Raw genomic sequence first — 88,837 nt, forward strand, 5'->3', positions numbered from 1 at the left:
GGTGGAGAATCAGCTGAGCACATACCGAATGGATACCACGGATTTCCTGCGGTTCACCCGGCAGCTGATGCTGGCCTTCCCGGAGGTTCGCAACGTCAGGTTGGCCCGAGCACAGTCATCGGGTAAATTTGGTCCCGACGATGAGCCCCCCTACCGTGACAACCTCCCACTGGTGGTCTTAGATACCGAGCCATCTACGGCGAGGCAAACCAGGCGGCAACGCGAGGAGGAAGGCGTTCGATTACAGGAATACCTGCAAACCTCCCTGAAAGTGGATACGGTGGTGGTCATCAAACTGGCGCAATAAGCTGCTCACCAAACAAATACCGGGGCTACCGTACTTATAAGAAGTATGGAAGATCAGGTCAAAAGTATAGGCTCCGTATTTCAGGAATTTCGGGACGATCTGCTTGAAGCAGTTCCCGGAATTATTCTGGCGCTGCTCATTGTGGTGGTCGGTATTATCCTTACGCGCTGGTTATCGAGGCTGGCGGGGCGAAAAATCCTTAGCCGGCTGAAGGACCCCCTGATGGGAAGGTTTCTGACAATCAGCTTCCGTGCGTTGCTGCTGGTGGGCGTGGTGATGTTAGCCTTACGAGCGGCAGGCCTCATTGGCCTTGCTGCCGGCTTGCTTGGTGGCGTGGGTGCCGGAGCCATCATTCTGGGTTTTGCCTTCCGCGACATTGGAGAGAACTTCATCTCCGGGATCGTCCTGGCCTTCAACCGGCCATTCGACGTTCGTGATACCATTCGCGTGGGCGAACATTTCGGAAAGGTCCTGGGACTACACTTTCGGTATACGCACCTGAAAACCTTTGACGGAAGGGATATCTACATACCTAATTCAGACGTCCTGACCCAGCCCGTGCAAAACTTCACCGCTGATGGGTTCATCCGTCATGAGTTTACGGTAGGCATTGCCTACGAAGACGATATCGAAGGGGCCAAGACGGTCATTCAGGAGGTGCTGGACCAGCATTCCATGCTCGTCCACGATGAGGAGCACGAAAACTTTGTGGTGGAAGACAGTCTGGGAGCCAGTACGGTAAACCTCAAGGTTTTTTTCTGGGTCATTACCCGCGATTACCGGGCCAGTGCCATCGTCAAACGCGGCAGAATTATCCGGGACGTAAAAACTGCCATCGACGCCAATGGGTACAATATGCCCGCAGACATTACGGAAATCAAGCTCTACGGTAGTGAACGTGACATTCCCCTACGCATTGAGTTTGACGACACCCCGAATTCAGAAGCGGAAAACTACGGAGCGATCCCCCAGAATTGACCCGGCATGGAAAAAGAAAAAGGGCCATTCCGGATGTACCGGAATGGCCCTACAAGTAGATTGGATATAAATCAGACGATGGTTATCCTACTGCGATCTGGCGGGGAGCCTTACTCAGGGCCGTTTCCCGCTTGGGAAGATGCAGGCGGAGAACACCGTCGACGTAAGTTGCTTCAATGGCTTCATCGTCAATTACCGTGTTATCCAGCGTGAAGCGACGGGTAAAATCCGCCAGGCTAAATTCCTTACGGCGATAATCGGGCTTTACTTCCGCGCCCTCTTTTTCCGCGGTGTAGGAAATTTCGAGGGTGCCGTCATCAAAGGCAACATTGAAGAGATCCTTGTTCCGGCCGGGGGCGAGGACTTCCAGCTTGAAAGCATCCTCCGTTTCGATGATGTTTACCGCTGGGCGGAAGCCGTGTTTGGCTTTGGTGAAGGGGTCATCAAAAAAGCGGAAGAGGTCGGAAGGAAGAGCAGGATTATAATTGATGAGTTTCATCTCTCGGTATTTTTACGTTTTGTGCAAAAGCGCACGCCCCTATCCTGGCAAAACCCGTTCCCGAAGGTTTCTCAACGAAGTAAATGTCATTTTGTCGCTTTCTTTTCGGCCAGTCAAGACATTTTGTCACCGTCGCTTGTCTTTAAACAAAAATTGCTGTCATGCTAATGCATGACAGCAATTGAGGTACTCCCAACGGGCGACGATCCCGTTTTTCCGGCGTGAAAGGCCGGTGTCCTAACCAGCGTAGACGATGGGAGCCAGATAATTGTCTGGGGTAACAATGCTCCCACTTCCACAAAAAGTTTCAATTTAGTGCGCGTGCGCGGATCCTTCTCCCACCAGCTTATGCGCACCACTGATGAGCAAACTGCTCTCAGTTGTCAGTTCTGGCCCGCTGACGATTTCGGTCCAACCATCCTTGGTCCGTCCGATGCTGACAATTTCCTGTCTGAAATGAACTTCGTCCCCCTTACGCTCCTCCACGATAAGGATATATTCTACTCCCTCAAAGTTTACGACAGCCTCCTCCGGGACGGCCAATTTACGCTCTCCGGCACCGGTCAGGATTTCTGCCTCCACAAACATACCGGGTAGCAGTGCGGCGGTAAGTTCTCCTGGTACGGGATCTGCGTGAACGTGCACGGTCCGTCGGTCGTCCTCGACGGTTTTACCGATTCGGTGGATGACGGCCCCGCCCGTTTTTCCGGGCATACTTGGCAGCCAGAAAATGATTGGTTGTTCCTCCTTCAGGGAGATGATGTCCTTTTCAAAAACCTCTAATTCGAGGTGGATGTGATCCGTATTGATCAGGTTCAGAGCGGAGTTCCCCGGTGTCAGATATTCGCCGGTGGTAGCGTTTACTTCCGTAACGTGTCCACTAAAGGGAGCCCTGACGGCAATACTGGTGAGGAAGTTTTCCGGGCTTACCTTTCCGGGGTCAATGCCGATACTGGATAATTGTCGGGACAGCCCCGCAAGCCGGGCCTTTGCCCGATCAACCGCCGCCCGGGCGGCGATGGCATCTTTTTCCGCGGCGATGTTTTCACGGGCCAGCAGTTCCAGCCTTCGCGCTTCAGAATTCAGCCGGGCGGTGTCCATGCTGGTTTCCAGCAATGATTGCTGCAACGCGATCAATTCGGGATTTTCAATGCGAAAAAGCTGTTCTCCGCGACGTACCCGGTCTCCGGCAATGAGTTTTAACTGGCGGACGTAACCCGGATAGTAGGCACTTACGGATGCCTTGTATTCGGGGGGAACGTCAACGTTTCCAGCAGCACGCACCCGATCATGGAAGGGCCGGCTGGCGGGAGTACCCAGTTGCATGTCTCCCGCTTCCAATTGAGCCAGGTTGAGGACCAGTCCATCATCGTGTCCATGATCTTCCTCCATCATTTCGGGGTTGGCCATTCCCATTTCCGGATCAGCCGCCTGATCGTTACCACAAGCAGGAAGCAACAACAGGCAGGTTGCTCCAATTAGGTTGAGCGCCCATTTACTCACCTTTTTCCCTTCGTCGGTACCAACGGTACCGGTTGGCGATTTGCGGTACTGAACACCGTCCTTATCACAGATCCAATTCATTATTCTTCCGGGCTTAAGTGGACCATCCTGGCCACGATTGAGCAATAGGTTTCCAGGGCGCGGCTTTGATCCAATTCCAGTCGGGTGCTTTGCGTGATCGCCTGCAGGTAGGCAAAAACATCTACTTCCCCGCGCTGATACGCTCCGTTGGCGGTGCGGCGAAGCTCTTCGGCCAGGGAAGTCCCCGTCTGCTCGAAGTAGCTCAGGGTAGCCCGTTGTGCCTCCAGCGTGCTTGACAGCTGATCATAATTGGACCGAAGGCGGTATTCTACCTCCAGAATCCGGGACTTCAACACCTCCCGTTCAAGCTGCTGACCGGCCAGCTGAGCCCGGCTTCCCCGCCGGGAAAGGGGAATGCTGGTGCCCGCCATGAAGCCCTGATACAGTCTTTCTCCTCCTCCGGTAACTCCAATGAAGTATTCCAGGGACCAGTCGGGCTTCCGTTCCGCTACCAGGAGTTTCTCCCGTTCGTCAACCAGCTGTAGTTCCTGGGTCAGGCGCTGCATGGCGGGATGTGTGGCAACCAGTTCCGGGGTAGCCCCGTCGGGTCCGAATGCCGGAAAGGGCCGGGCTAATTCTTCTCCGAGGTCTTCCTGATTCAGGACCGCAAAGAGTCGTTTGCGGGCGGCGCTGGCGCGCAGGGTGGCCCGGTCATGGGCCAGTTGGCTTTCCCGCTGGGCGGCGCGGGCCGTCAGGCCCGTCAGGTAGGAAGATTCCCCCAGGGAAACGGTTCGCTCGGCGGCAGCCGCCATTTGCCGGTAAAGACTATCCATGCGGGCGTGAATACTCACTTCGGCGGTAGCAAAGAAAGCCTCCACGTACGCCAGGGCAACGTCCCGTTTCACTTCCCACTGGGTCTCTTCCAGAGCCAGGCGGGCGGCGGCGACCTGCGCTACGGCCAGACTACGGCGGGCCCGATTTGCCCCGAAGGGACCAAACCGTTGCGCGGCGCCAATGGTGGTGGCGATCCGGTCTTCCGGGCTGATGTTTAATTCGTCCCTGCCCACCATAAAATCCGTTCGGGCGAACTGGTGACCAGCATCAATGACGGCCTCACGCTGCCGGATTTGTTGTTGTAGGGGAGTAAGCCGGGGGTTTTGCTGCACGGCGATCGTTTGCGCCTGCTCCAGAGAAAGCGTGGTCTGTGCACTCGTGTGGTGCAATGGCAGGAGAGCGCCGGCGAGGAGGAGCAACCCAGTCAGCAGGCTCCCTCCCCCTGGTCTTTGCACCTGCGCGTCAGCGCCCCCCTGATTGTCCGCTGAAGACGGGCTGACCCCGTGAAAGCCAAATATGGAATAAAGGATGGGGACAACGATGAGGGTAAGGATGGTTGCCGTTAATAGTCCACCGATTACCACCGTAGCCAGGGGGCGTTGAACTTCTGCCCCGGCGGAGGTGGATATGGCCATGGGCAGGAAGCCCAGGGCAGTAGAGGAAGCCGTCAATAACACGGCCCGCAACCGATCGCGGGTTCCCCGGATGACGATCTGCTGACGGTCACGTTGTCCGGATCGCCAGAGCTCCTTGAAGTGCTCAATGAGGACGATGCCGTTAAGTACGGCGATGCCGAAGAGGGCGATAAATCCAACGCCCGCCGAGATGCTGAAGGGCATGCCGCGTAACCACAACATCAGTACCCCGCCTACGGAGGAGAAGGGGATTGCCGTGGAAACCAGCAGCGCTTCCCGGAAAGAGCCCAGCGCGAAATACAGCAGCAGAAAAATGAGCAACAGGGCTACCGGGATCGCCAGCAGGAGGCGGTCGCGGGCCGCGCTCAGGTTTTCGAACTGTCCGCCATAGGTCACCAGGTACCCCGGAGGCAGGCTTACGTTGTCCTGAATCAGCCGTTGAGCGTCTTCCACCACGGACTGGAGGTCGCGGTTGCGGACGTTCACCGAAACCACTGCCCTGCGACGCGTATCATCACGCGCAATCATTGCTGGCCCCGTCGTTCTTTCAATTCTTGCCAGTTCGCTTAGCGGCACTTGCCCTCCGCCCGGTAGGGGCAGGTAGGCATTGCGGATATTTTCGATACTGGTGCGGTAGTCCTCCCGGTAGCGTAGGACCAGGTCGTATCGCCGTTCGCCTTCGTAAATATCTCCGGCCTTCCGCCCGGCAAAGGCCGTAGCAATGAGATCATTCACGTCGGCGGCGTTAAGCCCGTAGCGGGCGATCGCTTCCCGATCCAGGGTTACGCTAAGCTGCGGCAGACCGGAGATTTTGTCAACGGTAACGTCTGCAGCACCGGGGACACTTTCCAGAAGTTCGCCAATCTCGGCACTTAGCCGGGTGAGTACGTCCAGGTCTTCTCCGTAGATTTTGATGGCCAGGTCGGCCCGTACGCCGGTAATCAGTTCATTAAAGCGCATTTCAATGGGCTGCGTAAATTCTACTTCCATTCCCGGGATCACGGCCAAAGCTTCTTTGAAGGCATCGGCCAATTCGTCCTTGGTTTCGGCCGTGGTCCATTCATCGGGTGGCGTCAGGGTGATGATCACGTCGCTTTCCTCCATGGACATGGGGTCGGTAGGAACCTCCGCCGCTCCAATCCGGGAAACCACCTGTCGGACTTCCGGAAACTCCAAGAGGATGGCTTCGATTTTGGTGGTGATGTTGACGGTTTCGCTCAGGGGAGTTCCCGTTTTCAGGACCGGTTGTATGACAAAATCCCCTTCGTCGAGGGTTGGCACAAATTCTGCCCCGAGCACTGAAAAAAGCCAGGCAGCTCCCGCCACCATCAGCACGGCCCCCAGCAGTACAACCGCGCGCAGACGCATGGCAAATGTCAGGATGGGGGTAAACCATCTTTCCAGAAAGGCCATCATCCGGTCGGAAAAGGTTCCTTTCGGGTTACGGGGCGCACGCATCACCGCCGCAGCCATGGCGGGAACGTAGGTCAGACAGAGCAGCACTGCTCCCAGCAGGGCGAAGCAAAACACCAACGCCATGGGCCGGAACATTTTCCCTTCAACGTCGGACAGCGTCAGGATGGGGATGAAAACCACCATTACGATCAACTGGCCGAAGATGGCCGAGCGCATCATGGTCGAGGCGCCCCGGATGGCCAGATCGTCCCGGGAAGCCGTGAGTGAGACGGCGCCAGCCTGGCCTCCCCGCACCCGGGCACGCACCATCAGGAAGGCGATGTACTCCACAATGATTACCGCTCCATCGATGATGATGCCAAAGTCAATGGCCCCCAGACTCATCAGGTTGGCATCGACGCCAAAGAAATACATACAGCTCAGGGCGAAAAGCAAACTGAGGGGGATGATGGAGGCCACGACCAATCCGCTGCGCAGGTTGCCCAGCAGGAGGACCACGATAAACACCACGATCAGACACCCCAGCACGAGGTTTTCGGTGATCGTAGCCGTAGTCCGGCCCACCAACTCACTACGATCGACGATGGGGTTGATGAAAACGCCGGGAGGAAGCGTGGAGCTGATCTCTTCCACTCGGGTCTTGACCGCCTCGATCACGTCCCGGGACCCCGCCCCCTTCAGCATCATGACCTGCCCCATGACTTTTTCCCCTTCGCCATTGCCCGTGATGGCGCCAAAGCGGTTGGCGTAGCCAAAGCCTACCGTGGCCACGTCGCGGACGTACACGGGGCGGCTTCCTCGCCGGGAGACGATGATGTTACGAATATCTTCGAGGTCTTCTGCCCTGCCCTCCCCACGGATGAAGTAGGTCTGACCGGCCCGTTCGATGTATCCTCCGCCGGCAACGCTGTTGTTGCTGGCGAGCGCGTCATACACCTGGGGAACGGTGATGCCCAGTCCACGCAGTTCTTCGGGATCAATGGCCACTTCATACTGCTTGAGAAAGCCCCCCCAGGTGTTGACTTCCACCACTCCGGGAATTCCGGCCAGTTGCCTTTTGACAATCCAGTCCTGGATTTCCCGCAGGTCTCTGACGGTATAGTCTTCCCGGTACTCGGGCTGCACGTCAAGGATGTACTGGTATATTTCTCCCAGTCCCGTAGAAATGGGGCCCATGGCGGGCTTTCCGAAACCGGCGGGGATGTTTTCTTCCGCTGCTTTAATGCGCTCGGCAATCAGCTGTCGGGGAAGGTAAGTCCCCATGTCATCGGAGAATACGACCGTCACCACGGACAGCCCGAACTTCGACACGGACCGGATTTCCTCCACGCCGGGAAGGTTGGCCATTTCCAATTCAATCGGATAGGTCAGGAATTGCTCCACGTCCTGGGCACTCAGATCACGGCTGGTGGTGATTACCTGGACCTGGTTATTGGTGATGTCCGGCACCGCTCCGATGGGCAGGTGCAGCAAACTGTACACCCCGAGTGCCACCATGGCGGCAGTGAGCAGGAAAACGATCAGCTTATGCTGAACGCTCAGGGTAATGATCCGATGAAGCATGGCAAACTCAGGTGGCCGCCAAAGGTAGTTTACCCTTTCTTCCCGGAACAGGAGTTCAAAAGATTTGGAATTGGTCTAGTTACGCTTTACCGGACCGTCCAGCCATTACCAAAGCCCCCGGGAGGCGCCACGAAGGTGAGCTTTCCGGCTTCATCCTCGGCCATCAGGATCATGGCCTCGCTCATGGCGCCGGCCATCTTGCGGGGAGCCAGATTCGTCACTACCACAACGGGCTGTCCTATGACCTCCTCCGGACTGAAGTGCTTGGCGATGCCCGAAACGACGGAACGCTGCTCGCTGCCCAGGTCAATGGTCAGATGCAGGAGCTTATTGGATTTTTTGATTTTTTCTGCCGTCAGGATGGTCGCCGTCCGCAGGTCCAGCTTCGTAAAATCATCGAAGGTGATTTCGGGCTTGAAGGGTTCCCGGCTGGCGGCGCTTTCCCCTTCAGGGGTGGAAGCGTCCTGCTCCAGGATCGCGGTGAGCTTATCCCGCTGCTTTTGCACGATGGCCAGGCGGCTATCGTCCTTGCGGTCGATAATTTTGGGGAAGAGGACACCGGCCGTACCGATTTCGTGACCGGCGGGTAGTAGTGGCTGGCCGGCGGCCAGCGCATCAAGGGCCAGCTGCCAGTCGCCGTGGGTCGCCGGAGATTGCTTCAACACCTCCCGTAATTTATCCGCCACGAAGGGGATAAAGGGCGTAGCCGTCAGGGCCAGTGCGGCGGCAATCTGTACACAGACGAAGAGGCATTCGGCAATCTTCGGGTCGTTCGGGTCAGCCTTGGCCAGGGTCCAGGGAGCCGCCTCCTGCAGGTAGGTATTGCCGAAGGTAGCTAACTCTACGAAAGCCGAAGCCGCATCCTTAAACCGGTATTCCTCAATGAAATTCCCGATGGCTTGCACCTGCGCTCGCGCCTCCGCCGGCAGTTCCACCCCGACGTCGGGGACCCGACCGGCAAAATATTTATGGGTAAGTACCGTAACCCGATTGATGAAGTTGCCCAGCTTATCGGCCAGGTCCTTATCGTGATATTCTACGAAACCGTCCCAGGTGAAATCAGCGTCCTGCTGCTCGGGAAGGTTCCGCAGCAGGGCCCACCGCAGCGCGTCCTTATAGTTGGGCAGGGCTTTAAACTCCTCCACGTATTCGTGCAACTGGATGCCCCAGCCGCGGGATTTGGAAAATTTGTCCCCCTCAAAATTCAGGAACTGGTTGGCCGGCACGTTTTCCGGAAGGCTGTAGTCTCCGTGAGCCTTCAGCATGGCCGGAAAAATGATGCAGTGGAAGACAATGTTATCCTTGCCGATGAAGTGGATCAGGCGACTGTCTTCACTTTGCCACCAGTCCCGCCAGTCGCCGCCATTCTCTTCACACCATTGCTTGGTACTGCTGATGTAGCCAATGGGGGCGTCAAACCAGACGTACAGTACTTTTCCTTCGGCACCCTCCAGCGGCACCTGGATGCCCCAGTCCAGATCCCGGGTGATGGAGCGGGGGCGTAGTCCGTCATTCAACCAACTGAGGCACTGTCCCACCACGTGCTTTTTCCATGCTTTGGGGTCGTGCTGCTGGGCGCCATCCACCTTACCGGTTTCAATCCACTCCTTGAGCCAGTCCTGATGCTGGTCCAGCTTGAAGTACCAGTGCCTGGTTTCTTTGAGTACGGGCGTTTTCCCGCTCAGGGTCGAAACCGGATTGATTAATTCGGTGGGAGACAGGTCACTACCACAGTTCTCACACTGATCGCCGTAGGCTTCCGTGTGTCCGCATTTCGGGCAGGTTCCCTTGATGTACCGATCGGCCAGAAATTGCTTGAATTCCTCGTCGTAGTACTGCTCCTGACTTTTTACCTCAAATTGATCTCCCCGTTCGTGCAGGTGCAGAAAGAACTCCTGACTGGTGGCGTGGTGCAGGGCAGCGCTGGTTCGGTGATAGTAATCGAAACTGATGCCCAGCTCCTCGAAGGTGCGCTTGTTCAGTTCGTGATACTTATCAATTATTTCTTTGGGGTTAATGCCTTCCTTCTTTGCACGGAGCGTAATGGCTGCCCCGTGCTCATCCGATCCGCACACCCACAGCACCTCCTTGCCCATCAGCCGCTGGTAACGCGCGAAGATGTCAGCAGGTAGGTAAGCTCCCGCCAGGTGCCCCAGGTGCAGGGGCCCATTAGCGTAGGGGAGAGCGGAGGTGAGTAGAGTACGCATTGGAAAAATTATTTACGGAAATCGACCGACCGGCGCAGTAACATAGAGAATATTCAACTTCCCCGGATGTTTACTGCCCCTCCCGATTTTTCCCGCGAAGGTACGTAAGTAGGCTAATGCTACGAAGGGGTCGAAAAGTTTTCCTGGCGCGGAAATGATGACCCGCCCAAAAGCTCATGCTTTTGCCTAGCTGACAACCATTTCTGACCGCGACCAGAAGCATCGCGTAGGTATGGCGAATACCTTGAGTATCGTTACCCATCGGAATCGCTGATTTAAGGAGGGCGACGGAGCGCAGGTGCTCCGTTGATTCCGAAAAGCCGGGCTATTCAGTAGTCCGTTGGTCCGGGCTGAATCCACTCGGCCAGTCCTCCATCTTATCGTACCAGTTTACCTTTAAGAATACCGTACAAACGGCGATGACCACCAGGGCGATAAAGAAGTTGGTCCAGGACTTGATGACCATAAAGATGGGAGCCGCCGTGATGGCGGTCTGCCACACGATACCCACCGCGACGTTCAGCATATCCCGTCCGGCGTCGGCGTTGGGGCGGACATCGGGATGGTCTTCCCGACAGGCCACCGCTACGGGTTTCCAGAATCCCCAGGGACGGGTCTGGAGGTAGAATTTTTTCAGGACGGGCAGCGGATCTGGTTCGGTCAGGAGGCTTCCCAGTACGCACCCCAGCAGGCTCAGCGCCAAATTGATGGGGAAAGCCTCCAGAGCATTGAGCGGGTTTTCCATCAGTAAGTCCAATACCCACGGAAGTGCCAAAGCGGCCACGATACCGGCCACCATCCCCCAGAAGTATCCGTAACTATTGAATCGCCACCAGTACCACTTCAGCAGATTAGCGGCCGTGTACCCTCCGTAGAGGCCACTAACGATCCAGCCGATGATGCTGTTGAGGTCATCCAGAAAGAGGCCAAAGATGGAGCCGATCAGCACCACGAGGAAGCTGCAGAGGTAGCTCATGTTGACGTAGGTCTTTTGGGGAGCCGAATCGTTGATGTACCGCTTGTAGATATCGTTTACGAGGTAGGCGGGCGCCGCGTTTACCGCGGCGGCGAAGGTACTCATGAAGGCCGCCAGGAGTCCGGCGACCAATAGCCCCAGCAATCCTACCGGAACAAAGTTGGCCAGGGCGAATGGCAGAATTTGTTCAAAGTCAACGTCCGCACCCATCTGATTCATCTCGTCGCTGAAGAAGACCAGGGCGAGAATGGTCAGTCCCGTAATCAACATATAGCGGGGGAAAAGCAGGACGACGTTCACAAAGCCACTCATTTTGGCGGCCTCCTTCGGGGTGCGGGTGCTCAATACGCGCTGCATATCGTAGGTCGGCGCCGGCCCGGCCAACGACTGCAATATACCCTTGAGGAGTACGAGGGTAAAGAAGAGTCCGAAAATTTCGTATCCATCTTCACTGATCCGTTGCCGGACTGCGGGCATGAGATTATCCCAGTTCAGGTCGAGGTTCCAGGAAAAGCTGATTTCTCCCCACCCGGAGGGTACCACGGCCGCCAGCATATCGGGGGATATTTGCTGCATGGCGATGATGCCCACCGCGATGCTGGCGATGGTCATAATCACGTACTGCAGCACCTCGGTAAACACCACGGAGTACATCCCTCCCTTAATGACGTAAGCGGTGGTGATGGCCGTGAAGATGACGGCCCAGTACATTTCGTTCCAGTAGGCATCCGGACTGAGTTGAAACGGCAGGAAAGCCGCCGCGAACTTTCCGATCCCCAGGAAACCGTAGGCGACGTTGGCGATCACCACGATTACCGCGAAGATGACCACGATAACGTGGGACAACTGGCTGCCAAACCCATCCCCGAAGCGGAAGCGAATCCACTCTGCTCCCGTCATGACGCCCGACCGTCGTAGCCAGATGGATAAAAAGATCATCATGAAGATCTGGTTGAACACCGGCCAGAGCCAGGGAATCCAGACCGACTTCAGTCCGTAGATGAACAGCAGGGCGACCATCCACATGGTTCCGGAGATGTCGAACATGCCGGAGGCATTCGACAGGCCCAGAAACTGCCAGCGAATTTCGTTGCCGCCCAGAAAGTAGTTTTCAATGGAGGAGCTGGCCTTCTTTGAAATGTAGAACCCGATACCGATTGTCGCTAGGATATACAGGACGATAATGGCAATATCAATGCTTTGCAGCGCGAGGCCTTCCATCAGAGTGGATTTGGATGTACGGAATGGCGGACATTGGGGTGGCCCGCCGGGTATTGGACGCAAAAGGTAAGCCAGCACCATTAGAATTAGCCCCGTAACTTGCCCGTCGATTATTGCAGGTTGGGGGCCTCCTTCCGTGAGCGGGGTTTGCAGTCGGGCATCCGCCCCGACCGGGGCCATGCGGGGTTGTATGGTATCTATTCGTCAAACTCATGCACGGGATGCCCTCAATTTGCTGCCGCAAATTCGCAGACATCCCTTAGCAAGGAGGACCCCTCCGGGGCCCTTGACACCAACCCTATTACCTATGCCACAATCTTATTCACAAATTATCCTCCACACCGTCTTCGCCACGAAAAACCGCCAGCCCTTCCTCCACCAAAGTATTGAACAAGACCTGTGGGCCTTCATGGAGTCCAGGTTCAGCTACCAGGGATGTAAAGTCTACGGCATCAACGGGGCCCTTGATCACGTCCATATCGTCCATTCCCTCCCACGAACGACGTCCATCGCTAAGGTCGTAGAAGACGTCAAATCGATAAGCAGCAAATGGATTAAGGACCAGGGCATTCCCTATTTCAAGTTTGCCTGGCAGAATGGCTATGCCACCTTCTCGGTGGATTACCGGGACTTTGCGGGATTACTTCGGTACCTGGACCAGCAAAAAATCCATCACTACGGCGACCTGTCGGATTATGAAGCCCTCAGCAAGCTGACCTTCGAGGAAGAGATCATCAAATTTTTCCAGGCCTACGGAATAGACCATCATCCAGCGTATTTATTCCAATGACGCGTCCGGGCCCCGGAGGGGTCCTCCTCCCCGAGCAAGGTCTGCAGTCGGTGCGTCAGCTCCGGCCAGGGCCTTGCGGGGTTAGATAGGACCCGCTCGGCAACCCCATTCACGGGATGCCCTCAATTTGCTATCGCAAATTCGCAGACATCCCTTTGTTTTAGGAGGACCCCTCCGGGGCCCTGGAGCACCGCCCAACCATTTGCTTCACCAAATCAAATCCGGGGGTGTGTGCTTATGAATCTTTCGTATATTTGCAGCCGCTTTTGTCAAAGTGGGTCTGGGAGGCCCCGCTGCGACAAGGGTCGGTTCACTACGCTAAGCCCTCTTGCGGGGGCTTTTTGTCGTTAGTGGTCCGGCCGCTTCATCACCCTTTTTCAAAGTGGTAGTCCGCCCCAAAATGGTTATTCGGCGGATCCCGCAATTAACCACTGGGTCTTTTTGACCCACAAATTTTTTCACTATGCAAAGCAAGGGAATTATCAAATTCTTCCTTGTGGTCATGCTGATCGTGACGGCCGTGCAGTACCTCTACGTTATCCCGACCAACCAGGTCGAAGGTGACGCAGAAGACTACGCACTGGACCTCACCGGTGAGACCGAAGGCGAAGACTTTCGCCAGGCGTATGCCGCCTACCTGGACAGCATGTCCAACCAGGAAGTCTTCAAATTACCGCTGTTCCCAGCGCAAACCTACCAGGACCTTAAAGCACAACAGCTCAATCTGGGTCTTGACCTCAAAGGCGGTATGTCCGTCGTACTTCAAGTTGACTTACGAGAGTTCCTCAGGGCACTCGCGCGAAATACAAAGGACCCCACTTTCGATGAAGCACTCGAAAAAGCCTCCCAAGCTCAGTCCAGTGCCCAGGATGATTTCATCTCTCTTTTTGCCGACGCATGGGCTGACGTCCGCGGCGACAAAACGCTGGCCCCCATCTTCCAACGCAATGATGCCCTTCGCGACCAGATTGGGTTGAACACTTCTGACGCAGAAGTCCTGTTGATCCTCCGCGAAAAGGCCGACGAAACGGTAACCCTTACCTACGACCTGCTCAAGAAGCGTATCGACCAACTCGGTGTGGTCCAGCCTAACGTGAGCCTGGACGCCGATCGGGACCTGATCCTCGTGGAACTGCCCGGCATCGAAAACCCCGAGCGCGCCCGTACCTTCCTGCAGGCCGCCGCTAACCTCGAATTCTTCGACGTTCTGCGCATTGACCAAAACTCCGTCAATGCACTTATCGCCGCCGACCAGCTCCTCGAGCGTCGTCAGGCCATCGCCGACGGAAAGGATACCGCAGCACTCGATCAGGTGGAAATCGTTTACGATACCATCTACGCTACCGATGCCCTCGGAAACCTCACGGATTCCATCGCCAGCATTCAGGAGCGTGAGGTCCAGGATCAAACGGCCGGACCGCTCTTCAGCATCCTGCAGCCCAACGACGGAAGCTTTGGTCCTGCCGTCATCGGCCTGGCCAGTGAGCGTAACCTCGATCAGGTACTGGAATACATGAGTGACCCCGAGGTTGCCCGTCTGTTCCCCCGCAACGCTACGTACCGCTTCGACGAGCAGCCGCTCCCCGACGCCGACGGTAACCCCGGCACCTTCTACCGACTCTACCAGCTCGAGATGCCCCGTAGTGGAGAAGCCCCCCTTACGGGTGAGTACGTGACAAGCGCGAACTCCGGCCCTCAGCCCGACGGCCAGATTGCCGTCAACCTGAGCATGAACTCCGAAGGTGCCCGCATCTGGGCCCGGATGACCACGGAAGCAGCCAACGACAACAACCGTCAGGTTGCCATCCTGCTGGATGACCGCGTCGTTTCCGCTCCCTCCGTAAACGGTCCCATCCCCGGCGGAAACACCGCCATCACGGGTAACTTCTCCGTACAGGAAGCTACTGACCTCGCCAACATCCTGCAGGTTGGTCGTCTTCCCGCCCGGACGCAAATCATTCAGGAAAGCATCGTTGGTCCCAGCCTGGGTGCCGAAAACATCAGCCGCTCCATCACGGCACTGCTGATCGGTTTCGCCCTGGTACTGGTCTTCATGATCTTCTACTACGGTGGTGCCGGTATCGTTTCCATCATCGCCCTGCTGCTGAACCTGATCTTCATCTTCGGCGCCCTGGCCAGCCTCGGTACCGTACTGACGCTGCCCGGTATCGCCGGTATCCTGCTGACGATCGGTATGGCCGTTGACGCCAACGTTATCATCTACGAACGGGTCCGGGAAGAACTTCGTGCCGGCAAATCGGTCGTGAATGCCGTTCAGGACGGTTTCGCCAACTCCTACTCCGCCATCATTGACGCCAACGTAACCACCATCCTGGTTGCCGGCGTTCTGGCGTGGTTTGGTCTTGGTCCCATCAAAGGATTCGCCGTCGTACTGATCGTGGGTGTACTCGCCTCCGTATTTACCGCCGTCCTCGTCGGTCGCCTGATGGTTGACTGGTGGGTAGGCCGCTCCGGCAGCATGTCCTTCTGGACGGGCGCCAGCCAGAACCTGTTCGCCAACGTGAACATCGACTGGATGGGCAAGCGGAAGATGGCTTACATCATCAGCTCCGTACTGATCGTTGCTTCTCTGGCCGCCATCTTCGGCCGTGGCTTTGACCTCGGGGTAGACTTCAAGGGTGGTTACAGCTACCTGGTGCAGTTTGAGCAGGAAGTGGATTCCGAAGACCTCCGCCAGGCGCTTTCCGAGCCCTTCGGCGGTGCCCCCACGGTAAAGGCCGTTGACGGTGCCAACACCTTCAACGTAGTAACCAACTACCTGGTAGAAGAAACCGATCAGATCGACGGTAAGGAGCCCCAGGATCTCGTCCTCGAAGCGCTGTACACCGGCGTCAAGGACGTTGTCGGTGACAATGCGCTCACCCTTGAGCAATTCGGTAACACCGAGGCGGGAGAAGGCACGCACATCACCAGCGTAAGCAAGGTTGGCCCCACCATCGCCGACGACATCAAGCGTTCTGCCCTGTGGGCCGGCCTGATCGCCCTGCTGGGAATCTTCCTCTACCTGTTGCTCCGCTTCAACAAGTGGCAGTACTCCCTCGGTGCCGTTGCGGCCCTGTTCCACGACTCCATTATCGTGCTGGGTATCTTCGCCATCGGCTGGGGCTACTTCGGTTTCAACATGGAAGTTGACCAGGCCTTCATCGCCGCCATCCTGACGGTAATCGGTTACTCCATCAACGATACGGTGGTTGTATTTGACCGTATCCGGGAGTTCCTGAACACCTACGTCAGCCGGGGCAAAACGGAAGTCATCAACGGCGCCATCAGCAGCACGGTAAGCCGTACGGTGATCACCTCGCTGACCACCCTGCTGGTAGTGCTCGTACTCTTCCTGTTCGGTGGAACGAGCATCCGCGGTTTTGCCTTCGCCCTCGTAGTGGGTATCCTGGTGGGTACTTACTCTTCCATCTTCGTCGCCACGCCCATCGTGCACGACCTGACGGAAGACCTGGAGGCCAAGTCTACCAAGACCACCGAAGCTCCCGCCAAAGCAAAAGCCTAAGCGTTTCCTCCCAAACGCTTAAGTAAGCAATCATGCGTAGCCCCTCTCGCCAACCGGTGGGAGGGGCTACTCATTTTTACGCTAGTGCGATTGGGATCAATAAATACCCGAAGCCCTGACGAATAACCGTAGAAGGAAGCGGAGGATTAGGGCGCGGAGCGCAGGTGCGGGGTGTATTGGTGCTTTAGTCTGTTGGTCTGTTAGTCTGTTAGTCTATTGGTCTGTTAGTCTATTGGTCTGTTGGTCTGTTGGTCTGTTGGTTCGTTAGTCTTTTAGTCTGTTGGGCGGGCTGATTATGCTGCTTATTATAGCCACTCGGGTGCCAGTGGTATTTCCTGAATCTGCTGGGCGTCGTGCAGAAAAATCCCCGTTGCTCCGCCGTCCATGATCTGGCGAATGCGCTCCATGGAAGCCCTGGCCTGGGTGGGGTCGGTCATGCCGCCGGGGAGGATATTTTCGGCCATATTTCGGCGGTCGTCCACGACGTCACCCACGAGGAGAAATTGCCTACCATCCTGTAGGGCGACCCGGACGGACTGATGGCCGGGGGTATGACCGGGAGTGAAGAGAAGCTCGACGCCCGGCATCAGGGTCCAGTCACCTTCGTGTAATGCCAGCCGGTCGGCGGGAACGGAAAATTCTTCCGGGATAAACCCTTCTGCGGGGGTAAGTTGTCTGGCGTACTCCCATTCTTTCTGCTGAACGTGTACGCTTGCCTCCGGGAACGCGAGGGTGTGGCCGGTATGGTCCGCGTGGAGGTGGGTGAGCACGACGTGGGTAACCATTTCCGGGTGAACGTCCATGGCCGCCAGCTGGGGAAGTAACTCATGCTCGGAAGTCACCAGGGGTGTTGGATAGCCCGGTCGCTGCGGGAAATACCGCTGGCGAGCCCCCGCATCTCTGAGCTTCCGCTCGTCCAGGCCGCCCTCCACAACCACGTACCCCATTTCCGTATCCATGAGGTAGCAGCATACGGGGACGGCGTGCCAGAACCGTTGTCCGCCCCCGTGGTAGGAAACCGAGTGGGGAATAAATTCGTAGCCACAAAGAAGGACGGCGAGCCGCCGGACGGATGATTCCATGGAGAAATAAGTTAGGTCCACAAAGTTAATTGAACTCCCCTTGCGCTGCCGTTCTGACGTTGGAAGAGAATTCCCTTTCCGGGAACCAGCTTTTATATTCGGGTCTTACCGGTTTACTTTGCTTAGCGGCGTACGCCGGCACCTGTACCGGCTGAGCCGAGTATTCCGCTTCGCTTCACGGTCCCACGCAAAATGAAATTCTACCTTCACGCTCACCATCATCCCCTACTTTACCCAGCAAACTGGAATTTGTCACCATGAGTGAAAATGCACCTGCCCCTCCCAGAGATCGTTCCTATTACATGGCCCTGATTGCCATCATCATTAGCTTGGTCGGGACCGGAGTTTCCATCATCGAAGCCAAAATTTTACGCGATCAACAGGCCCTGATGGTGCAGGAATCCTCGGCCTCCGTATGGCCCTATATTTCGGTAAACAAATCCATCGGCACCACCGTCACGGCGGAAGGCTTCACCCCTACCCTGGCCCTTTCCCTAAAAAATGGGGGTATCGGTCCGGCCATTCTCAGTCCGCGGACCATCATTTTCCGCGGTAAGACCTTTTCCGACTCCGATGCCTTCAACGTCTTCCTGGAGAAGACTTATCCCGGGCTTAGCCTGATCTTCAACGTGGACATCATGGACGACGGGGGAATTATCCCCGCCTCAGAAACCATCGCCGTGCTGGGTATGATGCTGATGGGAACCGCGGAAGGCATCGAAAAGCTCGATTTACTGTCTGAAATATCTGATGACCTGGAATTGTCCCTTTGCTATTGTTCCGTTTACGAAGAGTGCTGGCAATTAACGGAAGACACCCATCCGGAACGGGCCGAAGACTGCGCACTAAAGGTTAACCTTTAGTCGGTTTTGCTCCGACGGTTTTTCTGGCCTCTACCACCACGGCCAGTAGGATCAAAGCCCCCCCGAGCAGGCTGGAGGGACCGGGAATTTCCCTGAAGAATACCACCCCCAGCAAAATCCCGTACACTGGCTGAACGCAGGCCAGCAGGCTTGCCGTGCTCACCGAAAAATGCCGGAAACTCCCCAGAAACAGGGTATGTCCAATGGCGGTAGTAAACACCCCCAGCCCGATCAGGTAGGGCCAGGCTTCCGGCCTGGGTCCCAGAGATCCGTAGGAAAGAATGGGAAGCAGCGCTATCCCCGTCACCACTACCTGATAAAACATCAGCACGGAGCCCTGTACGGCATTGACCTGCGTTTTCAGCAAGATGTTCCGGAGGGAATAAATGAAGGCCGACAGCAGGCCGAACAGCAGACCCAGGGTGGCCCCGTCTTCGAGGCTGAAACTGGGGGCCAGGAAATATACTCCCGCCACCACCAGCGCGGCCAGCAATAGGTGACGGGGCTCGAAGGGTTTGCGCAACAGGAGAGGCTCCAGTAGCGTCGTCATGGCCGGGAAGGTAAAAATGGACAACATGCCAATGGCGACGCTGGATAGTTGGAGCGCATAGAAATAGGTCACCCAGTGGCCAGCCATCAGTAGTCCCGCAAGCAGCACCATCCCGGTCCGTTTCCATCCACGCAAACGAAAGGTATATCCCTTCCACCAGCAAAAGGCCCCCAGGAGCCCCAGGGCAATGATGGCGCGCCACCAGACGGCCTCGATGGGTGCCAGGGGAACGAAGCGTCCCAGCACCCCGGAGGTTCCGATGAAGATCATCGCCAGATTGATCTCGACCAGGGGACGGTAGGAAGCAGTAGGTGCGGGTGAGGGCATCAGAGCAGGGTCCAGATTTTCGCGATCAGCAGCGTTACGATGCCCACCGGAATGATCCAGCGGTAGGCGAAGGTGAGGTAGCGTCGGCGGGCGGGAAGCAGGGAGTGTCCCCCGAGGGTTAATTCTTCAAAAAAGCCGGACAGCGTCCAGCGACGCAGCAGGTAAGCGCACAACAGGAGGGCCCCCACCAGCAGAAACACACTACCGAACCACTCCAGCAAAAAGTTGAAGTATCCGAGTTGGGGTCCCATACCCGCAAAGTTTTGCAACCACTGCGGTCCATCAGCGGAACAGGACAGCACTACGGGAATCGTCAGCAAAAAGGTCGCCAGTCCAATCAGCAGTCCCGTGGTCGACCTTTTCTTCCCGTACTGCGTGACGAAGGTACGCAGGGGCGGCTCCAGCAAGGACACGGCTGAGGTAAGAATGGCCGTTCCGAGCAGCAGAAAGAAGGCCAGCCCGACGAATTGTCCCGCCGCACCGTAGGTTTTGAAAATCTCGACCAGATTGATGAATACCAGCGGAGGGCCGTTGTAGATATCTCCCCGGATTCCTCCCAGCAGGGGCACCACCAGGATGGCTCCCATCATGGCCACCAGGGTGTCCAGGTGAACGATACGTGGTGCATTCTTGAGTACGTTGGTTTCCCGCGGGATGTGGGTGGCGTAGGTCATCATGCCGACGGCTCCCAGTCCGAGGGAAAAGAAGGCCTGCCCCAGGGCGTGCAGCAGGCCGAGTTCGCCGGTTTCGGTGGGTACCAGCAGGGCCGCCCAGTCAAACCGCAGGAGGTTACCGTAGTCGACGGCTTCGGGTTTAAGGATGGGCAGCGAGATGATCAGGAAAAGGATGAGTAGTCCGAGTAGGGGCATCCCGAATTTGCTGAGTCGTTCTACCCCGGCCAGGAGCTTCCGTGAGGAGATCCAGGCGGTCAGGAGGGTAAAGAGCCCCGTAAAGAGTAGGGCCCGGGGGATGGTGCCCGTAACGGCCCCAAAGGCCGGCCCCGCGGGGCCGGCGGCCAATTCCCCGTAGTTGGCTACGTATTGCCAGATGTAATCTAGGGTCCAGCCCGCCAGCACCAGATAGAAAGAAGCGACCATGATGGAGGTGAGCATCCCCAGCCAGCCCACCCAGGCCCAGGCCGGGTGATCACCGGGATTGGACTGAAAAGCATCAATGGGGTTCTTGCCGCTGCGTTTCCCCATGGCGTTTTCGAGGATCATCATGGGGACGCCCATGAGCAGGGTGAAGGCGACGAAGGCCAGCACGTAGGCGCCGGCCCCAAAGTAGTGCACCCGGTAGGGGAAGATGACCAGATTGGCCACGCCAATGGCCGCGCCGGCCGAAGCCAAGATGTGCCCCGTACGGGAAAAGGTTGTTCTCATAAGTACACGATCAGGGGGTATTACCCCTTCTTTTGGATGATGTAAGCCTCCACGAGCTGTTCCATTTTATCCATGGTAATGGCGCCGTTGGCGAGGATGAGGTCGTGGAATTCCCGGATGTCGAACTGGTCGCCCAACTGCGCTTCGGCCCGGGCGCGCAGCGCGCGGATTTTCAGTTCACCCATCTTGTAACTCACCGCCTGCCCGGGCCAGCCGATGTAGCGATCTATTTCGGTGTTCACTTCGTGGAGCGAAAGGGCCGTATTCTCGGCCAGGAATTGGACGGCTTCCTCGCGGGTCCAGCCGAAGTAGTGCATGCCCGGGTCCACCACCAGGCGGCAGGCCCGCCACATTTCGTAGGTCAGGCGGCCGAAGTCTTCGTAAGGTGTCTGATAAATGCCAGCCTCTTTGGCGAGGTATTCACAATACAGGGCCCAGCCCTCCCCGAAGGCCGAAAGGTACATGCCCTTCCGGAAGCCCGGAACGTTTTCCATCTCGGCGGCCAGCATCATTTGCGTATGGTGCCCCGGAACTCCTTCGTGGACTGAGAGTGCCGGAAGGACGTAAAGCGGCCGACTGGGAAGGTTATAGGTATTCACCCAGTATTGTCCGGCCCGATTGCCCCGGTAACTTCCCGGGGAATAACGCCCTCCGGTGTAGTTGGGCGCCAGGGCGTCCGGCACCGGGGTTACCGTGAGCGGCATCCGCGGTAAATGGCCGAAGTATTCCGGCAACTTACCCTCCATACGTTTGGTGATCCAGGCGGCGTGTCGCAGCAGCTCCTCTCCCGTTTTGGCGTAAAACTGCTCGTCGGTGCGGAGGAACTCCAGAAAATCGGCAAAACTCCCCTCAAACCCCAGCTCGTCAATGATGTCCTGCATTTCCTGACGGATTCGGGCTACTTCCCGTTGTCCCGTTTCAAAAACTTCCTTCGGACTTACGTCGTAGGTGGTAAAGTAGCGGACCCGTTGCTCGTAGTAGGCCTTCCCGTCAGTAATGGAAGATATCCCCACTTCCGCCGGAGCTTCGTCCAGGTACGGACCACGGAGAAAGTCCCGGAAAGCCCGGTAGGCGGGCAGGACCGTATCCCGGACCAGGGGCATGAGTTGTTTGGCGTAGTCGTCCGCAGCGTCCGCGACGGGCAGGAAGAACATGGTCTCTTCGGGGGGTAACTCCAGCATGCGGTCAATCTGATCGGCGCAGTTGTTTACGATCAGCTTCGGGGACAGCTTTCCCGCCCGCATACCCCGCTCCATTTGGGCCTGTTGCCATTGTAGATAAGCCGGCAGTTGCTGCAGGCGTTCCCGATAGCCTTTCCAGGAAGCCTCGTGGCGAACCCGGCGGTTGGCGGTTGCGTAAATGATGCCCGCCAGGAAACCACCTTCGGAATTAAGCGGGAAGGTGTTTGCCCCAAACTCCATCCGGTACCGGTCATCACTGGTCTGCAGCCGCAGCAGATCGAGGTTGATCTGGTTTTGTTCGTTCAGGGATTCCTGATCAATGAAATCCAGGGATTCCAGGATACCCCTCAAAAAACCAGTTTCCGCCCTGGCCTCCGCTTCCGTCCAGGTAGGCCAGATTTTACCGGACGTGGGGCCCCGATGATCATGGTAGCGGTCAATGACCGCCTGGAGCTGGTCATCTGCCTCCGTTTGTCCGGTTAGGAAGCCCGACACCAGGATGACGAAGAGGAACAGGGTGCTGCGCATGCGGAATACTTTGGGGTAAATGTAGTCATTCATCCACATCCCTGCACGCTACGGAGTTGGTTGCGAGTTTCGGCTTTGCGCTATTCTTCCGCCCGCATTCTTGGCCACAGGTAAAAGAAGAAAAAGAGGAGGGGAAACAAAGTTCCGCTTAGCGCAGGGATCAGGGCAGCGCCCAGCCAATTGCGATTCAATCCAAAAATGGTAGTGGGGCCGGCTTCTCCCGCATGCATTATGGACTGCCCCACGTATCCCATATACAGGGCCAGGAAGAACACCCCGAGGGTCACCACTCCGAGGATTAACAGGTGCTTATTTTTCACGGCGAATCAATATTTAAGGGTCAAGTAATCAAGACTCTATCACTTCCCCTAAGATAGGAATTACCGCGCCAATTAGCTAGCGAATAAGACGAATGGTTTCCTCCTGCCCACCATCACCGATGATTCGCAACAGGTAGGCCCCCGCGGGGAGCCCGTTCAGGGAATTATTGATCATAAGCTGGTGGTCGCCGGCGGTACCGGAAAACTGTTGCTGCCAAAGTTTACGCCCGTCAAGATCGAACAGTAACAGCTCCACCTCCTGGCTACGGGGAAGGGTAAAGGAGATCCGCAGCTGCTCCGCAAAGGGGTTGGGGCTAGCCTTGAGGGCAAACGTAGTGACGGCATCAGTAGCTGCTTTGCCCCTTACCGTTGTCGGCGTTGGCTCCAGGGGTTGAACCTTCTCGCTATTCTGGCGTGCGCTTCGCCGGGCGAGTCGTTCCGCCTTGCGCTCCGCCCGACGGGCTTTGCGGCGGGCGAAGAGGTCGCGCCAGTAGTCTTTCCAGTCGCCGGTCTTGGCCGGACCGGTGGGGCGATCGGGGGTAAATCGATCAATTTTGTGCACCATGAGGTTTTCCAGGGCCGAAGGTTTTTCGTGATGCACAACTACCGCGCCAACAAAAAAGCCCATGACAGATTCCTCTAGCATCATTTGGAGTACCTGCGGGGTTTCTCCCTTTGTCTCCGCCAATTGCCGTAATTCCTCCACTGAATAGACTCGTTCCTGGGTGGAGAACCCGGTGTAGGAGAATACGAGTACCAGTGGCGCGGCGTCCGAAACGGCCAGCGAAAATCGTCCGTCCAGATCCGTGACCGTCCCCGTAGTTGTTCCCTTGATCAGGATCGAAGCACCGATCAGGGGCTCACCTTGCTCGTCGGTAACTTGTCCCTGGAGGGTGAACGATGAGGGTGGAGCAGGGTCCGCTGAAGAAGGCTCAGAGACGGTATTCACCATGAATCCTACTACGAATACTTCCTCCGCAAGCGGTTCCCTCACCAGGTTAATGATCCTACGTTCGGCGGCCTTTTCCCCATCCGGTACGTACTCCGACGCTTCGGCCGGATAGGTTAATTCTACCGTCTTAAAGCCCGTGTAGGAAATTACGATGGTGACCGACTTCCCCACCGGCAGGTCCAACGAAAACTTACCGTTGATATCCGTGACCGTTCCCGTAGTCGTCCCCTTGATCAGGATCGAAGCACCGAACAGTGGTTCCTGATTATCGTCCAAAACAACCCCGTTAAAGACATTCTTTGCGGTGGGCGTGAGTTTCTGCTTACTGTCCCCTACCGGTAGTTGCTCGGTCTGTTCCAGCGCCGTTTGCTGCCCGAAGGCCGGCACGGAGAACAGTAAGCTGACGGAGGCAGCCAGCGCCCCCATCCCCCGCCGTCGGCGGGGCCCGTCCAGGCGCAGCTCACGGTCCAGTTGGTCGCGGCGAAAACGCCCGCAGAGGTTACCACCGTTTTCGCGCAGCACCCGCCCCATCTCGCGATCACTCATGTGGGTAAAGTCGGTGATGTTCTTCTCGCAAGTGGCACAATGACGCCGTAACTCGTCAACGGGCGTCATGGCGGTCCAGTCTTCCCCGCAGGGTTTCGGGATGGAAATCTTTAGTGGAGTGTATGGCATGGGTTTGGAGTTGAGGTGCTCCGAGCGTGGCTACTCCGATTTTCCCGCCGGAAGATTCCTTTCGGCTGGGTGAGTAACATGGCTTGGAGGAAGGAAACCAAGGTATGTGTCCCCCAGTAGATGCTGCCCCTACGGATAATGCACAAAAACCTGGCCATACCGATGAACGCGGCACCCGCGCGGCGGCGCCAAAAATCCGATTCCCTTCACGTGCAGTGCGATCAACTTATTCCCAACACCACGCCAGCTTCCCACTGGCCGGTAATATGGACCCGCTAAGCCTCCCCTTTCGGACCGTTCTTCCGCCATAACCACCAGCCCGCCACCAGCAATCCGGCCAGGCCGATCCATGGCCAGGGAAAGGTCTTCCGCTCGATTCCCCGCGCGCTTCCGTAATAGGTCAGTCCCGCCCAGTAGTACGGCGACTTGAGATAAGCGGGCATGTCGCTGCGGTCCAGGTATTTCAGTTGTGCCTCGTGCAGTGCGTCGGGCTTACCGGCCCCGCGCTTCAGGGCTGCGTAGAAGTCTTCATTGATGGCTGCCGCCGCCCGGTCATTGAGCGTCCACAGGCTGGCGACTACTCCCCGCGCACCGGCGGCAGCGAAGGCTCTTCCCAGGCCCAGCACGCCTTCACCGCGGGCGAGCGGACCGATGTTGCTCTGGCAGGCACTCAGCGTCACCAGCCCGCAATCAAGCCGGTGGGCGTAGACGTCGGGCAGGTACACCGGCTCGGTGGCCGTGAGGATCCTGGGCGGTGAGTCCCCCTCGGGGTTAGCGTAGGCGTGAGACGACAGGTGAATCGTGCCGTAGTCCGTCATCCGGGCCAGCAATTGCTCCCGGGTGGCGGCATCGTTGAGTAGGAGCTCTGCTCCCAGCGTTCGTTCAAGGGTGGTTATTTCCTGCTCGCTGAAGGGCAGCGCGGGAGCCTCTCCCCGACCCGTGGCCACGAAGGGAGCAAAAGCAAGGACGTTGGGCGAGGACGCAGGTGCCAACTGTTGCCGTTGGAGCAGGGTGGCCGACTGGGCGTAGCTCACCAGATGGTTACGCACCAGGTAGGAGGCCGCCCCCAGGTCACCTTGTTCCCCTTCCGTCACCAGCGCGGCAAAGGGCAGGTAGGCCAGAATGCCGTCGGGAATGACCAACAGCCGCTCTCCGGATTGCAGCTCCAGCGGAGCCAGCAGCATCCGGTAGACCGTGTGGCTGTGAGCCAGGAAGCCGGCGGGATCCTGATCGATTTTGTCGGAACCCGTGAAATAGTACAGCAACTGGCGGACCGCTTTTTCCACCGCATCCCTGTTTCCCAGGTCATGCAGCATGGTTTCCGCTCCCGATAGGGCTAACGCGTATACACGCTCATCGCCAAAGAAGTACTGCAATTGTCGATCCCAATTCCCCCTGGAGAGGTCTTCGCGGGCCGCTGCCTCGTCGATGGTTGTCGGGGCCAGTTGTTGGGTAGCGTATGCCGGCAGCGTCCGTTGGACTGATTCCTGCAGCGCGTTAATGTCTGATCTGGTCTGGATTAGGTTCTTCCGCAAACTGTCCAGCGTCTCCGCATCGGCGGTCAGCGCCGTCCGCTGTAAACCGAGCAGCACCCGGTTCGCCGAATCCAGTGAACGCCCCAGTTCCGGGGGGAGTAACCGCATCAGGTCCGCCTCCGCCCACGCCTCCAGCAACAGCAGGGCCCGGCTTTTCTCAAAGAAGAGGAAAGCCTCCGTATCGGCTGCTTCCTCCCGGCAAATGGCAATGGCCAACTCATACACGGGCATGGCCTGCTCCCGCCAGAACAGCTTGCCCACCGTACCCCCCTGTTCCCTGGCCAACGCATCCAGCACCCCATCCGCCGCGTAGATTGCCGACAGGGCGTCCGCGCTACGGCCGGCCAGTCGGTACATCCGGGCCAGGTCTCCCAGGTAGATGAATAAATCGACCAGGTAGGGGTTATCCAGTAAATCTTCGCGGGTGGGGACGGGTGATTCCTGGCTGGGCGTCCACTCCCCCACCAGCGCGCCGATGGCGCGCCCTACCCTGCTGATCGCCAGTTCATAGTCTCCCGTGGCGGCGGCAAGCTCCGCGCCGTTGTCGTAGGCCTGCGCCAGCAGGACGGGGTCACCGGTGGTGCTGACGTAATCCAGATTCCGGTTCCAGGCGGCCAGGGCACCCGTCTCGTCACCGGCGGCGCTGCGGGACAGCGCCAGCAGGCTCTGGAGCTTGGCCACCTCACGGTCAACGCCCGCGGCCGAGAAAATGGCCAGAGCCGCAGCGGCGTTTTGCTCCACGGAAGCGTAGTCCTTCAAGCCGTAGGCGGCTCCCGCCAGGTCCAGATGGGTGCGGGCGATGTTCATACCATCTTCCAGGATCGTATAGATCGCCAGGGCGTTCGTCAACGTATCGCGGGCCGCGGCGTGGTGTTTCTGCTGCACCAGATTCTGCCCCAGCAAGCGGAGGCCGTTAGCTACGTGACGGTCAGCGCCGAGTTTCCTTCCATCGCGGATCAGCGTCATCAGGATCTCCGACGAGCGGTCATAATCTCCCATCCGACCGTATACGAAGCCTAATTCGGCAAGACTGCGCATTCTGCGCTCCGCATGATCGATGGTTTCATACACCTCAATGGCTTCCCGCAAGTAGGCCTCCGCCTCGCGGTAGCGCCCCAGGTTGTGGGTAAAAATACCCAGGTTGTGCAAACACTTTCCGAGGGTTTCCGTAGGATCCTGGCCCGCGAGCAGCGTACGCTTCAGGTCCAGCGCCCGTTCCCCGAAGTATACCGCCGATCGAAGATCCCTGCCCTCGACGTAGGCGAGGATACTCAGGGAATACAGTGCCTTTTGCAGGCTGTCGCGGTAAGTCGGGCATACGTTTGCCAGGCTATCTTCGTAGCTTCCCACCTCAAGCTTATCGGGGTAGAACCGTTGATTTATTTCCGCAATGGTCGGGCACTGCCCCCACAATGCGGTGGAGCACACAACGAAATAAATCAGGGCAAAAACGACAATTCTAGGCATGTGAGAGCATCCGAGGTAGAATGCAAAAATGCCAAAGGTCTATCGCTTCACCAAACGCTCCACCCAAAGTCGCCCGGCCAAGCGAACGGAAAGGAGGTAGAGGCCCGGGGGTTCGTTCCGGATATCAATGCTCACGGTATCGCCGGTCAGTGGCGAGAGCCCACCCGTTTCGGTCACCAGCCTTCCGGCCATATCGTAGACCCGGAAGTTGGCGCCGGGCAGCGCCTGGAGGATTCGGACCTGGATGATTTCCTCAATGGGATTAGGCGAAATCACAAAGGCCGCCGGCGTGGTGGGGCTCATGTCTTCTACGGAAGTCGTACAGAAAGTATCCAGGTAAAGCAGATTTCCGTCGAGGACGTAGGGGCCCAATTCGGCCGGGAACTTTGTGGCCGTGCTGAGCAGGTAGGCTCTGGTCTGAGCAAAGTCCTTCCCCGCTTCGCAGGTATACATGGCTGCGGCTGCCGCCGCGGCCGGGGTAGACATCGAGGTTCCCGTCTTGTCCGCCCGGGCATCGTCCGGCACGGTACTGTTGATCATGATTCCGTCGGTGAAAACGTCTACGAAGTCGGGGTTGTAGTTGGTGAATTCGGCCTTCGTCAGGTTGCCGTCCGCATCCATCATCTGGGTGCCTACCGCAAGGACATTGTCCAGGGGGAAGGTCGCCGGATACTGGGCATCAGCTACCAGGTTAAGGGAATCATTACCCGCCGCTGCGGTCACCAGCACCCCGTAACTGGCCGCCGTATCGATGGCGTTACCGAGAATGGTGCTGCCCGTACCGTAGAAGCCCCAACTCGCGTTGATGACGGCCACTTCCTCGTAGATTGCCGCATGCAGGGTGGCGCAGGCGGTATTGAACAGGGAACCTACTCCCCGGGAATCATGGGTCTTGTAGGGAATCAACTGGAAGCTACAGCCCGCGCATTCCTTCAGGTTTTCCGCTACGATTCCCGAAACGTGGGTACCGTGGCTGTTGTCGTCAAAGGGGTTGTTGTTGCCGTCCACGAAGTTCCAGCCGATGACGTTGTCGACGAGGCAGTCCGCATCGTCGTCCGCCAAGTCCCCCAGGGCATCATCGTTGCGGTAGAGGTAGTCGGTCAGGTCCGGATGATCGAAATCCAGTCCGGTGTCCAGGATGGCCACCTTAATGGCGTCCGTCGGTGCCGGGCCCAGGTGGTCAATGTCCAGTGGCGTCAGGGGAAGGTTAGGGAGATCCGGGTTGAGGTCCAGCTCGTTAAAGTTAAGGTAGTTCAGGTCCACTCCGTCTACCGTTCCGCCGGAATCCGACCCCAGCACGCGTTCCAGGATTTCTCCTGGATCACCCAAAATCTCACCGGAAACCGGATCGAAGAAATTTCCACCGGGGAGCTTCCACAACTCCAGCCGGTCACAGACGCAGCTTTCGACCCGCTCCGCCCGTAATCGCTGCCGGATTATTTCCTTGTCTTCCGTACTCGCAGCATCACTGAAGTCAAAAATAAGTTCGAAGGGCACGGCGGGAGCGCCGACGGAATCCACTACGAAATCACGGCCAAGGTTCTCGAGTTGGGGTCCGAGGGCCAGGGGGAAGGTAGGCCGCTCCGGGCTGGTTCTTTCCAGGGTGACGTCATCCAGCAACCAGAAGTCCAGCGCCCCTTCCACGTCAAACTGGATCGTCATTTGCGACAGGTTTGCCGTTACTTCCCCGAGGGGAATTGCGTGGTAGCTCCCGGAAGAGGTTTCCTCGCCGGGTTCCAGGTTCAGACGTAGCAGAGAGTCGAGGAGTACGGTACCGTCGGCGGCAGTAACAATAACCCGGGGTCCTCCTCCTTCTGACCGCAGATACTGATAGAAGGTGAGGTACAAATCAGCGACTCCGGCCGGCACGCTGATCACGGGGGAGGTAAGTTGTCCGTCTCCTTCGAGGTTCGCGTAGCGCGCAGCTCCGCCGCGGCTGGCGGAGCGCAGCCGGCTGCGGTTATTCCAGTCGGTATCGGGAATTCCGTCCGCCATGCCGTCGGCGGACCAATCCCAGGCTCCGGTGACCGTCCAGTCATCCAGTCCGGCATCAAAAGTTTGCTCGTACAGTTGTGCGTTCAGGTTCAGGCCCACCAGCAGGGCACCAAACAGCATAAGTGTTTTTAGGATACTTCGCATAAAACTAAATTTCTGAGGGATCTAAGGCATCGGTTAAAGGCTCGCTCTGAGTCGATTGGCCTTTTCCGTAAGGTAAGTGTCCGTAGACGGGATTTTGTCTAGAAAGATAAGGGCTGCGGCCGAATCGCCGCGCTTGACGGCCGCCAGGGCCAGGTACCAGTTACCGTAAGCCGCCAGGGCACCTTCGCTGGCCGCAATTTCCGTAAAGATGTTCACGGCCTTTTCGTCTTCGTTGGATTCCAGGTAGGCGATTCCGAGCGCCAACCGGGCCCGCTCGTCCTCCGCCTGGTCAGCGAGGTAACGTTCTAGCAGTGGAATGGCCCGCAGGTAATCGCCCGCATTAAAGGCCGTTTCGGCGGCCGCCGCATCCGCCAGGGCGGTTCCACGCTCGGTAATGGAGAGGGGATCATGCTGAGCGAATTCAGCGTAGGTATTGCCGGAGGGGAAAAGGAAACTAAGCGCCAGCGCAAAAACCAGTAAAATGGCGGCCGCTGAGCCGTATACTGCCGGCCGGCGCCACCAGGGGCGCAGAGGCCTTACTACCGCCCCTTGCTGGTCGGGGAAGAACTGTTCCCCCAGGACGGACAGGGTGGGTCGCAGGGCCTCTTCGTGGGATTTTGCGGCCAGGTGGGCGGCAAAACGCCGCCGCTCCCGCAGTGCCTCCCCAAATGCTGCGGAGCTTACGGCCCGTTCCTCCACTCCCTGCCGGTCCTCTTCACTGAGGTCCCCCTGGAGGTAGGCGTCGATTATTTGAAAGTCTTTGTCTGTCATCTTGTTTATCACCTTTGCCCTTCAATAAGTTCCCGCCAACGACTTAGACATGCATTCTTGCGGCGGTAGACCGTGTTGGCGTTCGTCATGCCTAAACGCTCGGCGGCCTCCGAGGAGGAAATCCCCCGGGCCAACAAGCGAAGCAACTGCTGGCAGGTTGCCGAAAGCTGGGCAAATCCTGCATCCAATCGCTGTTTTTCGAGTTGGTCGTCTTCCCACCGCTCATAGGCCGAAACCGTGGCGGATTCAGGGGTATATCGTTCGGCTTCGATGATTCTTACCTCCGCTTCCTTTTTTTTTCGCCGTAACTGATTGATCCACTTATTCCTGCAGATGGTAAAAATCAAGCCACCGATGGGACAGGTGAGCGTAAAGTCCGGTTGATGGGCACTGTGGTGCAGACTGATGAGGGCCTCCTGAAAGAGATCACGCGCATCGGCAGCGCTACCGTTGTTCTTCGTCACCCAGCTCAAGATTTTCGGGCTGCACTCCCGGTACAGTTCTTCCAGGAGGCGGGAGTCGTTGTCGCGCAAAGCAATGATGTAGCGAAAATCCGGGTGATTTGACATGGGTAAAGTGCTGACGATAGCGTCAGGAAATTTTTTTTAGAAAAAATCCCTTTTCGGGGGTAAGATACTCACTGCTGGCTCGATAAGGGAGTGTATATGCTTTCCGTTTGACCGACACTAATCCCATGAACGTTTCCCTATTAACTCAACCGCCGGACAGTCAATAACTGTCCGGCTTTTTTATTTCTGCCCATACCTCAATTTCCGGAGGATTATTCAGGGGGCGACATAGCGCAGGTGCCGAGCCTATGGGTAATTAGGGGAGACGCAAAATCTCGCGTTTCTGCAACCACCGAAAACCATGGCACCCGCACCCCGTTGACAAAAAATAAAAAACCCGGCCATGCACGAGGCATGACCGGGTTTTTATGCTCTAGGGGGATAGAGACGCAAGGTTTTGCGTCGCTACTATTCTTCTTCCTGAGCAGCGGGGGCCGCAGCGGCAGCTTTGGCGGCTCCGCTACCACCACGGCGGCGGCTACGGCGCGTTTTACCGGCCTTCTTACCGCTCTTGTTGTACACTTCGTTGTAGTCAACGAATTCGATCATGGCCGTTTCGGCACCGTCACCCTGACGGAAGCCCGTCTTGATGACGCGCAGGTAACCTCCGGGGCGGGTACCAACTTTTCCGGCGATTTCGCCGAAGAGTTCGGTTACGGCCTCCTTGTTCTGAAGGTAGCTGAATACCGTACGACGGTTGTGCATGTCGTTGGTCTTGGCCTTGGTGATCAGGGGCTCCGCGAACTTGCGCAGTGCTTTGGCCTTGGCCAGGGTGGTGTTGATACGCTTGTGCGTGATCAGCGCGATGGTAAGGTTACGGAGGGTAGCCTTACGGTGGGCACTCTTGCGGCCCAGGTGGTTGAATTTCTTACCGTGACGCATGACGGTGATGAATTTGAGGACAACACTTTCGGATCAGTTGGCGCGGAGCGGGCATCCGCTGTGATCCGGGGTAATTGTCGGTGGATAAATAAACACTCGGGTTACGAGCGGCCCGGTTTGGTCTTTTAGTCCGTTGGACTGTTAGTCTGTTAGTCTGTTGGTACGTTTAGTCTTTTAGTCTGTTAGAGGCTTCGGAAGTGATCTTCCTAGACTTCTAACAGACTAACTGACCAACAGACTCTTTACTCCTCGTCGAGCTTGTACTTGCTCAGGTCCATCCCGAAGGTGAGGCCCTTTTCTACGAGAAGTTCTTCAATTTCTACGAGTGATTTCTTACCGAAGTTGCGGAACTTCAGCAGCTCGTGGGTATCGTACTTAACCAGTTCTCCGAGGCTGTTGATTTTAGCCGCTTTGAGACAGTTATAAGCACGTACGGAGAGGTCCAGATCCTCGAGGCTCGTCTTGAGCAGTTTGCGCATGTGGAGGATATGCTCGTCCACGATGGTTTCCTCACGGGTGGTGGCCGTGTGGAGCTCAATGGCTTCGTTGGTGATCAGGGCGAGGTGCTGGATCAGAATACGAGCGGCCTCCCGTACGGCATCTTCCGGGTGGATGGTACCGTCAGTTTGTACGTCGAGGATCAGGTTCTCGTAGTCCGTCCGCTGACCTACCCGGGTGCTTTCTACCCGGTAAGCAACGTTCTTGATGGGGGTGTAGATGGCATCTACGGGAATGACACCAATGGGTGCATTCTTGGGCAGGTTTTCGTCGGCGGGGACGTAACCGTGGCCCTTGGTGACCGTAAGCTCTACTTCGAGGTTAACGAAGGGCTCCATGGTACAGAGCAGCAGCTCGGGGTTCATGACCTTGAACACATTGGTGTGGTCATCGATGTCCTGGGCCGTGAACTGGTCCTTACCACTGATGGTCAGGTAAATCTTTTCTTCCTCAGTTTCGTCGTTTTGGATGACTTGCTTCAGGCGAACCTGCTTGAGGTTGAGGATAATTTCCACCACATCTTCGGTAACGCCGCGGATGGTGGAGAATTCATGGTCTACTCCGGCGATCCGGACGGCAGAGATGGCGAAACCCTCGAGGCTGGACAGCAGCACACGGCGGAGGGAGTTACCAATGGTTTGTCCGAAACCGGGTTCCAGGGGCTTAAATTCAAAGGTGCCTTGAAAATCATCCGATTTTTTCATCGTGATTTTGTCCGGCTTCTGGAAATTCAGAATACTGCTCATATGATGATTTGAAATCTTTGAGTGCGAATTAGTCCGTTACAACCGGACATAAACACCTGGACTATAAAATAAGTTTGCCCCAGCGGGCCCGGAGGCCGACTGGGGGCAGGATGGCGGTCCGGGGCGGGTTGGGTGGGGAAAGGACCAGCCACCCTAATATAACTTGTTTCCTCCGGCCGGAGCCGGAGGAAACAAGGGGCACTTTACTTAGAGTAAAGTTCTACGATCAACTGGGTGTTGATCTTCTCGGGGATGGCTTCACGCTCGGGGTAATCGAGGAAGATGCCTTCCATTTTATCGCTGCTGAACTGGAGCCAGCCGAAGTTACGTACGTCGCTCTTACCGCTTACGGTGTTGCGGATAACTTCGAGTCCCTGAGACTTACCGCGAACGCTGATCACGTCACCGGGGCGGAGCTGAGTGGAGGGCACGTTGTTTACGCGACCGTTCAGCATAATGTGGCGGTGAGAAACCAGCTGACGGGCAGCACGGCGGGTGGGGGCCAGGCCAAGGCGGAATACTACGTTGTCGAGACGAGCCTCGAGCAGTTGCAGCAGTACTTCACCGGTTACGCCACGGTTGGCGGCAGCTTTCTCAAAGAGGTTACGGAACTGGCGCTCCAGCACACCGTAGGTGTACTTAGCTTTCTGCTTTTCCGTAAGCTGCAGCTTGTAGTCAGATGGCTGACGACGGCGACCACGGCTGTTACCGTGTTGACCGGGCTTATATTTCTTTTTTTCGAAGGCGCGGCTGGGGCCGAAGATAGGTTCGCCGAGCGCGCGGGCTTTTTTAGCCTTAGGACCAGTATATCTAGCCATGGGTAGCTTTAGTCTTTACGTTAAGGGAAAAAATTATACGCGACGACGCTTCGGTGGGCGACATCCATTGTGGGGGATCGGAGTGACGTCCTTGATCTTGGAAACCCGGATGCCCGCACCGTCGATAGCACGAATGGCTGCTTCACGGCCGCTACCGGGACCCTTCACGTATACCTCTACGGTACGGAGTCCGAGGTCATAGGCCTCGCGGGCAGCGTTTCCGGCCGCTACCTGGGCAGCGTAGGGAGTACTCTTCTTGGATCCGCGGAACTTTTCCTTACCGGCAGTTCCCCAGCTGATCACATCACCCTTCTTGTTGGTGATGCTGATGATGATGTTATTGAAAGAAGCCTGGATGTAGGCCAGTCCTTCGTTTTCAACCTTTACGTTGCGCTTCTTCGCTACGCGGCCACTTTGTCTCTTAGCCATTACTTAGTCGCTTTTTTCTTGTTAGCTACTGTCTTACGCTTGCCCTTACGCGTGCGGGCATTGGTTTGCGTCCGCTGTCCACGCAGGGGAAGTCCCTTACGGTGACGGAGGCCACGGTAGCAGCCAATGTCCATGAGACGCTTGATGTTCGTCTGAACTTCCGTGCGCAGATCACCTTCAACTTTATACTCATTGGTAATGAGGTTGGAGATGGTACGGATATTCTCATCATTCCAGTCGGCCACCTTCGTATTGTGGTCAACGCCGGCCCGGTCGAGGATTTCAGCGGCCAGGCTGGGGCCAACACCAAAGACGTAGGTCAGACTAATAATACCGCGCTTGTTTCGCGGCAGATCAACACCTGCAATTCGTGCCATAAGTTAGTGTAGCTTGAGCTTAACCCTGCCGTTGCTTAAACTTGGGGTTCTTCTTATTAATAATGTAGATTTTGCCCTTGCGACGAACGATCTTACAATCGGCCGAACGCTTTTTGACGGAGGGTCTCACCTTCATAACTTGAAAAGTTTACGCGATTAGCGGCAGCGAGAAGACGGACTATTTGTAACGGTAGGTAATGCGTCCTCGAGAAAGATCATAGGGACTCATTTCCACTGCTACCTTATCACCGGGAAGGATTTTGATGTAGTGCATCCGCATCTTTCCGGAGATAGTCGCCTTGATTTCGTGATCGTTTTCCAGCCTTACGCGAAACATCGCATTTGACAGGGCTTCTTCAATCACGCCATCCTGCTTAATCAGGTTTTTTTTGGACATGTTTTAAATTTCGGAGGGCAAAGGTAGGACTTTCTCCCGTCCCGCCCAAATGTTAACCAAGAAGTTTTCACTTAGTAAAGGAATCAGAAGCAGAAGTGGTTGAGTATTAAGGCCTTTGATGGCCTCAATCGCCCATTTTTCCTGACTTTCCGGCCAGATTTACCCAAATCCGGCAATTCCGCCTTCTCCGAAATTTTTCCCCGCTGGCCTAGGCTACCGCAATGGGCTGGTAGCGCGCCACAAGTTCATCGTCGAGATTATCGACGACTTTCAGGTTGGGATTGTTGCGAATCGCCTCCTCGATCGGGCGATGATCGCTCATCAGATCCGCCGGAGCGCCGTTGGCCGTAATGGCCACCGAATGCTCGTAGTGGGCCGAGGGTTTGCCGTCGCGGGTGATGATCGTCCAGCCATCCTCGCGGCTGGCCACGTCCCGCTTGCCCATGTTGATCATAGGTTCAATGGCGATGATCAATCCTTCCTTCAGCTGGGGGCCGCGACCGCGGCGGCCGAAGTTGGGCACGTCGGGGGCCTCGTGGAGGCTTCGGCCCAGGCCGTGCCCCACCAATTCTCTGACCACCCCGTAGCCACACTCCCGCTCGGTGAACTGCTGGATGGCGTGGCTGATGTCTCCAACCCGTTTGCCCGCCCGGGCGGCGTCGATGCCCAGGTAGAGGGCATGCTTGGTGCGGCGACAAAGCTCCATAGTGGCTTCCTCAACGTCTCCGACACAGAAGGTGTAGGCAGCATCACCGTAGAATTCATCGACGATAGTGCCACAGTCAATGGACAGAATGTCTCCATCCTTAAAGACCTGCTTTTCGTCGGGGAGTCCGTGCACCACTTCCTCATTTTGGCTGACCAGCAGCGTAGAAGGGCATCCATACAGTCCCTTGAAGCCGGGCACGGCGCCGTGGTCACGGATGAAGGTTTCGGCGAAAGTATCGATCTCCTTTCCGGTCAGGCCCGGGCGGAGCATCTTTCCAACCTCCGTGAGGGTCTTGCACACCAGGCGACAGGCCGCCCGGCTACGTTCAATCTCTTCCGGAGTTTTGAAAATCATTTTTCGATCCTTTCTACCCATGGTTTATATCTTTTCCTTGTAGCCAAACGCGTATCCGCGATCGGAGTTGCAAGTTTACTCCCGGATTGGCTGCTTAATTGACGAGCAAGCTCCTGGCTCACCCCCGAAAGCCGCAAAGATAGCATGGGCCATACCTTATATATATGGCAGGTAGATAAGATTAACCGAGCAACTTTTCCTGCGATACTCCACGACCGCGGCTCCCGTCGAAAAAAACGTGGCACCTGCTTTAGCCAAAAAGTATAACAATGAACCCTCAGACAATCTGACCGCAGCACCGATTTAGTGGGTCAGGGGCCATCCATGCATTAATTAGGAGCACAATTCTGCGTACCTTCGCGGTGCACAAAGAACCAGATGGGAAAAGTAATCGCCATTGCCAACCAGAAGGGCGGCGTGGGTAAAACCACGACGGCCATCAATCTTGCTGCCTCGCTCGCCATCCTGGAGCGAAAGGTCCTGCTCGTAGACGCTGACCCCCAGGCCAACGCCAGTAGCGGGGTCGGGATTCCGGCCGACGAACTGGAGGAGTCTCTCTATGACGTACTGATTAACGGGTTGGACGTCAACGAAGTCGTTTACGAAACGGAAACCCCCAACCTTCACCTGATTCCCTCCAGCATTAACCTCGTGGGGGCCGAAGTGGAACTGATCAATCGGTTCCGGCGGGAAGACGTGATGAAAAATCAGGTCACCGAACCGCTGCGTAACAAGTACGACTACATCCTCATCGACTGTTTGCCTTCCCTGGGCCTGCTTACCGTCAATGCCCTTACGGCCGCAGACTCGGTGCTGATCCCCGTTCAGTGTGAGTACTTCGCCCTGGAAGGACTGACCAAACTTCAGGCCACCATCGCTCAGGTACAGCAACAGCTCAATCCCAGTCTTCAGGTGGAGGGCATTCTGCTGAGCATGTATGACCAGCGCCTGCGCCTGGCCAATATGGTGGTGGAAAAGGTCCGGGAAATCTTCACCGAGCAGGTATTCGACACCATCATCCACCGGAACGCCAGAATCAGTGAGGCTCCCAATATGCACATGCCGGTCGTGATGATTAATGCGGGCAGCCGGGGAGCGACCAACTTCCTGAATCTGGCGGAAGAATTCCTGATTAAGAACGGGGAGGCCGTCGGTAAATAGGTCCGGGCCAGCTTAAACGCAGCCGAAAATCAGGTAAAAGAACCACCGTCTCCGCAAACAAAGGGGGGGATGAGACATTAGTTGACTACTGGCAAAAGAACAGCAATACACCATGGGTAGAAAACACCGCAGGGGAAAAAAAGCGATGCAGGCACCGGCGGCCCCGGAGCCGACTTCCAGCCGCTTTCAGTTCTTCTTATGGATTTCTTCGTTTTTCTTCTTCGCGGCGCTGATCATGCGGTTGGACGTCATTACGGCCTGGCCGGGAGCAGAAAGCTACGCGCTGGATCACGCCCTGAGTCTCGAGCGGGGCAGTTCCCTACTCTCGTTGCTCTACTACGGGCTCTTCCCCATCGGCGCAGGAATTGACACCAATACCGAAGCCGTTTGGTTGTTTCCCCGTCTCTTGTCCAGCGTTTCGGTACTGCTGACGGGCTTTTTCACCTTCCGCTACGGCGGAAAGCTCTTTGGGAAAGACGCCATGACCTACGGGCTACTGTGCGCGGGGGCCTCCCTTTTCCTGCCCTTCTTCGGTAAAGTAGCCACGGGAGATGCCCTGGCACTACTGGGGCAAACGGGGTTTTTCTGGACCATTCTTCTGGCCGGAGTTGACACGGAAAAAAACCGGCTGCTTCCCGCGGCCCTGTTTATTCTGGTGGCGGCCGTGGCCGCCCCGGCCTCCAGTCTGGTCTTTGCGGTGGCCACGATCCTCTCCGGCAGGCTACTCCTTGGCGGAAACAAGCAATGGTTTAACCTGCTGGCGTTGCTCGGGATTCCCCTCATCGTACTGTTGCTGCAGGGCAACCAGGGGATACGCACCTTCTGGTTCTGGGGCAGCCACCCACTGGGGTACGGGAAGTGGCTGTTGTACGCTCTCTTGGGAATGCTTCCACTGCTGGGTTGGATGCTGGCCGGATTCCGGGACCTGATCTACAAAGTGCGCAAGGAAGAACAGGCCGGCAGAATATTTGCGGCCGGGCTACTGATTAGCTTTCTTACTCAGTCGCTACTGTTCCCCCTGATTATTGCCCTGTTGGCCGGTAAGCAAATGCAACTCTACTTCCGGGAAGCGAATTATCCCTGGCGGGATTGGGTACGGGGTGGTGCCGTGGTGCACCTGATCCTGGCCTTTCTGGGAGCTTTCCTGGCCCTGGCCGGTATCGGAGTAGCCTTCCCCGGCGCGGGTTTCCGCGCCGCGCTGGGCATGGCCGCCGCCTACTGGATCTTCAGCCTCCTTGGGGTGATCGGCCTTTACGGAGAACGACGAGATTTTGCGCTGGGGGGAAGTATTCTGGCGGGACTACTCGGGGTCCTCTTTTTCTGGGTTCAGGTCTATCCGTACTTCGAAGCGGAGCGCGGATGGGCCCGTCGCCTGGTCGAACGTTCGGAGGTGACCCTGCCCATCTACATTCCGGCGGGGGACGCCACGAGTACGGCCCTACCCTATTATCGCCGGGCGGGATTCCCCATCACCAGGGATTCCAGCAAGGCAGACTTATTTCTGGATCACTGGCCCCTTACCGACACCCTCAGCAGCGCCCCCATTGAACTCAAGGGGCGCATCCTGCTGGAGCAGCGGGAGTTTGGTATCCGGCCCAAATAGGCCGTACGGTCCCTTACTGTTTATAGACTTTACCTTCCTTCATGACGAAGTCTACGGACTCCAGCACCCGGATGTTACCGAGTGGATTCCCCCTGACGGCCACCAGGTCCGCCGTAAAGCCCGTCTTCACCTGGCCCAGAGCGTTTTCCTGTCCCAGCACTTCGGCGGCGGTACTGGTGGCGCTGATGATGGCGTCCATTGGGCTGACGCCCGCTTCTACCATGTAGCCAAATTCCTTGGCGTTATCCCCGTGGGGGCTGACGCCACTGTCGGTGCCGAAGGCTACCCTGACCCCACTCCGGTGGGCTTTGGCGAAGGTCTCCTGAAGCTTCACTCCGATACTCAGGGCTTTGGGGACGATGATGGCCGGAAAGTATCCCGGCTGTTTGGCCTTTTCTGCGACGAACTTCCCCGCGCTCAGGGTCGGAACATAGTAGGTTCCGTGTTCGACCATTAATTCCATTACTTCCTCGTCCATCAGGCTGCCGTGCTCGATGGTGGTGATGCCGGCCAGTACGGCCCGTTTCATCCCTTCCTTTCCGTGGGCGTGGGCGGCGGTGTGCATACCGTATTCCTTCGCTGCGGCGACAATTGCCCGGAGTTCCGCATCGCGGAACTGGGGTCCCGATCCATCCTTCGCTACGGAGAGTACGCCTCCCGTTGCCGTGATCTTGATGCAATCCGCGCCGTTTTTGTAGCGGGCACGGACGGCCTTCCAGGCTTCATCCGGTGAGTTTACTACCCCCGCAGCGGGGCCCGCGTCGAAGGCAAGTTCGTCGTTGCGCCCGTTACTGGGGTCAGCGTGTCCGCCGGTAGTGGCGATGGCCTTCTCGGCGGTAAAAATCCGGGGGCCGTCTACGTAGCCGGCCCGGATGGCGTTGCGGAGCGAAACGTTGACCCCGGAGCCGCCCAGATCCCGGACGGTAGTGAAGCCCGCCATCAAGGTTTTACGGCAGTAGGTCGTTGCCCGCAGGGCGACGTCTGCGGGGTCGAGGGTGAAGCGCTCCAGGTAGGAGGCCGGGCTACTCTGCCCTTCAATGTGCACGTGAAGGTCAATGAAGCCGGGCATCAGGGTATGCTGCCGCAAGTCGACTACCTCGGTCCCCGATTCTGCCCTCAGGTACCCGCTGGCAATCTGACTGATCTTCCCTTCTTCCACCACCACGGTCATTTCCGTCATTTCTCCGCCTACACCGTCCAGGATTTTCCCGCAGTGCAGAAAGGTTTTCCCCGATTGTGCAATTAGGAATAGGGGAATACAGCAGAGCAGGGTGAGCGCAGTCCTTAACATAACTTGATGCTTAAGTAGATGAGTGGTGATGAGTGAGCGCTGAAATATAGCTTTAATCCGGGGGGAGAGAAAATATTTTCCGTGTACCGACAATAAATGGTAGGTTAGCAATCAATTTGAAACGATAAACAACCACCGAATGACTAAGGAAAGAATTGGCATGATCCTATGGGGGATGGCCGGGTTGGCGCTGTTCGCCAGCGGCATCTTTAAGCTCCTCCAGGCCGAGGAAGTAGTAGCCATGCTAGGTGACAATACGCTGTACGTGGGCATCATTGAAGTCCTCGCAGTAATTGCCCTATTCGTACCCGCCACCCGGAAGCTGGGATTTTTCCTTTGCGCCAGCTATTTAGGAGGAGTCATCGCCACCGAATGGATCCACCTGGGCGGAGCGCCCATACCTGGTCTTGTCCTCAGTACGATGTTGTACCTGGGCATTAACCTTTACGACCCTTCTTTGATGGGCAATCTCCTTGGCGGGAAGTCCGAATAGGTGTAATCCATCATAAAAATTTACTTTTAAGCCCCGCTGCTCACCGTAGCGGGGTATTTTTTGCCCGCATTCAACTACCTACCGTCGATCAGCTTATGAATACTTCACGCATCTGGCTATGGGCCATCACCGTCGCACTGGGCGGCTTCTTATTTGGTTTTGACACGGCGGTCATTAGTGGTGCGGAAGGCGCCATTCAGGCCGAGTGGGGCTTAAGCGACCTGGCCATCGGCCAGGCGGTGGCCATGGCACTTTACGGCACCATAATCGGTGCCCTCTTCGGCGGTATTCCCGCCGATGCTTTTGGTCGGCGGACGACCCTTTACGGTATTGGCGTGCTCTACCTGATCTCCGCCGCCGGGTCGGCGGTGGCCACCGACGTGGTGATGCTGGACATCTTCCGGTTCATCGGCGGACTGGGTGTGGGGGCCAGCTCCGTAGTGGCCCCGATGTACATTACGGAGGTAGCGCCCGCCAGTCATCGCGGACGATTGGTGGCGGCCTTTCAGTTCAATCTCGTCCTGGGAATTCTGGTGGCCTACTTCAGCAATTACCTCATCAGTCTGTTCTCGGAGGGCATCAACTGGCGGTTGATGCTTGGTATGGAGGTGCTTCCCGCCCTTGCCTTTCTGGCGCTGCTGTTTAAAGTTCCCCGTTCTCCCCGCTGGCTGGTCACCAAGGCGAACAACTCCACGGAGGCCCTGGCCGTCCTGGAGATGGTGGACCCCACCACCGCCCGGGCGGAGCTGGCCGCCATCCAGGCGTCCAACGACACGGCCGAAACGGTGGCCTTTGGCAGTTTTCTCACCAAGAAGTACCGTAAGCCCATTATTTACGCCTTTCTGTTTGCGCTGTTCAATCAGATTTCGGGAATTAATGCCGTGATCTACTACGCTCCCCGCATCTTTGAATCCGCCGGACTGGGGCAGGAAAGTGCCTTATTATCTACGGCGGGCATCGGGGTCATCAACGTCCTCTTCACCGTGCTGGGGATGATCCTCATTGACCGTAGTGGTCGGAAGAACCTGATGTACATCGGCTCCATCGGCTACATCATTTCGTTGGGGGCAGTGGCCTGGGCCTTCTTTTCCGGCAACCTGTCCGGGGTTATCGTCCCCATCTGGTTGTTCGTATTCATCGCCAGCCACGCCATCGGCCAGGGTGCCGTCATCTGGGTATTCCTGAGTGAAATTTTCGGCAACGAGGTGCGCAGCCTGGGGGCCTCTCTGGGCAGCACTACGCACTGGATTTTTGCGGCCCTGATTGGGGGCAACTTCCCGGTGCTGGCCAGCACTTTCGGTACCGGCCCCATCTTCGCTTTCTTTGCCGTTTGCATGGTGGGGCAATTGCTGTTTGTCCACTTCGTCATGCCCGAAACCAAGGGGGTTGACCTGGAGGCCCTCCAGAAACAACTGGAGGGGTAGACGAGACCGACACCACGATTTATCCGCAAAAATATCGTTCCATGACGCTTGATGATCTGCGCGAATATTGCCTCGCCAAACCAGCTACCGAGGAGACGCTTCCCTTTGGTCCTGACACCCTGGTCTTCAAAGTTGCCGGAAAGATGTTTGCCATCACCGGTCTGGACGAAGCGGACCTGCGCGTCAACCTGAAATGTGACCCCGAGCGCTCCGTTCAGCTTCGGGAACGCCACGAGGAAATCGTTCCCGGCTGGCACATGAACAAGCACCACTGGAACACGGTCTATATCGAAAATGGAGACTTGAGCGATGCTTTCGTGCAGGAACTCATCGACCACAGCTACGACCTCATCGTAGCCAGCCTGACGAAGAAGAAGCGGGCGGAGTTTGGGCTTTGAGGCGGTAAGATTGAGGTTTTAGGATTGAGGTTTCAGGATTAAGGAAAGGGGTTATTTCGATCGGGGATTGCCCTTGTCGTACTTCTACATATCTACGACAAAATCCGCCGGGGAAAACCTCACCCTGTCGTACTTCTACATATCTACGACAATCAGCAACTAACAACCAGCCCCAGCACCTACTTATAAAACTCAATCTCCCGCTCGCCACCGGCCTTCAGGTAGCCGCGGTACATCCCGGGCGTATTGAAGGGCATCACGACATTCCCCTTTGCGTCCAGGGCAATGAGTCCGCCAGTGCCGCCGGCTTCCACGAGGGTTTCGTGCACCACGGCATTGGCGGCTTCCTCCAGGCTTGCCCCCCCGTAGGCCATCCGGGCGTGAATGTCGTAGGCCACGGCGTAGCGGATGAAGTACTCCCCCCAGCCGGTGCAGCTGACGCCGGCCGTGGCGTTGTTGGCGTAGGTTCCCGCACCGATGATGGGACTGTCTCCGAGGCGGTTGTACCGCTTGTTGGTCATCCCGCCGGTACTCGTTCCGGCGGCGAGGTTGCCGGATTTGTCGAGGGCCACGCACCCTACGGTTCCGTATTTATGGTCGATATCTTCAATAATGCGGTTTCCCTGAATCTGTTCCTGCTCCACTTTTTCCCCTTCCAGGGCTTTCTGGAGGGCCTCCCAGCGCCAGTCAACGCGGAAGTATGCCGGGTCCACGGTTTCCAGGCCCTGCTCGATGGCGAAGTCATTGGCTCCCTTGCCCGCCAGGAGAACGTGCTCGCTTTTGTCCAGGACGGCCCTGGCGGCACTGATGGGGTGTTTGATGGTGGTCAGCCCTCCCACTGCGCCAGCCTGCAGGTCGTGGCCCGTCATGAAGCTGGCGTCCATTTCGTTGATGCCCGCGTTGGTAAATACGGCTCCCTTTCCCGCATTGAAGTGCGGACTGTCCTCCAGCACCCAGATGGTGGCCTCCACGGCGTCGGCGGCCGTGCCGCCGGCTTTAAGGACGGCTTCCCCGGCATCGAGTGCCGCGTTCATGGCCGCCCGGATGCCGTCGGCCCGTTCGGGGGTCATGTCATCGGGCAAAATTGTCCCCGCCCCACCGTGAATGACCATGGCGTATTCCGGAGCCGTTTGCGTCTCCTCCGTGGCGGGTTCTTCCCCCTCCATGGTTTCCGATTCCGAGCAGGCGGTGAAGGTCAACAATAAAAAAGCGAAGAGTACACTGGACCTGGGCATACGGTTAGATTTTGCCGAAAAGTACACTTTTTTTGCGCTACGCACTGGTCTGGCACCCGCGGTGATCGCCCAATTCTTCACCAGGATTTGGCAAAAATTCTGGCGTGGACGCAGGTGCAAAAACCCTGGTAAACGTCCGTGATGTACGCCGGTCATACCTAAGCGCTGGTCCGGCTCCTGGTTTTCTGGCCGCGTTAACGCCAGAAACAGGACCAATTTCTTCAAGAAAGTACTTTTCCGCATGCGGCATAGTTCCTTCCTGTTTTGCGCCCTGTTCTTTGCCTGCGGAGATACTGCCAAAACCGAAGAAAAACCAGCCCGCCACCGCCCAACGTCATCTTTGTGCTCGCCGACGACCTCGGTTACGGGGACCGGGGCAGCTACGGACAGGACAGCATCCCAACGCCGAACCTGGATAACATGGGGTGGCAGGGGCTGCGTTTCACCCAGTTCTATGCGGGCTCCACCGTCTGTGCTCCCAGTCGGGCATCACGCATGACCGGGGAGCAGCACGACCTTGCCGAAGCACACCTGGATCGGGTGCGGGACGAAATTCGCCTGGCCGAGGAGGCCCTTCGCCCCTTCCCGGGAATGAGTCTGTACGGTACGGAAGAAGGAAAGCCGTTTGGGGTCAGCAGGCAAGCGGGAAGGCGGTACCTTAATCTACCCGAACCGTCAGCCGGTAGTCTTCCTGTTCGTCGGGTTCTCCTCCACAGGGCCAGGGGTCAAGGGTCACCAATCTCAGGGTGCTGTTTTTATAGGTAGCCGTAGTCGAAAATTCCCCGGTATCCGTTGTGTGCAAGGTGATGACCTCGCCCGGTGCCTGCAGCAAAACGGTGGCGACTCCTTCCCAAAAACAAGAGCACTCACAGCAGCATCGCCCGTCGTCAACTACCTGCAGAAAAGTTAGCCGGTCGCCCGCAACGGTGAAGCTTTGCCCGACGGCAATCCCCTCCGGGGGCTGGTTTGCCTCGTCGCATGCACTCAGGGTGAGGAGAAGAAAAAGGAGGGGAAGAAAATATTTCATGTTCAGGGTTATTTACCCGTTAGACGCAAAAATGCCCCGGGGGCGTTGGTGTTTTCGCCGACTAATAAACCCTGACAAAGCTTTCTCTCCTCTACATCCATTAGGCTTTCCATGGCAATATTCCCGATCACAATCCGCAGCCGCGGTGGGCCAACTTCAGGGCTCACCAACACGGTTACTTTGCGGCCCCTTATAATGAGGGGCCCACGGGACGGTAGCCATCTTCCCGCATTTTACTTCTCTTGTAAGAAGACTCTCCGAAGCACGTCCAGAGTAGGCTTAAGGGGAGTAAATTGCTCCGGAGTATTTAAATATTTCGAAGCAATCAATAGTGCTACATTTACCCCTCACCCTACCGACCAATCACACCAAAGCTATGAGCATTGCCGACGTCCCCGACGCTACCCCTCGCCTGAGTATCCATCGCTGCACGGTGGAGGATGCTCCCTTTTTCCTGGAGCTCCTCAACAGCCCACTTTGGCTCCAGAATATCGGTGATCGGGGAGTGTACAACCTATCCGACGCCCGGCGCTACATCCGCACGAAGATATTGCCCGCCTACAAACACCCCGGTCTGGGCAACTGGCTGGTAAGACTCAAGGACGGTACTCCGATCGGCTGCGTGGGAGTATACGATCGTCCCGGGCTGGACCTGCCGGACTTTGGTTTTGCCTTCCTGGAAGCCTACCACGGTCGGGGATACGCCCTCGAAGCCGCGCGGACGGGTATCGCCCACGCCATCCGCTCGGGCTTTACGGAATTACTGGCCATTACCCTACCCTCCAACGAACCGAGCATCCGCCTGCTGAAGAAGCTGGGATTCGCGGAGGAAGAAATTATTCACATCCCCAAAGACCCCGCCCCCCTACTAAAACTGCGATGGATCATCTCCGAGGACAAAACCTCGGGCTGATTTGGGCGGTTTTCTTAGTATGGCACAGTTCATCGATTATTACCAGACGCTTGGTGTCTCGAAGGACGCCGACGACAAAACCATCAAGAAAGCCTTCCGGAAACTGGCCCGGAAGTACCACCCTGACGTCAACCCGGGTGACCAGGACGCCGAACAAAAGTTCAAGGCGATCAACGAGGCGAATGCCGTTTTGTCGGACCCGGAAAAACGGAAGAAATACGACAAATACGGCAAGGACTGGGAGCACGCTGATGCCTTCGAGGCCGCTGAAAAGCGTGGTGGCGGAGAGTATACCGGCGGTAACCCTTTTGGAGGCGGACAGGGCTACACCTACACCACCGGAGATTCGGGAGACTTTTCTGACTTTTTCCGAGACATGTTCGGGGGAGGCGGATTCAGCGGCGGGTTCGGTGGGCAACGCCGCACCTCCTTCCGGGGACAGGATATTGAGGCCGAACTGCAGCTGCAGTTGGCCGATATCATGTCCGATAACAAGCAGCTGCTTACCGTCAACGGCAAACAACTCCGGGTGACCATTCCCGCGGGCGTAGAAGACGGGCAAACCCTGCGGTTGCGGGGGCAGGGAGGACCGGGGGCCGGCGGAGGCCCCGCCGGGGACCTCTACATCACCTTTCGGGTCGGTCTTCCCCCGGAGTACGATCGTACGGGATCGGACCTGACCAAGACGGTGGAAGTGCCCGTAACGACGATGATCCTGGGTGGTAAAATCACCGTGACCACGCCAACCGGAAACGTGGCCGTTCCGGTTCCCGAGCTGAGCCAAAACGACAAGAAAATCCGCCTGAAGGGAAAGGGACTGCCAAAATACAAGCAGTCGGGTAACGGAGACCTCTACCTCACCCTGAAGGCCAAACTCCCGCAGCGGCTCACCGCCGAAGAACGAACGGCTCTGGAGCAATTACGGGATTTACAAAACCAAAATTCCTGATCGATGGCAGCAGTACAGTACGTAACCATCCAGCAGTTTTGTGATTTCCACGGGTGCGAAACCCTCATCGTGGAAGAATTTCTCGAGTACGGCATCTTTGAAGCTAATCGGCAGCCGGAGGGTATGGTGCTCATTCCTTCCCCCGCCCTCCCCCGTCTGGAGCGGGCGCTGAGGTTGCACCGGGAACTCGGCGTCAATGCCGCCGGCATCGACATCATATTCAACCTCCTCGACCGATTGGAAAACCGCCTCCCGATTGAGGACGCAGATTAGTAGACCTCAATGTCGATCCGGTAGTTTTCCTGGGGAAAGGGAAACTCATCATTGACCGTCGGATAAGGATTTACCCCGCGTAATTCGATAATTCTTCCGTTCAGGAAGGCGACGTCTCGCGGGTTGGGGGTCAGTCCGGGAAGTTGCATTTTGATCGTATCCGGTCCCGCCAGCAAACGAAGCTCCACCGCTCCGGGAGTGCCGCAGTTGGCGCCTTCGGGGCATCGGCTATCCATGGTGACGGCATCCAGAACCAGGGGCATATTCTGGCCGTCATAAAAGATTTTAGACCCCAGAGGTAATCCGGTGGGTTGCGCGTTATCGGCCGTTCCGCAGGAAGGAAAGCCAAGGACCATCACCATCAACACAAGGCAGGAAATCCATTTCATAAACGGGAGCTTTGGGGGAAAGACGAAGTCTACGGTAGGCACCGTTGGCCCGGAACGGCAAAAGTGCCAAAAAATCCGGAGGAGAACCTAAGCGAACGCGGGTTACCTTAGGCGCACAAAATATTCCTCATGCGTTCTTCCCTGCTTCTTTGCTCCCTGCTGATGATCCTGGCATCCTGCGGCCCCGCCAACGACCAAATCGGCCCGGAAACCGACCAACAATCAACGATCGATTCGGTAACCATTGACCGCCACCTGACCGAACTGGCTTCCGATAAATACGGTGGACGGCTGCCCTTCAGCGAAGGAGAAGAATTGACGCTGGACTACCTGGAAAAGGAGCTGAAGGCCCTGGGCCTGGAACCCGGAAACGGCGACAGCTACCGCCAGGAAGTGCCCATGGTGGAAATCACCGGCTCTCCCAACGAAACGATGACCATCCAGACTCCTTCCGGGCCCCTCAACTGGACCCTCGGGGAAGAGTACATGACCTTCAGTGAAGTGGCCCGGGAGGAGACCCTCGTGGAAGACTCGGAGGTCATCTTCGCCGGATTTGGCATCGTGGCGCCGGAGTACGGCTGGAACGATTACGAAGACCTCGACGTCCGGGGCAAAACCGTAGTCGTGATGGTCAACGACCCCGGATATTACCTGGAGGATTCCACTATGTTTAAGGGGAAGACCATGACCTACTACGGGCGCTACACCTACAAATTTGAGGAAGCGGCCCGCCAGGGAGCCGCCGCCTGCTTCGTTATCCACGAAACGGGGGCCGCGGGATACCCCTGGTTTGTGATTCAGAGTTCCTGGTCTGGTACGCGCTTAATGCTGGAAAATGAGGGAAGTCCGGAGCTACCCGTAGGCGGCTGGATGACGCTGGACGCCGCGCGGGCCCTGTTTACCGCCTCCCAGGCGGGGATTACGGGCTGGTTTGAGCGGGCCACCCGGGCGGATTTCACGGCCATCCCTCTGAACAGCAAACTCACCACCGGCGTGCGCAACGAACTGCGTTTTGACCAGTCGTACAACATCATCGCCCGGCTACCGGGCGCCGAGCGCCCGGACGAGCACATCGTCTACACCGCCCACTGGGATCACATCGGGGTCGGGCCGGCGGTGAACGGGGACAGCATCTACAACGGTGCGCTGGACAACGCCAGCGGCACGGCCCAGCTACTGGCCATCGCGGAGGCCTACACCGAAATGGAGGAGGCGCCCGCCCGGTCCGTCGTGTTTCTTTTCGTGACGGCCGAGGAACAGGGGCTTTTTGGCAGCGCCTACTACGTCAACAATCCCGTGTTCCCCCTGTCCGATGCCGTGGCCAACATTAACATCGACGGCATCAACCCCTTCGGGAAAGCGAAGGACCTGACCATCACCGGAGCCGGGCAAAGCGACATGGACCAGTTGGCCAAAGCCGTTGCCGAACTCCAGGGGCGTTACGTTCAGGCGGATCCGGAGCCCGAAAAGGGCTACTTCTTCCGCTCCGACCACTTCAATTTTGCCAAGGCGGGCATCCCCGCGCTCTACGCCCAGGGTGGGTACGATCACTGGACGGAGGGTAAAGAATACTCGGCCCAGCAGATGGAAGATTTCGTCATCAACCGATACCATCAGCCGGCGGATGAATACACGGCCGGTGCCTGGCCCCTGGGCGGAGCCGTCCAGGATGGAGAACTGCTCTTTCGGGTAGGACTAGACCTGGCCCGCGGGGAGTCCTGGCCCCAGTGGGCCGAGGATTCCGAATTCCGGGTGGAGCGTCGGCGATAGGGCTGGCCTAAGCCAGCCAGCCCGGCAGCCAGATGCTCACCAGCACGATCAGTACGAAAAAGCCCACCAGTATGAGGGTTTTGGTCCAATCGGTTTCGATCTTGGTCCCGAAGTCCGTGATCCCCCCTTCCTTTGCCTGACCGCCCAGCACCAGACTGGTGAGGAGGGCAACCACCATGGTGACCACCGCCCCGACGGCGTTCCACCAGAACCAAAAGATACTGGGAACGAAGAGCCACAGGTAAACATTCACCAACACACCGGTGAGCAGGCCAACGTTGGCGCCAAGCGCGTTCACCTTCCTTACGGCAATCGCGGCGATGAAGGTGGCCAGGATGGGCCCAAAGAACACCGACCCGATCTTGTTGATGGCCTCGATCACCGTGTCGGCAATATCACCGGTGAAGAAAGCCAGCACGATACAGACGACTCCCCAAAACAATGCGGTGACCTTGGAGATGCGCAGATGCTCCTTTTCCGGTAGCTGTCCCTTGCTGTTGAACAGGTCTTCGGTACTGGCGGCACTCAGGGAGTTGATGGCCGAAGAAAGGGAAGACATGGCCGCCGACAAGATGGCGACCATAAGCAAGCCAATGAGCCCGTGGGGAAGGTAATCCCGGATAAAGATGGGAATCATCAGGTCCGGTTTATCCGCGGGAATGCTGGCCGCAAAACTGGCATCCTGCAGCACCAGGGTGCCCAGCAGCAACCCCATCAGACAGTACAGCAGGGTGAGCGGAAAACGCATCAGGCCGTTGGCCAGTAATGTCTTTTTGACCGTACCCAGGTCACGGGCGGAGAACAGTCGCTGAACCTGACTTTGGTCCGTTCCGTAGTAAGAAACGTAAAGGAAAAAGCCCCCGATGAGCATGGGCCAAAAACCGAACTCACTCCCCTCCTCGAAGCCCATGGAGGTAAAGTCTACTGCCTTCAGGCGGGCCGGATCAACGGCCTCCTGAAAGACACTCCAGCCCCCCAGGTAGTGCAGGCCAGCCCCAAAGCAAATAAAAATTCCCAGCACCAGGATGATCATCTGGATCATGTCGCCGTACACGACGGCCTTCATGCCTCCCTGATAGGAGTAAATCAGGGTGACCACGCCAATGACGGTAATGGTGATCCACATATCGATGTCCATGACACCACTGAGGATCAGGGCAACGGTGTAAATCATCACGCTCGTGCCGAAGGCCCGGCTGATCTGAAAGACGATGCTCAGCAACGTTCGCGTAGACCGGGAAAAACGTCGCTCCAGAAAGGCGTAAACGGAGACTACCCCCGCCTTATACATGGGCGGGATCAGGAATACCATGAGGAAGAGCATGGCCAGAGGGACGGCAAATTCGTAGGTCAGCCACTGTAGTCCCCCACCCGCCTTCAGCCCCACGAAGGCGGGGGCGGAAATGAAGCTGATGGCGGACAACTGGGTGGCGGCCGTACTGAGGGAAAGGGGAAACCAGCCAAAGCTCCTTCCGCCCAAGAAGTAGTCTTTCGCACCCGCATTGTCTTTAAACAAGCGGCCTAACCAGAGGAAGCCTCCGACGTAGGCCACGATAACCAGAAGATCAAGGAAGTTCATGCGGCTAATTTAGCCTTCCCGCAAAAAATCAAGGACCGTGGACGCCGTCCAGCTGAAATTATCGCCTCCGTAGCCCCGGGTTTGCTGGTCCGCCACGGCGCGCTGGGGTTCAAAATATTCGTGGAAGCCCAGGCGATCCACGAGATCGAGGAGGTCCCGGCGAACGGTTTCTGCCGTGGACTTAAATCCGTAGCGGAGCAGGCCATGATGAAGCAGCCAGTTCATCTGGGGCCAGATGGGGCCACGCCAGTAGCGGGCGGAGTCAAACAGCGGGTCTTCCGGATCGTAACTGGGACAAAGCCGGAAGCCCCGTTCCCGTAAATCCCGTAGGTACTGCTCCATGCGCTGCGCCCGCCGGTCATCCGGAACACCAGCGAACAGGGCGACGAAACCACCGACCTCCCGGCTGCGAACCGGTACCTGCCCCCGCACGTCCCAGCTCACGTAGGTGCCCAGTGTTTCGTCCCAAAGTTTGTGGTTGAAGGCCGGCACGCTGCGTTTTTGCCAGGTCTCGGCCTCCTCCACCGAAAAGCCCAGCTGGCGTCCTATCCGGATCAGTCCTTCGTTGGCCCGGATCAGGATGGCGTTGAGCATAACGTCCTGGAGGAGGAAGGGACTTTCCTCCCAGATGCCCGGTCCGTCATAACCGTGGCGCTTCCCCAATTCCAGTAAGTAGACGTAGCGGTCGTAATCCCGGCCGGTGGGCCGTTGATCGGAATCCGCGTGGGCGGTATCCTTGCGCTCGTAGGGAGGGATGTCCCCGGGGCTGATGGTGATCCGCTGGAGGCTTTCGTCCCAGATCGGGGAATTGTCCCGCCCGGATTCCCAGGGGTGGTAGAGGAACACCAGCCCTTCTCCTTCCGGATCGCGGTACTGGTAGAAGAAGCGGTGGCTGGCCAGGACCTTGGGAAACAGCCGACGAATTCCGTCGACCACGTCGGGCAGGTGACCGTACCGCTCATAGAGGTATTCGAGCACGAAACCGTGGACGGGAGGTTGACTGATGCCCGAAGTCCGCGGTTTCCGCGGCGCCCCGGCGTTGACCTCCGCGGCGGCCCAGAAATCGTGATTGGGAAAGTAGGTCGTTTCGGTCTCGGAATGGAAGACGATGTGGGGCACCATGCCATTGGCCCACTGCCCCCGAAAGAGGTTTTCCAGTTCTTCGATGGCTTCCAGGGGGGCGCGGTCAGCGACGCCCAGGCTCACGAATCCACTGTCCCAATTCCACTGAAAGGGGTAGAGTCTTGCCGTAGGGACGGTAAAACCGCCGCGCCAATTCCCGCGGAGGATTTCGTGGGCACGACGCCGTAGTTCAGCCATGGACCAGAGGGGTTAATTCATTTCTTCGCGGAACATCGAAACGGACTGGGCGATGATCTCCAGTCCCCGCTTAAAGTAGGCCTCAAAGTCGCCGACTTCCTTCTGGATGTCTTCGTAGGTGATCCACACATTATCGTTGTTGATGTACACCTTGCCTACCTTTTTGTTGGCGTTGACGACGTCCGCCGCTTTGAGTACCTGCAAGCGTTCCATTTCGCTTTCGATGGGCCAGATGTTGGCGAGGACCAGCCCGAAATATTCCGGGTCGTTTTCGTCAACGTCAATGAAGTAGGTGAAATTATTGTACTCGAACTGGACGTCTCCGTCACCGTCTATCGTACCGGCGAGCTCATTCTTTTCGAGCACGTTGAGGTACATCATCTGCAACTCTTCGGCGGATTGGGCGGCAAGGGGATTGGCGACGAACACGAAAGCAAGTGCCAGCAGGGCCAGGGTAAGCTTATTCATGGGAGGATTTGTGGGGCAGGTAACCGGGATGGGAGTATCTGCCGGATAAAGTGAGCAAAGTTTGGGCGCGTCGCGCAGGTGCCAGGCGCCTGGGAAGTGCATGGCACCTGCGGACTCGCCCCCATGATTATCACCATAAAGGAGATAACCTCAAAATCAACGGTAAAGGAAGCAAAATATTTGCAAACGCCGGGAACGAGGTTGCTTAATCCACGGTACTGTCCAGCTTTACCTCCAGCGTTACCTCCCGTTCATCGCGGATGAGGCTCAGGGTGACGAATTCTCCGGGGTCGTAGTTCTCCAGTTCCAGGTACAGGTCCGTCTGACTCTTGACGGGTTTTCCGTTGATGCCGACCAGAATATCCCCGAGCACGCGGTAGCCCCGGGAGTCGCGGCTGAGGCCGCGAATACCAGCCCGCCCCGCTGCACTGTTGGGGTCCACCGTGGTAACGACCATGTAGCCACGGTACTGCCGGAATTCCGCTCCGAGGGAAGCACGGCGTACCTCGCCGTAGCGGATCAGGTCCGGCACGGCGTAGCGGACTTCATCGACGGGAATACTGAAGCCGATGCCCGCCGAAGCTCCGGAGGGGCTGTAGATGGCCGTGTTGACCCCGATTAATAGTCCTCTGCTGTCCAGCAGGGGCCCACCGGAGTTTCCGGGATTAATGGCCGCATCCGTCTGGATCACCCCGCGAATGGGGACGTTGGCCTGGCTGTTGATTTCCCGGTCCAGGGCAGATACCACGCCCGTGGTCAGAGTTTGATCAAGGCCGAAGGGATTGCCAATGGCGTATACCGCCTGCCCCACCCGGATGTCTTCCGATGTGCCTACGGGGATGGGCTGCAAATCCCGGGCCGGGGCCTCAATCTTGAGTACGGCCAAATCCTTTTCTTTTGCCACGCCCACCAGCGTGGCCTGGTAGTTGGCCCCGTTGGCCAGGGTAACGATGGCCTGGCTCGCTCCCCGAATAACGTGATAATTCGTGATGATGTGGCCGTCGTCGTCCCAGACAAAACCGGAACCCGAGCCCGCAGGTACTTCCTGAATGTTGAAGCTCCAGAAATCCCGCTGCCGCACCTTCGTGGTGATGTAACACACGGAAGGTGAAGCTTTTTCAAAGAGGCGGATGGTGTGTAATTCCGAGGGCGTGTAGCTACTGGTTTCTACTTCATCCACCGGCAGAGCGCCCGGATTGGAGGCCCGTTCGATCACGGGAGATTCTTCAAAGGCCACCGTTTGCACATCAGGCGCCGTGACTTGTTCCGTAGGAAAAAGGTAGCGTCCCGCGGCGAAGGCCGCCAGAACGATCAGGAGTGATGCAGCAAAATTTTTCACGTTGGTTCTACTTTATGGAAACAAACTTGGGGGTCCGCTCCCTCCGACCCCGCTACTACGCGAGGTTGGGAAGCATTATTGCTAACGCAGAAGTAGTGGCCAAGAGTTTACTCCCGCGAAACATCGCCGCGTCAAGTAAACGTTAAAACGGGGTGAAAGACATTGGTCAATGCCCTTCACCCCGTGGGTAATTTGGTGGTCTTTGCCCCCAGGAATTTGTTGGCCCTTAAAAGTCGAAGCCCAGTCCCAGCAGGAAGTTTCTGCCGGCCTGTGGGTACATTCCCATGAGTAGGGAGGGCTCATTGTCCGCCCGGAACCGGTAACTCCAGCCGTTGGAGACGTAGAGCTCGTCGGTTAGGTTACGGACCAGGAGGGTGAGCCGGATGCGGGGAGAATCCTCGTTGCCGGTGCGCAGGCCGTAGGCCAGCCGGAAGTCGGCGTAGTAGAAGGCGTCCAGGGCCGCGGCGGGGTCGCCGCTGTTGTCCACGAAGCGTTCCCCAACGTACTTGGCCTGTAGGCCGGCCGTAAGGTCATGACGGGAATTGCGGGGCAGGAAGCTATAGTCTATCGTTAGCGCTCCGGTGACGTTCGGGCTGAAGGCAATCGGGGTATCTTCTCTTTCCACCGCGACCTGCCCCAGATAGTTGAAGTCAGCGTCAAAGTCGTCCAGGAATTCCGTGAAGTTTCGGATACGATTGCGGCTCAGGGTCAGGTTACCGCCCACCGTGAGCTGATCGTTGACGGCCAGGCCTCCCTGTAGCTCCAGCCCCAGGCGGTAGCTTTCGGGAACGTTCGTGCGGATACCGGCCCCCACGTCGTTCAGTTCTCCGGTCAGGACCAACTGGTCCCGGTAGTCCATGTAGTAGAAGTTGGCGCCGTAGTTTAAGCGACCACGCTGCCGCCGCAGGCCGATTTCGGTATTGTAAAGCCGTTCCGGGCGGGGGCGGGAGGACACGGGGTTGTCGACAAAGTCATTCCGGTTAGGTTCCCGCTGGGCTACCCCGAAACTGGCGTAGGCCTGGCCGTCGCCGAAGTCATAGAGCAATCCCGCCTTGGGGTTGAAGAAGGTCAGGCTGGCCGACTGGTCGATGAAGCTGAGGTTCTCGTCCAGGCCCAGGAATTCGTAGTTGACGTTCCGCAGCTGGAGGTCCAGGTAGGCGTTGAATCCACCGCCGAATCCGTAGTTGGTGCGCAGGTAATTGTTGAAGTCCCGCTTGGTGGCGTCGTTGTCGTAGTAGCGGTCACGGATTTCGGAATCGCCGGCGTTGCGGGCCCAGACGACTTCCCCGAAGTGGTCGCCCAGGTATTCGTTTGCCGAACCGCCGAAGGTGAAATCCAAGGTTTCACTGGCGCGGTACCGCAGGCTGTACACCGCTCCGTAGAAGTGGTTATCCAGCCAGCGGCGACGAATCAGGTCACTCGTGGGGACTTCAGCGGTGATGCCGTAGTCGACCAGATCCTCGTCCGCCTTATACTGCTCAAAGTATCCGCGGCCCCGGGTGTAGTGGCCGCTGATGCCCAGTGTCCACCGATCGTTGAAGGCGTTGTTGTAATGCAACTGGTAATGGCGCTGGCCGTAATTATCGGTTTCGTCGTCGTAGGGTTCGCCTTCCTTTTCGGTGCCGGCGGGATTGTACGTCCGGCCAAACTCATCGATCTGATCCTGGGTGACGCCGAACCAGCTTTGGTAAGTGACTTCATTGCCTCCAAAAGCGTTGAATCGCCAGACAGCCCCATTATCGGCTACGTAGGAAAGTCCGGCGTAGTAACCCGTCAGGTCGGCCGAAGCGCGGTCCACGTAGCCGTCGGAGTGAATCTGGCTGTAGCGGGCGTCAATTTTCAGTCCGTTGTCGAGCAGTCCGCTGGTGTAGTTCACCTCCCCGCGGCGCGTGCCGAAGCTACCGATACTGCCGTCGACGCTAAGTCGGCGGCCCTCGTTGATTTCGTTGGTGTTAAAGTCGATGGTGGCACCGAAGGCTCCGGCACCGTTGGTGCTGGTACCGACGCCGCGCTGGATTTGGATGTTGTCCGCCGAACTTGAAAACCCGGGCAGGTTTACCCAGAATACGCCCTGGCTTTCGGAGTCGTTGTAGGGTATCCCGTTGATGGTGATGTTCGTCCGGGTGGGGTCGGATCCCCGGATCCAGATGCCGGTGTAGCCGATGCCCGTCCCGGCGTCGGCGTTAACGACCACGGAAGGCGTCCACTTGAGCAGGTAGGGAGCATCCTGGCCGAGGTTACGCTCGGCGATCTCGGCGCTGGACACCTCGGTGAAGGTGACCGGAGTCTTGGACGTGGCGGCGGTGGCCGTGACGGTGACGGCCTCAAACGGTACCTGGGTTACGGTGCTTTCACCGACAAACTGGATGCCGAGCGGCACATCCTGAAAGAAAGACGAGACCGCAACTTTCCGGGGAGCTCCGTAGCCCGTCATGACGATAAAGCCATTGACATTTTCTCTGGGCACCTCCAAAACGAATGCGCCCCGGGCGTTAGTAACCACTCCCGTCTGGGTGCCCTCCACCGTGACCGACAGTCCCACCAGGGGCTGATCATCAGCGTCGGTTACGGTTCCGGAAATAAGTTTTTGGGCAAAGGCCGTGCTCCCGCACAGCAGCGCCAGTACGGCGCAGAAGATCAATCGCTTCATGGCGAATGTTTTTCCCTTCCCGGCATTACCCGGGCAGGTTCCTGATTAACAAATCAAGGGTATAATCTCAGCCGCCCAGGAATTGGGACAGCACCCCATGTTTCGCCCGCAAAGGTAAAAAAGTTATTGGCAGAAGACTGCTGATCCGGGAAAGATGACTTCCCGCAGAAAATCTAAGTGAAGGATCCCCCGGGCCATAAATTATTTCTCCGATTCGGGTTTCAGGTAGTCCAGACTGTAGACCATGGGAATCAGTCCCGGCATTTGCTTAAGGTGATACTTACCCGGCGCAACTTCCACGGTATCGTGGAAGCAGTCGTAGGGGGAGTAATCGTGTTCCTGAAAAGACTTCAGTTGTAGGCCGGCGTCGATCAGGGCGGTGATGACCTCACTGAGGGGATGATCCCAGCTGACTTCCGTGCCGCCGACCGCTTCGCTACCGTCGGTATAGCTTCCGCTGGCCGCCTCCACGATGGCCTCTTTGGAAAAGTAGGGGTACTTAATGGCCGTACGCTCTTCGTTCCATAGCCACACGAAGGGGTGGAATTCGGCGAAGACGAACTGTCCTCCCGGGCGCAGGAAGCGGGCCACAATGTCCGCCCACCGCTTGATGTCGGGGAGCCAGCCGATGGTGCCGTAGGAGGTGAAGACGATATCGAACGCTTCGTTCAGGTGATCGGGCAGGCTGTACAGATCGCAGTTGATGAAGCGGGACCGGTCGGCAAGTCCTGCCCGTTGGGCCAGGTCATTGGCCGCTTCGATGGCCCGGTCGCTGAGGTCTACGCCGGTCACCTGCGCGCCGCGGCGCGCCAGGGAGAGGGTATCCTGCCCGAAATGACACTGGAGGTGCAGCACCCGCAGGTCCTCCAGATTATCGGGCAGCAGGGCCAGTTCAATGTCTTTGAGGCTGTCTGCTCCGGCGAGCCAACCCTCGACGTCGTAAAAGTCACTGCTCAGGTGGGCCTTTACGCGCTGGTTCCAGGTGTCGCGGTTTATGTCCAGGTAGTTTTCCATTGATGGTGGGGTTATGGGGCGAAAATAGCCAGCGAAGTCAGAAAGTTGCGGGGTCTTTGAGGAAGGCAGGGGATTAAATCCCAATTTTTCTGGCTCCTTACCCTACTTCCCTGGCACCTGCACCCCGTTGCCCAAAAAACCAATCGAATTTCTGGAGCACTGACCGTAGTGGACAAAAGCTACCGCCGGAACCTCACGTTGGACGACCTTTCCAACAAGAGGTGATTCTTTCAGACTAAAATGTTTGTGCAAACCGTTACGGTTTCGGTATTTGCCGACATTAAGTGAATGAGGGATAACTTTAACGCCTCATCCCTACGTGAGCTGTCCGCCTTTTGTGTACATTTGTCACCTTAGTATGGCTCACTACCCCGACTCCAGGATCCCAAAATCTCTAGTTCTGCCCACCATGAAGTTACTCCAGACTTGTTGTTTCGTTTTGTTCTGCGTTCTGGGCTTGCAGGCACAAGACATCCACTTCTCCCAGTTTTACATGTCGCCGTTGAACCTCAATCCGGCCATGACGGGAGTAATGAACTGTAATAGCCGCATTGCGGTGAACTACCGCAGCCAATGGGCTTCCATTCTCGGTAGTAATGCCTTCCAGACCTACAGCGTCAGCTACGACCAGCGGGTAGCCGTTGGCCGCAATGACTTTTTCGGCATTGGCGGAACCTTCTGGGGCGACCGCGCCGGTGAAGCCGATTTTGCCACCACCACGGGTAAGCTCTCCCTGAGTTACAGTAAGAAAATGGGGGGAAGCCGTAACTACGGCAACTACCTGGTGGCCGGTGTTGAGGGCGGTGCCGCCCAGCGGAGCCTGAACTTCCTGGCCCTGCGCTGGGGCACCCAGCACGACGGCGCCGGAGGATTTGACCCCAACGCCGTCAGCGGTGAAAATGGTTTTGACCGCGACCAGTTCCTGTTTGCTGACCTTGCGGCCGGCCTGCTCTGGTTTATGGTATTCGACGAGCACAACAGCCTCTACATCGGCGGTGCCTTCCATCACCTCAACCGCGCCAACCAAAGCTTCGACAGTAACGCCAGTGAGCTGCTCTACAGCCGTTACACCGCCCACGCCGGTGGTGAATTCATGGTTGGCCAGCGTTTCGGCGTCGTACCCGGTGTCATTATGATGACCCAGGGCCCCAGCTTCCAGGTCAACGCAGGTACTAACCTGAAATTCCTCCTGGACGGCGGTCGTAACCGCTCCACCCAATCCTTTCAGGTGGGGGTATGGACGCGCATCAGCAATCGGTATGATTCCAATATCCTGACCGACGCGCTGATTCTGAGTACGCGCTTTGATTACGAAAACTTTGCCCTCGGGTTTAGCTATGATCTGAACACGAGCCAACTGAATACCGCTACCGACGGTAACGGTGGTTTTGAACTGTCCCTGCAGTACAAGATTTGTGGCGGTCAGCGCCGCGGAGTTTACTGTCCTCAGTTCTAACCCAAGCTGTTTTTGCTCCTGCCCTCCCGGGGGTACGCTGCGGGCTCAATTGGCCCGCAAAAAAGTCATCTCAGGAGCCTTGAAATATTCTATCTACGTTCCCAGTTATCCTCTTTCATTCATCATTACACACTCTAAACGAAAAGCATGTTCGGAAATAATAACGGGAAAGACGCAAAGAAAACCGATAGTTCCAGCCGCTCCAGCGCACCAACCGGTGGCGGAGGCGTCAACACCATTGACGCTAAAACCACCATCGAAGGTGATCTGAAGGCAGGAGGCGATATCCGGATCGACGGGACGCTGGTGGGTAACCTGAACTGTCAGGCCAAATTGATCATTGGCCCGAAGGGCCGAATTGAGGGAGACGTGGAATGCGTCAATGCCGTCGTGGAGGGCTCCTTCAAGGGAAACCTTCTGGTCAAGGATATGCTCAACCTTCGCGAGACGGCTAAAGTCAGTGGAGACATCCGCGCCAAGAAGATGGCCGTGATGGCGGGCTGCGAGATCAATGGCACCTGTACGGTAACGGGCAACGCGACGCCTTCGGCGGCGCCATCGTCCCATAAATCTGGCGGTAACCCACTGAAACAAAAGGAGAATGTCGCAGTCAAAGCCTGATCATCCGGGCGAAAAGGGCCGTAACTGGATCAAGTACAGCGGCCTGGCGATGCAACTCATTGTTACAATTCTGGTATTCACCTTTCTGGGTCAATACCTCGACGGTCAACTGGGGACGGATCCCTGGTTGACCGTTGTTTTTAGTCTGGTGGGTGTTGTTGGGGGACTGTATTTGTCGTTGAGGGATTTTTTGTGACCTTCGCAGCCCTAATCGTCATTTGCTATGACCTATCCCCGCTTTTTCCAACTCTTTGCTGCCGCAGCCCTGATTGCCGCCGGTGGTGCCCTGACTTGCCACGCACTGCTTCCACTGGATTATGCCGTGCCGCTAACGGTGGGCATCTTCATTTTACTGTCCCTGCTTTCCCTGGGTATATTCTGGGTAGGGAAACGCACCGCGGCGGCCAAGAACAAATTTCTTTTTGGCAACGCCTTCCTGGGGATTACCATGGTGAAGTTGTTTCTCTGCGGTGGCGTAGCGGCGGCCTACATCTTGTTGGGTGCACCGGAGAATAAGCTCTTCATCATTCCCTTCTTTCTGATCTACCTGACCTTCACGCTGCTGGAGGTGGTGGCCCTGGTGAAAATTGCCGCGGAGACGCCTCCCCCATCGACCGCAACCGGCGAGGAGTAACTTTTGCGTCCTCGTCGGACGCCTTCCCGCCGGGACGGCGGGGGCGTCCGACGAATGTGCCGACGGCCTTCTCCTTTTCGAGCAATGTTTTTGATGGGATGGCGCCCCTTACTTCAGCCCCCTGGATGTGCCGACCATACCGCGGGGGCGTCCGACGAATGTGCCGATGGGCATAACCGCTTCGAGCAATGTTTTGTGATGAGGTAGCGCCCCTTACTTCAGCCCCCTGGAGGTGCCGACCATGCCGCGGGGCATCCAACGAATGCGCCGATGGGCATAACCGCTTCGAGCAATGTTTTGTGATGAGGTAGCGCCCCTTACTTCAGCCCCCTGGAGGTGCCGACCATGCCGCGGGGGCGTCCGACGAATGTGCCGATGGGCATAACCGCTTCGAGCAATGTTTTGTGATGAGGTAGCGCCCCTTACTTCAGCCCCCTGGAGGTGCCGACCATGCCGCGGGGCATCCAACGAATGCGCCGACGACCGTCTCCTTTTCGAGCAATGTTTTGGGATGGAGTGGCAGCCCCTTACTTCCCTCCCATAAATGTCTTTTCCCACGAAACTCGTCGGACGAAGGAATCGCCTTGGGCGATTTTAATTCGTCCGACGAGAGGGGAATGCGGTATTTTCCGGATATGTATTCACCGCACGGCATCTATCACCTTTACAACCAGAGTATCAATTATGAGCCCTTGTTCCGATCGGAAGAAAACTATCACTTCTTCCTCCGGAAAGTTAGGAAGCACCTTATCCCCGTGTGTGACGTTCTATGCTATTGTCTCATGCCAGATCACTTTCACTTTTTGGTGCGCGTGAAATCAGAAGGCATTTCTCTAAGTAGCACAAAAAAGGCTCCGGATGATGGTCAGGGATCTCCGGACAACGTCTATCAGCAGCGTATGAGCCACGAGATAAAGACTATGCTTAGCAGCTACACCAAAGCTTATAACCGTAGATACGCAAGAAGGGGTAGTTTATTTAAGGCCAAGACCAAAGCAAAATTGGCTCATCTTGATTTCATCGAACTGGAAGAAAACAAAAATGATCTAGTGCCCTACGTAGCCCGGTGCTTTCACTACATCCACGCCAATCCGGTTGTGGCCGGCCTGGCGAACCGGGAGGAAGAATGGCCCTTCTCCTCGGCTCAGGACTATTATGGGTTGCGCAACGGAACACTATGCAATCAAGAACTAGCTCGGGAGATTTTAGGGAAGTATATCTAAGCAAGATGCACCTCTGTCGTCGGACGCCTTCCCGCCGGGACGGCGGGGGCGTCCGACGAATGCGCCAATGACCTTCTCCTTTTCAAACAATGTTTTGTGATGGAGTAGCGCCCCTTACTTTAGCCCCCTGGATGTGCCGACCATACCGCGGGGGCGTCCGACGAATGTGCCACTTCAACCCCCTGGATGTGTCGACCATACCGCGGGGGCGTCCGACGAATGCGCCAATGACCTTCCCCTTTTCGAGCAATGTTTTGTGATGGGGTGATGGCCCTTACTTCCTTTCCATAAATGTCTTTTCCCACGAAACTCGTCGGACGAAAGAATCGCCGCGGGCGATTTTAATTCGTCCGACGAGAGACCGAAGATTCCGAGAACCCATTACCTTCGTTTTATGAAATACCTCCTCCCCGTTCTCGTATTGATCTGCATGGCCTGTAATCCGAATACTACGCCAACCGAAACCGACACGGAAGCCGCTTCGGTGGCAGGGGAGGTGATGGCAACGGACACCATTCCCCCGTCGCGGCCGGTGTTGGCCAAAGAAGACACCACGGTCTTCGGTATGCCACCCTACGAGTACCTGACCGGGAAGTTCGACCCCGGGCAGCACCCGGACTTCGTGAAGGTAGCCGCCAGGTACACCGACGGTGATCCCTACCTGCTGCACCGGGAAACCTACGCTGCCTTTGAAAAAATGCACGCTGCGGCCATGGCCGATGGTGTGCAGCTCATCATGGTTTCCGCCACCCGAAATTTCCAGCGACAGCGACAAATTTGGGAAGCCAAATGGAAGGGACAACGCCTGCTGGAAGGCAAGGAAAAAGCCGATGAGGTTTATCCCGATCCGGCCGACCGGGCGCGGGCGATTCTCCGCTACTCCTCCATGCCCGGCACGAGCCGCCATCACTGGGGCACGGACATTGACCTGAACGCGCTGACCAATGAATTCTTTGATGCGGGCAAGGGAAAGGAGGTCTACGACTGGCTCGTTGCACACGCCCACGAATACGGCTTCTGTCAACCCTATACGCCCAAGGGTGCCGACCGACCCTCCGGTTACGAAGAAGAGCGGTGGCACTGGAGTTACCTCCCGCTGGCCACCCAGCTCACTGATTTTGCGGCCAGTGCCCTCAAGGACGAAGACATCAGTGGGTTTGAAGGAGCGGAGGCCGCTCCGCAAATCGGGGTGATCAACAACTACGTTCTGGGGATCAATCCCGACTGCAAAGAGTAATTATCCCAGTGCATTTCCTCTCGCCCCTAAGCCGTCCGGAAGAATTCTTGGGCCGGACGCTTTTTTTGCTGCGGGAACCTAATTATCGGCTTATCTTGTCCCAACAAGATAAATTGGTCTACCCGTATGGAACTCTATGACATCAATCGTCTTCCCCTGATCATCACCCCTAACGAAGCACTCCTTCACTGGGCCATTCAGGAGAATCCGGCACTGGCTAGTGAAGTTGATCCCGAAGACCCCTCGGACCTTTCGATGGTCTTCCTCATTCCGGAATTTGACGATCTGGACGAAGCCGAAGATTGGCTGGAAGAAAACTTCCTCTCAATTTTGGAAAGCTTACTGGAGGAGTGGGTGCCGGACGATAGCAACTGGCCGGACAACCTGGCCTTCAACCACCTCGAAAAATATGCCGACTACAGTTTCGGTAGTGTCGTCATCGATACGGTAGATGCCTCCTATGACGAATAGTCCGGGCCTCCCCCAATAACGCAACAAACAGAAAGCTCCCGGTCAGAACCGACCGGGAGCTTTTTCCGTTGAAGGTATTTACTTTACCTTCGGCACCCGATTCACGGCCGCTCCCGGCAAAAGCTGGCACCTGCACGCCGTTGCCATGAAAATGCCTTGCTGGCCCGTGATCGTCCTCCGCAGCGAGTACCTCAAATCCAAAACCCGCCCCGATTACCAATGACTTATCAACGCCCTCCTGAAGATATTGCTCGGCTGGTAAACCTCAAGCCCGATCCGCTCATGTTGTTTGGGCCGGACCGGAACCTCATTCTCATGGCGGACCGGCCGATGTACCCCACCATCGAGGAGCTGAAGGAACCCAAGTTGAAACTGGCGGGTCGAAAGATCAACCCGGATACCTTTACCCCCTTCGGTGCCCGGGGGTACTTCAACCCCCGCATTCGGAACCTGACGACCCTAGAGGACCGCCCCCTGCTCGGACTCCCCGACGACGCTAACTTTCGGTATTTCACCTGGTCGCCTAAAGGCACCCGGCTGGCTTTTTGCATCGCCACGCCCACCGGACTTCAGTTATGGACCTGTCGGGAAGAGGATTTGCGGTGTACGCCGGTGGGTGCCGCGGACCTGAACAACAGTCTGGGCGGAATGCCCTACGATTTTGTGGGGGAAGATTTTTTCGTCATCAAGCGTCGCCTCCAGGGCGTTGACGCTCCGGCTCCCGAACGGCCCGTCCTTGGTCCCAACGTTCAGGACACAAGTGGTAAGGAGGGCAGTAACCGCACCTACACCAATTTGCTCCAGAGCCAGCACGACGTGGACCTCTTCCGGCACTACGCTTCTGGGCAGCTTTTCATGCACGACATCGAGGCCGGAGCGGAACGTCCGTGGGCCAAACCGGGCATCATTGCCGGGCTGGCCGGCTCGCCGGATAGCCAGTACTTTTTGGCTACGTACGTGGAGGAACCCTTCAGTTTTAGCGTCCCCTACGAGAAATTTGCCGACCGCATCGTTATCCTGGATCGGGATGGCCGGGAGGTCATTGAGCTGGCGAACCGCCCCGCCGCCGAGCACCTGCCGCCCGCCTTTGGGTCCGTCATCACCGACCGCCGGCGCTTTACCTGGCGGAGCGACCATCCGGCCCAGATTTTCTGGACCGAGGCCCAGGACGGTGGAGACCCCCGGCAGGATGTCGAGTATCGGGAGCAACTGTACTCTCTGACTGCGCCCTTCACCGGTGAACCGGAGAAAAGTATTCGTCTGGAGATGCGTTATGGCGCGGTGCGCTGGTGCCGTGAAGACCTGGCCATCATTGTCGACTGGGAATGGAAAAGCCGACGGCAGGTGACCCGCCGGTGGTGGCCCGATGATCCTACGCGCAGCCCGGAAATCATTCATGACCACAATTGGGAAGACAACTACAACGATCCGGGGTCTTTTGTCTCCATCACCCTACCGAGTGACCACGTAGTCCTCCTGACCCGTAACGAGGGCCGGGAATTGGTGTTGACCGGATCGGGGCACGGCCCCGAAGGATCACAGCCCTTCATCGACGCCTACGACCTGGAGTCGGGAGCAACGCGTCGCTTATGGCAGTCTACCCCACCCCTCTACGAGCGGGCCCTGTTTTTTCTGGACGAAGATCCCGACTGGTTCATCCTCGCCCGGGAACAGCTCACGGAACGGCCAAACTACTTTTTGCGACACCTCGACACTGGAGAAGAAATACAGCTCACCAATTTTGAGCACCCCTACCCTCACCTGAGGGACGCCAACTACGAAAAGGTCAATTATACCCGGGAAGATGGCGTACAACTAAGCGGCGACCTGCACACCCCCAAAGGATGGCGGGCCGGTCAGGACCAACCGCTGCCCATCCTGATGTGGGCCTACCCCCAGGAATATAAGGACGCTGACAAGGCCGGACAGGTGCTGAGTAGTCCGCACCAGTTCACGCGGATCAGTCCGCTGTCTCCCCTCCCCTTCCTGGCCGCCGGCTTTGCCGTATTCGACGATTTTGCGATGCCCATCGTGGGCGAAGGTGATGAGGAACCCAACGAAACCTTCATCGAGCAGGTGCAGATGAACGCCCAGGCTGCGGTCGACACGCTGGTGAAGATGGGCGTCGCGGACCCCAACCGCATCTACGTTGGCGGCCACAGCTACGGGGCCTTCATGACCGCCCACCTGCTGGCCCATACGGACCTTTTCGCCGGAGGAATTGCGCGCTCCGGCGCCTACAACCGCACCCTGACGCCCTTTGGTTTCCAGGCCGAAGAACGCTCCTTCTGGGAGGTGCCCGATACGTACATCAAGCTCAGCCCCTTCGTGCACGCCGATAAGATTAATGCCCCGCTGCTGCTGATCCACGGAGAGGAAGACTCCAACAGCGGCACCTATCCCGTGCAGAGCAAGCGTATGTTTGCGGCCCTGAACTCCCTGGGTAAAACCGCTCGACTGGTGCTGCTCCCCTACGAAGACCACGGCTACGCCGCCGAAGAAAGCATTCTGCACATGCTGTGGGAGATGGGTAGGTGGATGGAGTACGAGGGACCATCCAAATAACCGACATTTTCCCGTAAAGGGGTAGCGTTTAAGGAATGCTCAGGATCAGTTTGCGGTACATTTCGATGGGCATCATGCCCATGGCTTTCCGACGCACATTCAGATTTTCCGGGTCTTCGGTTTCGGCTAATTCGGCTACTCCGTTGACCGGATCAACCTTAGCAAACTGTGAACCATAACGCTGGGGCAAATTGCTGTTTACCTGAATACGATCGTAGAGGTAGGCATAGTCCTTACGCTCCAAATCACCCGCAGCGACGGCCGCTTCCACCAGAGGGAGCTGATCTCGCTGCCAGTCGGGATCGCGGTCTGCGTGCTGAATAACCATGAAAGCCCCCCGCATGGCCTCTTGTCCCACCAATTTGACCGTAGGGAATCCATATTCCTTAATGATGTTCGCCAGCCGCTCCCGATTGACCAGGTCAACGTCCAGCATTCCTCTTGCAATCAGTCCACTATCGGGACGGACCTCATATTCCTCCATGACGTCTTGCATTACGTTTCCCCGCACGGCCTGGTCGTTAAGGTACATCTGAACCAGTGCTTTGGACAGCAGGCTGTCCGCCGGCGCTGACACCGTGTACTCCGCGCAAAACGGGGCCTTCCGGAGGGAATTTGACCGGCAAATCTGACGCTTGACGTCCTCCGAGAGTCCGTCAAAAAGTACTGCTACTTCCTCGTCCCGCCCCTGCCTGCTCAGACTAATTAGCCCCACGGACAGAAACTGGGGTTCAATATCGTTGCTCAGCGTACGAAGGGAATCAAACTGTTCGGCGGCAAGGGCGTGGCGGTCTTGCATCAAATTAAAGGTCATACGCCAGCCCAGGTACCAGGAATCCATCGGAGCATCATTTCGGGAGCAGCTGAACAGAGAAAAGACCAGACAGCATGAAAGAAAAAACTTCATGTTAATAGAATTGGGGAGAGCGAAAAAAAAGCATAAAAACCGGTTGGGCAATGTATGTTACCCCATTTTGCCTCACGTGGAGTGGAAGATAGTCCGATCATTTGTTCGTTGAGGAATGAATTATGCAAATTTGCCCCTTCGCCGTACGGCAGGCCAACCTATGTCTTCCTGGTTGGTTACCAATTATCTTTACCGCCCCCAAAATCCGGTTTAATGGTTTCCTCCTCTCTAGTGGATCTCTTTCGTGAACGTATTCTGGTACTGGATGGCGCCATGGGCAGCCTGATCCAGGGCTACGGTCTCACCGAAAAAGACTATCGAAAGGGCTACTTCGAAGACCATCCCAGTGATCTAAAGGGCAACCACGACTTGCTCGTCCTGACCCGGCCAGACGTCATCGGCCAAATTCACCGACAGTACCTGGAAGCCGGAGCAGACCTGATTGAGACCAACACCTTTTCCGGCACCAGCATCGCCCAGGAAGATTACGGCACCCAGGAAATCGTGTACGAGATGAACGTAGCGGCCGCCCGGGTTGCCCGGGAAGCTGCTGATGAATACACGGCAAAAAACCCCAGTAAACCCCGTTTCGTGGCCGGGGCCGTGGGCCCCACCAATCGAACCCTTTCCATCAGTCCCGACGTCAACAATCCGGGTTTTCGCGCCGTGACCTTCACCGAACTGGCCGATGCCTACTACACCCAGATCAGGGGCTTGGCCGACGGTGGCGCCGACCTGATTTTGATCGAAACCATCTTCGATACCCTCAACGCCAAGGCAGCACTCTTTGCACTGGAGCGGGTGCGGGGAGAAATCAACCGGGAACTTCCCGTCATGATTTCCGGCACCATTACGGACGCCAGTGGACGGACGCTCAGCGGACAAACGGTGGAAGCCTTCTACATCTCCGTGGCGCACGCCAACCCCCTGTGCGTCGGGCTCAACTGCGCCCTCGGGGCGCAGGAGATGCGGGCCCACCTGGCGGCCCTGAGCAAGGTAGCCAACTGCAACGTCCACGCCTACCCCAATGCCGGGCTGCCCAACGAAATGGGTGAGTACGATCAGGGGGCCGACGAAATGCAGTCCTACATCCGTGACTTCGCCGCCAGCGGTTTTGTCAACCTCATCGGGGGGTGCTGCGGTACCACCCCGGAACACATTCGTCAAATGGCCCTCGCGGTGGAGGGAGTTGCCCCAAGGGACATTCCCGAATTACCCCGGTACACCCGGCTCTCTGGCCTGGAACCGCTGGAAATTCGCCCCGAGACCAATTTCGTCAACGTAGGGGAACGGACTAACGTAACGGGGTCACGGAAATTTGCCCGCCTGATCAAATCTGACGACTACGAAACGGCGCTGGACGTTGCCCGTGACCAGGTGGAAGGCGGCGCTCAGGTGATCGACGTAAACATGGACGAAGGGCTGCTGGATTCGAAAGAGGCCATGGTCAAATTCCTCAACCTCGTCATGGCCGAGCCCGACATTGCGAAACTGCCCATCATGATTGACAGCTCCAAATGGGAGGTCATCGAAGCGGGGCTGCAATGCGTCCAGGGAAAATGCATCGTCAATTCCATCAGCCTGAAGGAGGGAGAAGACGAATTTCTTCGTCAGGCACGCCTCGTGCGGCAATACGGTGCCGCGGCCGTCGTGATGGCCTTCGACGAAACCGGGCAAGCCGACACCATCGATCGGAAGGTGGAAATTTGTCAGCGCGCCTATAAGCTACTGGTAGAACAAGCCAATTTCCCCCCCGAGGATATCATTTTCGATCCCAATATTTTTGCCGTGGCCACGGGGATCGACGAGCACAACAATTATGGCGTCGACTTCATCGAAGCCACCAGAACGATCAAGGCGACCTGTCCGGGCGCCAAGGTAAGCGGCGGGGTCAGCAACGTTAGTTTTTCCTTCCGGGGGAACAACGTAGTACGCGAAGCCATGCACTCCGCCTTTCTGTACCACGCCATCCGTGCCGGAATGGACATGGGCATCGTCAATGCCGGACTCATTGAGGTCTACGAGGATATCCCCGACGATCTGCTTGTCCGGGTGGAGGACGTGCTGCTCAACCGCCGTCCGGACGCTACGGAGCGCCTGACGGACTTTGCCGAGAGCGTCCGCGATGCCGGTGGCCGTTCGGTCACCAAAGACCTTGCCTGGCGGGAAAGCACCGTGGAAGAAAGACTGCGACACAGCCTGGTGCGAGGAATTACGGAATTCATTACCGAGGATACCGAAGAGGCGCGTCAAAAATACCCACGTCCACTGCACGTCATTGAAGGCCCCCTGATGGACGGCATGAACGTGGTGGGAGACCTCTTTGGCTCCGGCAAAATGTTTCTCCCCCAGGTGGTAAAAAGCGCCCGGGTGATGAAACAGGCGGTGGCGTATTTGCAGCCGTTTATTGAGGCAGAACGGGAATCCCTCTCCCCCAACCCCCGTCCGACAGGCCATCAGGCCGGGCGGGCCTCTCCAGACGCGCCCGAGGCGCTGGAGAGGGGAGCACAAAGTTCCTCCCAACGCCACTACAAGGGCACCATCCTCCTGGCCACGGTTAAGGGCGACGTTCACGACATCGGTAAAAATATCGTGGGCGTTGTGCTGGCCTGCAACAACTATGAAATCATCGACCTGGGGGTCATGGTGCCCGCCAACAAGATTCTTGACGAAGCCCAGCGAGTGGGCGCCGACATCATCGGACTAAGCGGGCTCATCACCCCTTCCCTCGACGAGATGGTCACCGTCGCCACGGAAATGGAGCGCCGCGGTATGACTACTCCCCTGCTGATCGGTGGCGCAACCACCAGCAAGACGCACACCGCGCTGAAGGTTCAGCCCGCCTACACCGGTGGCCCCACGGTGCACGTGCTCGATGCCAGTCGGGCGGTTACCGTAGCGGGTAAATTACTGGATGGCACGACGGCAGATCAGGAAGCCTATGGCCAACAAATTGCGGAAGAATACGAACGGGTTCGGGAACACCGGGCGCGCCAAAAGGGTGGGAAAAAATTCCTTTCCATTCAGGACGCCCGGGCTAACCAGCTCCAACTAAACTGGGCCGATTATACCCCGCCAAAGCCAACCTTCCTCGGCACCAAAGTTTTTGGAGACTATCCCCTGGAGGAACTGGTCGATTATATTGACTGGACGCCCTTCTTCAGCAGCTGGGGGCTTGCGGGTAAATTCCCGGCCATCCTAACCGACGAAGTGGTGGGGGCGGAAGCGACAAAACTCTACCACGAAGCCCGGGAAATGCTTACGACCCTCGTCCGCGAGCAGTGGCTACGGGCAAGGGCGGTGATTGGATTTTTTCCCGCTAACGGGGACGCGGCTACCGACACCATCGAGGTCTATGCGGATGAGGCGCGAGCGCAGGTGCAAAGTTCTCTGTTTCACCTTCGGCAGCAGGCCAAAAAGGCTGCCGGTCGTCCCAACCTCTCCCTCGTGGATTACCTCGCACCCACCGGCAGCGGACTACCGGATTATCTGGGGGGATTTGCCGTCACGGCGGGCATTGGCATCGAGGAACATCTCGCTCGTTTTGAGGCCGCCCACGATGACTACAGTGCCATCATGCTCAAGGCCCTGGCCGATCGGCTGGCCGAAGCCTTCGCCGAACGGATGCACGAGCGGGTGCGGAAGGAATTCTGGGCCTACGCCCCGGAGGAAACGCTGGAAAACGAGTCCCTGATCGCCGAGCAGTATCGGGGAATCCGACCAGCACCCGGCTACCCGGCCTGTCCGGAACACAGCGAAAAGGTGAAACTCTGGGAATTGCTGGACGTCAAAGCAACCACCGGCATCGAGCTCACCGAAAGCATGGCCATGTACCCCGCCAGTAGCGTAAGTGGGTGGTACCTCAGTCACCCGGAAGCGAAATACTTCACCGTCCGGGGAATTCAGGAAGATCAGGCGGCCGACTACGCCGAGCGCAAGCAATGGGACGAGGAAACCGCCAGCCGTTGGCTGGCCGCCATCAAGGGGTAAACTATCCCCCGGCGGAAACTTATTTCCCGCCCCGGAACATTAATGGGCTGACGTAACCTCAGCACCGTGGAAATTGGTCGTAAAATCAGGGAACTATCCGCCCGCAAGATTCACCAAATCTTGCGGGAGCACCATCGCTACACCGATTTCAACCGGCTCGGCTTGTTCCGCGGTATTCTGGAATCCGAAAAGCTAACCCTTGAGCAAAAGCAAAGTCTGAAGGAGGCCGCCGTTGCGGCCTTCCCCAAATACTACGACTTTCTCATCCTGAAAGATCCCGATACCTGGGATCAACTGGAGCACCTGGGTCAGGAACGCCTGCAGCCTGAGCTACGCCGCGACTGGCAGGACATTCGGCGCCGGCAAAAAAGTATGCTCCGGGAAAAGCGGCTGCGTCACCGAAATTTCGGTGTGTACAGTAAGCACCTCTGCGGATACGATCACTGCCGCTATAACGGCAGCATGGTGAAGGCAAAACATTCCCCCCGCTACGGGTACGAAATGCATTTTGATTCCGATCATCGACGCAGCCCGCACTTCCTGGCGGAAAAAGAAGTCCGCCGGAAGCGAGCCAAACGAGCACGGCAATGGCTTACGGATTGGCGGGAGGAAGATCAGCCCTGAGTCAAACAGACGTTAATTAAAGCCTAATATCCACTCTGCGGGGTACCGTGGGCGTATATTCGTGGTGAGGCTTGTCTATTTACCGTTTTTTTGATGAGAAATTGCCCCGCTGGGGGCCTCTTCATCCCACGTTACGGATAGACTGACCAGCCCGCGCTCAGAAAACTACTTGATCTATCCGGTATGGCAAAAACCTTACCCCTGTTTCTTTTACTGGTCCTCTCCTTCACGGTGTCCGCTCAGATTACCCTGACCACCAATTATTTCCCCATGGCCGGAGATACCCTTCGGTTTAGTGTGGCGGACAGCACCAGCACGGTGGGCGTAGACCTGCTGACCGCCGGTCCGGACCGCAGCTGGGATTTTGGCACCCTCGTCCCCCGCTTCAACTTTACGGAACCGGTGGAGTCAACGGCTGGTGACACCCTATTCCCCAATGCCGACGTACGTATCCGCACCAACGTGGTCAACCTGAGCTATTACGAACTCACCGACAGCAGTTTTAACCTGGTCGGTGTGCGGGGTCGACTGGATATTTTCCCCGACTTCGAATTGGTTACCCCCGTTTCCCCACAACGCCCCGCACGGCGGGCTCCGCTTACCTACGAAAACTCCTTCATGACCCAAACGGCCAATTCCGTGGTCGTTTCTCCGGATAGCCTGCCCCAAACCATCCTCATCCTTTTGGGTGATGCCATTAGTGGCGTGGACTCCATCCGGATCACGACCATCTCCACCCGGGAAGACGAAATCGATGCTTACGGTGACCTTACCCTTAACGGCACCTCCTACGAGGTGCTGCGCGAAAAACGGGTAGAAACGATCAACACCCGCATCGCCTTTAAGACGGGCATTTTACCTTTCCTTGACGTCACCCCCATCGTTCAATCCCTCAGCGGAGAACTCGGACAGTTCCTCGGGGAGCAGGAGCCCACCCTCACCTACATCTTCTGGAGCGATAACAGCATTGACCCCATCGCCACCGTGGAGGCGGATATGGAAACGCAGACGGCCACCTCCATTTCCTACAAGCGGGCGGGCACGACCAGTTCCACTTCCGGCCCCCGCCGGGATCAGGCCTCCATCTCCGTATACCCCAACCCGGCACAGCAGCGGGCCACCTTCGAAATCGAAGGTCTTACCGGTGGAGAACACTCCCTGTACCTGATCAGCATGACCGGACAAAAGGTGGCCACCCGCCACTTCAGCCCCCTGGGAGATCAGACGCGCATCACCATTGACGTGAGCCAATTGCCGCGCGGCATCTACCTCTACAGCTTGCGCAACGACCGCGGTCGTACGCTCGCCACCAAACGCTTGTTGGTCGGGCGGTAACGCCTTAACCTTCAATCACGATACACTTAAGTTCCCTTAAATACTCCGCACGGGGTGTTGCGGCCAGGCCATTTCCCGGCCCCAGGGCCACCCGCCCACCTTCACCGTAGGACATTCCTCCTTCAATGGGGTCGATGGCCTGCATGAGGGGCGTATCGAAGTCAAAATATTTAACTCCCGGATCGGCACAAGCCAGGTGAGCCGCAGCGGTAAATCCCAGACGACTTTCCAGAAATCCTCCAAGCTGCACGGGAATTCCGTTTTCTTGGGCCAGTGCCAGCATTTTCCGCGCGCGGTAAAGCCCTCCGGACTTACTCAACTTGACGTTGATCTTATCCACCGCCTTCAACTCAATGAGTTGCTGGAGGTCCCGCTCGTCCCAGCAAGCTTCGTCGGCCATGATCGGGATGGGACTTCGGGAGCGCAAGTCCGGAAGCCGAAGAAACTGCCGGCGATGAATGGGCGCTTCACAGTGCTGAATCGGTAATCCCGCCAGATCGTTGAGGATGCCGATGGCCCGCTCGGTCGTCCAGCCCTGGTTCGCGTCCAGGCGGAGGGGAACCCCCGGGCCCACGGCCCGGGCGATGGCCCGCACCCGGGCCACGTCGGGGTCTACCGCAGCAGTCTGATCGGGAGGGCCGCCAAGTTTAATCTTGATTACCGGGAAACCCTGCGCGACAATCCAGCGGGCCTTGGCAACCATGGCCTCCAGCGGGCCCAGACTGATGGTGTAGTCCGTAAACATCTCCCGGGGACTACTGCCCCCGAGGTAAGCATACAGCGGTACGCCTTCCGCCCGTGCAGCCAAATCATGGCAGGCCAGATCGAAGGCACTTTTGGCGCAGGCGTTTCCGACAATACCACAATCCATCAGCTGGTGAACGGTGGCCATATCCCGCGGATCCGCCCCCAGCAGCTGTCGGGCCAGGAACTTGCCAACGGCCATGACGCCGTCCATGGTTTCCCCGTGAATGGTCGGAAAGGGACTCGCTTCCCCCCAGCCCACTACCCCGGTATTGGTTTCCACCCTGACCAGCACGTTCTCGGCCTGCGTCAACGGGCCAAGCGCGATCACGAAGGGTTCCCGTAGCGCAATGGGGGAAGCAAACAGGGTAATCCGGATGATCTGCACGGGAATACTTGATGGTTAGAATCGCGCACTTAAGGTAGGGCAAGTCCGGGATTATTACCTTGGCATAAATCTATCACACATCCATCCTCTATGTTTACCGGAACGGCTACCCCTTCCTTCTCCCTCAAGATTCGCGTGGCGCTCTGGTATTTCCTCGGCACCTGCGCGCTGGCGCCCTCAATGAACGTTGGCGTATTTACTGCCACCCTTCACGCCCAGCGAGCCCCCGCCAGCTACGAATACCAAACCCTCACCGACCTGTCCTACCGGCCGGAAAGTACCGACGCCTACGCCACGGAACGCTGCCGCCTGGACCTGTACTACCCCGTCGACAGCGCCGGATTCGCCACCGTCGTCTACTTTCACGGCGGAGGTTTGAGCGCGGGAAACAAGTATCTCCCCAGCCAGTGGGAGGAGGAAGGTATCGCCGTGGCCACGGTGAACTATCGCCTACATCCGCGGGTAGAAAATCCCGTGTACACCCAGGATGCGGCCGCCTCGGTCGCCTGGGTGCTGGACCACATTGAAGCCTACGGCGGGGATCCCTCCCGGGTCTACGTCAGCGGCCATTCCGCGGGCGGCTACCTGACCTCCATGATTGGTCTGGACACTACTTACCTGGCCGAGTTCGGGCACCACCCCGATAGCCTGGCGGGCCTGATTCCCTTCAGCGGGCACACCATTACCCACTTCACGCCCCGCAAAGAGCGCGGTCTGGAGTGGAACGACGTGGTGGTGGATAAATACGCCCCCATCTCCCACCTCCGCCCGGACGCGCCACCGATCCTGCTGGTGACCGGCGATCGCGAAAAGGAGCTCTTCGGGCGCTACGAAGAGACTGCCTTCTTCTGGCGGATGCTCAAGCTCAGCGGGCATCCGAACGTCATGCTGTTTGAAATGGAGGGCTTCCACCACGGCAACATGATCATTCCGGGCTTCTCCCTGGCCCTGGATTTCATCCGGGGTCGCCTGGCCCCTCCTCCCGGCGGACAGTAGGCGATGCTACTGATCCTAAGCTGTTCCGTGAATTAACCCTTTGGCCATCAAGTCATTGAATTTCCCAGTAGCGGCAAGGCATGCCTTGCCGCTACCATTTGCCCCTTTGAACTGCCGCGATTCCGCAGGAATCGCTGATGAAACCTCACGGAACAGCCTACCACTAATCCCCTATCTTTGTCTGGCCCCGTAGTCCCAAAATCACATGTTTCGTACCCTCCTATTTGCGCTGCTTTTGCTGGGGTGTCCGTCCCTTTCCGGCCAGGATCAGCAACTGGTTGACAGCCTCGAAAATGCCCTGGAAGCCCTTCCCGAGGGGGATACCCTCCGGGTGCTCACCCTCGTCGAGCTCTGGCGCGCGACCTCCAACAACGACCTTACCCAGGCGGCGGCATACGCCCGGCAGATGATTGAGGAAAGTAAAGCCATCGGCTATCCGAAGGGGGAAGCCACCGGCTATCAGCGCCTGGGCATCGTCCAGGATTTTCTGGGACTCAAGGACAGCGTCTTCCACAACTACGGCAAGGCCCTAAAGATTTATAATGAACTGGGCTGGCCGCGTTTGCAGGGCATCATGCTGTTCAACACCGCCATTCTTCACCAGGAATTCGGGGCCTACGACAGCGCCCAGTATTACCTGGCCGAGGCCGACGGGCGCTTCGAGCAGGGAGGCGAAAATTTCGTTGAACGCAGTGCCGTCAATAAACTCACCGCCAGCATTCACCGCGAGCAGGGGCGCTTTGCCGACGCCCTGTCGGCCGCCCTGGTGTCCCGGGAACTGGCCGGGCTGGGTCAGGACTCCAGTCGGATGGCCGATGCGGATCAGGAAATTGCCTTTGCCTATTACGAGCTCAACGACTACGACACGGCCGTTGAGTATTTTCTGGCCAGCCTGGAGTACTTCCGCCGGACGAACGACAACTACTACGCTGCCGTCACCCTCATCAACCTTGCCTCGGCCTACCAGTTGAAGGGCCAGCCGGAGGCTGGGCTGGCCTACGGGGAGGAAGCCCTGCAGATGGTGCTGGACGGTAAGTTCGTTGATCTGGAATCCGACGTTCGCCGGACCACGGGGAATATCTACCGGGAGACGGGCGACCTGTCCGCCGCCAACCGCGAACTCTCGCTGGCCGAAGCGCTGAGCCGGGAGCTGGGGCACAACCGCGTGCTCTCCGAACTGCTCGCCTACCGCTCCGACGTGCTGCTCCAGCAGGGCAAGATCACGGCCGCCGAACGGCTGGCCCGGGAATCCGTCCAGCTGAGCACCGAGCAGGGACAGATTGAATTTCTCATTTTTGCGCACGGCGTACTGGCCCGGGCGGCCGCCCGCCGGGGAGACTATGCCGCCGCTTACGGTCACCAACAAATCGTGCAGGAGAACCGGGACAGTATCTACCAGGCCGAGATCGCCGAAAAGATCGCCGAACTCACTTCGCTGTACGAAAAGGAAAAACAGGACCGGATTATTCAGGAACAGGAAAGCCAACTCGAGCTCCTGGAAACCCGGTCGCAGGTAGACCGGTTGCAGAAGACGGCGCTCGGTGCCGGGGTAGCCGCCCTACTCATCCTTCTGGCTGCGCTGTGGAACAACTTCCGGCAGCGATCCGCCCGACAGCAACTGGAAAAGGAACGCCTCGCCCAACGCATCACGAACCAGCAACGCCAACTGAGTACCCATGCTCTGCAGATGGCTCAGAAGAGTCAACTCCTCGATCAGCTCCGGGAGGAGCTGCACCAGATTCAGGGAGAGCGGCCGGGCGATCAGCACAAACTTGATCGGGTCCTCCGCGGGCTCAGTTCCGAATCGCGCATCGATCAGGATTGGGAACATTTCCGCAGCTACTTCCAGGGGGTACACGGTGACTTCGAGCGGCGGCTCCGGGCGGCCACGGAACAGAACCTGAGTCCGCGGGAGTTCCGGTTGGCTTCCCTCATCAAGATGCAGCTCAACAATCAGGAGATCGGCTCCATCCTGGGGGTTACTCAGGACAGCCTCTACAAGGCCAAATACCGCTTGCGGAAAAAGCTGCCGGCCGCCAGCGAAGGGGAGTTGGATGAATATTTGCGGGTTCTGTGAGCCGTCCGAAGCGGCGCTGACCAAGCTTGCCAAATTCTTAAAACCGCCGACGGAACCCGCATAAAGCCTGGCTTTGCGGGGATGTCCAGTAATTGTCCGGTAGCCATTCTTGGGCGCGGACGCGGGTGCCGTCATCTTTGGGAAAGAGCCGGGTGCCACCTTGAACACCCGGTTTGCGAATACCTCATCCCAAATTCTCGCCATCATGTCCAAGGTCCATCGTCCCCGTATTCCACGGCGACATTTCCTCCTTTTATTCTTCCTCTTCTCCGGCACAGTTCTCGTTGCCCAGCCGCTGGCCGACACCTGGTTCTACGGCCTGAAGGCCGGAGTTACCCGCCACCAGATTCAGGAGATAAACACCACCATCATTCCCGACGTCTTTCCGGCCGACTCCTATCAGGTGGAGCACCTGCCCCAGATCGGATTCGCCGGCGGGGTGGCCTTTTATCATCGCTTTTACAAAAGCCGTTTTGCGGTGCAGCCCGAAGTCCTCTTCACCAGTCGCGGGGGAGATTTTAGCTACACTGACGTGCGGGATCTGGAGTACACCATGTCCTTCAACTATCAGTACCTGAGCCTGGGTAGCCTCGTCAAGATTTACCCCGCCGGAGGGCTCAACCTGGGCCTGGGGGCCCAGGTGGCCTTCAACGTTGCCAAGGACCGGATTACCTACACCTCCAACATGCCCGAACTGGGGCCCGACCTCCAGATTAAGCAAAGCCTTCGCGAGGTCCTTACCGGCAGTAACGACATCAACCTCTTGCTGCAGGGCGGCTACGACTTCCCGTTTGGCCTGATGGTGGAGGCCCGCTACGTCCTGGGCCTGAAGGACGTCATCGAGACCCGGGCCAACGGGTTCAACTTCATCGAAAACGTTAATCGGAGCCACGGCATTCAGGTGACGCTGGGCTGGTTGATCGAATTTCCGAATTAATCATCCGTCTACTTCGTCCATCAATCATCCCGCCATGCTTCGCTTCGTACTCTTCGTCAGCCTGCTCGCCAGCACGCTGACGGCCCAACCCATGCTGCCCGCCAGTGATGCCGATCACCCGGTAACGGCCCGCACGATCTTCACGGTATTCACCCCCGAAGACCGAACCGAGCAGACCATCTGGTCGCTGCAATCTTCCGGTCGCCCGCAAACCGAACTGACGACCCACCGGCTTTGGGACCACCGGGATTCCTCCCAGATCATCCTGTCGCCCACCGCCCATACCCGCCTGAACACCTACCTCGAACGGCAAGCTGCCCGGGACTCCCTGGTCGTGCAGCCCGGAAAGGTTACCGTCGCCGAAATCCTCGATTATCCGGGGGCCCTCTCCCCCGAACAACGGCAGTTGGTGGAAAGCTACCTGGCCATCCGCCACGGCTTAACGCTCGATCAACGAATCCCCCGCCATTATCTCGCTCCGAGTGAAGACGGTACCCGAGTGGTGTGGGATGCCATTGACGGCCGGGATTATCGCTTCCGGATCGCCGGCCTGGGGGTCGATGAGGCGGCCCGACTAGATCACCGTCGGGGGACTTCCGCCTACGTTCCCGGTGAACTGGTGATGGAGTGGCCCGCCGAAGAGGACCTCAATGCCTATCTCCTTTGGGGAGATGATGATGCCCCCACGGCACGCGCCGTTATCGACGGAGACATCACGCAGTTGGGTCGTCGGTGGCGGGTACAGTCTACCGGCCAAGCTCCCCCCACGACCCTGCACCTTGATCCGCGGCAGTTTTTTGCCCGGCGGCAGGCCGGTGAACGGTGGGTTCTTCTGCGGCCGGGACTGCCCGCCCTGCCCGCCACTCCCGGTCCGGGAGGCACTTTCCGGTGGGAAGACATTCAGTGGGGCGAAGGCACTTCCTTTTTCCGGATTGGCCTGCAGTGCAGTGGCTGTACTCCGCAACCACTGGACAAGCAAGACGATTTTTTCACCTTCACGCAGGTGAGCCCTAATCCCGCCCGGGTGGGTGCTGCCGTGGACGTTCGGGTGGCCATGGCGGAATCCTCTCCGTTGTTTCTGACCCTCCTCGACGCTACGGGCAGAGTAATCCTCCAGCGCCGGTTACCGGCGAGGACCCATCACCTGAGTCAGATTCCCCTACCCGCCGCGGGAATGTACGCCCTGCAGTTGCGGACCCTTCGGGGGCACCGCACCAGCCTGAAACTATTCGCCCAATAATCCCATCCCGAAACACCTTACCATGCATCGCGCAAGACTTCTTCCATTGGCGGGGGCGCTGCTCTCCTGCCTGTTTCTCCCGACCACTCTACTGGCCCAGGAACCGGAGACCCCTCCGGTGCTTTATCAGGCCGTACCTGGTGACCAGGCACCGCCGGCCGCCAATCCCGCCGACGGGATCGCCCTGGTGGACATCCCCTCGGCCAACGCCTCGGGAAGCGCTAACCTGGAATTCCCCCTCAAATTACCTCCCGGTCGCCAGGGCATGGAGCCCCTCCTCAGCATTGGCTACAACAGTGACCACCAGCACGGATGGCTCGGTCGGGGCTGGGACCTCAGCCTACCGAGCATCGAAGTAGAAACCCGCTGGGGCGTGCCCCGCTTTGATCAGGAAAACGAATCCGAGACCTACCTTCTGGAGGGGGCCATGCTCGCTCCCGTGGCCCACCGGGGGCCATCACGCCCCCGCACCGCCGAGGCCACCTACCGGCCCCGGGTAGAAGCCGAATTCCGGCGCATCATCCGCCACGGCAATACCCCCCGCAACTACTGGTGGGAGATTCAGTACCCCGACGGCATGGTCGAATATTACGGAGGACTTCCGGAGTCGGGCCCCGTGGCTACTGCCCTCCTCACCGACCCCGCCGGCAACATCAGCAGCTGGGCCATCCTGCGGGCCGTAGACGTTCACGGCAACCGGATTGATTACCACCACCAAATCCAGGATGATCCCGGGCGCAGCGGCACCGCCGCTGGCCAACAACGCTACCCCGATTACATCACCTACACCGGTTTCGGAGAAGAAGCCGGTCCCTTCCGGGTGGAGTTTATCCGGGACCGCCAGCTCGGTGAAGCCCGTCGGCCCGACGTGCGCATCGACTACATGCCCGGCTACAAATCCGTGACCGCAGACCTCCTGCGGCGCATTGAAGTGAGCTTTCGCGGAGAAATCATCCGGGCCTACGAGCTGGAATTCACCACCGGGGCCTTCCGGCAAAGCCTGCTGGCGAACATCGCCGAATACGGTAGTGACGGCAGCGAGTTATACCGCCACGCTTTCGATTATTTTGACCTGCCGGCCAATAAGTACGGAACAGAAGAATCCTGGACGGTGGGTAACGATAACGTACGGGGAGACGTCATCAATCCCATCCCCGGTTTCACCGCCGAGATCTCCGCCCTGGGCGGCGCCAAGTCCACCAGCACCCAAATCGGCAGTGCCGTCACGGTGGGGCCCATCGGCTCCCCCGGCACCAAAGACCTGACCGTCGGAGGCACCGTGGGCAGTGGTTCCAGCGAGGCCTTCGGCATGATTGCCTTCGTGGACATCAACGGAGATTTACTGCCCGACAAAGTCTTCCGGGACGGCAACGAACTCAAGTGGCGGGAGAACCTGGCGGGAACCGGAGCCCGGGCCTTCGGCCCGGTGCGTCCCGTCAACGGCATCGGTGACTTCAGCGTCATCAAGACCAGCGAAACCAACTTCGGCTTTGAAGCCAACATCACGCCCTTTTTCGCCGGTTACGAAAATACCACTGCACGCACGACCACCAGTACCTACTTCAGTGACTTCAACGGAGACGACCTCGTGGACATCGCCCACCGCGGACGGATATACTTCAATGCCCTGGACAACAACGGCAACCCGTCCTTTACCCTCAACAGCGGCAATACCCCCAGCCCCATCGTCGCCGGGGCGGACCCCGACGGTGAGCTGGTCTCCGTTGATCCGCTGGAACAGCTGGAACTCATCAACATGACCCCGAAGCACGACGTGGTGCGCAGCTGGGAAGCCCCCTTTGCGGGGCTGGTCAACATCTCCGGCACCGTCCAGTTGCTGGACGACCCGGGACTGGCCGAATACACCCGCGAAGATGGCGTCAGCGTCACCATCCAGGCGGGGGCGACGGAACTTTACCGGCAGCGCATTGAGGCCGGGGATTTCTCTGCCTACACCCCCACCGGCGTGAACAATGTCCTGGTGTTTCCGGGGCAGAAGATCTATTTCCGAGTGCAGTCCATTTTCGACGGTGCCTTTGACCGCGTGCAGTGGGATCCGGTGATTACCTACGTCGGGGAGGACGTTACGGAGCAGGACGGCAATGACCTGCCACAGTTTACCTACCGGGCCGGTGAAGACTTCCTGCTGGCCTCCTGTCAGACGGTGGCCATGCCCTTCGACGGCACCGTGGATTTGCTGGGAACCTTCAGCAAACCCGCCATGAACGACACCCTCTACCTGGAATTATTGCGGGATGGGGTCGTGTTACTCTCCCGGAAGTTTGAGCCCGAAGCGGTATTTAATGACCTCCCGGTATCCGTAGCGGGGTTTCCGGTGCAGGAAAACGACGAAGTTCAACTCCGCCTGCGCGCCAACGGTAACGTCAACTGGCGGCTCCCCAAATGGGCGCCCCTGCTGGTGTATTCTGCGGCGGCCGACGGCAGCCCGGTAACGGCCGAGGACGGTAGCCCGCTCTACAGCTACTGCCCGGCCATCGATTACGGCATGTACACCAAAACCCTGCGGCGGTCCGCCGTCTGGGTCGCTCCGGCGAACGTGTACAACGTCTCCCTCAACGTTGCCCCGAGGAATTTTCTGCCGGACTTTTCCCAGTCCGTGTCCTTTACCGTCAAGGGGCGGGATACGCTCTACGTGCAGAAGGATACGGCTATGGTCGCGGACGCAGGTGCCGCCTTTACCCTGAGGGCGCAGTGCACCGTACCCGCCGGCGACAGCATCTGGGTGGAGGCCTACTTCTCTTCCCAAACCGGTGTCGAGGCGGGAGCCGCCAGCACCTTCACGGTAACCGACACGCTCGGAAACGTGGTGGCCGCCCCCTTCGGACTTTTCCGTCAACGGACGGTAGACGAGATGACCTTCGGCCCGCAGTTTCGGGGCTGGGGCCAGTTCGTTTACCGCGGCGCCGGAGCCGCGGCGGATGCCCCCATCAATGAGGCTCTCCTCCGCCTGCAAAACCCGGACATCGACGAAGAGGACGTTGAAGACATCGAAATTGACCCCGACAACCCCGACTTTTCGGAATTCGAAGGCCTGACCGACGACCCTACGTCGGAAAACTTCATCGTCATGGTGGCCGACCCCAAGGCGGGGAATTGGCGGGGCTACGATGATCTTACCCTGGTGGGCGCCAACTACCAGAGCAGTTCTCGTTTGGGCGAAGATGACGTGCTGCTCACGCCGGAGGTGGGTACCGGCGGCGGGGCGCCCGCTCTGTCGAGCATCGCCAAGATTGAGGCGGTCGCTGCGGGTGCCGGCTTTGGTCCGGCGAGCCTGGCCGGTTCGATCGCCGAGAATACGACGACCAATTTACTGGAAGTCATGGACCTGAACGGTGACCGCTACCCCGACCTGGTTACCCCCACCAGAGCGCAGTACACGACGGTCTACGGTGGACTGAGCGAACGGAGTTTCCGCCACGGCTACGGCAACCACGTGGCCCGGAGCCGGGCCGTCGGCGGCACGGCGGGTGGCAAGTTCGTGGACTCCAGCCCCACCAACGGCGGTGACGGCAGCGGCAAGGGCAGCCGAAAGCGCTTCCGCAAGGCCAAGGCCGTCACCAAAAACCAGGGCGCCAAGGCACAGTCGGCCAACGAATCCGCCGAAGCGGGCGGCTCCATCAGCGTACAATTTTCCCGCGACGAGGACTACGTCGAGCACAGCTGGTTCGACCTCAACGGCGACGGGCTGATCGACAAGGTGTGGCGCAACGGCGACGTGGCGCTGAACCAGGGGTATGGCTTCGGTCCCCGGGAAAATTGGGGCTTCACCGACATTCGACGGGGCGTAAGCTTTGACCTCGGCGGCGGCGGCGGCATCAACGTGAGCAACAACAGTTTCGCGGCCGGCTTCGCCATTACCCGCACGGACAACTACAGTACGGTCGCCCTTCAGGACATCAACGGCGACGGCCTCGCCGACGCCCTGACCTACGACCCGGATACCCGGACCCTGCGGGCGCGCCTCAATACGGGGACCGGCTTTGCCGGGGCGGTGGATTGGGCCCGCCTGGCGGGCCACCTGGACGAAGGGGACGCCACCTCGGAGTCCGCAAACTTCGCCTTCACGGTGTGCATTCCCATCTTCTTCATCCGCATCTGCGTCAACCCCAGTGGCTCCGCCGGCCGGGGTGTCAGTCGGGTCCTGAGCCAGTTTAACGACATCAACGGCGACGGCTTCCTGGATGAATTGCGGTCTACCCGCGACAACGAACTGAAGGTAAAGCCCTCCACGATCGGGAAGACCAATCTGCTGCGGCGGGTACGCCGCCCCCTGGGGGGTACGATGGAACTGGATTTCGCCAGTGCCGGAAATGAATACGGGATTCCCTTCCCGAAGTGGTTGCTCTCCGAAGTCCGGTTCAACGACGGGGTGGCCGGCGACGGCCCGGAGTGGCGAAAAACCACCTTCGCCTACCGTGAGCCCAGCCATCACCGCAACGAACGGGAATTCTTTGGCTTCGGGAGGACCGAAGAAATCGCCCACGATACGGAACGCGGAGATGCGGTCTACCGCAAGCAGGTCACCGAATATCACAATGATCATTTTTACCACCGGGGCCTGCCGGTCCGGCAGTACACCGAAACCGCCGACGGCGGAAAGTATCGGGAGACGGTTTTCCGCTACCTGATGCAGGACCCGGAGACGGGCGCGGAGCTTCCCCCCAATTTACTGGACAGTGATGACGGAATGGCCTTCCCCGTCCTCGTGGAGCGCACGGAAAATTACTACGAGGGGGGAACGGAGATCGTCCTGTACCAACGCACGAGTTTCCAGTACGATTCCATCGGGCAGGTAACGGTCAAGACGGATTTTGGCGACGGCACCCCCGAGGATGAATTGCGCACGGAGTACACCTACCACGGCAACCCTGACGCTTACCAACGGAACCGTCCCGCCAGCATCCGCATTTTTGCCGGCGGGGAGCTCAAGCGGCACACCGAACTGACCGTAGATGAGCGGGGCAACTTCCGGCAAATCCGGCACTACCTGGACGAGGAGACCTTCGCCGCCCATGATTTCACCTACGATCAGTACGGCAACCTGACGAGCGCACTGCGGCCACCGAACGCCAACGGTGAACGTCTGGGCTTGACCTACACCTTTGATCAAGAGGTAGGCCAGTACATCGAAGCAAGTGAAGATACCTACGGCTACCGGTCCACGGCCGCCTACGATTTCCGCTACGGGCAGAAAATTTCCGAAACGGACATCAACGGCCACCGGGTGGACTACCAGTTAGACCCCCACGGGCGGGTACGGGAAATCCGCCTGCCGAAGGATTCTACCTGGAGTTTTCGCTATACCTACGAACCGATGGCCGCGCCGGCCTACGCCGTCAGTGAGCGCTACGACCCCGCGCAGGACAGTGGCGTGCCGAGCAGCGTCTACCTCGACGGACTGGGGAGGATCGTTCAAAAGCAGCACAGCAGTCGGGTCGGGGGAAGTCTGGGCCGGGTGATCAGTGGTCGTAGGACCTACGATGCCTTCGACCGAGCGGTGAGCGAGGCCTACCCGAGCTTCCGGACTGGCGTGGCTCCCGGGTTCGTCGCGGCACCTGCGGCCACGCCCAAAAGCAACTCCACCTACGACGAAATTGACCGGGCCACCACGCTGACCATGCCCGACGGGTCCAGCAGTACGATGACCTACGGCTTTGCCGTGGCGCCGGACGGCCAACTGCGCTTTCAGGAAAAGATGACCGATGCGCTCGGCTTTGCGGAAATCACCCTGACGGACGAACGCGGGCAGCACGAGGCCTACCTCCGCGAGGCCGACACCACGGAAATCGTCACCACCTTCCGCTACAATCCCCTGGGCGAACGGCTGGCAGTGATTGACGACGGTGGCTTTGCGACCACCTTCACCTACGACATGCTGGGGCGGAAAACATCCGAGACGCCCGCCGATGGCGGCCGCATTGACTACCAGTTTGACCTGGCGGACAACCTCACGGCCAAGCAGACCCCCAACCTGCGGCAACTGCTCAACGAGGAGGGGTACATCCGCTACCGCTACGACCACGAACGGCTGCGGGAAATCATCTACCCCGTCAACTTCCAAAACAAGGTGGAGATCCTCTACGGTGGCCCGGACGCCCGCTTCAACCGGGCCGGAAGAATCGTGCTGCGGCAGGACGCCAGCGGCGGGGAAGAATTCTTTTACGACGCCCACGGCGAAACGAATAAGACCATCCGGACGCTGCTGATCAATGAATCCACCGTGCGCACCTTCGTGAGCGAAGCCACCTACGACAGCTGGGGACGGGAAACCCGGCTCGGCTACCCCGACGGTGAATGGCTCACCTACGCCTACGACGAAGCGGGGATGCTGCGGAGTCTTTCCGGGGAAAAGGATGGCAACACCTATCCGTACGTGGAAGACATTACCTACGATGAATTCGGACGGCGGACGGCCGTGACACTCGGCAATGGTGTGGAGGAAACCACTGCCTTTGAGCCGCGGACCCGCCGGCCGGAGCGGCTGGCCGTGGTCGGTACCGACCGTAGCTTGCAGGATCTGCGCCTGGCCTACGACCCCGTGGGTAATCTGCTGTCCGTCCGGGACGATACCGCTCCGGATACGGACGGCCTGGGGGGCGCCCAGCAGCAGCAGTTCTTCTACGACCCGCTGCACCGCCTGACGGAGGCCACCGGCGACTACACCTTCGGTGACGAGACCTCCCAGTACAGCTACTTCGGGGGCTACGATGACCTCTACAACCAAACCGAGCGGGAACTGACGCTGGTTAAAAACGGCGGGGCGGACTCCCTGGGCAGCTACCGGCAGGTGCTGAAACCCAGCCCGGAACACCCCCACCGGGTCGACGAGCTGGGCGGCCGCCGGTACACCTACGACGCCAACGGCAACCTGCTCGGGTATGCGGGAGCGGCCGGCAGCTACCGCTACCAGCAGGCCCGCTGGGATGAAGAAAACCGGATGACGGAATTCAGCGACAACGGGACCATCAGCCGGTACACCTACGCCGCCGACGGCACGCGGGTGATCCGCAGTCAGGGAAGGCTGAAGGGCGTCTTTACCGATGGTGCCCCTACCGGGTTCCTGAGCCACGGCAGCGATTACGTAGCCTACGTGTCGCCCTTCTTCACCGCCCGGGAGGGCGCCTTCACGAAGCACATTTTCCTGGGCAACCGGCGAATCCTCAGCAAGGAGGGCACCGGGGAATTCAACAACACTTACCGCTGGAGTGAGGGCCTGACCGCCGGCGACCTGAACTACACCGCCCGGATGAACGACCTGACCCGGACCGTCTGGAATTACTACCTCACCCTGGGGCTGCCGCCGGGGCCGCCCACCCTGCCCGGTTACTACGGGCAGCCCGAACAGACCGGCAACTCCCTACCCACCAGTGAAGGGGGCATCTTCGGCTCTCCGCCCGCGACCGACCGGCCCGGACCCGGCGGCCCGCCCGACCCGAGCGGCCCTCCGGGGCCGCCCACCTGGTTCGTGAGCGGACCCGAGCGCGACAGCATCGGGGCCGGATTCGGCTACGAGGGCTTCGGGGTGTTCCCGGAAGTCATTCAGACCTATTACCACACCGACCAGTTGGGGAACGTGACCTGGACGACGGACAATGCAGGGCGGGCCATCGGCTACCGGAGCTACCTCCCCAACGGCGACCTACTGCGGGCGCGCAACCGCAAGGCGCCGCCCCTGGAATACGCCTTCAACGGCAAAGAGCGGGATGCCGCCAGTGGGCTGGACTACTTTGGTGCTCGATACCTCGACGCCGGAGCAAGCCTCTGGCTGAGTCCGGACCCACTGGACGGGGCATTCCCCGGGCATAACCCCTACGCCTTCGCCCTCCACAATCCGCTCCGGTTTGCGGACCCCGACGGGCGGGAAGCCTGGGACTACTTCAGCAGTGAACTGGAAGCCGCCAAGGATTTCGCCCGCATCTACAACGAGCGTTCCATCTTCCACAACTACGAATTCGGCACCAACATCTACCGGACCACCCTCAACGGTAAACGGGTGTACTACTACGACAGTCCCGTCACGGACCTGGACGACAGTGGAGTTTCCCTGCCGCCGATCCTTCCCTTCGGGGAGGTGGTGGCCGATATCCATACCCACAGTCGGATGGAAGTCAAGGCCCAGGGCTACCTCCAACACTCCGACACCGACCTGGACGGCAACGACGACAACGGTCGGCCCGGCTACGTGGCCAATCCGCGGGGAGAACTGCGGCGCTACAATCCCCGGACGGGAAAGACCAAAATCGTGGCTACCGGCCTACCGCACGACGAGCTTTTCTACGGACCGGTGGTCACGCCGGGCTACAAAAAGCAGTGGCGCAAGATGAACTACGCCCAGGTGGCGGGGCAGATGTCGACGGAGCATACCGGTCGGCAGGGCAAGCGCAACGCCCGTCGGTACAGCGGGAAGCCGCTGGCGAAGGGGTACAGCTCCCGGAAGCGGTGGGGCTGGCACGCGGCGCTGCAGCGGAAGCCTTCGCGGGAAGCGCGGAGGGAATGACGGAAGGATTGAAGGGACTTTGGGCATTTCTAAGGTTCAAGGCCCTTTCAATCCGGAAATCTGCGTTTGAGGTTACCGCCCTAAAACCGTCGTTCGACTTTGACCCGTAGCCAGCAATTGACACCAAAGTTGATTTCTAGCTCGTCGTTCTCGACAAAATTGAGTCTATCCTCCGTCCAAGGAGCAATAGGATACGTTTGGACCCTATCGTCAACACGAAATGGATCTTCTGGGTCATAGTCATATATGTGGATTGTGAATGAATTCACACTTCGACCAATCACAATCTCCTCCAAAAGTCTAAGTTCGTCGAACCCTACTTTAAAATCCTGAATAGTGTCGGATAGATTCTTGAAGGGAGAAACATCACTGCTAAACCTTAAATAGAGATCAGCACCTGAATTATCGTTATCCCAAGGTTCTCGATTACTGAGATTGATCTCCGACAACATTTCTACTTCTATTTCTTTAATCGCAATTGAGGTTACGTTGGGTCGTTCTCTCATGTCTTCCTTTTCGCAAGCGAGGAAGAATTGAAAGGCTAGGAATAAGAGTAATGGTGTTTTTATTATGGTTTTCATATCAATCTTTTGGGGCCTTATTTGTTTTTCCCAAGTTATTAAGTGGCAATTTATTGGGTTTTCGTTTCAAACCACCTCCCCAGTCGTTCCATCGCCACTTCCAGGTAGGGCTGGGAAATCTCAGAGTACACCATCCGGAACCAGCCGCGCCGGGGCGCGGCCATCCCATCCGGGGCGGTGAGGAGCAGACCGGTGTCCGCGAAGATTTCCCGCCAGAGGGCCTGCTCGGCTGCGTCGGTATCGTCCGGGAGGAAGCGGGAGCAGTCAAACCAGACGAAGAGGCTGCCGGCGGCGGGGGCGTAGTTGATGGTTTAAAAATAGCAATTCATTCGATCCGAAGTCACAGTCTATTTTGGTGAGGAGCTCCATTTTACCTTACCCACCCCCCAATACCAACACCTATACCCGCCGTTCCTTTTCCCCCCAGGCCACCTGGTGTTCAGCTACGGGAGAATTCTTGTATGCTTTACGGTCCTTGATCAGAAAGCTTTTTTGGCGTTTGATTTTTTAGGCCTAAAAACCCTACCTTAAGGCTGAAAACACCCATCAACTGATCACCTCATCAACCCTATCACAGCTATTAAACCCTCAAAGAAAGTTGGCTTCGTGCAACGATCAGGTGGATTTCGCCATCCACGCTGCGCGTGGCGGTGGATGGCTGGCTTGATGTTCTGTGAAATCCGATCCGATGAACAGACATCCACTATATACCAATAAATATCGATTGCTAAAATATATGGTTATAGGTTTGATGTTGGATCGACAAGTAAAAAAAGACCATCGTAAATCAATAAAATATATAACTCATTTAAATGGCAATGAAAATTTCTCATTGATCAACTTAGAGCTTGTTTGGGAATTAAATTCTGCGAAATCAATTTAGGCACTGCATAGTCATATTGATATTGGCTAATTTCAGGTGTGCGGCCGAACTTTCTACGGTGTGCTCGTAGTCAATGACGTTTCTGCG

66 protein-coding genes and 1 pseudogene (1 of these 67 only partly in view) are annotated in these 88,837 nt (G+C 57.8%); 31 read left to right on the forward strand and 36 right to left on the reverse strand.

The window, feature by feature from the left end; translation table 11 throughout:
- Together E1J53_RS04085 and E1J53_RS04090 are read left to right on the forward strand one after the other, a co-directional pair.
- A protein-coding gene (locus tag E1J53_RS04085) for a DUF389 domain-containing protein (protein WP_134271397.1) crosses the window boundary here: on the forward strand, window positions 1-307 show its 3' portion. The gene continues 1,166 nt to the left of window position 1, outside the view; 307 of the gene's 1,473 nt are visible here — the last part of the coding sequence; the start codon falls outside the window, past its left edge; it ends in the stop codon at window positions 305-307.
- Window positions 308-352: 45 nt separating this feature from the next.
- Window positions 353-1,285 (forward strand): mechanosensitive ion channel family protein, encoded by a 933-nt coding sequence (locus tag E1J53_RS04090; RefSeq protein ID WP_134271395.1) that lies wholly within the window; start codon window positions 353-355, stop codon window positions 1,283-1,285.
- Between the two features lie 82 nt (window positions 1,286-1,367).
- Here the strand turns inward: E1J53_RS04090 and E1J53_RS04095 are convergent, their stop codons facing one another.
- The 5 genes from E1J53_RS04095 to E1J53_RS04115 all read right to left on the reverse strand — a co-directional run bounded on the left by E1J53_RS04095 (window position 1,368) and on the right by E1J53_RS04115 (window position 12,160).
- Window positions 1,368-1,784 carry an Hsp20/alpha crystallin family protein gene (locus E1J53_RS04095; protein WP_134271393.1) on the reverse strand — a complete coding sequence of 139 codons (417 nt, stop codon included), beginning with the start codon at window positions 1,782-1,784 and terminating at the stop codon, window positions 1,368-1,370.
- Between the two features lie 312 nt (window positions 1,785-2,096).
- Window positions 2,097-3,368: an efflux RND transporter periplasmic adaptor subunit gene (locus E1J53_RS04100; RefSeq protein ID WP_134271391.1), complete on the reverse strand. Its 1,272-nt coding sequence runs from the start codon at window positions 3,366-3,368 to the stop codon at window positions 2,097-2,099.
- Entirely contained in the window at window positions 3,368-7,756 is a 4,389-nt protein-coding gene (locus E1J53_RS04105; RefSeq protein WP_134271389.1) for a CusA/CzcA family heavy metal efflux RND transporter, read from the reverse strand. The genes E1J53_RS04100 and E1J53_RS04105 overlap by 1 nt, the downstream gene beginning before the upstream one ends.
- Window positions 7,757-7,842: 86 nt before the next feature.
- On the reverse strand, window positions 7,843-9,963 hold the full coding sequence (metG, locus tag E1J53_RS04110) for a methionine--tRNA ligase (protein ID WP_134271387.1): 2,121 nt from the start codon (window positions 9,961-9,963) through the stop codon (window positions 7,843-7,845).
- Window positions 9,964-10,288: 325 nt separating this feature from the next.
- A complete protein-coding gene (locus tag E1J53_RS04115) occupies window positions 10,289-12,160 on the reverse strand; it encodes a sodium:solute symporter family protein (protein ID WP_134271385.1) in 1,872 nt (623 codons plus the stop codon).
- Between the two features lie 307 nt (window positions 12,161-12,467).
- Between E1J53_RS04115 and E1J53_RS04120 the strand changes: the two genes are divergently transcribed.
- Window positions 12,468-12,950: a transposase gene (locus E1J53_RS04120; RefSeq protein WP_173021358.1), complete on the forward strand. Its 483-nt coding sequence runs from the start codon at window positions 12,468-12,470 to the stop codon at window positions 12,948-12,950.
- 463 nt (window positions 12,951-13,413) lie between these two features.
- The gene (secDF, locus tag E1J53_RS04125; protein ID WP_134271381.1) at window positions 13,414-16,476 is read left to right on the forward strand and encodes a protein translocase subunit SecDF; all 3,063 of its coding nucleotides are present in this window, start codon (window positions 13,414-13,416) and stop codon (window positions 16,474-16,476) included.
- 305 nt (window positions 16,477-16,781) lie between these two features.
- Here secDF and E1J53_RS04130 read toward each other — a convergent pair whose 3' ends face one another.
- Window positions 16,782-17,558 (reverse strand): N-acyl homoserine lactonase family protein, encoded by a 777-nt coding sequence (locus E1J53_RS04130; protein WP_134271379.1) that lies wholly within the window; start codon window positions 17,556-17,558, stop codon window positions 16,782-16,784.
- 257 nt (window positions 17,559-17,815) lie between these two features.
- Between E1J53_RS04130 and E1J53_RS04135 the strand changes: the two genes are divergently transcribed.
- Window positions 17,816-18,421: a hypothetical protein gene (locus E1J53_RS04135; RefSeq protein WP_134271377.1), complete on the forward strand. Its 606-nt coding sequence runs from the start codon at window positions 17,816-17,818 to the stop codon at window positions 18,419-18,421.
- Here the strand turns inward: E1J53_RS04135 and E1J53_RS04140 are convergent.
- The 17 genes from E1J53_RS04140 to map form a co-directional block, all read right to left on the reverse strand.
- Entirely contained in the window at window positions 18,411-19,298 is an 888-nt protein-coding gene (locus E1J53_RS04140) for a DMT family transporter (protein WP_253929917.1), read from the reverse strand. The two genes, E1J53_RS04135 and E1J53_RS04140, sit on opposite strands and share 11 nt — an antisense overlap.
- A complete protein-coding gene (locus E1J53_RS04145; RefSeq protein WP_134271376.1) occupies window positions 19,298-20,680 on the reverse strand; it encodes a sodium-dependent transporter in 1,383 nt (460 codons plus the stop codon). Before E1J53_RS04145 ends, E1J53_RS04140 begins: the two co-directional genes overlap by 1 nt.
- A 20-nt stretch (window positions 20,681-20,700) precedes the next feature.
- A complete protein-coding gene (locus tag E1J53_RS04150) occupies window positions 20,701-22,389 on the reverse strand; it encodes a DUF885 family protein (protein WP_173021359.1) in 1,689 nt (562 codons plus the stop codon).
- Window positions 22,390-22,469: 80 nt separating this feature from the next.
- Window positions 22,470-22,709 (reverse strand): hypothetical protein, encoded by a 240-nt coding sequence (locus tag E1J53_RS04155; protein ID WP_134271372.1) that lies wholly within the window; start codon window positions 22,707-22,709, stop codon window positions 22,470-22,472.
- Between the two features lie 76 nt (window positions 22,710-22,785).
- Entirely contained in the window at window positions 22,786-24,336 is a 1,551-nt protein-coding gene (locus E1J53_RS24615; protein ID WP_368671726.1) for a carboxypeptidase-like regulatory domain-containing protein, read from the reverse strand.
- A 275-nt stretch (window positions 24,337-24,611) separates the two neighbouring features.
- Window positions 24,612-27,338: a CHAT domain-containing protein gene (locus E1J53_RS04175; protein WP_134271371.1), complete on the reverse strand. Its 2,727-nt coding sequence runs from the start codon at window positions 27,336-27,338 to the stop codon at window positions 24,612-24,614.
- A 39-nt stretch (window positions 27,339-27,377) separates the two neighbouring features.
- Entirely contained in the window at window positions 27,378-29,477 is a 2,100-nt protein-coding gene (locus E1J53_RS04180; RefSeq protein ID WP_134271369.1) for a S8 family peptidase, read from the reverse strand.
- 33 nt (window positions 29,478-29,510) lie between these two features.
- Window positions 29,511-30,248 (reverse strand): tetratricopeptide repeat protein, encoded by a 738-nt coding sequence (locus E1J53_RS04185; RefSeq protein ID WP_134271367.1) that lies wholly within the window; start codon window positions 30,246-30,248, stop codon window positions 29,511-29,513.
- Window positions 30,249-30,256: 8 nt separating this feature from the next.
- A complete protein-coding gene (locus E1J53_RS04190; protein ID WP_134271365.1) occupies window positions 30,257-30,817 on the reverse strand; it encodes an RNA polymerase sigma factor in 561 nt (186 codons plus the stop codon).
- 408 nt (window positions 30,818-31,225) lie between these two features.
- Window positions 31,226-31,699, reverse strand: coding sequence for a 50S ribosomal protein L17 (gene rplQ, locus E1J53_RS04195; RefSeq protein WP_134271363.1), 474 nt, complete (start codon window positions 31,697-31,699; stop codon window positions 31,226-31,228).
- A 242-nt stretch (window positions 31,700-31,941) separates the two neighbouring features.
- Window positions 31,942-32,943: a DNA-directed RNA polymerase subunit alpha gene (locus E1J53_RS04200; protein WP_134271361.1), complete on the reverse strand. Its 1,002-nt coding sequence runs from the start codon at window positions 32,941-32,943 to the stop codon at window positions 31,942-31,944.
- A 203-nt stretch (window positions 32,944-33,146) separates the two neighbouring features.
- Complete coding sequence (gene rpsD / locus E1J53_RS04205; protein WP_134271359.1) at window positions 33,147-33,761, reverse strand: 30S ribosomal protein S4; 615 nt, start codon at window positions 33,759-33,761, stop codon at window positions 33,147-33,149.
- A gap of 33 nt (window positions 33,762-33,794) precedes the next feature.
- A complete protein-coding gene (rpsK, locus tag E1J53_RS04210; RefSeq protein WP_134271357.1) occupies window positions 33,795-34,190 on the reverse strand; it encodes a 30S ribosomal protein S11 in 396 nt (131 codons plus the stop codon).
- The gene (gene rpsM / locus E1J53_RS04215) at window positions 34,190-34,567 is read right to left on the reverse strand and encodes a 30S ribosomal protein S13 (protein ID WP_134271355.1); all 378 of its coding nucleotides are present in this window, start codon (window positions 34,565-34,567) and stop codon (window positions 34,190-34,192) included. The genes rpsK and rpsM overlap by 1 nt, the downstream gene beginning before the upstream one ends.
- A 19-nt stretch (window positions 34,568-34,586) precedes the next feature.
- A complete protein-coding gene (gene ykgO, locus E1J53_RS04220; protein WP_134271353.1) occupies window positions 34,587-34,703 on the reverse strand; it encodes a type B 50S ribosomal protein L36 in 117 nt (38 codons plus the stop codon).
- Window positions 34,704-34,745: 42 nt separating this feature from the next.
- Window positions 34,746-34,964, reverse strand: a complete 219-nt coding sequence (gene infA / locus E1J53_RS04225) for a translation initiation factor IF-1 (RefSeq protein ID WP_020569089.1) — start codon at window positions 34,962-34,964, stop codon at window positions 34,746-34,748.
- A 208-nt stretch (window positions 34,965-35,172) separates the two neighbouring features.
- The gene (gene map, locus E1J53_RS04230) at window positions 35,173-36,027 is read right to left on the reverse strand and encodes a type I methionyl aminopeptidase (RefSeq protein WP_253929953.1); all 855 of its coding nucleotides are present in this window, start codon (window positions 36,025-36,027) and stop codon (window positions 35,173-35,175) included.
- 378 nt (window positions 36,028-36,405) lie between these two features.
- Between map and E1J53_RS04235 the strand changes: the two genes are divergently transcribed.
- Both E1J53_RS04235 and E1J53_RS04240 read left to right on the forward strand, forming a co-directional pair.
- Window positions 36,406-37,188 (forward strand): ParA family protein, encoded by a 783-nt coding sequence (locus E1J53_RS04235; protein ID WP_134271350.1) that lies wholly within the window; start codon window positions 36,406-36,408, stop codon window positions 37,186-37,188.
- Window positions 37,189-37,300: 112 nt separating this feature from the next.
- A complete protein-coding gene (locus E1J53_RS04240) occupies window positions 37,301-38,791 on the forward strand; it encodes a hypothetical protein (RefSeq protein WP_134271348.1) in 1,491 nt (496 codons plus the stop codon).
- 13 nt (window positions 38,792-38,804) lie between these two features.
- Here E1J53_RS04240 and E1J53_RS04245 read toward each other — a convergent pair whose 3' ends face one another.
- Window positions 38,805-40,082 (reverse strand): amidohydrolase family protein, encoded by a 1,278-nt coding sequence (locus tag E1J53_RS04245; protein ID WP_134271346.1) that lies wholly within the window; start codon window positions 40,080-40,082, stop codon window positions 38,805-38,807.
- A gap of 139 nt (window positions 40,083-40,221) precedes the next feature.
- Here E1J53_RS04245 and E1J53_RS04250 point away from each other — a divergent pair, with 139 nt between their 5' ends.
- The 3 genes from E1J53_RS04250 to E1J53_RS04260 all read left to right on the forward strand — a co-directional run bounded on the left by E1J53_RS04250 (window position 40,222) and on the right by E1J53_RS04260 (window position 42,397).
- A complete protein-coding gene (locus E1J53_RS04250; RefSeq protein WP_134271344.1) occupies window positions 40,222-40,575 on the forward strand; it encodes a hypothetical protein in 354 nt (117 codons plus the stop codon).
- A 95-nt stretch (window positions 40,576-40,670) separates the two neighbouring features.
- Window positions 40,671-41,999 carry a sugar porter family MFS transporter gene (locus E1J53_RS04255; RefSeq protein ID WP_134271342.1) on the forward strand — a complete coding sequence of 443 codons (1,329 nt, stop codon included), beginning with the start codon at window positions 40,671-40,673 and terminating at the stop codon, window positions 41,997-41,999.
- Window positions 42,000-42,040: 41 nt separating this feature from the next.
- Window positions 42,041-42,397 (forward strand): MmcQ/YjbR family DNA-binding protein, encoded by a 357-nt coding sequence (locus E1J53_RS04260; protein ID WP_134271340.1) that lies wholly within the window; start codon window positions 42,041-42,043, stop codon window positions 42,395-42,397.
- Window positions 42,398-42,576: 179 nt separating this feature from the next.
- Here the strand turns inward: E1J53_RS04260 and E1J53_RS04265 are convergent, their stop codons facing one another.
- Window positions 42,577-43,632, reverse strand: coding sequence for an isoaspartyl peptidase/L-asparaginase family protein (locus tag E1J53_RS04265; protein ID WP_134271338.1), 1,056 nt, complete (start codon window positions 43,630-43,632; stop codon window positions 42,577-42,579).
- A gap of 282 nt (window positions 43,633-43,914) precedes the next feature.
- On the opposite strand from E1J53_RS04265, the pseudogene E1J53_RS24620 reads away from it, so the two are divergent.
- A pseudogene (locus E1J53_RS24620) lies at window positions 43,915-44,139 on the forward strand (sulfatase-like hydrolase/transferase); the annotation flags it as partial.
- 151 nt (window positions 44,140-44,290) lie between these two features.
- Here the strand turns inward: E1J53_RS24620 and E1J53_RS04275 are convergent.
- Entirely contained in the window at window positions 44,291-44,659 is a 369-nt protein-coding gene (locus E1J53_RS04275; protein ID WP_134271336.1) for a hypothetical protein, read from the reverse strand.
- 331 nt (window positions 44,660-44,990) lie between these two features.
- Here E1J53_RS04275 and E1J53_RS04280 point away from each other — a divergent pair, with 331 nt between their 5' ends.
- The 3 genes from E1J53_RS04280 to E1J53_RS04290 are packed head-to-tail and all read left to right on the forward strand — an operon-like array spanning window position 44,991 to window position 46,794.
- Window positions 44,991-45,572 (forward strand): GNAT family N-acetyltransferase, encoded by a 582-nt coding sequence (locus E1J53_RS04280; RefSeq protein WP_216649997.1) that lies wholly within the window; start codon window positions 44,991-44,993, stop codon window positions 45,570-45,572.
- 19 nt (window positions 45,573-45,591) lie between these two features.
- Window positions 45,592-46,521 (forward strand): DnaJ C-terminal domain-containing protein, encoded by a 930-nt coding sequence (locus E1J53_RS04285; protein WP_134271335.1) that lies wholly within the window; start codon window positions 45,592-45,594, stop codon window positions 46,519-46,521.
- A gap of 3 nt (window positions 46,522-46,524) precedes the next feature.
- Entirely contained in the window at window positions 46,525-46,794 is a 270-nt protein-coding gene (locus E1J53_RS04290; protein WP_134271334.1) for a chaperone modulator CbpM, read from the forward strand.
- Here E1J53_RS04290 and E1J53_RS04295 read toward each other — a convergent pair.
- Window positions 46,791-47,183, reverse strand: coding sequence for a hypothetical protein (locus E1J53_RS04295; protein ID WP_134271333.1), 393 nt, complete (start codon window positions 47,181-47,183; stop codon window positions 46,791-46,793). The genes E1J53_RS04290 and E1J53_RS04295 overlap by 4 nt on opposite strands.
- Window positions 47,184-47,312: 129 nt before the next feature.
- On the opposite strand from E1J53_RS04295, the gene E1J53_RS04300 reads away from it, so the two are divergent.
- Window positions 47,313-48,953 (forward strand): M28 family metallopeptidase, encoded by a 1,641-nt coding sequence (locus E1J53_RS04300; RefSeq protein ID WP_134271332.1) that lies wholly within the window; start codon window positions 47,313-47,315, stop codon window positions 48,951-48,953.
- Window positions 48,954-48,960: 7 nt separating this feature from the next.
- On the opposite strand, the gene E1J53_RS04305 is transcribed toward E1J53_RS04300, so the two are convergent.
- From E1J53_RS04305 to E1J53_RS04330, 6 genes are all read right to left on the reverse strand, one after another.
- Entirely contained in the window at window positions 48,961-50,532 is a 1,572-nt protein-coding gene (locus tag E1J53_RS04305) for a sodium/solute symporter (protein WP_134271331.1), read from the reverse strand.
- A 9-nt stretch (window positions 50,533-50,541) separates the two neighbouring features.
- Window positions 50,542-51,852, reverse strand: coding sequence for a trehalase family glycosidase (locus E1J53_RS04310; protein ID WP_134271330.1), 1,311 nt, complete (start codon window positions 51,850-51,852; stop codon window positions 50,542-50,544).
- 12 nt (window positions 51,853-51,864) lie between these two features.
- Window positions 51,865-52,320, reverse strand: coding sequence for a hypothetical protein (locus E1J53_RS04315; protein WP_134271329.1), 456 nt, complete (start codon window positions 52,318-52,320; stop codon window positions 51,865-51,867).
- A 205-nt stretch (window positions 52,321-52,525) separates the two neighbouring features.
- Entirely contained in the window at window positions 52,526-53,659 is a 1,134-nt protein-coding gene (locus E1J53_RS04320) for a S1C family serine protease (RefSeq protein WP_368671727.1), read from the reverse strand.
- Between the two features lie 226 nt (window positions 53,660-53,885).
- The gene (locus tag E1J53_RS04325) at window positions 53,886-56,309 is read right to left on the reverse strand and encodes a TonB-dependent receptor (RefSeq protein ID WP_134271328.1); all 2,424 of its coding nucleotides are present in this window, start codon (window positions 56,307-56,309) and stop codon (window positions 53,886-53,888) included.
- 201 nt (window positions 56,310-56,510) lie between these two features.
- Window positions 56,511-57,323 carry a bifunctional 2-polyprenyl-6-hydroxyphenol methylase/3-demethylubiquinol 3-O-methyltransferase UbiG gene (locus tag E1J53_RS04330; RefSeq protein WP_134271327.1) on the reverse strand — a complete coding sequence of 271 codons (813 nt, stop codon included), beginning with the start codon at window positions 57,321-57,323 and terminating at the stop codon, window positions 56,511-56,513.
- Window positions 57,324-57,732: 409 nt separating this feature from the next.
- Here E1J53_RS04330 and E1J53_RS04335 point away from each other — a divergent pair, with 409 nt between their 5' ends.
- The 8 genes from E1J53_RS04335 to E1J53_RS04370 all read left to right on the forward strand — a co-directional run bounded on the left by E1J53_RS04335 (window position 57,733) and on the right by E1J53_RS04370 (window position 65,530).
- A complete protein-coding gene (locus tag E1J53_RS04335; protein ID WP_134271326.1) occupies window positions 57,733-58,779 on the forward strand; it encodes a PorP/SprF family type IX secretion system membrane protein in 1,047 nt (348 codons plus the stop codon).
- A 147-nt stretch (window positions 58,780-58,926) separates the two neighbouring features.
- A complete protein-coding gene (locus E1J53_RS04340; RefSeq protein WP_134271325.1) occupies window positions 58,927-59,400 on the forward strand; it encodes a polymer-forming cytoskeletal protein in 474 nt (157 codons plus the stop codon).
- On the forward strand, window positions 59,381-59,596 hold the full coding sequence (locus tag E1J53_RS04345) for an AtpZ/AtpI family protein (protein WP_134271324.1): 216 nt from the start codon (window positions 59,381-59,383) through the stop codon (window positions 59,594-59,596). Before E1J53_RS04340 ends, E1J53_RS04345 begins: the two co-directional genes overlap by 20 nt.
- Before the next feature lie 27 nt (window positions 59,597-59,623).
- A complete protein-coding gene (locus tag E1J53_RS04350) occupies window positions 59,624-60,034 on the forward strand; it encodes a hypothetical protein (RefSeq protein WP_134271323.1) in 411 nt (136 codons plus the stop codon).
- 782 nt (window positions 60,035-60,816) lie between these two features.
- Window positions 60,817-61,257, forward strand: a complete 441-nt coding sequence (locus E1J53_RS04355) for a hypothetical protein (RefSeq protein WP_134271322.1) — start codon at window positions 60,817-60,819, stop codon at window positions 61,255-61,257.
- Between the two features lie 394 nt (window positions 61,258-61,651).
- Complete coding sequence (locus E1J53_RS04360) at window positions 61,652-62,494, forward strand: M15 family metallopeptidase (RefSeq protein ID WP_134271321.1); 843 nt, start codon at window positions 61,652-61,654, stop codon at window positions 62,492-62,494.
- Between the two features lie 126 nt (window positions 62,495-62,620).
- Entirely contained in the window at window positions 62,621-62,965 is a 345-nt protein-coding gene (locus tag E1J53_RS04365) for a hypothetical protein (protein ID WP_134271320.1), read from the forward strand.
- A 219-nt stretch (window positions 62,966-63,184) separates the two neighbouring features.
- Entirely contained in the window at window positions 63,185-65,530 is a 2,346-nt protein-coding gene (locus E1J53_RS04370) for a S9 family peptidase (protein ID WP_134271319.1), read from the forward strand.
- Between the two features lie 28 nt (window positions 65,531-65,558).
- On the opposite strand, the gene E1J53_RS04375 is transcribed toward E1J53_RS04370, so the two are convergent.
- Window positions 65,559-66,437: a DUF6624 domain-containing protein gene (locus E1J53_RS04375; protein ID WP_134271318.1), complete on the reverse strand. Its 879-nt coding sequence runs from the start codon at window positions 66,435-66,437 to the stop codon at window positions 65,559-65,561.
- Between the two features lie 213 nt (window positions 66,438-66,650).
- On the opposite strand from E1J53_RS04375, the gene metH reads away from it, so the two are divergent.
- From metH to E1J53_RS04390, 3 genes are all read left to right on the forward strand, one after another.
- Window positions 66,651-70,427, forward strand: a complete 3,777-nt coding sequence (gene metH / locus E1J53_RS04380) for a methionine synthase (RefSeq protein ID WP_134271317.1) — start codon at window positions 66,651-66,653, stop codon at window positions 70,425-70,427.
- A 66-nt stretch (window positions 70,428-70,493) separates the two neighbouring features.
- Window positions 70,494-71,051 carry a hypothetical protein gene (locus E1J53_RS04385; protein WP_134271316.1) on the forward strand — a complete coding sequence of 186 codons (558 nt, stop codon included), beginning with the start codon at window positions 70,494-70,496 and terminating at the stop codon, window positions 71,049-71,051.
- 183 nt (window positions 71,052-71,234) lie between these two features.
- Window positions 71,235-72,386: a T9SS type A sorting domain-containing protein gene (locus tag E1J53_RS04390; RefSeq protein ID WP_134271315.1), complete on the forward strand. Its 1,152-nt coding sequence runs from the start codon at window positions 71,235-71,237 to the stop codon at window positions 72,384-72,386.
- Between the two features lie 4 nt (window positions 72,387-72,390).
- On the opposite strand, the gene E1J53_RS04395 is transcribed toward E1J53_RS04390, so the two are convergent.
- Entirely contained in the window at window positions 72,391-73,518 is a 1,128-nt protein-coding gene (locus E1J53_RS04395; RefSeq protein WP_134271314.1) for a dipeptide epimerase, read from the reverse strand.
- A 90-nt stretch (window positions 73,519-73,608) separates the two neighbouring features.
- On the opposite strand from E1J53_RS04395, the gene E1J53_RS04400 reads away from it, so the two are divergent.
- The 5 genes from E1J53_RS04400 (at window position 73,609) to E1J53_RS04420 (ending at window position 87,286) form a co-directional block, all read left to right on the forward strand.
- Window positions 73,609-74,514 carry an alpha/beta hydrolase gene (locus E1J53_RS04400; RefSeq protein ID WP_216649998.1) on the forward strand — a complete coding sequence of 302 codons (906 nt, stop codon included), beginning with the start codon at window positions 73,609-73,611 and terminating at the stop codon, window positions 74,512-74,514.
- A gap of 205 nt (window positions 74,515-74,719) precedes the next feature.
- Entirely contained in the window at window positions 74,720-76,591 is a 1,872-nt protein-coding gene (locus E1J53_RS04405; protein WP_134271313.1) for a tetratricopeptide repeat protein, read from the forward strand.
- A gap of 205 nt (window positions 76,592-76,796) precedes the next feature.
- Window positions 76,797-77,528 carry a porin family protein gene (locus E1J53_RS04410; protein WP_134271312.1) on the forward strand — a complete coding sequence of 244 codons (732 nt, stop codon included), beginning with the start codon at window positions 76,797-76,799 and terminating at the stop codon, window positions 77,526-77,528.
- A gap of 34 nt (window positions 77,529-77,562) precedes the next feature.
- On the forward strand, window positions 77,563-78,768 hold the full coding sequence (locus tag E1J53_RS04415; protein WP_134271311.1) for a hypothetical protein: 1,206 nt from the start codon (window positions 77,563-77,565) through the stop codon (window positions 78,766-78,768).
- A 22-nt stretch (window positions 78,769-78,790) separates the two neighbouring features.
- Complete coding sequence (locus E1J53_RS04420; protein ID WP_134271310.1) at window positions 78,791-87,286, forward strand: SpvB/TcaC N-terminal domain-containing protein; 8,496 nt, start codon at window positions 78,791-78,793, stop codon at window positions 87,284-87,286.
- An 80-nt stretch (window positions 87,287-87,366) separates the two neighbouring features.
- On the opposite strand, the gene E1J53_RS04425 is transcribed toward E1J53_RS04420, so the two are convergent.
- Window positions 87,367-87,867, reverse strand: a complete 501-nt coding sequence (locus E1J53_RS04425) for a hypothetical protein (RefSeq protein WP_134271309.1) — start codon at window positions 87,865-87,867, stop codon at window positions 87,367-87,369.
- Window positions 87,868-88,837 lie beyond the last annotated feature (970 nt).

This window comes from Lewinella sp. W8, assembly GCF_004375085.3.
Taxonomy (GTDB): Bacteria; Bacteroidota; Bacteroidia; order Chitinophagales; family Saprospiraceae; genus Neolewinella.

Coding starts and splice junctions, on each gene's coding strand:
- E1J53_RS04370 (WP_134271319.1), top strand. CDS start 63,185: ATGACTTATCAACGCCCTCCTGAAGATATTGCTCGGCTGGTAAACCTC.
- E1J53_RS04410 (WP_134271312.1), top strand. CDS start 76,797: ATGTCCAAGGTCCATCGTCCCCGTATTCCACGGCGACATTTCCTCCTT.
- E1J53_RS04390 (WP_134271315.1), top strand. CDS start 71,235: ATGGCAAAAACCTTACCCCTGTTTCTTTTACTGGTCCTCTCCTTCACG.
- E1J53_RS04175 (WP_134271371.1), bottom strand. CDS start 27,338: ATGCCTAGAATTGTCGTTTTTGCCCTGATTTATTTCGTTGTGTGCTCC.
- E1J53_RS04375 (WP_134271318.1), bottom strand. CDS start 66,437: ATGAAGTTTTTTCTTTCATGCTGTCTGGTCTTTTCTCTGTTCAGCTGC.
- E1J53_RS04425 (WP_134271309.1), bottom strand. CDS start 87,867: ATGAAAACCATAATAAAAACACCATTACTCTTATTCCTAGCCTTTCAA.
- E1J53_RS04255 (WP_134271342.1), top strand. CDS start 40,671: ATGAATACTTCACGCATCTGGCTATGGGCCATCACCGTCGCACTGGGC.
- E1J53_RS04115 (WP_134271385.1), bottom strand. CDS start 12,160: ATGGAAGGCCTCGCGCTGCAAAGCATTGATATTGCCATTATCGTCCTG.
- E1J53_RS04095 (WP_134271393.1), bottom strand. CDS start 1,784: ATGAAACTCATCAATTATAATCCTGCTCTTCCTTCCGACCTCTTCCGC.
- E1J53_RS04415 (WP_134271311.1), top strand. CDS start 77,563: ATGCTTCGCTTCGTACTCTTCGTCAGCCTGCTCGCCAGCACGCTGACG.
- E1J53_RS04330 (WP_134271327.1), bottom strand. CDS start 57,323: ATGGAAAACTACCTGGACATAAACCGCGACACCTGGAACCAGCGCGTA.
- metG (WP_134271387.1), bottom strand. CDS start 9,963: ATGCGTACTCTACTCACCTCCGCTCTCCCCTACGCTAATGGGCCCCTG.
- E1J53_RS24615 (WP_368671726.1), bottom strand. CDS start 24,336: ATGCCATACACTCCACTAAAGATTTCCATCCCGAAACCCTGCGGGGAA.
- E1J53_RS04300 (WP_134271332.1), top strand. CDS start 47,313: ATGCGTTCTTCCCTGCTTCTTTGCTCCCTGCTGATGATCCTGGCATCC.
- E1J53_RS04090 (WP_134271395.1), top strand. CDS start 353: ATGGAAGATCAGGTCAAAAGTATAGGCTCCGTATTTCAGGAATTTCGG.
- E1J53_RS04365 (WP_134271320.1), top strand. CDS start 62,621: ATGGAACTCTATGACATCAATCGTCTTCCCCTGATCATCACCCCTAAC.
- E1J53_RS04355 (WP_134271322.1), top strand. CDS start 60,817: ATGCCAGATCACTTTCACTTTTTGGTGCGCGTGAAATCAGAAGGCATT.
- E1J53_RS04315 (WP_134271329.1), bottom strand. CDS start 52,320: ATGAATAAGCTTACCCTGGCCCTGCTGGCACTTGCTTTCGTGTTCGTC.
- rpsD (WP_134271359.1), bottom strand. CDS start 33,761: ATGGCTAGATATACTGGTCCTAAGGCTAAAAAAGCCCGCGCGCTCGGC.
- E1J53_RS04180 (WP_134271369.1), bottom strand. CDS start 29,477: ATGCGAAGTATCCTAAAAACACTTATGCTGTTTGGTGCCCTGCTGGTG.
- E1J53_RS04150 (WP_173021359.1), bottom strand. CDS start 22,389: ATGCGCAGCACCCTGTTCCTCTTCGTCATCCTGGTGTCGGGCTTCCTA.
- E1J53_RS04200 (WP_134271361.1), bottom strand. CDS start 32,943: ATGAGCAGTATTCTGAATTTCCAGAAGCCGGACAAAATCACGATGAAA.
- E1J53_RS04400 (WP_216649998.1), top strand. CDS start 73,609: ATGTTTACCGGAACGGCTACCCCTTCCTTCTCCCTCAAGATTCGCGTG.
- rpsM (WP_134271355.1), bottom strand. CDS start 34,567: ATGGCACGAATTGCAGGTGTTGATCTGCCGCGAAACAAGCGCGGTATT.
- E1J53_RS04245 (WP_134271346.1), bottom strand. CDS start 40,082: ATGTTAAGGACTGCGCTCACCCTGCTCTGCTGTATTCCCCTATTCCTA.
- E1J53_RS04310 (WP_134271330.1), bottom strand. CDS start 51,852: ATGGCTGAACTACGGCGTCGTGCCCACGAAATCCTCCGCGGGAATTGG.
- map (WP_253929953.1), bottom strand. CDS start 36,027: ATGATTTTCAAAACTCCGGAAGAGATTGAACGTAGCCGGGCGGCCTGT.
- E1J53_RS04405 (WP_134271313.1), top strand. CDS start 74,720: ATGTTTCGTACCCTCCTATTTGCGCTGCTTTTGCTGGGGTGTCCGTCC.
- E1J53_RS04290 (WP_134271334.1), top strand. CDS start 46,525: ATGGCAGCAGTACAGTACGTAACCATCCAGCAGTTTTGTGATTTCCAC.
- E1J53_RS04130 (WP_134271379.1), bottom strand. CDS start 17,558: ATGGAATCATCCGTCCGGCGGCTCGCCGTCCTTCTTTGTGGCTACGAA.
- secDF (WP_134271381.1), top strand. CDS start 13,414: ATGCAAAGCAAGGGAATTATCAAATTCTTCCTTGTGGTCATGCTGATC.
- infA (WP_020569089.1), bottom strand. CDS start 34,964: ATGTCCAAAAAAAACCTGATTAAGCAGGATGGCGTGATTGAAGAAGCC.
- E1J53_RS04305 (WP_134271331.1), bottom strand. CDS start 50,532: ATGAACTTCCTTGATCTTCTGGTTATCGTGGCCTACGTCGGAGGCTTC.
- metH (WP_134271317.1), top strand. CDS start 66,651: ATGGTTTCCTCCTCTCTAGTGGATCTCTTTCGTGAACGTATTCTGGTA.
- E1J53_RS04325 (WP_134271328.1), bottom strand. CDS start 56,309: ATGAAGCGATTGATCTTCTGCGCCGTACTGGCGCTGCTGTGCGGGAGC.
- rpsK (WP_134271357.1), bottom strand. CDS start 34,190: ATGGCTAAGAGACAAAGTGGCCGCGTAGCGAAGAAGCGCAACGTAAAG.
- E1J53_RS04120 (WP_173021358.1), top strand. CDS start 12,468: ATGCCACAATCTTATTCACAAATTATCCTCCACACCGTCTTCGCCACG.
- E1J53_RS04185 (WP_134271367.1), bottom strand. CDS start 30,248: ATGACAGACAAAGACTTTCAAATAATCGACGCCTACCTCCAGGGGGAC.
- E1J53_RS04285 (WP_134271335.1), top strand. CDS start 45,592: ATGGCACAGTTCATCGATTATTACCAGACGCTTGGTGTCTCGAAGGAC.
- E1J53_RS04265 (WP_134271338.1), bottom strand. CDS start 43,632: ATGCCCAGGTCCAGTGTACTCTTCGCTTTTTTATTGTTGACCTTCACC.
- E1J53_RS04135 (WP_134271377.1), top strand. CDS start 17,816: ATGAGTGAAAATGCACCTGCCCCTCCCAGAGATCGTTCCTATTACATG.
- E1J53_RS04105 (WP_134271389.1), bottom strand. CDS start 7,756: ATGCTTCATCGGATCATTACCCTGAGCGTTCAGCATAAGCTGATCGTT.
- E1J53_RS04295 (WP_134271333.1), bottom strand. CDS start 47,183: ATGAAATGGATTTCCTGCCTTGTGTTGATGGTGATGGTCCTTGGCTTT.
- ykgO (WP_134271353.1), bottom strand. CDS start 34,703: ATGAAGGTGAGACCCTCCGTCAAAAAGCGTTCGGCCGATTGTAAGATC.
- E1J53_RS04350 (WP_134271323.1), top strand. CDS start 59,624: ATGACCTATCCCCGCTTTTTCCAACTCTTTGCTGCCGCAGCCCTGATT.
- E1J53_RS04140 (WP_253929917.1), bottom strand. CDS start 19,298: ATGCCCTCACCCGCACCTACTGCTTCCTACCGTCCCCTGGTCGAGATC.
- E1J53_RS04260 (WP_134271340.1), top strand. CDS start 42,041: ATGACGCTTGATGATCTGCGCGAATATTGCCTCGCCAAACCAGCTACC.
- E1J53_RS04275 (WP_134271336.1), bottom strand. CDS start 44,659: ATGAAATATTTTCTTCCCCTCCTTTTTCTTCTCCTCACCCTGAGTGCA.
- E1J53_RS04420 (WP_134271310.1), top strand. CDS start 78,791: ATGCATCGCGCAAGACTTCTTCCATTGGCGGGGGCGCTGCTCTCCTGC.
- E1J53_RS04145 (WP_134271376.1), bottom strand. CDS start 20,680: ATGAGAACAACCTTTTCCCGTACGGGGCACATCTTGGCTTCGGCCGGC.
- E1J53_RS04235 (WP_134271350.1), top strand. CDS start 36,406: ATGGGAAAAGTAATCGCCATTGCCAACCAGAAGGGCGGCGTGGGTAAA.
- E1J53_RS04240 (WP_134271348.1), top strand. CDS start 37,301: ATGGGTAGAAAACACCGCAGGGGAAAAAAAGCGATGCAGGCACCGGCG.
- E1J53_RS04360 (WP_134271321.1), top strand. CDS start 61,652: ATGAAATACCTCCTCCCCGTTCTCGTATTGATCTGCATGGCCTGTAAT.
- E1J53_RS04190 (WP_134271365.1), bottom strand. CDS start 30,817: ATGTCAAATCACCCGGATTTTCGCTACATCATTGCTTTGCGCGACAAC.
- E1J53_RS04345 (WP_134271324.1), top strand. CDS start 59,381: ATGTCGCAGTCAAAGCCTGATCATCCGGGCGAAAAGGGCCGTAACTGG.
- rplQ (WP_134271363.1), bottom strand. CDS start 31,699: ATGCGTCACGGTAAGAAATTCAACCACCTGGGCCGCAAGAGTGCCCAC.
- E1J53_RS04100 (WP_134271391.1), bottom strand. CDS start 3,368: ATGAATTGGATCTGTGATAAGGACGGTGTTCAGTACCGCAAATCGCCA.
- E1J53_RS04335 (WP_134271326.1), top strand. CDS start 57,733: ATGAAGTTACTCCAGACTTGTTGTTTCGTTTTGTTCTGCGTTCTGGGC.
- E1J53_RS04340 (WP_134271325.1), top strand. CDS start 58,927: ATGTTCGGAAATAATAACGGGAAAGACGCAAAGAAAACCGATAGTTCC.
- E1J53_RS04250 (WP_134271344.1), top strand. CDS start 40,222: ATGACTAAGGAAAGAATTGGCATGATCCTATGGGGGATGGCCGGGTTG.